The sequence below is a fragment of the Streptomyces sp. NPDC052225 genome, assembly GCF_040679615.1.
Classification (GTDB): Bacteria; Actinomycetota; Actinomycetes; order Streptomycetales; family Streptomycetaceae; genus Streptomyces.
The window spans coordinates 56229-170589 of sequence record NZ_JBFAVD010000019.1 but is presented as its reverse complement, the minus strand read 5'-3'; the positions used below and the strand labels follow the sequence as shown (position 1 = coordinate 170589).

The window sequence follows — 114361 nt, the reverse complement described above, 5'->3', positions numbered from 1 at the left end:
GGGGCGTGGGTGTGGGGGGGGTTGGCGTCCCTCCGCCCGCCGCCGCCGCCGGGCGCTGCCCGCCGCGCGCCCCCCCCCCCCCCCCCCCCACCTCAGCTACGACAGCCTCCACTTCTGATTGCTGGCCCCGGTACACGACCACACCTGCACCAGGGTCCCGTCCGCCGACGAACCCCCGGTCACATCAAGGCACTTGTCGGCCGGCACATTCACCAGGTCCCCGGAGGACGCCTCGTACCGCCACTGCTGCGCCCCCGTGCCGTTGCAGTCGTAGAGCTGCACCTTCGCCCCGTCGGCGGTCGAACCCCCGGACACGTCGAGGCACTTGCCGAGCGCCCGCACCGTCCCGTCCGACTTCACGGTCCACGTCTGGTTCGGCGATCCGGCGTAGCAGGTCCAGATCTGCGCGGGCGTCCCGTTGGCCGTCGACCCGTCCTTGACGTCCAGGCACTTGTCGCCGAGCCCGTGCAAGGCGCCCACCGCGTCGGCGCCGCCCGCCTGCGTCCCGCCCCACGTGAACGTCGCCGACGTCTTGCCCGGCAGCGAGTACGTCACGTGCTGGCCACCCCAGTTGACGGTGACGTCCTTCGCGTTCGAGGCGTCGTTGTACGCGATCAGTGCCTTCGAGCCGTCCGTGTTGCGCCACGCCACGTTCGGCACGGACGAGGACGCCGTCGAGGCGATCCGCGAGGCGCCGGGGCGGACGAACTTCGTCAGGTGGCCCATCGTGTAGTACTCGACGGTGTAGTCGACCTGGCCGCTGCGGTCGTCCCCGTTGTGGACGGTGACGAGCCCGTCGCAGGTGCCGCAACCGCCGTTGTGGGGACCGCGGTTCTGGTCCACGGCCAGGGACCACTTGGTCACCGACTTCGCCCAGTTACGGGTGTAGTCGATGATGTTCATCATGTCCTCGCGCTGCTGGTTCGCGATCCAGGTGCCGCCGGAGTGCTCGGTCTGGAAGGCGTCGAGGGACGGGTACGCGTTGTGCACCGAGGTCTGCTTGGCGATGTCGCCGCCGTAGCCGTGCCAGGCGATGCCGCCGAAGTTCGGGTGCGAGCGCACGGCCGCGTCGTCGACGGTCGGCGCCGCGTACGCGTCGTAGGTGTCCCAGTTCCAGTCGTGGGCGAGGACTTTGGTCTTCAGGCCGGCGTTCGCGAGCTTCGGCAGCAGCTCGTTCTTGGTGAAGTACGCCAGGCCGCTGCCGTTCCAGCTCATCGACGGGTAGCCGGAGCAGCACGTCGGCTCGTTCTGCGCGGTGACGTAGTCCACGGGCACGCCGGCCGCCGCGTACCCCTGGAGGTACTTCACGAAGTAGTTCGCGTACGTCCCGTAGTTCTCGGCCTTCAGCCAGCCGCCGTTGAGCTGTCCGCTGTCCTTCATCCAGGCGGGCGCCGTCCACGGCGACGCCATCACGGTGGCCGCCGGGTTGAGCTGCTTGGCCTGCTTGGTCAGCGGCAGCACGTCGGCCTGGTCGTGCGCGAGGGAGAACTTGGCGAGCGTGGGGTCGCTCTGTCCCGCCGGTACGTCGTCGTACGTGTATCCGTAGCGGGCCAGGTCCGAGGCGCCCATGGGGTTGCGGATGAAGGAGAGGCCGATGCCGTCCGTCGGCGAGAACAGCTTCTTCATCGTCGCGTCGCGGGTGGCCTGCGACAGGGCGCCGCTGCTGTTGAGCAGCCAGGCCGCGGTGTCCGTGAAGGACGCGCCACCGCCGGTGAACGTCTGGTAGCGGGTGTTCTCGTCGACGGTGAGCGTCGTCCCGGTGGCGCCGGTGCCCGCCTGGAACGACACCGGGGCCTGCTGTTGCAGACCGCGCGTGACGTGCCGGCCGCCGCTGTCGTCGGTGGTGGTGAGCCAGACGGTGACCTGCTCGCCCGCCGCGTGCGCCGGCAGGGCGCCCGCTCCGGCGAGCCCCGCGGTGGTCAGGGCCCCGGCGAGGAGCAGCCGGGCGAGCCGTCGGCCGGATCTGAGTGAACGTGTGGGGGTGCGCACGGTGCCTCCTGTGTCACGGTGAAACCAACAGAGCACTCTCATGGCTTAGTTCAAGACGTGAGTTAAAAGGTGTTCCTGGTGCGCGTCAAGACTTCACGTCACGAACACTCCGATCCGTCATTCCCGGCGCCGCTGGGTTAGCGTCGAGGTATGAGGCCCCTCATAGCCGCCCTCGCCGCCCCGTTCCTGGTCCTCGGCGCGACCCTCGCCGTCGCGCCGCCCGCTGCCGCCGCCACGGACGTCTCCGCCGTGGCGGACGCCCTGGAGAAGAGCCCCGTCTACGTCGATCCGGCGGCGGCCGGGCAGCTGACCTCGGCGGACACCGACGCCCTGACGAAAAAGATCAAGGACGCGGACAAGCCGGTGATGGTGGCGGTGCTGCCCGCCGACTTCCCGACGCAGGACCTGTTCACCGATCTCCGTACGAAGACGGGGGTCGTCGGCGTCTACGGGATCCGGCTCGGCGACCGCTTCGACGCCCGCGCCGACCACCAGGTCATGTCGAACCAAGCCGTTCGGAACTTGACGAAGAGCGTCCAGGGCGAGCCCGTGAAGCAGCAGCTCGACGACTTCGTCGACACGGCCGTCCGCACGGCGAAGGGCTCGGCGCCCTCCTCGTGGGGCGCGGGCGGCGGTGACGACGGCGTGCCCGTCGGCGCGCTGATCGGCGTCGGCGGCGTGGTCGTGGTCGGCGGAGCGGGTGCGTACGCCCTGGTCAGGCGGAACCGGCGACGCCGCGAAGCGGAACAGCGCGAGGCCCTCGACAAGCTCAGGGTCGTCGTCGACGAGGACATCACGGCCTTCGGCGAGGAACTCGACCGGCTCGACTTCCACCCGGCCGAGGCGGGCGCGGACGACGCGATGCGCGCCGACTACGAGCGGGCACTCGACGCGTACGAGAAGGCGAAGCAGTTCATGGCCGCCGCCCAGCGCCCCGAGGACGTCCGCGGCGTCACCCAGGCCCTGGAGGACGGCCGTTTCTCGCTGGCCCTGCTCGCGGCGCGCCGCGAGGGCCGCCCGCTGCCCGAGCGCCGGGCCCCGTGCTTCTTCGACCCGCGCCACGGGCCGTCGGTCGAGGACGCCGAGTGGACACCGCCCGGCGGCGCGCCCCGCGAAGTCCCCGTCTGCGCGGCGGACGCGGCGCGGCTGCGCGACGGGCAGGAGCCGATGGTGCGCACGGTCGACGCGGGGGCGGGGGAGCGGCGCCCGTACTACGACGCGGGCCCGATGTACGGCCCGTGGGCCGGCGGCTACTTCGGCGGCGGCATGCTCCCCGGCCTCCTCGTCGGCACGATGCTCGGCTCGATGATGGCGAGCCCCGCCTACGCCTCCGACTACGGCGCCGGATACGGGGACTTCGGCGCCGGGGCCGGGTACGACGGCGGCGACTACTCGGGCGCCGACTTCGACTCCTCCGACTTCGGCGGCGGCTTCGGCGACGGCGGAGGCGGCGGCGACTTCGGTGGCGGGGGAGGGGACTTCGGGGGCGGCGGCTTCTGATCCGTGACGTCCCGGGTACGGAACCGCCGCCCTGCTCCTGACCGTCCGCTACGGACGTGACCGATACGAACCCCGAGGCCGGTGCCGCCGCCGTGACGGCCGAACTCCCCGAAGACCACCGCGACCTGATCGGCGATCTCGCCGGGATCGTCAGCGACTACCCGTCCGTGGAACCGGAGCCGGCCCTCACCGCCCTCGCCGCGACCGCGCAGGACGCCTTCACCCGGGGCATCGAGGAGCGAACCGGCCACGCCGTCCTGCTCTTCGCCACCTGCTGGTACGTCTGCCACCGCCTCGCCGGGACGGGCGTCCCCGCGGCCTACACCGAGGCCGCGAACACCCTGAGCGCCACCCTCGCCCCGGCCTCCTGCGCCTGCGCCGACGGCCCCGGCTCCCACCCGGGCGACCTCGACGACCCCGAGTACGCGGTCGAGATCGGCGCCGCGCTGCTCTCGGAGGCGGGGCGGGCGTACCTCGCCGCGGAGTACGGCTGGGAGCCCGAGGAGACGGCCGCGTACGACTGTCCCGCGTTCCTCGACCACCTCGCCGACGAGGTCGGGGTGGCCGTCAGGCCCTGCTGACGGGTCACACCGTTGCGGTGCGGGTCAGGGGCGTGTCGACGAGGTGCTCGGCCAGGAACCACGTCTGGCGCTCGCCCGTCACGATCACCTGGGACACCAGGAGGTCGTTGGTGCCGTCGTCGCCGAGCTCGGCGGCCCGCGCGGCGCCGTCGCGGGCGTCGATCAGGATCGCCTCGTGCGCCTCCACCAGCCGGGACAGCATGGCGGGGACCTCCTCGACGCCGTCCGGCGGCCGCGGGATCGAGGTGAGCTCGGCGACGTGCCGGGGGTCACCGACGGCGACCCCGCCGAGCGCCTGGACGCGCTCGGCGAGCGCGTCCACGAGTTCCAGCTGTTCGCCGGCGTGCTTGTCCAGTACGAGGTGGAGTTGGTAGAAGGTCACGCCGCGCATCAGCCAGTGGTGCTTCTTGTAGAGGCCGTACAGGATCTGCGTGTCCGCGAGGACCTTGTTGAGACGCCCGCACGCGTACGCCCGGGTCTCGTGCGACAGCCCCAACGGGAACTGCTTGACGTCCCCGAACTCCTGGATCACGCGCGTGGAAAGGGAGTTGACGGTCATGGTGTGCCTCCTGTGACGGGCTGCGGATGCGCCGACGGTAGGAGGCGGGGCCGGCCGGTCCTTGCCGTCGCGCGCACACGGTGTGGTCCGCCGGCGCACAGTGCCGACGGCAGTGCACTCCCGCAACAGCACCGGTGCGCGGACGCACCGGTTCTCCCGCCCACGGTCCCTAGCGTCGAGGCGTGAGCGGGGGGAACGGCCTCCCGCGTCTCTCCTGCCAGGAGGCCTTCATGTCGACATTCGATCCGGCCGAGCCGGTCGTGCCCGTCCTCGAACCCGCCGCGGCCGCGTTCGCCGAGGCGACCGCCAACCCGCCCTACCTGTTCGACCTCGCCCCCGCCGAGGGCCGCAAGGCCGTCGACGAGGTGCAGTCCGGCGACGTGGACCTGCCCGCCGTGGACGAGGAGTGGATCACCGTCTCCGGCGGCCCGACCGGCAGCGTGCGGGCACGCGTCGTCCGCCCGGCCGGCGCCGAGGGCACCCTCCCCGTCGTCCTTTACATCCACGGCGCGGGCTGGGTCTTCGGCAACGCCCACACCCACGACCGGCTGGTGCGCGAACTGGCGGTCGGCACCGGCGCCGCCGTCGTCTTCCCCGAGTACGACCTGTCGCCCGAGGTCCGCTACCCGGTCGCCATCGAGCAGAACTGGACGGTGGCCCGCTGGGTCGCCGAGCAGGGCGCGGCGCACGGCCTCGACGGCTCCCGGATCGCCGTGGCCGGCGACTCGGTCGGCGGCAACATGACGGCCGCGCTGACCCTGATGGCCAAGGAGCGCGGCGGCCTGCCGCTGGCGGCGCAGGTGCTGTTCTACCCGGTGACCGACGCGAGCTTCGACACCGGCTCCTACCACCAGTTCGCCGAGGGCTACTTCCTGCGCCGCGACGGCATGCAGTGGTTCTGGGACCAGTACACGACCGACGAGGCGGACCGCGCGCAGATCACCGCGTCCCCGCTGCGCGCCACCACCGATCAGCTCGCCGGACTGCCGCAGGCCCTGGTCATCACCGGTGAGGCCGACGTGCTGCGCGACGAGGGCGAGGCGTACGCCAACAAGCTCCGCGAGGCCGGGGTGCCCGTCACCGCCGTCCGCTTCCAGGGCGTCATCCACGACTTCGTCATGCTCAACGCCCTGCGCGGCACCCACGCCGCCGAGGCCGCCATCGGCCTGGCCGTCACCACGCTGCGCACCGCCCTCGCCGCCGCGTAAGCACCGAAGGCCTCACCTCAACCACCCACGCCCTCAAGGGAGTCACGCATGCCCGAAAACGACAAGCCCACCGTCGTCCTGGTCCACGGAGCCTTCGCCGACGCCTCCAGCTACGCCCGTGTCATCCCCGAACTCGTCGCCCGCGGCCTGGACGTCGTGGCGCCCGCCGTGCCCAACCGCGGCCTGCTCGGGGACGCCGCGTACGTCGCCTCGCTCGTCCGGCAGATCCCGGGGCCCGTGCTGCTCGTCGGGCACTCGTACGGCGGCGCCGTCATCACCGTGGCCGGCGCCGAGGACAACGTGCGCGGCCTGGTCTACCTCGCCGGGTACGCCCTGGAGAAGGGGGAGAGCCTCGGCGAGCTCCAGGGCCGCTTCCCCGACTCGGACCTGGCCTCGGCCCTCGTACGGACGCCGTTCCCCGTCGACGGGTCGGCCGACGGCGGCGTGGACGTGTCCGTGCGCCCCGAGAAGTTCCCTGCGATCTTCGCCGCGGACGTCGACCCGCACCTCGCCGCCGTCCTCGCCGTGTCCCAACGGCCCCTGGCCGCACAGGCGTTCAGCGAGGCGGCGCCGGTCGCGGCCTGGCGCACGAAGCCGTCCTGGGGTCTCGTCGCCACGGCCGACCGCGCCATCAACCCCGACGTGGAGCGCTACGGATACGAGCGCGCCGGCATGAGCGTCGTGGAGGCCGAGTCCTCGCACCTCGTGATGCTCGCGCACCCCGGGCAGGTCGTCGCCCTCATCGAGCGGGCCGTCGCCGAGATCTCCGACTGACCGGCCCGACCGGGACCCGCACCCACCACCCTCCAGCCCACAGAAAGCTCACGATGAACTCACCTGTCTCGCGTCGCGCCGTGTCCACCTCCCTGCTGGCCGGGGCGGTCGCCCTGGGCGCCGTCGGCGCCTCCACCCCGGCCGTGGCGGCCGACGACCGGGCGGCCTCCCGGCACCGCCACGACCAGCCCACCGTCGTCCTGATCCACGGCGCGTTCGCGGACGCCTCCAGCTGGAGCGGCGTCGTCGAGCGGCTGCTCGCGCGCGGCCACCGCGTGCTGGCGCCGGCGCTCCCGCTGCGCGGCCTGGCGAGCGACGCCGCGTACATCCGCAGCGTCCTCGACAGCATCGAGGGCCCGATCGTGCTCGCCGGGCACTCGTACGGCGGCGCGGTGATCTCCCAGGCCGCCGCCGGCCACCCCCGGGTGCGGGCGCTCGTCTACATCGCCGCGTTCGTCCCGGAGATCGGCGAGAGCGCGCTCGGCCTGACCGGCAAGTTCCCCGGCAGCACCCTCGGGGAGGCCGTGACCGAGCAGACGTACCCGCTGCCCAGCGGCGGCGAGGGCACCGAACTCGTCATCAGGAAGGACGTGTTCCGGCAGCAGTTCGCGGACGGGGTGTCCACCACGACCGCGCAGATCATGGCCGCAACGCAGCGCCCGATCGCGCTGGCCGCCCTCCAGGAGACGGCCACCGCCGCCGCCTGGAAGGAGATCCCCAGCTGGTACCTCGTGGCCACGCAGGACCGCAACATCCCGCCGGCCGCCGAGGTGTGGATGGCCCACCGGGCGCAGGCCCGCACGGAGTCGGTGCGCGCGTCGCACGCCGTCTCGGTGACCGACCCGGCCACCGTCACCCGGCTGATCCTGCGCGCTGTCCGCGAGTCCCGCTGACGGCGACCCTGAACCGGGCCCGCACGCCCGGGTGTTCACCGGCGCGCAGGGCGCGCCACTCGCGGGGGGAGCTGCCGTAGGCGGCGCGGAACACCCGGCTGAAGTGCGCGGCGTTCACGAACCCCCAGCGCTGCGCCACCGACACCACGGTCGGCGCCGCGCCGCCGCGGGCCAGTTCGCGGGCGCACTCCTCCAGGCGGCGCCGCCGGATCAGACCGCCGACGGTGACGCCCTCGTCCTCGAAGAGCCGGTGCAGATAGCGCACGGAGATGTGGTGCGCCCGCGCGATGGCCTCCGGGGACAGGGCGGGATCGCCCAGCTCCCGGTCGATGTGGTCGCGGATGCGCAGCACCAGATGGTCGCGTCCGGTCCGCGGCCCCGTCCCGTCCTGGGTCCGCTCGGCGACCAGGGTGGCGAACAGGTCGACGACACCGGAGGCGAGGCGCGTCGCCGCGGCCGGCGGATGTACGGGGACGGAGGCGGCCAGCGCCCTCAGGAACGGCGACAGCACCGCCGCGCACCCCTCGGTGCCGCCGATCGCGGTCCCGGTGACCCGGTGGACGTCGTCGGCGGGCAGCCCGAGCGCCCGCCGCGGCATGAGGACGACGTACGCGCGCACGCGCTCGGGGTGGTCGAGGAGGAACGGCTGAGCGGTGTCGTACACGAAGAGGTCCCCGGGGCCCGCGGTGGCCTGCCGTCCGTGCTGGACGAGGGTCGCGCTGCCCTCCCTGAGGACGGTCAGGGCCACGAACTCCTCGGTGGCGCGGGCGATGTGGGACGCCGTCCTGCTCGCCCGGTGCGGGTCGGCCTCCAGGGTCACGAGCCGCAGGAAGCCCACGCGTTCGCCGTGGACCCGGCCGGTGAAGGGGCCGTCGGCGCGCGGCACGACCCGCATCGGCACCAGCGCCCGGCCCAGTGCGTCGTGCCAGTGGTCGAGCCCGCCCTCATGAGGTACGGGAAGGGTGGTCGGCTCAGGCCTCATCTGTGTCTCCTCGTCATCCGCAGCGCAGGGCGGAGCTGTGGATCCGCGGCGCAGGGGGAGGGGGATGAGGGGGCAGCGCCCACAAGGCACGGCCCGCTCCTGGTCCTACGCGGATGCCCGGCCGGCAACGTCGCCCCGGAACTCCGCCATGGACCAGCCAACCAGCGAGCCGTCCCCCGCTCCAGGCACAAAGGAGGCAGAAACGGGTGCGGGCGGCACCCGGGCGCGACGGTGCGCCCAGGGAACAGTCCGGTGCGCGGACCGTCAACTGCCGTGGCCCCGGCGGGACTACGGTCGGTCCGAGTCGAGGTCGGCGAGGCCGGCGCGGGCCTTGTCCAGCGCATGGGGGTCGGCGCCGTGCCCCAGATCGACGCAGCGGGCCCAGGCCTCGCGCGCCTCGTCCGGGCGTCCGGCGGAGAGCTGGACGCCGCCCAGGTGGGTCAACTGGCGTGATTCCAGGGCGGTGTTGCCGGTCTCGCGGCACATACGGATGGAGGTCCGCAGGTGCACGACGGACTCCTCCCACTGTTCCAGCAGGGCATAGGAATTGCCGATGGCGGAGTGCACGCCGAGCAGGGTGATCTCGGCGGAGTGCGGTTCGAGGCGGTGGCTCTCGCGCTCCAGGAAGGCGAGGGTGGCGCGCAGCGACGCGAGCGCCTCCTTCCCGCGGCCCTGTTCGACCAGGGCGAGCCCCTCGCCGAACTGTGCCTGGAGGCTGCCGTGCACGTCGCCGACCGCGTCGAAGAGCTCGGCGGCCATGCGGAGGTGGGCCGCGGACGTGTCGTGGTCGCCCAGCTTCCGGTAGGCCCAGGCCTGGTAGTTGTGCGACCAGGCCTGCTGGTCCTTGTCGCCGGCCCGCTCCGCGACGAGGAGTGCCTCGCTGGAGCGCGCGATGCTGTCCCGGAAGCGGCGCTCGCACAGCAGCAGCGCCCAGGCGTGGTAGTTGAGCTGCGTCGCCTCGACGACCGGATCGCCGAGGGCCTGCGCGCTGCGGGCGGCGGTGCCGAACACCTCCGGCCAGTGCCCCCAGAAGATCCACTGGTCGGAGAACCAGTGCAGGGCCTCCGCGACCTGCGTCACGGCGGCGTGGTCACCGGACGCGGCGGCGGCCCGCAGCGCCGCGAGCCAGTTGGCGTTCTCGGTGCGCAGCCACTCCTGGCCCAGGGCGGCGCTGGACAGGTCGACCATGCCCTGCCAGTCGGCGGGCGGTGCGCCGTGCCCCGGTTCGAACCAGCGCCCGGCGACCGTCGCGGTCGCGAGCAGCCAGTCGTGCAGTGCGGCGCGGGCCAGGTCTGCGTCCTCGGGGCTCTCCTCCGCATCCAGCCGGGTCCGGGCGAAGAGCCGCAGCAGGTCGTGCAGCCGGTAGCGCTCCTGGTCCGCGCCGAGCAGCCCGGTCTCGACGAGCTCTTCCAACGCGTCCTCGGTGTCCGGCAGTTGACGCCCGATCAGCTGCGCCGCGCCCGCCACGCCGACGGTCGGACCCGGGACCAGCGACAGGCGCCGGAACAGCTGGGCGGCGCCCGGGGTGAGCTGCCGGTACGACAGGTCGAACGCGGCGGAGACCCGTACGTCCCCGGCGGTGAGGGCGTCCAGGCGCCGGTCGTCGTACGAGAGACGGTCGGCGAGCCGGCGTACGGACCAGCCGGTACGGGTCGCCAGCCAGTTCCCCGCGACCCGCAGCGCCAGCGGCAGATGACCGCAGCGCCGGGCCACGTCGGCGACGGCGGCCGGGTCGGCGGCGGCCCGCTCGGGACCGACCAGCGCGGTGAGGAATCGCGCGGCCTCGTCCGGGCTCAGCTCGCCGAGCGGGATCCGGTGCACGCTCTCCAGGCCGGTGAGCATGCGCCGGCTGGTCACGATCACCATGCCCGCCCCCGCTCCCGGGAGCAGCGGACGGACCTGCGCCTCGTCGTGGGCGTTGTCCAGGACCAGCAGGAACCGCCGCTCCGCCAACAGCCGCCGGTACAGCGCCGGATGTCCCTCCGGGCCCACCTTCGTGAGGTCGCGGTCGGCGACCTGGAGCGCCTTGAACACGGTCAGCATCAGCTCGCCGGGCCCCGGCGGCTCGGCGTCCATGCCGCGCAGGTCGAGGACGAGCTGCCCGTCGGGGAACGAGCCGGCGACAGCGCGCGCCGCGTGCAGGGCGAGGGTCGTCTTCCCGGTGCCCGGCGGCCCGGACACGGCGACGACCACGGGTTGCCCCGGATCGCGGGCCCCCTGCGCGGGCCGTCGGACCGCGGCCAGCCCGGCGAGGCCGGCAAGCCGGGCCAGCTCGTCGTCCCGGCCCACGAAGTCGTCGATGCCGCGCGGGAACGCCCGAACGCCCACCGGGTGGTACCCGCCGCTGCGCCCCGCCCGCGCCGAGGTCAGCAGCAGCTCCCGGTCCGCCTCGCCGAGACCGAGCCCGTCCGCGAGAGCGGCCACGGTCCGCCGCTGCGGGGCCGCGCGCCGGCCCCGCTCCAGGTCCCCGATCCCGCGCACGCTGACGCCCGACGCCTCCGCCAGCCCCTCCAGGGTCAGCGAGGCCCCGAGCCGCAGCTCCCGCAGTACGGATCCGAACGTCGCGGCTTCCCCGCCCACCCTGCCCCCTAGGCCCTGTCTGGAGTTCCGCCACGCCTTCGGCCCCCCGGCGCGATCTTCCGAAATCTTAGGAGATCTCGGGACGAGTCGGCGCCGGGCGCTCACGGACTGGTCAGTGACCCCAGGGGCACCCGGAGCTTCGAGGCCGGTTGTTCAGCCAGGTTGCCGTGCACCTTCCAGGAGGAGCCGCAGATGAATGAGACGCCGTGGGCCGCCCCGGGCGGAGGCCCGGACAGCCCTCCGTGGCTGGGTGCCGCGTTCGCTGTCGTGGTCGTGATCCTGGCCGTCGCCATGGTCATCGGGTGGATCCGGAGCAAGCGCTGACAGGCCGGCGGCGACAGGTCACCCCGATTTGCTCTCCTCCCTGGAGCCGGGCGCGGGCCGCTCCAGCGCAGGTGCCGGGGGCCGGGCCTTCGGGACCTGTGTCCCCTCCCCGTACATCCACCGCGACAGCGCCACCCGCAGCCGCCGCCCGCGCCGCACCCGTCGCCGTACGCCGTTCTCGTCCTCGGCGGGCAGCGGCTCCAGGGCCTTCGGCTGCTCGTGTTGCGTCAACCGGTACAACTCGCCCTGCGGCAAAGGTTCGTGGAGCTCCACGAACTCCCCGTGCGGCAGCCGCTTGATGATGCCCGTCTCGCGCCCGTGCAGCACCTTGTCCCGGTCCCGCCGCTGGAGCCCCAGGCACACCCGCTTCGTGACGACGAACGCGAGGACCGGGCCCAGGATGAGCGCCACCCGGGCGACCCACGTGATGGCGTTCACCGAGAGGTGGAAGTGCGTGGCCCACAGGTCGTTGCCGCCCGCCGCCATCGCGACGAAGAACCCGGTCAGCCAGGCGACGCCGAGTCCCGTACGGACAGGGCGGTTTCGCGGCCGGTCCAGGAGATGGTGCTCGCGCCGGTCGCCCGTGATCCAGGCCTCCACGAACGGATACACCCCGATGAGGACCAGCCACAGCGGGAACGCGACGAGGGGCACGAGGATCCCGATGTTCAGTGTGTGGCCCCACGCCGAGATCTCCCAGCCGGGCATGACCCGTACGAGACCCTCCGCGAACCCCAGATACCAGTCGGGCTGCGCGCCCGTGGAGACCTGGTCGGGGCGGTAAGGCCCGTACACCCAGACCGGGTTGATGGACGCGACCGCCGCGATCACCGTCACGACACCGAACACGAGGAAGAAGAAACCCCCCGCCTTCGCCACGTAGTTGGGGAAGAACGGCTCGCCCACCACGTTGCGCTCGGTCTTTCCGGGGCCGGGGAACTGCGTGTGCTTGTGGTAGAAGACCAGGATCAGGTGGGTGACGACGAGCGCCAGCATGATGCCGGGCAGCAGCAGGATGTGCAGCGAGTAGAAGCGGCCGATGATGTCGGTGCCGGGGAACTCGCCGCCGAAGAGGAAGAACGACAGGTACGTCCCGACGACCGGGACGGCGAGGGTCATGCCCTCGATGAGCCGCATCCCGGCCCCGGACAGCAGATCGTCCGGCAGCGAGTACCCCATCAGCCCTTCGAACAGGGCGAGGAACAGCAGCAGCCAGCCGAACACCCAGTTCACGTCACGCGGTTTGCGGAACGAGCCCGTGAAGAAGTGCCGCATCATGTGCACGAACATCGCCGCCACGAAGATCAGCGCCGACCAGTGGTGGATCTGCCGGATCAGCAGCCCGCCGCGCACGTCGAAGCTGATGTCGAGCGTCGACCTGTACGCCTCCGACATCCGGATCCCGCTCAGCGGAACGTAACTGCCGTCGTACGTCACCTCGTTCATCGACGGATGGAAGAACAGCGTCAGGTAGACGCCGGTCAGGATCAGGATGATGAAGGTGTAGAGGCAGATCTCGCCCAGCAGGAACGACCAGTGGTCGGGGAAGACCTTGCGCAGGTACTTGCGGCCGAGGCCGTAGACGCCGAGGCGGGCGTCGGCCCAGTCGGCGACGCGTTCGCCCGCCGTGATCTCGGATGCCTTCTCGGGTGCCGTCTCAGATGCCATCTCCGGTGCCTCCCATGAGCGCTCGCCCATGAGACGGACGCGGGCAGCCGGGATGTGACATCGAGAGTGCACCTTGTGGCGCATGTCACTGCGATGTATCAACTCGATATATCCGTACGGTAGTTGAGTCGATGGAGGTTCGCAGCGATGAGAGTGGTCGACTACGACACGCAGCAGCACCAGGACTACGCGCGCGGCCGCGCCCTCACCGACCGCCAACTGGACGTGTGGCTCAGGGCGTTCGAGGCGGTGCTGCCGGACCGGCGGCCCCTCGCCGGGCTCGACGTCGGTTCCGGGACCGGCCGGTTCACGCCCGCGCTCGCGGAGACGTTCGGGCCGGTGACGGGTGTCGAGCCGTCGGCCCGGATGCGCGAGGTGGCGGAGCAGAGGTCCCGGCACCCCGACGTCCGGTACCTGCCGGGCGCCGCCGAGGAGATACCCGTACCGGCAGGCAGCGCCGACTACGCGCTCATGGCCTGGTCCTGGCACCACGTCAAGGACCGGCCGCGCGCCGTACGGGAGTTGGCGCGGGTCCTCAAGCCCGGCGGGCGGCTGCTGCTGCGCACGAACTTCCGCGACCACCACCCCCGGCCGTGGTGGCTGGAGCACTTCCCGCGCGGCTACGAGGCGGACGCCGCGATCTACCAGCCGCTGCACGAGGTGATCGAGCTGTTCACGTCGGCGGGCTGGCAGGTCGCCTCCTACACCACGGTCACCGAGCCGTCCGCCGGCACGCGCGGCGCGATGCTCGAACGACTCCGCCTGCGCACCCTGTCCTTCTTCGCGCAACTCGACGCCGACGAGCTGGAGACCGGCTTCCGCCGTCTGGAGGCGGCCGTCGCCGAGGACCCGGAGGCGCCCGCGCCCGTGTTCGAGGAGCCGCTGCTCACGCTCACGCGCGGCTGAGCGTGCGGGTCACCCCCGCCACCACCGTCGTCGTCAGGATCCAGCCGACCGCGACAAGCCCGTACGCGAGACCCTGCACGCCCGCCCCGTCCCAGTGCCAGCCGTCGCGCTGGCCGAGGCCGCCGATCGGCACCATCAGATCGAGGGTGTAGGCGACGGCGTGGAAGGGCGGGCCCTCGCCCTTCTTGTTCGGGACGGGGGTGTGCGCGGCGAACACCAGCGAGCCGATCACGGTGAGCGCGGCGAGCCAGATGCCCGCGATCCACGGCCGGTACCCGTATCCCACGGTCGCGTCGAGCAGCCAGCCCCACGCCTTCCCGGCCGGTCCCAGGGTCGCGCGCCGCGTCCGCTCCCGTACGAGCAGGACGCGGCGCGCCTCGTCCTCGTGGCCGGACCTGCGGTAGTGGGAGGCGAGCTGCTCGTACGGCTGCGGCGCGTAGACGGGCTGGCGGCGCAGCCACGCGAGGCGGTTCGTCACGTCCTCGCGGCGGTCGTCGGCCGTCTCGCCGAGCCAGTCGTACGTCAGCCCGTCCAGGCCGAGCGAGCCGGTCGGCCAGGTGGTGGGGTGGTCCTGGATGCGCCCGGCGTGTGCGTTGCGCAGGTTGATCCCGCCGACGGGCCGCCGCGCGAACCGCATGTCGAGGGCCCCGGCCCGCATCCCGACGGCCATCAACGACGAACCTGAGCCGCCCAGTTCGGCCGACTCGAACGACACCAGGTCCTCCACCTGAGCGCCGCGCAACCGTATCCGCCCGTCGGCCCGCAGCCCTTGCATCCGTACGTTCGACGCCTTGAGTCCGTCCCCGTTGAACGCGTACGCGTCCGCCGCGCCCACCCGGATCCGGGCCCGGCGCATCCACAACCCGCCCGGCAACTCGGCACCGGGGAAGCCGACTTCGCCCTCCGCGACGAACCCGTCCTCGCAGAACACGGCGCCCCGCATCGCGAGCCCGCCGGCCTCCAGCGCGACCCGCCCCGGAGCGACGAGCCGCGCGCCGTCGAGCCGCAGCCCGCCCGCGATGTCGGCGTGCACGAGATCGACGGCGCTCTCGGCCCCGTCCCGCTCACCGATGACGGACCTGCGTAGGTCGACTCGCCCTCCGAACCGGGTGGTCGAGGCGCGCAGCCCCGGAAGCGTGCCGTCGACGGCGGCGAACCCGAGCGTGCTCGCCCCTTCCAGGCTCACCGCCTCGTCGAACCGGCACGCCTCGAACCGCACGGCTCGCCGAACCTCGGCCCCGTCGAGCCGCAGCGTCCCCGTGACACGGGCGTCCCGCAGTACGTAGGGCTCGGCCCTGGCCGCGTCGTCGAGGATCGCCCGTCTGACCCCGGAGGCGTCAACGCTCCCTTCAGCCACGGGCCTTGAGGAAGGTGCGCCAGGCGTGGGGGGTGACGGTGAGGATGGGGCCGGTGGCAGGGCTCAGCTTTGAGTCGCGGACGTGGACGGCTCCGCCGAGGGCGACCTCTACGCAGTCGCCGCCTTCGTTGTTGCTGTAGCTGGACTTGAACCACGCGAGTTCGGCGGTGTTGTCGTGCGGTCGCGCTGCGGCGTTCATGAGGCTCCTAGCAGTCCGTCCAGCAGGCGTGTGCTCTCCGTTGGAGATAGTGCCTGCGACCGCAGCATTCCATACTTCTCCAAGTAGACACTTGCCTCGTCGGGGTCCTCGATGACGCTGCTTCCCCCTTGCCCTTCCAGGTAGACGACGAAGTCGTTGTCGGCGTTCTGCAACAACTTCATCGGGCCGGAGAGCCCTGCGTGGGGAACCTGTCCGAGCGGCATGATCTGTACCCCGATGAACGGGAGTTCGCCCAGTGTCAACAGCCTGCGGATCTGGCCCTGCATAACCTCGCGGCCTCCGACCGGCCGGTGCAGGATCGACTCCTCGAGGATGAAGGTGCACCACGGAGGGTGCTCCCGCTCCCACATGAGCTGGCGCTCCAGACGTCCGGTGACCCAGTCGTCCACCGTCTCGTCGGCCAAGGGCGGATACCGGTACGCGTGACTGGCCCGCATGTACTCCGGGGTCTGCAACAACCCCGGAACCGTCAGGGTCTCGTACGACAGGATGGCGCGTGCCTTCTCCTCGTACTCCACCAGGTCCGCCACGACCACCGGATACTTCTCCCGCGCCGGGATCTTGCTCACCCCCACCGCCAACGCCCCCTTGGTGTCAAGGAGTTCGTCGATCTCCACGGCCAGCGGCATCCGCAACGGCCGCCGCCCCTGCTCGATGGACGCCATCTTGTCGTGGCTGACGTTGAGCCGGTCCGCCAGCTCCGTCTGCGTCATCCCCACGTACTTCCGGAAGTGAGCGATCTGCGCCCCGATCGCATGCCACGACGTCACTTGCTTCTTCATACGCGTACCGTTCCCCACCCGAACTCGGCCTTCCCGGCGTTCACTCGTACAAATGCAGATGTACGACCCGTCTCCCTGCATCCGCGCACCACCCGCGCGCGAAATTCATCCCATGGAGCAACTCCCCTACAAACGCGAGGCGTTCTACCGCCGCGAACGCAAATCGATTCCGGCGGCGCGAGAGTTCACAGCGTGGGCCCTCAAGGACTGGCATGCAATCGAACGCCTTGACGACGTACTTCTCTGCGTCAGCGAGGTCACGACCAACGCGCTGCTGCACGGCGTGCCGCCCGGCCGGGGTTTCCTTCTGCACATCGAGCTGTGCGCCGACCGGACGGTCAGGGTCGAGGTGCACGACAGCGGAGCCGGTGACGTACGGCTGCCCGAGCCGGAGGCGGACGCGGAGTGCGGGCGCGGGCTGCTCCTCGTCGCGGCGCTCGCGGACAAGTGGGGCGTGGGGGAGCGCGATCCGGGGAAGACGGTGTGGTGCGAGTTCGGCCCGCCTTCAACCACTGGCCCGAACCCCGGCCTTACCGGCGGTTACCCGCCCCGACTTTCGCCACCCCGTCGTGACAAGTCCGACTCGGCCCGGAAGTGATCAGGTCAATCATCGAAATCGATCGCTCTGTGCGCATGCCTGCTCACCAACTGGCTATGGATCGTCATGGCGTTCACACGCTGCACACCAACCCCATCCGTTGCGCACAGGTGCGTGCGCACCTACGAGAAGGAGGTCCCGCCATGGAGAAGCAGACGCAGGAGCAGGTGCACGGGCAGGCGCCGGAGCGGCGGAAGAAGGCGTACGCGACGCCCGTCATGGTCGAGCAGGGCGACTTCACCAAGACGACCGCCGGGTACTTCGTCGGCTCCTACTCGGAGTGGATCACCCGCCGCTTCACCTGACGGCCGGTTCCCCCACGCGAGCACCCAGGAAGAGTGAAGATGCCCGGCCACCCCCCACAGAGCCAGCCGCCCCACGCGCGCGACTGCTTCGTCGTCCTGCCGGACACCCCGGACGGACAGGCGGCGGCCGGGCGTCTTCTCCCCGTCGGCGATGCCGACGAGGGAGTCCGGATCTTCCGGTACCCGTCCGGGCGACCCTGGCTGATCGCCCGCGCCCCGCTGCGCCGCGTCAGCGGCGTCACGCTCGGCGCGGACGCCGCCGTCGTCGTCATCGGGCCCGACGCGGTCCCGGCCGCCGAACTCGTCGCCGACCTGCGCGCCGCCCGCGACAACGCCACCCTGCACCACCGCCTCGCCCGCCGACTGCCCGGCGTCCACCACGTCATCTCCCGTATGGGGAACGGGTGTTGGGCGCGCGGCACCGCGTCCGGGCTGCGCCGCGTGTACGTCACGGAGGGCGCCGGGCGAACCGGCCCGCGCCTCGTCTCCGACCGGCCCGCCGTGCTCGCCCACCTCACCGGCGCCGCCCTCGACGAGACCGCCCTCGCCCTGCGCCTCCTCGACTTCCTGCCGCACCCGCTGGGCGGCCGCCCCATGTGGCGCGGGATCACCGAGATCGACCCGGCGGACGCGCTCGTCCTGCGCACGGATGGCACGTCGGCGTCGACCCGCCGGTGGTGGCACGCCCCGGAACCCGAACTCCCGCTGCGAGAGGGCGCGTTGCGAGTCGGTGACGCGCTCGACCGTGCCGTCCGCGCGCACGTCGCCGACGCCCCGCACGTCAGCGCCGAACTCTCCGGCGGCCTCGACTCCACCTCCCTCGCCTTCCTCGCCCGCCGCGCCGGCGCCGGGCCCGGCGCATCCGGTCGTCTCTCCCTGCTGACCGTGGCCTCCCGCGAGCGGCACGCCGAGGACGAGACATGGGCCCGCCGCGCCGTCGGCCTCGCCCGCGCCGCCGACCCGGCCGGCCTCACCCACGACGTCGTCCCCGCCGCCGAGGCGCCCCTCTTCTACGCCGGCGTCGCCGCCCCGCCCGGCCCCGACGACATCCCCACCGACGAACCGCTGCCCGTCGCGCCCGCCCGGGCCCGCGCCCGGCTGCTCCTCGCCCGCGCCGCGGCCCGGGGCTCCCGCGTCCACCTCACCGGCTACGGCGGCGACGAACTCTTCATGGCGCTCCCTGCCGCGACCGCCGACCTCCTCCCGCGCCACCCCCTTGCCGCCTGGAACCGCATCGCGGCCGTGCGCCACCAGCTCGGCTGGCCCCTCGCCGCGACCGTGCGCGCCCTGCTGAACCGGCCCTCGTACCGGCGCTGGCTGGCCGGCGCCGTCACCGACGACGGGCCGCCGACCGCCCGGACACCCCAGCTGTCATGGGGAGTTCCGCAGACGCTGCCGCCGTGGCTGACCCCGGACGCCCGCACCCTCGTACGCGACGCCTTCCGCGAAGCGGCCGCGCACGCCGAACCGCTCGCGCCCCGGCCCGGACGCCACCTCGACCTCGACACCGTCCGCATCGGCGCCCGCCACTTCCAGGCCATGGAGGAGTACGGGCTCGCCCTCGGCCTGCCGGTCGCCGCGCCGATGTACGCCGATCACGTCATCGAGGCCACCCTCGCCGTGCGCCTCGCCGACCGCATCGACCCCGCCCGCTACAAACCCCTCCTCGCCGAGGCGGTGCGCGGTGTCGTGCCCGCGCCCCTGCTCGCCCGTACCACCAAGGACCACATGAACGGCGACCACACCCAGGGCCTCGTCCGACACGGCGACGAGCTGCGGGAGTTGTGGCAGGCGGGCACCTCCCATCTCGCCGCCCTCGGACTCGTCGACGCCACGCGGCTCGACGCGCTCGCCGCCGACCCGTACTCCCCGCTCCACACCCGGCACTCCCTCGACGCGACGGTCGCCGGCGAGATGTGGCTGCGCGCCACCTGCCCCGCACCCGAACCCGCAATCGGAAAGGCATGCATCCGGTGAAGCTCAGAGACGGCATCGCGGTCACCAGCACCGAGTACGGCGGCGTACTCCTCGACCAACGCGCCGGTTCCTACTGGCAGTTGAACGACTCCGGCACCGTCGTCATCACCGCACTCGCCGACGGACTCGGCCCCGAAGCCGCCGTCGAACGGCTCCTCGCCGCCTTCGACGTCGACCGTACCCAGGCCGAGGCCGACGTCGCCGCGCTCACCCGGCAGCTCCTCGACGCGAAGATGGCCACGCCGTGAGCACCGAGATGACGATGCCGGGCCAGGGCGCCCGGCGCGGTGTGCGCGTGCGCGCGGCCGTCGGCGTCGCCCTGCTCGCCGCCCGGCTCCGCCCCGACCGGCTGCGCCGCCTGCTCGCCTTCCTCAGCCGCGGTGCCCGCCCCGCCTCGTACGCCACCGCGCTCACCGCCTACGAGTCCGTCGTGACGACGAGCCGCCGCTGCGCCGGCTGGTACGGCTGCCTGCCCCGCTCGGTCGCCGTCGCCCTCCTGTGCCGCATGTCGGGGACCTGGCCCGACTGGCACGCGGGCGTCCGCGCCGCCCCGCCGTTCGCCCCGCACGCCTGGGTGGAGGCCGAGCACCGCCTCGTGGGGGAGCGGGCCACCGCCGACGAGTACCGGCCGCTCATCACGGTCGCGGCTCGCCCGCGCCGACCAGACCCGTCTCGTACGCGGCGATGACGGCCTGCACCCGGTCCCGCAGCGAGAGCTTCGCCAGGATGCGGGCCACGTGCGTCTTCACGGTCGCTTCGGACAGGTGCAGCCGCGCCGCGAGCTCCGCGTTGCTCAGGCCGCGCGCGAGGAGCGTGAGCACCTCCAGCTCGCGCGGGGTCAGCGAGGCCAGGTCCCGGTGGAGCGCGGAGGCGTCCGACCCGGCGCCGTCGCCCTCGCGGTGGGCGAACCGCTCGACGAGGCGGCGGGTGATCGCGGGCGCGAGCAGCGCGTCTCCCGTACGGACCATGCGGACCGCCGCCGTGAGGTGCTCCGGCGTCACGTCCTTGAGCAGGAAGCCACTGGCCCCGGCGGCGAGCGCCGCGTACACATAACGGTCGAGGTCGAACGTCGTCAGGATCAGCACGCGCGGCGGCTCGGCCGCGGCGGCGGACAGGATGCGGCGCGTCGCCTCCAGGCCGTCCATCTCCGGCATCCGGATGTCCATCAGGACCACGTCGGGCCGGGTCCGCCGGACGGCGGCCACCGCCTCTTCCCCGTTCACCGCCTCGGCGACCACGTCGATGCCGTCGGCGTCGAGGATGAGCCGGAACCCGGTGCGTACGAGCGTCTGGTCGTCGGCGAGCACGACCCGCAGGGGCGCGGCAGCGGCAGCGGACATCAGGGAGTCTCCGTAGAGGTGAGCAGCGGTATGCGGGCCTCGACGCGGTAGCCGCCGGTGAGCCGGGCGCCGGTGTGCAGGGTCCCGCCGTACACGGCGAGGCGCTCGCGCAGGCCGATCAGCCCCCGCCCGTTCCCCGTCGCGGCGGCGGCGCCCGGGGTGCCGCCGGTGTCGGTGACCTCGACGCGCAGCACATCGGGGGAGTGGTCGACGGTGACGGAGGCGCGGGCGCCCCGCGCGTGCTTGACCGTGTTCGTGAGCGCCTCCTGCACGACCCGGTAGGCGGCAAGCCCGATACCCGGGGAGACATCGGTGCCGGGTGTGCCGGTCGTCGTCAGCTCGACCGGAAGGCCCGCCTGCCGCAGCCGGCCGACCAGCGGCGGTATGTGGTCCAGGCCGGGCTGCGGGGCGAGGTCGTCGGCCGCGTCCTCGTCACCCTGCGCCAGGCCGTCGGCGGTCAACAGGCCCATCACGTGCCGCAGTTCGGTCATGGCGGCCCGGCCGCCCGCCTCCACCGCGAGCAGCGCCTGCGTGGCTCCCTCCGGGTTCTTCGCGAGGATCTTGCGGGCGGCGCCCGCCTGGATCACCATCACGCTCACGTTGTGCGTGACGACGTCGTGCAGCTCGCGCGCGATCCGGGCCCGCTCGTCGGCGACCGCGGCCCGCAGCGCCTCGGCCTGCTCCCGCTCCAGGGTGGCGAGCCGCGACGCGCCCTCCGTGCTGCGCTGCTTCCACGTCCGCAGGCCGTTGGCTGTCAGCGCGATGGGCAGCAGGACGAACAGCGGCGCCAACTGGTCGGGGATGATGTTCCACTCGTCCGACTTCCACGCGTAGCTCACCAGGATCATCGCCACCAGCAGGCTCGGCAGCGTCGCCCGGCGGTGCGTGCTGTGCGCGGTCGCCGTGTAGACGGTGATCGCCAGCGCGTAGAAGGTCAGGCGCGGCGAGTCGGACGGGATGAGGGCCGTCGTCACGATCGCCGTCCACAGCACGGCGAGCGGAAAGCGGCGGCGAAGCGCCAGCGCCAGATACGCGATCAGCGCGAGACCCAGCCAGACGGCGACCGGCCCGCGCGGTTCGGCCGGCCCGCCCCCGACGATCAGGACGCCGGACGGGTCCCAGGGCGTGGGCGGGGCCGGCCCGTCGCCTCCCCCGCCACCGGCGTGCTTGACCCCGTACAGCGCACAGGTCAGCGCCATCGCGAGGGCGAACAGGCCGTCCCGGAACACCTCGCGGCGCGCACCGGGCACCGCGAACGCCGCCCGCACCCCCGCCCTGGCCTTCGCCCGCCACCGGGCCGCCCCGCCCATCTCGATCACCCCCGACACCGAGCCCGTCCCGCTCAACCGGCCCACCCCCCTCACCCCCTCACCCGCCCGCGCCCCCGACTCGCCCCATTCTCACCGCCCGCCCACCCCCGTGTAATCCACCCGGGGGCCGGGATCACCCGCCCCCGTCTCCACCGGCCGACTACACCGCTGGGATGACCCCGCCGCCCTCATCCCCACGCGGTACGGCGATTGGCCCGGCCGAGCGACGCGGCCCCGCGCCCCCGCTCCCTACGGTTCCCGAGGCACACGCCGCCGAGGCCGAGGAGGCCCCCCATGAACACCCCAGCGCACACCCCGGCGCACCGTCCGGCCGACAGCCCGGTGGAGGGCCCGGCGCACGCCCCGGTCATCCGGCTCCAGGACGTGAGCCGCACCTACACCGACGGCCCGCCCGCCCTCGACGGCGTCTCGCTGACCGTTCGCGCCGGGGAGGCCGTCGCCGTGCTCGGCCCGTCCGGCAGCGGCAAGTCGACGCTCCTGAGCCTGATCGCCGGGCTCGACCGGCCCGACACCGGCACCGTCACCGTGGACGGCGTCCGCGTCGACCGGCTCGGCGAGGCCGGCGCCGCCCGCTACCGCAGGACGAAGGTCGGCATGGTCTTCCAGTTCTTCCACCTGCTCGACGACCTGAGCGTCGCCGACAACATCGCCCTGCCCGCCCAACTCGCGGGCACCGCACGGCAGGAGGCCCGCCGCCGCGCCGCCGAGCTGATGGAGAACCTCGGTATCGCCCGGCACGCCCGCGCCCATCCCACCCGCCTGTCCGGCGGCGAACGCCAGCGTGTCGCCGTCGCCCGCGCCCTGATGAACCGGCCCGCCCTGCTCCTCGCCGACGAACCGACCGGCGCCCTCGACAGCGCGTCCGGCGAGGACGTCCAGACGCTGCTGCGCGCCCTGAACGCCGACGGCCAGACCCTCGTCGTCGTCACCCACGACGTCGCCCTGGCCCGCGCCTGCACCCGCCGCACCCTGCACCTCGTCGACGGCCGCATCGCCTCCGACACCGCCACCCCCGCCGTCGCGGGGGCCGTCCGATGAGCGCCCTCGGCAAAGTCGTGCGCGCGGGCGTCGCCCGGCGCCGCGTCCCGGCCGTGGTGATCTGCCTGACCACGCTGATGGCCGTCGCCGCGTCCGTCCTCGCGGGCACCCTCCTCGTGTCGTCACGGGCGCCCTTCACGACCGCCTTCGGCAAACAGCACGGCGCGCACCTGTCCGTGCAGTACGACGCGAACAAGGTCAAATCGGCCGCGCTGAAGGGCAGTTCGGGCGACGGCGTCAGCGCCACCGCGGGGCCCTTCCGGACGACCACCGCGAGCCCCGTCTTCTCCGCCCCCGACGGCATGCGCGGCACGGTGCCCCGCCCGCTCACCGTCATCGGCCGCTCCCACCCCGGCGGCGCGGTCGACCGCCTCACCCTCACCGAGGGCCGCTGGCCCCGCGGCGCCGGGGAGATCACCCTGTCCGCCGACGCGGGGCTGCCCATCACCCTCGGCGGCAAGCTGACCTTCGAAGCGCTGCCCGGAAAGCCGACCCTCACCGTCGTCGGCCTCGCCCGCTCCGTCAGCCGCACCGGCGACGCCTGGGTGCTGCCCGCGCAGATCGGCGCGCTCACCCCGCAGCACGGCCCCCGCGGCTACGAGATGCTCTACCGCCTGAACTCGGCCTCGACCAAGAGCCAAGTGGCCGCCGTCCGCAAGGAACTGACCGCGTCCGTCCCCGCCGGCTCCGTCGCCGGCACGAGGTCCTGGCTCACCCTCAAGGCCGCGAGCGAGCGCGAGACGGCGGTGTACATCCCGTTCCTGCTGGCGTTCGGCGGCCTCGGCCTCGTCATGTCGGTGCTCATCGTCGGCAACGTCGTCGCCGGCACGGTCGGCGCCGGCCTGCGCCGCATCGGCATCCTCAAGGCCGTCGGCTTCACCCCGCACCAGGTCGTCCGCGCCTATCTCGCCCAGGCCCTCGTCCCGGCCGCCGTCGGCGCCGCGCTCGGTGTCGTCGCCGGCCACCTGACCGCCGTACCCCTCCTGCAAGAAGCGGAGAACGCCTACAGCTCGACGCCGCTGACCATCGCGCCCTGGGTCGACGCCGCCGTCCTCGCCGTCGTCCTCGGGGTCGTCGCCCTCACCGCATGGCTGAGCGCCTGGCGGGCCGGACGGCTGCGCGCCGTCGACGCCATCGCCGTGGGCCGCGCCGCACGCCCCGGACGCGGGCGGTGGGCCGCCGGACTCGCCGCGCGCCTGCCGCTGCCGCGCCCCGTCTGCCTGGGACTCGCCCGGCCGTTCGGCCGCCCCGCGCGGGCCCTCGCCATGGCCGCCGCCGTCGGCTTCGGCGCGGTCGCCGTCACCTTCACGCTCGGCCTCGGCTCGTCACTGAACTCGATCATGGACGCCCGGCAGCACGACAACTCGGACGTCACCGTCGCCTCCGTGGCGACCCCGCAGACCGGGGGCCCGCCGCAGGCACCGGGCCCCGGAGAGGACGACATCTCCCGTGCGTCCGCCGCCGCCCGGGTGATCGCGGCGCAGCCCGGCACCCGCGCGTACTACGGCCTGGCCGAGACCCGGGCGAACGCCCTCGGCCTCAGTGACGACATCGACGTCACCGCCTTCACCGGCGACGCGAGCTGGGCCGACTACCGCTTGATGTCCGGCCGTTGGTTCACGAAGGCGGGCGAGGCGGTCGTGCCGAGCGGACTGCTGAAACAGCTGGGGGTGAAGGTCGGGGACACCGTCACGTTCACCGCCGCCGTCGAGAACGGCAAGCCGTTCACCGTACGGATCGTCGGAGAGGTCTTCGAGACCTCGAACTTCGGCACGCTGCTCCTCACCGACCTGGCCACCCTCAAGAAGTCCGCGCCGAACCTGGCCCCGCGCTCGTACCAGATCAAGCTCAACTCCGGTACGAACGCCAGGAGTTACGCCACCGCGCTCACGGCGGCGCTGAAGGAGAAGGCCGGATCCGCGCACGAGAAGCTGGAGGCCCACGCCGGGCCCCTGGACGACTCGGGCGGCAGCGACATCGTCGACTCGCTCAACGCGCTCGGCGCGATGCTCACCCTCATGATCGTCGCCGTCGCCGCGCTCGGCGTGCTCAACGGCGTCGTCCTCGACACCCGCGAACGCGTCCAGGAACTCGGCGTCCACAAGGCCCTCGGCATGACCCCGCGGCAGACCGCCGTCATGGTCGTCACCTCGGTCGTGCTCACCGGCCTCGCGGGCGGTGCGGGCGGCGTCCTGCTCGGCCGGGCGCTGCACCACTGGATCGTGCCGGCCATGGGCGAGGGCGCGGGTGTCACCCTGCCGGACTTCGTCCTGGCCGTGTACCACGCGCCGCAACTCGCCCTGCTGGTGCTCGGCGGTGTCCTCATCGCCGTACTCGGGGCACTGCTGCCCGCGGGATGGGCGGCGCGGATCAGGACGGCGACGGCGCTGCGGACGGAATGACCGTCACGACGGGACGCAACGACGGGACGCAACGACGGGAGGGAACGACGAGTTGGCGGCCACGCGTTCCGTGGCCGCCTCAACTCGCTTGCTATGTCTGCCGCTTGCGTCAGGCGTTCTTGATCGCCGAGATGTCGAAGATCAGCTTGATCTTGTCGGAGACGAGGACGCCACCGGTCTCCAGGGCGGCGTTCCAGGTGATGCCCCACTCGGAGCGCAGGATCTGGGCCTTGCCCTCGAAGCCGACGCGCTCGTTGCCGAAGGGGTCCTTGGCGGCGCCGTTGAACTCCAGGTCGATCGTGAGCGGCCGGGTCGTGCCGAGGATCGAGAGGTCGCCGGTGATGCGGTAGTCGTCGCCGCCCAGGGACTCGGCGGACGTCGAGCGGAACGTCATCGTCGGGAACTCGTCGATCTTGAAGAAGTCGGCGCTCTTCAGGTGGCCGTCACGGTCGGCGTTGCCCGTGTCGATGCTCGCCATCTGCACGTCGAACGACGCCGTCGACTTGCTCGGGTCCGAGCCGTCCAGGTGCAGCGTGCCGGTGAAGTCGCTGAAGCCGCCCTTCACGTTCGTCACCATCGCGTGCCGGGCGACGAAGCCGAGCGAGGTGTGCGCGGGGTCGACCGTGTAGTCGCCGGTCAGGGCGGACAGATCCGGGCCGGCCGTGGTGGCGGCGGCGGTGGTGTCGGTGGTGTCGTTCTTGCGGCCGAAGATGCCCATGACGTGCTCCTTGGGGACGGGCGGCACGGCAGTGCCGGGAATGTTGAACGTTGAACTTTCAACTGGCTCCGACTGTAGCGCGATGATGTACAACTTTCAACATCATTCGCTACGTGTCCTCTCGATTACACCCGGTGGATCCTGAAGGCGCCCTTCCGGACGCGCGTAGAACCCGGCACCATCTCCTTGCGCCACCTGCACCACAGCCGTCTCACAGCCAGCACGCTTCAGCACGGTCCTCAGCAGGAAGGAACCCCCATGCGCATCCGCTCCGCCCTCACCGCCCTCGCCCTCACCACGGGCGCCCTCGTCGCACCCGGCTTCGGGGTGCTCACCACCGCGACCGACGCGTTCGCCGTCACCAAGATCAGCCACGCGACGGCGACCTCGATGTTCAGAGCGTCCGGCATCACCTGGTCGTCCTCGGGCGGCTGCTCCGACCGGTACAACTCGACCTGTACGTCCTTCGAGCAGCTCAACCTCGCCACCGCCCAGGGCGCCCAGACCCTCAAGAGCGCGAGCGGCTGCGCCCTGAACATCACGGGCGGCACGGAAGTCGGCCACGCGAGCGGCACGTACTCGCACTGGAACGGCTACAAGCTCGACTACAGCAAGACCACCTGCGTCACGAGCTACGTCAAGAACAACTTCAGCTACATAGGGCTGCGCGGCGACGGCGCCCCGCAGTACAAGTCCGGCTCCGGCAACATCTACGCCGACGAGGGCAGCCACTGGGACGTCCTCTACTACAACTGCGGCGGCTGCTGACCGCTGACCGCGACGGCGGGGGCTTGGACTTACGGACGCGGGTTGTTGGACTGCCAACGCCGTGGCGCGCCAAGCCCGTTGACCTGCCACGGCCCCCGCCGATACCCAGGGCCCATGCCCCGAAGATCCCGTGCTTCGCATGCCGCCCTCGCTCTGGCGGCCGTCACCGTGCTCGCGCTCGCGACGCCCGTCGCCGCCGAGGAGAGCGACCAGGCCCCAGGCCTCGTCCTCACCTCGGCGCAGCTGAAGGTCACCGTCGCCGACGACTTCCCGCGCGTCCTGTCCTACGAGGAACGGGCCGGCGGCGCCCGCCTGCTCGCCAGTACGCGCGCCGTCACCGAGGTCACCCTCAACGGCAAGGCGTACCCGGTCAGGCTCGCCGCCGCGCCCGCCGTGGACGGTGCGCGGGCCGCGTACACCCTCGCCTTCCCCGATCTGCCGGACGTGGAGATCGACGCGACGCTCGCCGTCGTCGGCCGCACGACGACCTTCAAGGTCACGGCGGTACGCGACACGGCCGCCTTCCGCGTCGGCACCATCGACATCCCGGGGCACGACCTGGTCTCCGTGGGCAGCGCGGACGGCGGCGCCGCGACCGCCTTCACCAAGCTCGACCCGGACTCCACGCGCACCGCCGACGTCTTCGGCAAGGTCACCGCGGGCACCCCGGCCGAGCAGGCGGCGACCGGAGCCTCGTACGCCATCGTCAGTACGGACCGGCTCGCCGCGGCCGTCGAGTCCAACTCCACGTACGACAAGCCGAGCGGCGCCACCGGCGGCGACGACGCCCGCTTCTGGCACCAGGCCCGCAAGGGCGCCGACGGCGGGACGCGGGTCGGCGTCTGGTCGGGGCAGTGGACGTACCGCGGCGCGGGCGCGCAGGCCCCGGCGACCGGCAAGGACCTGCCGTGGGCCAAGGTCGTCGTCACCCCCGACGCCAACGCCGACGGCACCGTCGACTGGCAGGACGGCGCCGTCGCCTTCCGGTCCATCGGCATCAAGGCCAAGGGCGCCGACAAGACCGCCGACCGGGTCGTCACCCATATCCCGTTCAACTTCGCCAGCCAGGCCCAGCACCCCTTCCTGCGCACCCTCGACGACGTCAAGCGCATCGGCCTGGCCACCGACGACCTCGGCCAGTTCGCCCTGCTCAAGGGGTACGCGTCCGAGGGTCACGACTCCGCGCACCCGGACTACGGCGGCAACATCAACAAGCGTGCGGGCGGCCTCAAGGACCTCAACACCCTGCTCAAGGCGGGCAAGAAGTACGGCGCCGAGTTCGGCGTCCACGTCAACGCCACCGAGGCGTACCCCGTCGCGAAGCACTTCAGCGACGACCTCGTCGACCCGAAGGCCCCCGGCTGGAACTGGCTCGACCAGAGCTACTACATCGACCAGCGCCGCGACATCACCGGCGGCGACCTCGCCGCCCGCTTCAAGCAGCTGCGCGACGAGACCGACAAGAACCTCACCACCGTCTACGTCGACGTGTACTACACGCACGGCTGGATCGCGGAGCGGACCGCCGACGCCATCAACGGGCAGGGCTGGAACCTCGCCACCGAGTGGGCCGACAAGTTCGAGCGGCAGTCCCTGTGGTCGCACTGGGCCAACGACCTCGACTACGGCGGCGCCACCAACAAGGGCCTCAACTCGAAGATCATCCGGTTCATCCGCAACAGCGAGAAGGACGTCTGGAACGCCGACCCCGTCCTCGGCCAGAGCGCCCTCGTCGACTTCGAGGGCTGGACCGGCGAGAACGACTGGAACGACTTCTACGCCAACGTCTGGCAGCGCGACCTTCCCGCGAAGTACCTCCAGCACCAGAAGATCACCCGCTGGGACGGCAACGACATCACCTTCACCGGCGGCCTGCACGGCACCGTCGAGAACGGCCGCCGCACCTTCCGCGACCACGGCCGCACGGTCCTCGACGGCGACGCCTACCTGCTGCCGTGGGACGGCGGGAAGAAGCTGTACCACTACAACAAGCAGGGCGGAACGACGAGTTGGGCGGCGGACCCGGGCTCGTACACGGTCTACAAGCTCACCGACAACGGCCGCGTGAAGACGGGCACCGTCCGCACCGACAGCGCCGGAAAGCTCACCCTCGACGCCGCCGCCGGACAGCCGTACGTCCTCTACCCGGCCGACAAGACCCCGCGCGCCGCCGACCCGGCCTGGGGCGAGGGCACCGGCCTGAAGGACCCCGGCTTCAACGACGCCCGCCTCACCGGCTGGGAGCGCGGCGGCACCGTCGCCCGCGACACGGACGGAAACGGCCGCAACAGCGCCGCGCTCACCGGCACTGCCGCGGCGTCGATCGGCCAGCGGGTCACCGGACTCGAACCCGGCAAGCGCTACACCGCCTCCGCCTGGATCGAGATCGAGCCCGGCGCGACCCGGCGTACGACCCTGAGCGCGGGCAACGGCGCCACCGCCGCCCTCGACCGCTCCACGCTCCCGAACACCATGGCGGGAAGCGACTGGCACGGCACGAACATGCAGCGCGTGAAGGTCAACTTCACCGCGCCCGCCGACGGTTCGGCCACCCTGCGCATCGCGGCCGCGCGGGACGACGGCGGAGCGAAGGTCCGCGTCGACGACGTACGCGTGGTCCGCAACGCCCCGACATCCGCACCCGGCACGGTGGTTCACGAGGACTTCGAGGACGTCGACCAGGGCTGGGGCCCCTTCGACAAGGGCGACGCGGGCGGTGTCACCGACCCGCGCACCCACATCGCCCAGAAGAACTCCCCGTACACACAAGCCGGTTGGAACGGCAAGCTCACCGACGACGTCATCGGCGGCGCCGAATCCCTCAAGTCGCACGAGGAGAACGACGGCGTCGTCTACCGCACCTCACCGGCGGCCGTCCCGCTGCGCGACGGGCACGCCTACCAGGTCGACTTCGCCTACCAGTCCAGCCACGCCGGCGCCTACCAGTGGGTCAGCGGCTACGACCGCGGGGACGACGCCGTCGAGACGGCAGCCCTCCCTCTCGGGCAACAGCGCACCACCGGGCACTTCACCACCACCGTCACGGCGGGCTGCGGCGACACCTGGACCGGCCTGCGCAAGCTGACCGGCGCCCCGGACGGCGCGGACTTCGTGCTCGACGACTTCACCGTGACCGACCTCGGCCCGGCGAAGGAGAAGGCGGCCTGCGCCACCCTCGCCCTCGACGCGGGGGAGACCCTGGAGCCCGGCCGCCCCAACAAGGTCGAGGCCACCTTCACCAACTACGAGAGCACCGCCGTCGACGACGCGGCCCTCACCCTCGCCCTGCCGGACGGCTGGCAGGCGGAACCGGCGGACCCCGTCCGCCTCGACACCGTGGCCCCGGGCGCGAAGGCCAAGGCGACCTGGCAGGTGACGCCGCCCGCCGACGCTCCGTACCGGCCCTACGAGCTGAACGCCCAGGCCGCGTACACGGTCGCCGGCACCCCGCGCAGCCTCGCCGCGTCCGCCGCCGTCCGCACGCTCCCGCCGCCGCCCACCACGGACACGTACGCGAGCGACCTGGACTGGACGTCGGCCGACAACGGCTGGGGCCCGGTCGAGAAGGACCTGTCCAACGGCGAACAGGGCCAGGGCGACGGCACACCCCTGAAGATCGGGGGAGTGACGTACGACAAGGGCCTCGGCACCCACGCCCCGGCCAGGATCCGCTACTACCTCGGCGGACAGTGCACCTCCTTCACGGCGCAGGTCGGCGTCGACGACGTGCAGACCACCCGCGGAAGTGTGCGATTCTCGGTGGCGGCCGACGGCACCGAGAAGGTGGCGTCACCGGTCCTCAAGGCCACGGACGCGGCCTGGTCGCTGACCGCCGACGTCACCGGCGCCACGTACGTCGACCTGGTCGTCGGGGACGGCGGCGACGGCAACGGAAACGACCACGCGGACTGGGGCGCCGCCCGCTTCCACTGCGGAGTGTGACAGGCCTCTCACGCGCCACCTTTGTGTGACCCCTACAAGCCACGAGGGTCCTGAGCAGTAACTTCGGCTGTATGCCGCCGGGGTTCTGTTCGGGGCTACCAGGAAAACGGGCCGGAGACTGTACAGAGTCGACGGCCCGTTTTCCTTGGTCGCCTTCGTAAGGTCACTACATGACCGTTTTGGACGACACCGCCTCGAACCCCGGGGACGAGCCCACCGACGCCCGAGGGCGCACGGCCGAGCTGCACGCGATCCGCGCACAGGCCCTGGCCGGCCCCAGCGAGAAGGCGACCGAGGCCCAGCACAAGAAGGGCAAGCTCACGGCGCGCGAGCGCATCGAGCTGCTCCTCGACGAGGGGTCGTTCAACGAGGTCGAGCAGCTGCGCCGGCACCGCGCCGTCGGCTTCGGCCTGGAGGCCAAGAAGCCGTACACCGACGGTGTCATCACCGGCTGGGGCACGGTCGAGGGCCGCACGGTCTTCGTCTACGCGCACGACTTCCGCATCTTCGGCGGCGCCCTGGGCGAGGCCCACGCCACGAAGATCCACAAGATCATGGACATGGCCATCGCGGCCGGTGCCCCGCTGGTCTCCCTGAACGACGGCGCGGGCGCCCGCATCCAGGAGGGCGTCTCGGCGCTCGCCGGCTACGGCGGCATCTTCCAGCGCAACACCAGGGCGTCCGGTGTCATCCCGCAGATCAGCGTGATGCTCGGCCCGTGCGCGGGCGGCGCGGCGTACTCGCCGGCCCTCACGGACTTCGTCTTCATGGTCCGCGAGACCTCGCAGATGTTCATCACCGGCCCGGACGTCGTCAAGGCGGTCACCGGCGAGGAGATCTCCCAGAACGGTCTGGGCGGTGCCGACGTCCACGCCGAGACGAGCGGCGTCTGCCACTTCGCCTACGACGACGAAGAGACCTGCATCGCCGAGGTCCGCTACCTGATCTCCCTGCTCCCGCAGAACAACCGGGAGAACCCGCCGACCGTCGAGTCGGACGACCCGGCGGACCGCCGCTCGGACGTCCTCCTGGACCTGGTCCCGGCCGACGGCAACCGCCCGTACGACATGACCAAGGTCATCGAGGAGCTCGTCGACGACGGCGACTACCTCGAGGTCCACGAGCGCTGGGCGCGCAACATCATCTGCGCCCTGGCCCGCCTGGACGGCCAGGTCGTCGGCATCGTCGCCAACCAGCCGCAGTCCCTCGCGGGAGTCCTGGACATCGAGGCCAGCGAAAAAGCTGCCCGCTTCGTCCAGATGTGCGACGCTTTCAACATCCCCATCGTGACGCTGCTCGACGTCCCGGGCTTCCTTCCCGGCGTCGACCAGGAGCACGGCGGGATCATCCGCCACGGCGCGAAACTGCTGTACGCGTACTGCAACGCCACCGTGCCGCGGATCTCGCTGATCCTGCGCAAGGCCTACGGAGGTGCGTACATCGTCATGGACTCCCAGTCCATCGGCGCCGACCTCACGTACGCCTGGCCGACCAACGAGATCGCGGTCATGGGCGCGGAGGGCGCGGCCAACGTGATCTTCCGCCGGCAGATCGCCGAGGCCGAGGACCCCGAGGCCATGCGGGCGCGCATGGTCAAGGAGTACAAGTCCGAGCTGATGCACCCGTACTACGCGGCCGAGCGCGGCCTGGTCGACGACGTGATCGACCCCGCCACCACCCGCGAGACCCTCATCCGCTCCCTGGCGATGCTGCGCACCAAGCACGCCGACCTGCCGTCGCGCAAGCACGGCAACCCCCCGCAGTAACCACTCCGTAGGAGACCTGCCACATGTCCACGCCTGACATCCGTGTCGAGAAGGGCCACGCCGACCCCGAGGAAGTCGCGGCCATCACCGCGATCCTCGTGGCCCGCGCCGCCACCGCCCCCGAGGCCCCGGCCGCCCACGCCACCCACCAGAACCGCGCCGGCTGGCGCCGCCTGGAACGCGAGCCGGGCTTCCGGGCGCCGCACAGCTGGCGCTGAGACGTCCCGTGCCGATGGCCCCGTCCTCCCTGTGGTGAGGACGGGGCCATCGGTGTGTTCCGGGCCGGGCCGGCGGTGTCTGAAGCGGACTCTGATTCCTGCCGCACATCGGCTGCCACCGAGTCGGCGACTTGGTCGCCCATGACGTGCAAAAGGGCCCCCTCCATACGGAAGGGGCCCTTTCACGTACGGCGGCTACCGCAGCCGCGCCATCAGCGCGTGCTCCACCAAAGTGATGAGCGTCGACTTCGCGTCCGCACGGTGTCGGGCGTCCGTCGTGATGATCGGGGTGTCGGGGCCGATCTGGAGCGCCTCGCGGACCTCGTCGGGGCCGTAGGGCTGGCTGCCGTCGAAGCCGTTGAGGGCGACGACGAAGGGCAGGCCCGAGTTCTCGAAGTAGTCGACCGCGGGGAAGCAGTCGGCGAGGCGGCGGGTGTCGACGAGGACGACGGCGCCGATCGCGCCGCGTACCAGGTCGTCCCACATGAACCAGAAGCGGTCCTGGCCCGGCGTGCCGAACAGGTACAGGATCAGGTCCTGGTCGAGCGTGATGCGGCCGAAGTCCATGGCGACCGTCGTGGTCGTCTTGTCCCCGGTGTGGGTCAGGTCGTCGATGCCCGCGGACGCGGACGTCATGACGGCCTCGGTACGCAGCGGGTTGATCTCCGACACGGCGCCCACGAAGGTCGTCTTGCCGACGCCGAACCCGCCGGCCACCACGATCTTCGCGGACGTGGTGGAACGACTTGGAGTTGCCGGCCCTCCGCTAGAGCTTGCGAAGTCCACTGAGCACCCTTTCGAGCAAAGTCACGTCTGGCTGGCCGCCGGCGCTCTCGTCGCCGCCGGGCTGATGGATCGCGACCAGGCCCGCCTCCGCCAAGTCGGCGACGAGGATCCTGGCCACGCCGAGAGGGATCGTCAGCAGGGCCGAGATCTCGGCCACCGACTTGATCTCCCGGCACAGGTTGCAGATCCGCTGGTGCTCGGGCAGTTGGCCCTGCAACTGGTGCGGCTGCGCGGTGGTGTGCACCAGCGCCTCGATGGCGAGCTGGTAGCGGGGCCTGGTACGGCCGCCCGTCATGGCGTACGGGCGCACCAGGGGGTTGTTCTTCGCAGCAGGCGCGGGATTCGCGTCAGGGCGCGGCTGGGGCTGCACAGGCTGGATGCGCGGCGCCGACGGCTGGTCGTAGGGACCGGGCTGCCGGGTCGGGCGCGCGTGGCTCGGCGCGGAGGGGAAGTTGTACCGGTTCTGCGAACCGTCCTCACGACCCGCACCTGCCTGGCCCTGACCCTGGGCAGGGCCGTAGGGCGGCCAGTGGGCCGACGAACCGCTCGGGGGTGTTGCTGAACCAGACACGTACTTCCTCCTCCGACTGCGCTGGGCACCATCACTGTGGAGCCGCGTCCCGAAACCTTACGGCCACGGGGCGCGAATACGCACCGCCTGTCTGCTAGTTGAGAAGGCTTCCCTGAAGCTCCGCGCGCAGGTCGGGGGTGAGAACCGTGCCCGCGCGGTCGACAAGAAGTGCCATCTCGTACCCAACGAGGCCAATGTCCGCCTCCGGGTGTGCAAGGACGGCGAGCGAAGAACCATCGGAAATGGACATGATGAAGAGGAATCCCCGCTCCATCTCCACAACTGTCTGGTTCACAGGACCGCCCTCGAAGATGCGGGACGCGCCCGCGGTCAACGAGGTCAGACCCGACGCGACGGCCGCAAGCTGGTCGGCGCGGTCGCGGGGGAACCCTTCGGACATCGCCAGAAGGAGTCCGTCGGCGGAGACCACCACGGTGTGGGACACCCCAGGGGTGTTGTCCACGAAATTGGTGATCAACCAGTTCAGGTTCTGTGCCGCCTGGCTCATCGGGCTCACACTAACGCTCCTGGATGTAGGTGCTGTCAGGGCCACCGGGAAACCCGCTGTCCTGGCCGTTCGTCTTCGTCACTGCTGTTCACTGCTGCCTGCGTCACGGCCCCGCTGCACTCCGCGGCGCAGATTGCTCAGCCTGCCGCGTACGTCCTCGGGGGCGCGGGAGACCGACGGGCCGCCCTGCGGCGTCGACTCCGCGGTTCCCTCGACCAGGTTGGCCTTGGGTACCCGGCGCGGCAGCCCGGACGAGGTGACCCCGCCCGCCTTCGGCCGCTTCAGCGCCTCCGCGCGCTCCCACCGGTCGTCGTTGGCCGAACGCCACGTGTCCGTGGGCTCGGCGGTGTCGCCGCTGTCATGGGGCGTCGGAGCCGCCTGCGTCTCGCCGCCCCGGGGGGCGCCGCCGCGGCGCGGGAGACCGGCGTCGGTCAGCGCCTGCGGGACGGAGGGGGAGGGGCCGGCCGACAGGGCCGGACCGCGCGAGCCGAAGCCTACGCTCTCCTGCTCGGCCGCGTCAGACACCTGAGCGGATTCCGCTTCCGGAGCGTACGAGCCGCCGAAGTCGCTCTGGTAGGCGTCGCGCGCCTGCCAGTCGGCCTGCTGCGCGGGCTCCTCGTAGGCGTTGTACCCCTGCGAGGGAACTTCCGCATAGCCGTCCTGCCGACCGTAGGCCTGGTCGTACCCGCCCTGCGGGGCCTCGTCGTACGCGGGCTGCGCGGGGGCGTACTCGTCGTACGCACCCCGCTGCCCGTTGTCGTACGCCGGCTGCTGCGGTCCGCCGTAGACGTCCTGACGCTGATTGTCGTAGCCGACCTGCTGCTGCTGGTCGTAACCGCGCTGATCATCGTCGTACGCGGACTGCTCCTGGAAGGACGCGGGGGACTGCTGCGCCTGCTGGGGGGCGACCTCGTCACGGAAGAGCGGGCGGGCCTCGGGCTCCTGGGCCTGCGCTTCCAGCGCCGCGCGGCGCTCCTCACGCATCAGCGAACGGCCGACCGGGTCCAACTCGCGGGCGTCGTCCGGGACTTCGTAACGGCTGTCGTCGAAGCCGAGCTCGGCCGCAGTGCGCAGCGGGGCGTGCTCGAACGCCTGCTGCTCGGGGATCATCGTCGAGACGGTGAACTCGCCGTGGTCGGGCTGGCTCTCGCCGCCACCGCCGTGCGTGATCGCGTCCGGGAGCATGACCAGCGAGGTCGTGCCCGCCTGCTCGCCCGAGGGGCGCAGCTGGACGCGGATGCCGTGCCGGTCGGACAGGCGGCCGACCACGAACAGGCCCATGCGCTGCGAGATCGCGGCGTCCACGGTCGGCGGGTTGGCCAGCTTGTGGTTGATGTCCGCGAAGTCCTCGGCGGTGAGGCCGATGCCCTTGTCGTGGATCTCGATCATGATGCGGCCGTCGGGCAGCCGGGTCGCGGTGACCCGGACCTTGGTCTGCGGCGAGGAGAACGTCGTCGCGTTCTCCAGGAGCTCGGCGAGCAGGTGCACGAGGTCGGTGACCGCGCGGCCGTGGATCTCGGCCTCCGGGACGCCGGACAGCTCGATGCGCTCGTACTGCTCCACCTCGGAGGTCGCGGCGCGCAGCACGTCGACCAGCGGGACCGGCTGGTCCCAGCGGCGGCCGGGCTCCTCGCCGGAGAGGACCAGGAGGTTCTCGCCGTTGCGGCGCATACGGGTCGCGAGGTGGTCCAGGCGGAAGAGGTTCTCCAGCTGGTCCGGGTCGGCCTCGTTGTTCTCCAGGTCGGTGATGAGGGTCAGCTGGCCCTCGATCAGCGACTGGTTGCGGCGCGACAGGTTGGTGAAGATCGCGTTGATGTTGCCCCGCAGGAGTGCCTGCTCGGCGGCGAGCCGTACCGCTTCCCGGTGAACCTGGTCGAAGGCGCGGGCGACCTCGCCGATCTCGTCGGTCGTGGTGATCGGGATCGGCTGGACGCGCGTGTCGACGCGGCCCGGCTCGGTGCGCGAGAGCTGGTCGACCAGCATCGGCAGACGCTGCTCGGCCACGTCGAAGGCGGCGGAGCGCAGCCGGCGCATGGAGCGGGACATCTGGCGGGCCATCTGCCCGGCGATCAGGAACGCGGCGAGCAGCGCGATCACGACGGCGGCGCCGATGATGATCGCCTCGCGCTTGGCGTCGGCGGCGATCTGCGAGGCCTCGCCCACGGCCTTGTCGGCGAGATCCGACTCGATCGTGCGGTAGGCGTCGAACTTCGCGGTGTTGACCGCCCACCAGTTCTGGGCCGTCACGCCGTCCTTGGCGAGGGCGAGCCGGGCGCTGGGCTGCGTGGTCGGCATCGCCACGAGGGCGGCCACCATCTCGGTGGGGTCGGCCGGCGGCGGCACGTAGGCCGGGTCCTTCTGCTTGGCGGCGGCGGCCTGCTTGGCGCCGTCCGTCTTCAGCTTCTTGGACGCGTCCTCGAGCTTCTTCAGGTCGGCGGCGGTGCCACCGCCCTTGTACTCCTCGACGGCGATGCCCTCGAGGTAGGCGTAGCTGCCGAGCGCGGTGCGCTGCTTGGCGAAACTGCCCAGGCCCGGGCCGGGCTTCACCAGGAGGTGCATACCGATGGAGCGCTCCAGGGAGAGCGCCGCCTTGGTGAGCGAGATCGCGTAGACCGTGCGGCCGTAGCTGGTGATGTTTCCGGTGCCCAGACCGAGTTCGTTGGCGAACTCCATCAGCGGGTGCTGGATCGCGACGTAGCCCTCTTCGGTCTGTACGCCGGGAAGTTTGGTGGTGTACGCGGCGGCGCGCAGCGGCTTGAGCTTGCCCTCGACCTTGTCGAACTGCGCCATGCGCCGTTCGAGGCCTTCCTTGTGCGGCATGTTCTCGGCCGCGGCGCGGAAGTCCTGTGCGGCGGCGTCCGTGGCCTCACGGGCCTTGGTGACGGCCGGGTCGTTCCTCTTGCCCTGGAGCAGCGGGGCCGCGGTGAGGTCGCGCTCCTCGATGAGGCGGTTGCCGTACGTCAGCGACGCCTGCACGAGGCGGGCGGTGTTCTCGGCGTCCTCGGCCTCGTGCCAGGTGTCGATGGAGCTCTTCACCTGGAAGCCGCCCATGACGAGACCCACGATCACGGGTATGAGCAGGATCGCGTTGAGCTTCGTGGGCACGCGCCAGTTGCGCGGCGACATCCGACCGCCCGACGGTGCCGGGGCCGCGACCTCGGGGGCAGGCGCGGCCTGGATCCCCGTCCGCGGCGGCGGGGTGAAGTTGCCCCGCGCCGCTGCCGGCTCGGGACTGTTCTTGCTTCGCCTCACTCGACCAACAACCTTCCGGCGTCGGCACCTACGTTGTGCCGCTGTGTCTGCTCGCCCGTTCTTACTGGGCAGTTCAGCGCATTCCAGCACGTCAGCAGGCGCACTTCCAAACAGTCGGAAGCGGAACCTCCGAGTGATGTATGCCCTAGATAAAACGGTCATAAAGAGCGAGCCCCGCCAAAAGGCGGGGCTCTTGTGAGCACAGTGGAACCGGGTGTGCGCGACGTGTGTCGGTGCCCCCGGAATTCTCTGTCGAAACGTTATGAACACGGTGGCCCCGCGTGTCAAAGGCCACAGGGGCCGCCGAGAGGCCTACGACAACTGCCGTACGAATCCAGCCATTTGATGACCGACTTCCGGCCGCTCCCGTCTACTTCAGACGGGCCATGAGCGCGTGCTCGACCAGGGTGATCAGCGCACTCTTTGCATCCGCACGGTGTCGGGCGTCCGTCGTGATGATCGGGGTGTCGGGTCCGATCTGGAGCGCCTCGCGCACCTCTTCGGGGTTGTACGGCTGGTGCCCGTCGAAGCCGTTGAGGGCGACGACGAACGGCAGACCCGAGTTCTCGAAGTAGTCCACGGCCGGGAAGCAGTCGGCGAGGCGGCGGGTGTCGACGAGGACGACGGCGCCGATCGCGCCGCGCACCAGGTCGTCCCACATGAACCAGAAGCGGTCCTGGCCCGGCGTGCCGAACAGGTACAGGATCAGGTCCTGGTCGAGCGTGATGCGGCCGAAGTCCATGGCGACGGTGGTCGTCGTCTTGTCCCCGGTGTGGGTCAGGTCGTCGATGCCCGCGGACGCGGACGTCATGACGGCCTCGGTGCGCAGCGGGTTGATCTCGGAGACCGACCCCACGAACGTGGTCTTGCCGACGCCGAAGCCGCCCGCCACCACGATCTTCGCCGAGGTGGTCGACCGGGCGGTTCCCACGGAGCCGTCAGAGCTTGCGAAGTCCACTGAGCACCCTTTCGAGCAGAGTCACGTCTGGCTGGCCACCGGCGTTCTCGTCGCCACCGGGCTGGTGGATCGCGACGAGTCCCGCCTCCGCCAGGTCCGCCACCAGGATCCGGGCCACGCCGAGCGGCATCGAGAGAAGCGCGGACACCTCGGCGACCGACTTCACCTCGCGGCACAGGTGGCATATGCGCTGGTGCTCGGGGAGGAGGGTCACCAGGGCCGCCGGGTCGGCGGTGGTGCTGACGAGGGCCTCGATGGCGAGCTGGTAGCGCGGCCGGGTCCGGCCGCCGGTCATCGCGTACGGGCGGACCAGCGGCTGGTCGCCCTCATGACCGTAGTCGGCGTGTGCGGCTGCGCCGTACGGATCGTGAGGAGCGGTGGGCGGGGTCATGGATCCTCCGGGCGGGACGGCAGATCGGGGGCCTGCCGTCTGAGGGTGGGCCGGTGGGGGGATTGTGACGGCCGGACGTGGGTCGGAAGGGGATTACGTGTGTTCTCTGGATTCCGAAGCTGCTGATGCATCAGACTTTCGGATGTGGCCGGGGTTACCGGCCGTCACCCCGGTCAGTGCAGCAGGCTGCCCTGCAACTCGGCGCGCAGGTCGGGGGTGAGCACGGCGCCCGCCCGGTCGACGAGCAGCGCCATCTCGTAGCCGACGAGGCCGATGTCGCACTCGGGATGCGCGAGCACCGCGAGGGACGAGCCGTCGGAGACGGACATGATGAAGAGGAAGCCGCGCTCCATCTCCACGACCGTCTGATTCACCGGCCCGCCCTCGAAGATCCGGGACGCCCCCGCCGTGAGCGAGGTCAGACCCGACGCCACGGCCGCCAGCTGGTCCGCGCGGTCGCGCGGGAACCCCTCGGACATCGCGAGCAGCAGGCCGTCCGCGGACACCACGACCGTGTGGGAGACCCCCGGCGTGTTGTCCACGAAGTTGGTGATCAACCAGTTCAGGTTCTGTGCCGCCTGGCTCATCTGGCTCAACTAACGCTCCTGCTGGTGAGTGGGGCGGGGGTAACTGCCGGTCTGGCCGGTGCTGCCGGCCTGGCGACCCTGCTGGATACCCCGTCGGAGATTGGTCAGCCGACCCCGTACCTCGTCGGGTGCGCGAGAGACCTGAGGACCGGTCTGGTTCTGCTGCTCCTGGGCCGTGCCCGCCACGAGGTTCGCCCGCGGGACACGACGCGGCAGTCCGGAGACGGTGACACCGCCCGCGGCGGGCTTGCGCACCCGCTCGGCCTGACGCATCAGTTCGTCGTTCGGCGACTGACGCCAATTCGCCGGGTCCTGGCTGCCGTTGGGGGAGGCGGCCGGACGTGAGGGGGCGGCGGAGGGGGCCTGCGCCCGCTGCCGCTCCGGCTGCCGCGGGGCGGCCGGGGGCTGCTGCGGGGCGCGCTGCGGCAGGTGCTGCTGCGGCTGGGCCTGGTAGGGCTGCGCCGGGTACGTCTGCTGCTGCGGCGGCTGGGCCTGGTTCTGCTGGCCGCTGTGCTGACCGGCCTGCTGGTTGTTCTGCTGGCCGTTCTGCTGGCCGTGGAACCAGTTCGTCTCGAGCGTGTCGTACAGCGGCGTGCGCCCGTCACCCGGCTCGGCGGCCGGCGGCAGGTAGTCCTGCTGCGCGGGCTGCGCCGGGATGCCCTGGTCGAGCCCGGCCGGACGGGGCGGCAGCGGCCGCTCGTACTGACCGGTCGACGACGGATCCTGCGGGGCCTGCGGAATCTGCGGTATCTGCGGCGCGTTCGGTGCGCCCCCGAAGACGTCGGGGCGCACGAACTGCCCGGTGTCCTGGCCCTGTTGGGGCGCGGGACGCGGCGCGTCGTAGTCCGGACGGGCGAACTCGGAGGTGGCGCCCGGGCCTTGACGGTCGTCCCGCACCGGCGGGAACTGCGTCGTGGACTCGACGGACTCCGGCTCCTCGTGTCCGCGCGGGGCGTCGAGGTGCGGCTGCGCGTTCTCGTCGCTCCAACTCGGCACGCGGGGCTGCGGGTTGCCGCCCGGCAGCTCGGCCCGCGGACCACCGCGCGGCGGCAGCACGGGACGACGGCCGCCGCCCTGCTTCTGCTGCTCGGAGGGGTCGTTGTGGGTGCGCTGCTGCGGCGGCACAGGCCCCTGAGGGTTCGGGGCGCTGCCGAAGAGACCACCGGCACCGGCGGGCTGCTGCGGCGCCTGCGGACGCTGCGGCTGGGGAGCCTGCGGGCGCTGCGGCGGGAAGCCGTTCTGCTGCTGGCCGCCGTGCTGCGGAGCGGCGTCGCGCGGACCCTGGCCCTGGCCGCCCTGGGGGCCCTGACCCTGACCCTGCGGTCCGCCGTCGCGGGCGGGCAGCGCCGCACGCGGACCACCCGTACCGGCACCGACCTGCGGCCGCGATCCACCCGGACCGGCACCGAGCCGGCCCGCCGTGCCACCACCGGCGACCGGGGCGGCACCGCGGCGCGCCGCGGCGACACCGGCGGCGGCCTGCGCGGCGGCGGGACCACCGGAGCCGCCGGGACCACCGGGCTTGCCGGGAGCCTTCTTGCCGCCCTGGGCGACGTCCACAGGAAGCATGACCAGCGCGGTCGTACCACCGGAGTCGGAGGGGCGGAGCTGAATCCTGATGCCGTGACGCTGGGACAGACGACCGACCACGAACAGACCCATGCGGCGCGAGACCGAGACGTCCACGGTGGGCGGCGAGGCGAGCCGCTCGTTGATCGCCGCGAGGTCCTCGGGGGAGAGGCCGATACCGGTGTCGTGGATCTCGATCAGCACACGGCCGTCGGGCAGCGCGTGACCGGTGACCTTGACCTTGGTCTGCGGCGACGAGAACGACGTCGCGTTCTCGAGCAGCTCGGCGAGCAGGTGCACGAGGTCGTTGACTACGCGGCCTGCGACGTCCGTCGCGGGCACGGCGGCGAGCTCGATACGTTCGTACTGCTCCACCTCGGACGCGGCGGCGCGCAGCACGTCGACGAGCGGCACGGGCCGCGTCCAGCGACGGCCGGGCTCCTCACCGGCGAGGACGAGCAGGTTCTCACCGTTACGACGCATGCGGGTCGCGAGGTGGTCGAGCTTGAACAGCGACGACAGCTGGTCGGGGTCGGCCTCGCGCGACTCCAGCTCGGAGATGAGCGAGAGCTGACGCTGGATGAGGCCCTGCGAGCGGCGCGAGAGGTTGGTGAACATCGCGTTGACGTTGCCTCGCAGCAGGGCCTGCTCGGCGGCGAGACGCACGGCCTCGCGGTGCACGTCGTCGAAGGCCGCGGCCACCTGGCCGATCTCGTCCCGCGAGTGCACACCCACGGACTCCACCGAGGTGTCGACGTCCTGCGGGTCCGACTCGGAGAGCTGCTTGACCAGCTCGGGCAGGCGGTCCTGGGCGACCTTGGTCGCGGTGTCCTGGAGCCGGCGCAGCGAGCGGATCATGGACCGGGCCACGACGAAGGCGCCGACGAGCGAGACGCCGAGCACGAGCAGGATCAGCGCACCGTTGATGATGGCGTCGCGCTCGGAGGAGTTCCGCAGCTCGCGGGCCTGCTGCTCCATCTGGTTGAGCAGGGTGAGCTCGACCTTGGACATCTCCGTGATGCGGGAGCTGTCGGCGTCGACCCAGTCCTTGTACGAGCGCTTGTCCTGGCCCTTGATGCCCTCGGGCTTGGTCAGGACGCGGTTGGCGTAGTTGTCCGCCGCCTTGATGTTCGTGTTGTTCTCGTCGATCGGCTTCAGCAGCTCGAGGGCGCCGTCACCGTAGACGGCCTTGAAGGACTCGAGCGACGAGTCCTGGTTCGCGGCCGCGGCCGCGCCGTACTGCCGGTCGATCTCCGAGAGCTTGCCGAACGTATTGCTGTTCGGCGGCAGCGCGGCCGCGATGATGGCGCGCTGCTCGGAGGCGTACTCCTTGGCGGAGGAGAAGGCGGCCAGGGCACGGGTCCGCTGGATCATCTCGGGGCTGCTGGTCGCCTGCGCCATGTCGGTCGACAGGGAGAGCAGCTGCTCGATGATCCGGCTGTAGGCCTCGACCGTCTGCGAGGCGTTGCCCTTGTCCTTGAACGCGTCCTGCCGGATCGAGTTGAGGTGGATCAGCTCGGAGGCGATCTGCACGGCGTGCTCCCGCACACCGTTCAGGCTGCCGGACTCGGAGCCGCCCTTGATGTCCGAGGTGCTCTGCAGGAACGTGTCCTGGGCGCGCTTGGTCTTGTCGCGGGCGGCCTTGATGCCGAAGTCGCCCGACGCCTTGGCGCCGTTGGCGAGCGGCCCCGCCGACTGGTCGCGCTCCTCCTGGAGCGCCGACGCCAGCTCGGTGGCCTGCTTCGTCATCTCGGTGAGCAGCTTCATGTTGTCGAGCTGCTCGATGTCGTTCAGCGACTCGCCGATACGCAGCGCACCCAGCGAGGTCGCGGCGACCACGGGCAGCGCGAGCAGCGACACGAGGCGCGTCGAGATGCGCCAGTTGCGCAGGGCCATCCGCGAGCCCGGCCCGGTCGCCCCCTTGGTCTTCACCGCGGGCGCCGGCGTGGTCGAACCGCCGGACACGGCGGAGCGCCCGTCGCGCTCCCCTGCGTCGACGGACGCGGTGCGCCCCGGGTTATGGGCGTGCGGGGGCTGGGAACCGCCGGCTATCGGGCCGGTCCCGCCACGCGGCTCCGGCTCCGCCGCAGCGCTGCCATCCCTGTTCTTACGTCCCTGCACTAGCGTCGCAACCTCTGGACCAGGCGCCCCGCCCGCATGCGCGGACAAGAGCGGTGTCGGCGTAGTTCGAGGGGCGACCTGAACGCCCCCCTGTGGTCGTGAGTGACCGGCGCTGGCTTCCCCCTCCCCGCCGGTTCGAACCTGCGGCGGTCCCGCGAATTCCAGCACAGAGCAAGGTCTCCAACAAGGCCCGAGGGACGCGCCGCACCCGACGTGACACGGCGTGAGTGGAGGGTCACGAGACGTAGAAAGTGATCTAGATGAAACCGGGCATTTATGGGCTTTTCAGGTACGGCCCGGGGGTGTCCCAGTCGACATGATCGGCAGCGGAATGATGGCTTCAGGTACGCAATGTCCGTTTCCTGTACGGGAGTTGGCGGCCCGAAGTGCCCCATTTGCCCCTTGGTTCGTGAGCAAACTCACATGCGTCGGATCACTGCTTCCCGACTTTCGGCGGGAATCAGATGTTTAGCCTGACGCTTTACAGGGATGGCCCATCAGACAACGGAGAAGGTTCCAGAGCACAGTCATGAAGACGACGATGATCTCCCTCAACCTCGCCAACCCGCGGCGCACCACGCTGGCGCACCTCAAGGACGCCGACGAGATCCAGGCCGCACCGGCCCTCCCGGAGCACGCGACGGACCTCCCCACGAACACGGCGAACCCGAAGCGCACCATCCTCATGGTCGCCCCCGAGGTGGCTCCGGTCGCGTAAGTCGCGTAAATCGCGGCCAGGGGCGCGGGGAACTGCGCGCCAAGCCCCCACGAACGGCGCGACGCCACACAACGGAACAAGCCCCCACGCCCCGCGTTAGCCTGGTCAGGTCCAACCCACACACCCCCGGGCCCACCGAAAACACGCAAAGGGGCGCAGCCAACCCGTGCGCATCGCCAGATTCTCCATCGACGGGAACGTCGCCTTCGGCGCGGTCGAGGGCGACAAGCCCGATGAGCTCGTCCTCGACATCATCAAGGGCATCCCGTTCGCCGACTTCGAGCTGAGCGGCACCAAGGTCCCGCTCAACAAGGTCAGGCTGCTGCCCCCGGTGCTCCCGAACAAGGTCATCGCCTTCGGCCGCAACTACGCGGAGCACGCCAAGGAGCTGGGCAACGAGGTACCGGACGCCCCCTTCGCCTTCTTCAAGCCGTCGACGTCCGTGATCGGCCCCGGCGACGAGATCCAGTACCCGACCTTCTCCGAGGACCTCCACCACGAGGCCGAGCTGGCCGTGGTCATCGGCCGCATGTGCCGCGAGGTCCCGCGCGAGCGCGTCAACGACGTGATCCTCGGCTACACCGCGGCGAACGACGTGACGGCCCGCGACGTCCAGAAGCGCGAGAAGCAGTGGGCCCGCGCGAAGGGCTTCGACACGTCCTGCCCGCTCGGCCCCTGGGTGGAGACGGACCTCGACGTCGCGGCGGCGTCCGACCTCACGATCCAGTGCACGGTCAACGGCGCACAGCGCCAGCTCGGCCGTACGTCGGACATGATCACGCCCATCGCGGACCTGATCGCGAACATCTCCGAGGCCATGACGCTGCTCCCGGGCGACGTCATCCTCACGGGCACCCCCGAAGGGGTCGGCCCGCTCAGTGTCGGCGACGAGGTCGCCGTCACCATCGAAGGCATCGGCACTCTCACCAACAAGGTTGTCAAGCGTGGCTAGCGCATCCGCCCCAACAGTCCGTGTCCGTTTCTGCCCCTCGCCCACCGGTAACCCCCACGTGGGTCTGGTCCGCACCGCCCTGTTCAACTGGGCGTTCGCGCGGCACAACGAGGGCACCCTGGTCTTCCGCATCGAGGACACCGACGCGGCCCGCGACAGCGAGGAGTCGTACAACCAGCTCCTCGACTCGATGCGCTGGCTCGGCTTCGACTGGGACGAGGGCCCGGAGGTGGGCGGCCCGCACGCCCCGTACCGCCAGTCCGAGCGCATGGACATCTACAAGGATGTCGCGCAGAAGCTCCTGGACAACGGCAAGGCGTACTACTGCTACTGCTCGACCGAGGAGCTGGACGCCCGCCGCGACGCCGCCCGCGCCGCCGGCAAGCCTTCGGGCTACGACGGCCACTGCCGCGAACTGAGCGCGGAGCAGGTCGAGACGTACAAGGCCGAGGGCCGCAAGCCCATCGTCCGCTTCCGCATGCCCGACGAGACGATCACGTTCACGGACCTGGTCCGCGGCGACATCACGTACGAGCCGGAGAACGTCCCGGACTACGGCATCGTCCGCGCGAACGGCGCCCCGCTGTACACGCTCGTCAACCCGGTGGACGACGCGCTGATGGAGATCACCCACGTCCTGCGCGGCGAGGACCTGCTGTCCTCCACCCCGCGCCAGATCGCCCTCTACGCGGCGCTCAAGGACCTCGGCATCGCCAAGTCCACGCCGGAGTTCGGCCACCTCCCGTACGTCATGGGCGAGGGCAACAAGAAGCTCAGCAAGCGCGACCCCCAGTCGTCGCTGAACCTCTACCGGGACCGCGGCTTCCTGCCCGAGGGCCTCCTGAACTACCTCTCGCTCCTCGGCTGGTCCCTCTCGGCCGACCGCGACATCTTCTCGATCGACGAGATGGTGGCGGCCTTCGACGTCAAGGACGTCCAGCCGAACCCGGCCCGCTTCGACCTCAAGAAGTGCGAGTCGATCAACGGCGACCACATCCGCCTGCTCGACCCGAAGGACTTCGCCGAGCGCTGCGCCCCGTGGCTGAAGGCCCCGTTCGCGCCGTGGGCCCCGGAGGACTTCGACGAGGCCAAGTGGGCGGCCATCGCGCCGCACGCCCAGACCCGCCTGAAGGTCCTCTCGGAGATCACGGACAACGTCGACTTCCTCTTCCTGCCCGAGCCCGTCTTCGACGAGCCGAGCTGGACGAAGGCCATGAAGGAAGGCTCCGACGCCCTCCTGACCACGGCCCGCGAGAAGCTGGAAGCGGCCGACTGGACGTCCGCGGAGTCCCTCAAGGAGGCCGTCCTGGCCGCCGGCGAGGCCCACGGCCTCAAGCTCGGCAAGGCCCAGGCCCCGGTCCGCGTGGCCGTCACCGGCCGCACCATCGGCCTCCCGCTATTCGAGTCCCTGGAGATCCTGGGCAAGGAGACGACCCTGGCCCGCATCGACGCGGCCCTGGCGAAGCTCACCGCCTGACCCCACCCGTTCGTCACCGTCGTCCCAGGCCGATCGAAGCCGTGGTCTGGGACGTCGACACCGCGTTCTTCCGGGGGTGACCCCCGAACCCCCAGCCGGGGGCGGCGATCGCGTTACCGTCCTCCCATGCCCATCAAAGCCGTGGTCTGGGACGTCGACGACACGATCTTCGATTACGCCACCGCCGACACCGTCGGCATGCGCGCGCATCTCACCACCGAGGGCCTCCTCGACCGCTACGGCAGCGTCGAGGAGGCCCTCGCGCGTTGGCGGGCCGCGACGCGGGAGCACTGGGCGCGCTTCGAGTCCGGCGCGACGGACTGGGAGGGGCAGCGCAGGGACCGCGTACGGACCTTCGTGGGGCAGCCGCTGGAGGACGCGGCGGCGGACGCCTGGTTCACCCGCTACCTCGGCCACTACGAGGCCGCCTGGAGCCTGTTCCCGGACACCGTGCCGGCCCTGGACACCCTCGCCGCCGGCTACCGGCACGCGGTGCTCTCCAACTCCTCGCTCCACAACCAGGACCGCAAGCTGCGCGTCCTCGGCGTGCGCGACCGCTTCGAGACCGTCGTCTGCGCCGCCGAACTCGGCGTCGCCAAGCCCGAGGCGGCCGCCTTCCACGCCGTCTGCCGGGAGCTGGCCCTTGAGCCGCACGAGGTCGCGTACGTCGGTGATCAGCCGGACACCGACGCCAGGGGCGCCGTGGAGGCAGGGCTGACCGGCATCTGGCTGGACCGCGCGGGGACCGGCGGCAGGCCTGAGCTGATCCGCATCACGGGCCTCGACCAGCTGCCCCCGCTGCTGGGGCGCGATACCCGTTTTGGAGCGCCGGAGACCTTCGGGTAATGTTCTTCCTGCGCCGAGGGGAGCAGCCGAAAGGCCGAAACCCAGAAGCGCAAGCCCAAACAAAGTCCCCTCGGGGGTTGCGTTTCGGTGGCCTATGGTGTAATTGGCAGCACGACGGTTTCTGGTTCCGTTAGTCTAGGTTCGAGTCCTGGTAGGCCAGCTCGCAGAGCTCATCTGCACCGTGGATTCCAGATCCACAAAGCCCCCGTTGTGTAGCGGCCTAGCACGCTGCCCTCTCAAGGCAGTAGCGCCGGTTCGAATCCGGTCGGGGGTACAGATCCTTCTCGTGAGGACGGTAATGGGTAGCTCCCGCCGACCTTGATGTCAGGATCGCTAGGGCCCCCGTTGTGTAGCGGCCTAGCACGCCGCCCTCTCAAGGCGGTAGCGCCGGTTCGAATCCGGTCGGGGGTACGACTGGGTTCGCAGGTCGCAAGGCCTTGAACTTCAGTGGTCTATGGTGTAATTGGCAACACTACGGTTTCTGGTACCGTCATTCTAGGTTCGAGTCCTGGTAGACCAGCTCGATCACGCAAGTGGTCAGCGCCCCCGTTGTGTAGCGGCCTAGCACGCCGCCCTCTCAAGGCGGTAGCGCCGGTTCGAATCCGGTCGGGGGTACGCGAACGATCCGAGGCCCTTCCCGTACGCGGGAAGGGCCTCTTCGTGTGCGGTGGTCGATACACCCCGGACACAACTCCGGCCGGTCGCTGCGGCGTTGGAGCGACCGGCCGTGAACTGGCAGAGGTGTGAAGGACGTTGAGGATCAGCCGGTGCGGCGCAGGGCCTCGGAGAGGCGGCCCGCGGCGTCGATGACGGCCTGGGCGTGCATCCGGCCCGGGTGGCGCGTCAGACGCTCGATGGGACCGGAGACCGAGACGGCGGCCACCACGCGGTTCGACGGGCCGCGCACGGGCGCGGAGACGGACGCGACGCCCGGCTCCCGCTCGCCGATCGACTGGGCCCAGCCGCGGCGTCGTACGCCCGACAGGGCCGTCGCCGTGAAGCGGGCGCCCTGGAGGCCGCGGTGCAGGCGCTCCGGCTCCTCCCAGGCCATCAGGATCTGCGCGGACGAACCCGCCTTCATTGTGAGGGTCGAGCCGACCGGAACCGTGTCCCGCAGTCCGGACAGGCGCTCCGCCGCGGCGACGCAGATGCGCATGTCGCCCTGACGGCGATAGAGCTGGGCGCTCTCGCCCGTGACGTCGCGCAGGTGCGTGAGAACCGGGCCCGCGGTCGCGAGCAGGCGGTCCTCTCCCGCCGCCGCCGAGAGTTCGGCGAGGCGCGGGCCGAGAATGAAACGGCCCTGCATGTCACGCGCCACCATGCGGTGATGCTCCAGGGCCACCGCCAGGCGGTGGGCCGTCGGTCTTGCCAATCCGGTGGCCGCGACAAGGCCAGCAAGGGTCGCGGGTCCGGACTCCAGGGCGCTCAGGACAAGGGCTGCCTTGTCCAGAACGCCGACGCCGCTACTGTTGTCCATGCGTCGATACTCCCGTCTCACTCTGTGAAACGCAAGTTCAATTTTCCGTGGAACTTGCCACTCTGGACGTCACACCGGCCCGTGGACCAAAACGGGCCCGGCCGTCGACGTCCGGTACGAGGGGTACGGGCGTCGGCGATCCCGAAATCTCTAGTTGGGCCGGCGCACCACAAGCCGGCCGGAGGGAAAGCGATGGGTAGGACACTCGCGGAGAAGGTCTGGGACGACCACGTCGTCCGGCGCGCCGAGGGCGAGCCCGACCTCCTCTTCATCGATCTGCACCTGCTGCACGAGGTGACCAGCCCGCAGGCCTTCGACGGCCTCCGCAAGAGCGGCCGCCGGGTGCGGCGCCTCGACCTCACCATCGCCACCGAGGATCACAACACCCCGACCCTCGACATCGACAAGCCGATCGCCGACCCGGTCTCGCGCGTGCAGCTGGAGACGCTGCGCAAGAACGCGGCGGAGTTCGGTGTGCGCCTGCACTCCCTGGGCGACGTCGAGCAGGGCGTCGTGCACGTCGTGGGGCCGCAGCTGGGCCTGACCCAGCCGGGCACCACCGTCGTGTGCGGTGACTCCCACACGTCCACGCACGGTGCCTTCGGCGCCCTGGCGTTCGGCATCGGCACCTCGCAGGTCGAGCACGTGCTCGCCACGCAGACGCTGCCGCTGGCCCGCCCGAAGACCATGGCCATCACGGTCGACGGCGAGCTGCCCGAGGGCGTCACGGCCAAGGACCTGATCCTCGCGATCATCGCGAAGATCGGCACCGGCGGCGGCCAGGGCTACATCCTGGAGTACCGCGGCTCGGCCATCGAGAAGCTGTCGATGGAAGCCCGCATGACCATCTGCAACATGTCGATCGAGGCCGGCGCCCGCGCGGGCATGATCGCCCCGGACGAGACCACGTTCGCGTACCTCAAGGGCCGTGCGCACGCCCCCGAGGGTGCCGACTGGGACGCCGCCGTGGAGTACTGGCGGACGCTGCGGACGGACGACGACGCGGTCTTCGACGCCGAGGTGTTCATCAAGGCCGACGAACTGTCGCCGTTCGTCACCTGGGGCACCAACCCCGGTCAGGGCGCGCCCCTTTCGGCGAACGTCCCCGACCCGGCTTCGTACGAAGACGCTTCGGAGCGCCTCGCCGCCGAAAAGGCCCTGGAATACATGGGGTTGGAGGCCGGGCAGGCGCTGCGCGACGTCAAGGTCGACACCGTCTTCGTAGGTTCGTGCACCAACGGCCGCATCGAGGACCTGCGCGCCGTCGCCGACATCGTCAAGGGCCGCAAAGTCGCCGACGGCGTACGGATGCTGGTCGTGCCCGGCTCCGCGCGGGTGGGCCTGCAGGCCGTCTCCGAGGGCCTGGACAAGGTCTTCAAGGAGGCCGGCGCCGAATGGCGGCACGCGGGCTGCTCCATGTGCCTCGGCATGAACCCGGACCAACTCGCCCCGGGCGAGCGCTCCGCGTCCACGTCGAACCGCAACTTCGAGGGCCGGCAGGGCAAGGGCGGCCGCACGCACCTGGTCTCGCCCCAGGTCGCCGCCGCCACCGCCGTACTGGGCCATCTGGCCTCGCCCGCCGACCTGTCCGACGTTTCTGTCGCTGCTGGAGTCTGATCAGTCATGGAAGCATTCACCACGCACACCGGCCGGGCCGTCCCGCTGCGCCGCAGCAACGTCGACACCGACCAGATCATCCCTGCTCACTGGCTCAAGAAGGTGACGCGGGACGGGTTCGAGGACGGGCTGTTCGAGGCCTGGCGCAAGGACCCCGAGTTCGTGCTCAACAAGCCCGAGCGCAAGGGCGCCACGGTGCTGGTCGCCGGCCCCGACTTCGGCACCGGATCGTCCCGTGAGCACGCCGTCTGGGCCCTGCAGAACTACGGCTTCAAGACCGTCATCTCCTCCCGCTTCGCGGACATCTTCCGGGGCAACTCCCTCAAGAACGGCCTGCTCACCGTCGTTCTGGACCAGAAGGTCGTGGACGCGCTCCAGGAGCTGGTGGAGAACGACCCGCAGGCCGAGATCACGGTCGACCTCCAGGAGCGGGAAGTTCGGGCCGAGGGCATCACGGCCTCCTTCGAACTCGACGAGAACTCCCGCTGGCGGCTGCTCAACGGGCTCGACGACATCAGCATCACCCTGCAGAACGAGCCGGACATCGCCGCCTACGAGGCGAAGCGTCCCTCGTTCAAGCCGAAGACCCTCCAGGTCTGACCGCGCGGCGGATCGGGTCTGATCCGCCGCCGAGCAAGGCTTATTCAGGCCACATCCACAGGCCTCGTACCCCCAATCGTGCACCGGTTGGGGGTACTTCTGTGTGCGGCTCCGAGCCCGCCGCGCTGACCTGAACGGGTGGTCTTGGCGCGTCGCCAACTCCCTTGAATACCAAGGGTGTTCCTGGGGTACGCGTGTCTCGGTGCCGCTCTGAGCGGGCATGTCGTGCAGGGGCTCAGGAGGCCCTTGTGGGGCGGGAGTTACCCCCTGCGGAGGCGACAACTCGCCCCAGATGGCACAATCTGTGCATGGAACACGACGGCCAACTCCAGATGTACTCGGCGGTCGCGAACCAACTCAAGGAAGCGCACGCCCGAGTGCGCACACTGCAAGTCCCGGAGGGCGTACGGATGGCGCTGACCCGGAAGCTGCTCGCCATTACGGCTGCGGCCAAACACGATCTCGCCGGTGCGGCAAGGCGTCTGGAGCGATTCATGGCGGACCTCGACGACTTCGAAGAGGGCTCGCTCACTGAAGAGGAACTCTGAGACTGCCGAGTTCGTTGCGGCACAAGGGTGATTAGCCCGTTTCGCGTTTGATTTGCGGTATATATCTGCCTAACGTGCGAAAAAGCCGGGTCGAAAGAGATTCGCCCCGGCAATGTCTCCGAAGGGGAAGACGTGAACAAGGCGCAGCTCGTAGAAGCGATTGCCGACAAGGTCGGCGGCCGTCAGCAGGCCGCAGACGCCGTCGACGCCGTACTGGACGCCATCGTCCGTTCCGTGGTCAACGGCGACCGCGTTTCGGTCACCGGCTTCGGTTCGTTCGAGAAGGTCGACCGTCCGGCCCGTTACGCCCGCAACCCGCAGACGGGTGAGCGCGTTCGGGTCAAGAAGACCTCGGTGCCGCGCTTCCGTGCGGGCCAGGGCTTCAAGGACCTCGTCGCGGGCTCGAAGAAGCTCCCGAAGAACGACGTCGCGGTCAAGAAGGCGCCCAAGGGCAGCCTGAGCGGCGGCGCTTCGGCGACGGTCAAGAAGGCCGCTGCGAAGAAGACCACCGCCAAGAAGGCCGCCGCCAAGAAGGCGACCCCGGCGAAGAAGACCACCGCTGCCGCCGCGAAGAAGACCACGGCGAAGAAGGCGACTCCGGCCAAGAAGGCGACCACCGCCAAGAAGGCCGCCACCGCCAAGAAGGCCGCCGCCAAGAAGGCGACTCCGGCCAAGAAGGCGACCACCGCCAAGAAGGCCACCGCGAAGAAGACGGCGCCCGCCAAGAAGGCCACGGCCAAGAAGGCGCCCGCCAAGAAGTCGACGGCGCGCAAGACCACCGCCAAGAAGGCCACCGCTCGCAAGAAGTAAGGCTCAGGCCTCACTTCTTGGGCGTACGCCCAAGGCTGCTCACGCGCCGGGCCGGGCTCCCCTCGGGGAGCCCGGCCCGCGGCGTGTTCCGGGCGGGTCAGGTGGGTTCAGAAGGTCTGGAGGGTCACGAGCGTGATCTGCCGGGCCTCGGCGTCGTTCTCGGGGTTCTGGACCTCGATGCGCACCCGCTGCCCGGGGCGCAGCAGCCGCAGGCCGCCGGCGTCGAAGGCCGCGGCGTCGAAGGGCACCGGGGTGCCGTCGTCCAGAAGGACGCTGCCGGAGCGGGTTTCGGGGTCGTACGTGTACGCGGTGGCCTGCATACGGGCAGCGTACTCAGTCCGGGATCAGCAGCCCCGCGGCGGCCCGCGCCGTGTGCGGGCCCACGCCCAGGGCGAGCGCGGCGCGCAGGTCGTCGCCCGTGTCGACGTCCTGGCGTACGGAGTCGACGGCGTCGAGGGGGAGTTCCGCGGCGCCGGACGCCGCGTGGCGGGCGCGGGAGTCCGTACCGAATGCGGGCAGCAATTCCGTGCCGGGGGCCGACGACAAGAGTGTGGTGCCGATTCCGGCGGCATCGGGCAGAAATGCCCGGGGAAATGCGGCGGCTGCCGCGAGAACGCGGGCCAATTCCTCGGGGCGCAGCGCCGGCAGATCGGCGTTCAGGGCCGCGAGCGGCGTCGCGGGACGCAGGGCGCGTGCGCGGGCCGCTCCGTGGACGAGGGCGGCGTTCAGGCCCGCCTGCGGTGCGTCGGGGACGACGCGGGCGCCCAGGGCCGTCAGTTCGCGCTCCGCGCGGGCGTCGTCCGTGACGACCACCACATCCCGCACCGCCGCACAGGCCGCCGCGGCGGCCACCGTGTCCTGCGCGAACGCCAGGGCCAGGCCCGGGCGCAGGGCGTCCCCCGCCGTGGGCGCCAGCCTGCTCTTGGCTCGCACCAGCGGTTTCAGCGGTATCACCAAGGTCCACTGCACCCGCCCATTGTGACCGGTGCATGAGGTGTGCCTGTTCGGGCGGGCGTACGGTGTTCTCGACAGACCGGTGCCCCGGGGCGACACTTGTGCGGCCCGCCAGGCCCTGCCTGCAAGGTCCTAGAGGAAGGTGTCCGAGTGTCCCGCCGCAGAATCGGCTTCTGGTACCGCTTCGCAGCGGTCCTCTGCAAACCGCCGCTGGTGGTTCTGTTCAAGCGGGACTGGCGCGGAATGGAGAACATTCCTGCCGACGGCGGATTTATCACCGCGGTCAACCACAATTCGCATCTGGACCCGTTCCTCTACGCGCACTTTCAGTACAACACCGGACGAGTGCCGCGTTTCCTGGCGAAGCACGGCCTCTTCAGGAAGGGCTTCGTGGGGGCCGCGATGCGCGGCACCGGGCAGATTCCCGTCTATCGCGAGTCCACGAACGCGCTGAGCGCCTTCCGTGCCGCGATCGACGCCGTGGAGCGCGGTGAGTGCGTGGCCTTCTATCCCGAAGGAACGCTCACCCGCGATCCCGAACTGTGGCCCATGACGGGCAAGACGGGCGTCGCGCGCGTGGCGCTCCAGACGAAGTGCCCGGTCATTCCCGTGGGGCAGTGGGGCGCCACCGCGGTACTTCCGCCCTATGCGAAGAAGCCGCGCTTTTTCCCGCGTCAGACGCACCATGTGCTCGCCGGTGAACCCGTCGACCTGTCGGCGTATTACGACAAGGAGATGACGCCGGAACTCCTCAAGGAGGTGACCGAGGTCATCATGACCGAGATCACCGAGCTCGTCGCTCAGCTGCGCGGCGAGAAGGCCCCGCGGAAGCGGTACGACCCGCGCGAGGCGCGCCTCGAGCAGCGCCGCAAGTTGCGTACGCAGAGCGGCAGTTCGGGCGGAACGACGGAGGAGAGCAAGTGACGCGTCCCGTGAAGGCTGCCGTCTTCGGAACCGGCTCGTGGGGCACCGCGTTCGCCATGGTGCTCGCCGACGCGGGCTGCGACGTGACCCTGTGGGCCCGCCGCGCCGAACTCGCCGAGACCGTCAACTCCACGCGTACGAACCCGGATTACCTGCCCGGCGTCGAACTCCCCGAAGGTGTGCGGGCGACGGCCGATGCGGCCGAGGCCGCGGCCGGCGCCGACTTCACCGTGCTCGCGGTGCCGTCGCAGACGCTGCGCGGGAACCTCGCCGCGTGGACGCCGCTGCTCGCCCCCGACACCGTGCTCGTCTCGCTGATGAAGGGCGTCGAACTCGGCTCCGCGATGCGGATGAGCGAGGTCATCGAGGACGTCACCAAGGTCGGCGAGGACCGCATCGCGATCGTCACCGGACCGAACCTGGCGCGCGAGATCGCCGCGCGCCAGCCGGCCGCCGCGGTGGTCGCCTGCCGCGACGAGGCCGTGGCCCAGCGCCTCCAAGTGGCCTGCCACACCCCGTACTTCAGGCCGTACACGAACACGGACGTGGTCGGCTGCGAGCTGGGCGGCGCCGTCAAGAACGTCATCGGGCTCGCCGTCGGCATCGCCGACGGGATGGGCCTCGGCGACAACACGAAGGGCTCGCTCATCACGCGCGGGCTCGCGGAGACGACGCGCCTCGGCATGGCCATGGGCGCGGACCCGCTCACCTTCTCCGGGCTCGCCGGGCTCGGCGACCTGGTGGCCACCTGCTCCTCGCCGCTGTCGCGCAACCACACCTTCGGCACCAACCTCGGCAAGGGCATGACGCTCGAGGAGACCATCGCGGTCACCAAGCAGACCGCCGAGGGCGTCAAGTCCTGCGAGTCCGTGCTCGACCTCGCGCGACGCCACGATGTCGACATGCCGATCACCGAGACCGTCGTCGGGATCGTCCACGAGGGCAAGCCGCCGGTGGTCGCCGTGAAGGAGCTCATGTCGCGCTCCGCCAAGCCCGAGCGACACTGAGCGACGGCGGCACAACGCGGCTCTGCGGGCGCTGACTCTCGTACTACCAGCAGGTACGCTCAACGCGATATGAGCAGCGAGAACCTCCCCCAGAGCCCTGTGCCCGCCGCTTCGGGCACCTCGTCGAGCGGGCAGAAGCCGCGCGTGGCCGTCGTCTTCGGTGGTCGCAGCTCCGAGCACGGCGTCTCCGTGGTCACCGCGGGCGCCGTGCTGCGCGCCATCGACCGCACCAAGTACGACGTGCTGCCCATCGGCATCACCCGTGAAGGGCGCTGGGCGCTGACGGCGGACGATCCCGAGCGGATGGCCATCACCGACCGCCAGGTGCCCGACGTCGCCGATCTCGCCGAGTCGCCCGAGGGCGGCGTGGTCCTCCCGGTCGACCCGTCCTCGCGCGAGGTCGTCTACAACGAGCCCGGCTCCGTGCCCAAGGTCCTCGGCGACGTCGACGTCGTCTTCCCGGTGCTGCACGGCCCGTACGGCGAGGACGGCACGATCCAGGGTCTCCTGGACCTGTCGGGGACGCCGTACGTCGGCTGCGGTGTGCTCTCCTCGGCCGTCGGCCAGGACAAGGAGTACATGAAGCGGATCTTCACCTCCTTCGGGCTGAAGGTCGGGCCGTATCTGGTGATCAGGCCGCGCGAGTGGGAGCGCGAGCAGGACGGCGCGCGCCGCCGCATCGCCGACTTCGTGGGCGAGCACGGCTGGCCGCTGTTCATCAAGCCCGCGCGCGCGGGCTCGTCGATCGGCATCACGAAGATCGACTCCTTCGAGGGGCTCGACGAGGCGATCGAGACCGCCCGCGCCCACGACCCGAAGGTCATCGTCGAGGCGGGCGTCGTCGGGCGCGAGATCGAGTGCGGTGTCCTCGAGTTCGAGGACGGGCCGCGCGCCTCGGTCCCGGCCGAGATCCCGCCCGTACAGGCCCACGACTTCTACGACTTCGAGGCCAAGTACATCGACTCAGCCGCCGGCATCGTGCCCGCGCCGCTGACCGACGAGGAGACGGCCGAGGTCCAGCGGCTCGCCGTCGAAGCGTTCGAGGCCGTGGCCTGCGAAGGCATCGTGCGGGCCGACTTCTTCCTCACGGAGGACGGCGAGTTCGTGATCAACGAGATCAACACGCTGCCCGGCTTCACCCCGATCTCCATGTACCCGCGGATGTGGCAGGAGAGCGGCGTGAGCTACCCGGAGCTGGTCGACCGGCTCCTGGAGGCGGCACTGCGCAGGCCCACGGGGCTGCGGTAGCGGTGCCGGTGCTGCGGTAGCCGTGAGGCTGCCGCAGCCGGGACCCTAGTCGGCGATCCCCTTGGGGATCGCCTTCTTGATGGGCCCGGCCAGGTCGACGAGGGGCCCCGCGCCCCCGTCGGCCACCTGCTCCTCGGGGATCGTGACCTCGACGTACGCGAGGCGCCCGCCGGTGGTCATGCGCTGCGCGCCGCTGTCGAGCTTCTCCACGACCCACTCGACCTGGTTCACGGTCGCGGGCATGGAACCCTTCTTCAACACCGCGTCAGGCCAGGCCACTCCGCAGCGCAGTATGATCGCCGGGCTTCCCCACGCCGCGGTCAGCGCGGAACGCGGCTCGGGATCGTCGCGCTCGAGTCCGTCGACCTTCTGCGGCAGCAGATCGTGCAGATTCCGGCACAGCTTGGTGACCTTCGCGTCCGGGGTGGGAACCGTCGCCGCCGGCGCATCGTCCGTTGATGCGCAGCCCGAAGCGGCGGCGATCAGCAGGGTCAGGGCAGGCAGCCCGAAGTGAAGGCGGAGCCGGTGACGGAAAGAGTTCACCGGCACAGGGTAGACGGGGGCTACAGGTGGACGACCGGGCAGGTCAGGGTGCGGGTGATGCCATCCACTTGCTGGACCTTGGCAACCACCATGCGCCCCAGTTCGTCGACGGTGTCGGCCTGTGCACGGACGATCACGTCGTAGGGGCCGGTGACATCCTCGGCCTGGATGACTCCCGGAATCTTTCCGATCAGCTCGGCGACGGTCGACGCCTTGCCAACTTCGGTCTGGATCAGGATGTACGCCTGTACCACGGAACCTCCAGGGCGGCCACGAGGATCATGTGGGGAGAAGGGACGCCACGGTATCGCGTCGCCGCTCGTCGCGGGGAGACCCGGGGTGGCTGTGGCGTACTCACCGTGAATGCGCCCTCCGGGAGCGCAAGGATCGTAGGGGCAAGCCCGTGACAAAAACCGTACCCATGACAGAGACGGCTCGCGACCGCGAGCAGGCCGGGGCAGAAGGGGCAGCACGCGCATGAAGGGCACCGTCGGCGAGCTGGGCGAGTTCGGGCTCATCAAGGAGCTGACCTCGCGGCTCACCACCACACCGGCCGTACGAGTCGGCCCCGGCGACGACGCCGCGGTGATCTCCGCACCGGACCGCAGGGTCGTGGCCAGCACGGACGTCCTGCTGGAGGGCAGGCACTTCCGGCGCGACTGGTCCACCGCGTACGACGTCGGCCGCAAGGCCGCCGCCCAGAACCTGGCCGACATCGCGGCCATGGGAGCCGTCCCGACCGCGCTGCTGCTCGGTCTCGTCGTCCCCGCCGAACTGCCCGCGTCCTGGCCCTCGGAGCTGATGGATGGGCTGCGCGACGAGTGCCAGGTGGCCGGCGCCGCCGTGGTGGGCGGTGATGTCGTCCGCGGCGACACCATCACCGTCGCGATCACCGCGCTCGGCGATCTGCGCAACCACGAACCGGTGACCCGGGGCGGTGCCCAGCCCGGTGACGTCGTCGCCGTGACGGGCTGGCTGGGCTGGTCCGCGGCCGGGTACGCCGTGCTCTCCCGGGGCTTTCGCTCGCCGCGTGCCTTCGTCGAGGCGCACCGCAGGCCCGAGCCGCCGTACCACGCGGGCCCCGCGGCGGCCGGCCTCGGCGCCACCGCCATGTGCGACGTGAGCGACGGGCTCATCGCGGACCTCGGCCATATCGCCGAGGCCAGCAAGGTCCGCATCGACATCAAGTCCGGGAACGTGGACGTGCCGTCGCAGATGAACGACATCGGCCAGGCCGTCGGCGTCGACCCGCTGCAGTGGGTGCTGACGGGGGGAGAGGACCACGCGATCGTGGCGACCTTCCCGCCGGACGTGAAGCTGCCCGCCCGCTGGAAGGTCATCGGCGAGGTGCTCAACCCGTCGGCCCTGCCGCAGGTCACCGTGGACGGCGCGCCCTGGACGAGCAAGGGCGGCTGGGACCACTTCGGCGACGAACCGGTGGACGGGGGCGGCGCGGGCGGCCCCGGCGGCTCGGGCGGCGGGCCCGGTGGCTTCACCGGATTCGGCGGACTCGGCGGGTTCGGTGGGGAGATCGAGTCGTGACAGGGCCGAACGGGCCGGGCGGGTCCGCCGAGGAGGGGGCTTCCGGCGCCGGACGCGTCCCCGCTCGGGTGCTGACCGTCGCCGGGTCCGACTCCGGCGGCGGCGCCGGGATCCAGGCCGACCTGAAGACCATGCTGGCGCTGGGCACCCACGGCATGAGCGTGATCACCGCGGTCACCGCCCAGAACTCCCTGGGCGTACAAGGAGCTTGGGAGCTTCCGGTGGAGGCGGTGCGCGCGCAGTACCGCAGCGTGGTCGACGACATCGGGGTGCAGGCCGTCAAGACGGGGATGCTCGCGTCGCCCGAACTCGTGGAGTGCGTCGCCGACTTGCTCGCCGGGACGACCGCGCCCGTCGTGGTCGATCCGGTCGGTGTGTCCAAGCACGGTGACTCCCTGCTCGCCGCGTCGGCGCTCGACTCCGTCCGCACCAAGCTGCTGCCGACCGCCACCGTGGCGACACCGAACCTCGACGAGGTGGCCCAACTCACCGGCGTACAGGTCGAGTCGGAGGACGAGATGCGTCGGGCAGCGGCCGCCGTGCTCGCTTACGGGCCGCGGTGGGTGGTCATCAAGGGTGGGCATCTGGGTGGACATGCGGGCGGGCATCTCGGTTCGCATCTGGGCTCCACAGAGGTGGCTTCTGGTCGGGGCGGCGCCGCCGGTGTCGTGGACGCGGTGGATCTGCTGACGGACGGCTCCGAGGAGTACTGGCTGCGGGCCCCGCGCCACGACAACCGGCACACGCACGGCACGGGCTGCACCCTCGCCTCCGCCATCGCGGCCGGTCTGGCGAAGGGGCAGGACGTGCCCGAGGCCGTGCACGCGGCCAAGGAGTACGTGACCGGGGCCATCGCCGCCGGGTTCGCGCTCGGCGGCGGTATCGGGCCCGTCGATCACGGCTGGCGGCTGGGGGCCTCGTCGGCGGCCGGGACGGCCTCGGCCTGAGCGGAGGGGGCAGCCTCGGCCTGAGCCGCGGGGGCGGCCTCGGCAGCCGGCGCGGGGGCAGGTATCGGCTCGGGGGACAGGGCGTAGTCCTTGAGCGTCAGATTGCTCGCGGTCTTCTCCGTCAGGCGCTTGAAGAAGCCCGCCAGGAGCCGTGAGCTCAGCATCCGGTACGCCCGGTCGCGGCTGCGCATCTTCTTCTCGGTGGCCGGTGCCAGGAACGGTCCCGCGTTCCCTGAGGTCTTCTGGCAGCCCTTCGCGTACTTCGTGATCGCCGCCTCGAACGCGGCGAACGCCGTGCGGTGATCGCCGCGCGCCGCCACCAGCTCGCCCGCGAGGACGTACGCCGACACCAGCGCCGTGCCGGTGCCTATGCCGCCCATGGTCGCTCCGTGCCCCGCGTCGCCCAGCAGGATCACCCGGCCCTGGGAGATCCGGTCGATGTGGATCTGGGCGATGGCGTCGAAGTACAGCTCGTCCGACCGGTCGAGCGCCTCCAGCATCTGCTCCACGTGCGGCCAGGCCATGCCGCGCAGCTTCTCGGCGACGATCCGCTTCTGCTGCGCTAGGTCCTTGCGGTCGTACGTGAGCTCCTGCGACCGGAACACGACGCAGGCGCCGGCCCGCCCCGGGTCACCGTCGTAATTGTTGATCATGGCTGTACGTCCCGGTTCGGTGTAGAGCCGGGCCGTGCGGTCGAGGCCCAGATGGTTGGGCATGTCGAACCCCGCGACGTAGTACCCGAGGAAGCGGAGGTAGCGGGATTCGTCCCCGAATGCCAGGCGACGCGTGTGCGAGTGCAGGCCGTCCGCGCCGACGACCAGGTCGAAGGTGCGGGGCGCGCCGCGGTCGAAGGTGACGTCGACGCCGGTGGGGGTCTCGGTGAGCGTGGCGATCGAGTCGCCGAAGACGTAGGCGACCGTGTCCTTGGTGCGCTCGTACAGGAGGCGGGAGAGATCGCCTCGGAAGACCTCGACGTCGCCGCTCATCAGGTGCGCGGGCAGGTCCACGCGCTCGGTGTCGTCCGCGTCGACGATGACCTGCCGGCCCATGTCGGTCTGGATCCTGTGCAGCTCGTCCCAGATGCCCATGCGGGTCAGGACGGTGCGGTGGACCGAGCCGCGGAAGTCGACCGCGAAGCCGCCTTCGCGCAGCGCGGGCGCCTTCTCGACGACGGTGACGCGGGCGCCCTGGCGGGAGAGCCAGAAGGCGATCGCGGGCCCGGCGATGCTGGCGCCGGAGACCAGGACGTCGAGATGGGCGAGGGTGCCGGGGGTCGGCCGGTCGGCTGAGGTGTGCGTCTGCTTCGTCATGGGAGTGAGCGTGCGCCGGGGCGCTTACCGTTCGCTGACCACGCGCTGACCGCGGCTGACCGCCCGCTGACCGGGCGCCTGACGCGCCGCCTGTCAGGGTGCGCGGACGGCCTTCTCCCGCAGGATTCCGCCCAGCTCGAAGGCCTTCTTGTACACCTCGGGAGCGAGCAGCCGCCGGATCCGCCGCTCGAGCGGAGTGACGTCCGGGTCGTCCACGATGAGCTGCCCGCGCATCGCCGCCGCGGCGCCCAGGAGCGTCGCTGCCTGCTCGGGCGCCTCCGCCCGGGACGCCAGGGCCTCGGCCACCTCCGCCAGTTCGAGCCCTTGCGTCAGGTCGCCGGTCGACAGGGTGCGGGCCTGCGCGAACCATTCGTCCGCCTCGGCCGTGCGCCCCTGCGCGAGAGCGGTGCGCCCGAGGCCCAGGAAGATGTGCACGGTCTGGCCCACGCTGTACCAGGAGCGTGCACTGGTCTCCAGCGCCGTCTCGTAGTGCTCCCTGGCCCGGGCCGGGGCGCCCGACAGACGGGCAGCGTCGCCCCTGCCCCAGAACGCGCCCGCCACCTTCTCCGGTGCGCCCGCGGCCCGCGCGAGGTCGCCCGCCCGAGCGAAGTCGGCGTCCGCCTCCTCGTACGCGGCGCTGCGCAGCAGCACGGTCCCGCGCCGGCACAGCAGGTCCGCGGTCTCCTCCGGCGCGGCCAGCTCCCGCGCGTAGCCGAGCGCTTCGTCGAGCAGCTCCAGTGCGTGCGCCCGCTCCCCGCGCCAGTCCGCGAGCAGCCCCAGCTGGTCCAGGGAGTTGGCCATGCCCCACCGGTCACCGGTCTCCCGAAAGCCGTCGAGAGCCTGAGTGAACAGCGCCTCGGCCGCCGCCGGACGTCCGGCGAACTGCTCCTGGAACCCGAGCCCGATGCCGAGCAGCGCCCGACCCCACGGGTCGTCCCCGACCTGGGCGCGCACCCGCTCGTCGCGAGAGCGCTCCGGGCCGACCGCGAGCGTCCACAGCACGACCGTGAAGGGCAGCCTCAACTGGCGGTCGATCGTGGACAGTACGCGGTCCGCGCGATCGAGCCGGGCGTCGTCGCCGTCCCCTATGACGGCATTGAGCGCACACAGCGCGTACTCCTCCTCCAAGCCCGGCGGCGGCTCGGACCCCACCGCGTCGACGAGGTCGCGGGCGAGTGCCACCCGCTCACCGGCCAGGCCGCGCAGCCGCCAGAACCACGACAGGGCAGCCATGAGCCGCAAGCCGTCGGAGGGGGCGGCGCCCACGAGGTGGCGCAGGGCGGCATCGAGATCGGCCCGCTCGGCCGACAGTCTTTCCAGCCACGGGAGTTGATCGGATCCGCGCAGTCGCGGCTCGGCCTCCTCGGCGAGCCGCAGGAAGTACGCCGCGTGAGCGTCCCGGAGCTCCGCTCGCAGGTCGTCCGCCAGGTGCTCGGCACAGAACGCGCGGATCGTCTCCAGCATCCGGTAGCGGCCCTCGGACGCCTCCAGGAAGGACTTCTCGGCCAGCGACGCGAGCAGGTCCTCCGGATACGGGATGCCGCAGACCGCCTCCACCGCGTCCAGCGTGGCGCCCCCGGACAGGCCTCCGGCCGTGAACACCGTCAGCCGGCACGCCAGATCCCGCTCCTCCTCGTCGAGCAGCTCCCAGCTCCACTCCACGACGGCCCGCAGGGTGCGGTGCCGTGGTGCCTTCGTGCGGTCCCCGCGCGACAGGACCCGGAAGCGGTCGCCGAGCCGCTCGGCCAGCTCTTCGACGGTGAGCGTCCGCAGCCTGGCCGCGGCCAGCTCGATGGCCAGCGGCAGCCCGTCGAGCGCCGCGCAGATGGCGTCGATCGCGGCCACGCGCGCGTGCCCGTCCCCCGCGAAGTCCGGCCGCACCGCCGCGGCCCGGTCCCTGAACAGCAGCGCCGCCGGACCGGCGCTCAGCGGCGGCACCGGACACAGCGCCTCGCCGGTGATCCCCAGCGCCTCCCGGCTGGTCGCCAGGATCCGCAGGCCCGGGCAGGTGGCGAGGAGGAGCCCCGCCGCGCGGGCGGCGCCCTCGACCACATGCTCACAGTTGTCGAGCACCAGCAGGAGTTCGCGGTCCTCCAGCGCCGCCATGAGCCGCTCGGTGGCGTCCGCGGTCCGGGGGCCGCGCAGCCCTTCGCGTACGCCGAGTGCGGTGAGCACGGCGTACGGGACCTGCGCCCCGTCGGCGAGCGGCGCCAGCTCCACGTAGCAGACGTCCGCGCGGGAGGCGGCCGCCTCGATCGCGAGCCGGGTCTTGCCCGCCCCGCCCGGCCCGGTCAGCGTCACCAGACGGGCCTCGTCCAGCAGTTCGTCGATCCGCGCCAGCTCGTCCGCACGCCCCACGAACCGGGTCAGCTGTGCCGGGACCCCGCGCCGGCGGACCGGGTCCTGACCTCGGCCCTGAAGCAGCTCCAGGTGCAGCGCGGCGAGCTCGGGGGACGGGTCGGTGCCCAGCTCGTCGGCGAGGACGCGGCGCGCCTCCTCATAGGCCCGCAGTGCCTCGGCGGGGCGCCCGGCCGCCTGAAGGGCACGCATCAGTAGCCCGTACAGCCGCTCGCTCAGGGGGTGCCGCGCGATCAGTTCGCGGACCTCGGCCACCAGGTCGGCGTCGCCGCCCAGCGTGAGGTCGGCCTCGATGCGGTCCTGTACGGCGCTCAGGCGCAGCTCTTCCAGGCGCGGCAGGTCACCGGGCGCCGGCCCGCGCCACAGGGCAAGGCCCTCACGCAGGACGGCCGCCGCGCGCGCGTGGTCCCCGGCGGACAGCGACTGCCGGCCCTCACGCGCGAGCCGCTCGAAGCGGTGCAGGTCCACGTCGTCCGGGTCGACGGCCAGCCGGTATCCGGCGGGGCCCGCCTCGATCTCCAGGCTCAGGCGCTTGCGCAGCCGTGAGACCTGGGACTGCAGAGCGTTGCCCGCACCGGCCGGGGGGTGTTCGCCGTACAGGCCGTCGATCAGGCGCTCCGGCGAGACGGTGCGGCCCGCGTCCAGGAGCAGCAGCGTCAGCAGGGCGCGCGGGCGCGGCCCGCCGGGATCCAGCGGGCTGCCGTCGAGTGCCCGTACGTCGAGAGGGCCGAGGATGCCGAACCGCATGCGCAGAGTCTGGCAGCCGCCACTGACAGTCGTGGCCGGACGGCGGATCGTGCGCACCGCCGCGGACGGAAGGAGGTCCGGGCACACGAAGAAGCCGGCCCCCGAGGGGACCGGCTTCTTCAAGCAACCAGCGAGGTGGCCGCGCTACGCGTTACGTCAGCGCGAGACCTTGCCGGCCTTGATGCACGAGGTGCAGACGTTGAGCCGCTTCGGCGTCCGCCCGACCACTGCACGCACACGCTGGATGTTCGGGTTCCAGCGACGGGACGTACGGCGGTGCGAGTGCGAAATGTTGTTGCCGAAGCCCGGCCCCTTGCCGCAGACGTCGCAGTTGGCAGCCACGGGTCACTCCAAAGACTTCAGATGCACTTACGGTTGATCCCGGCATGCCGGGATCAGGATCGGAGGATCTGAGTGGCGGTGCCAGGGGGATGGCCCGATGGGTATCGGGCAACCGGAGCAGCATACAACGGCTGCTTCGGTACAACGAAACTACCATGGCTGCCCGGGCCGCTGCCCCGGCTCCCGGGCCGGGCCCTCTTCCCGGACGGCCGACCCCCGGGGTCTACTCTGCGGTGCCAGTCCCGCAGCTCAAGGAGGCGCAGGTGCCGCAGGTGCCGCATGTACTCGACGTCGTCGCGGTGCGCGCCTGGTGCTCCCTCGCCCTGGAAGCGCTCGGCCGCGAGCGCGCGGAGATCGACGCGATCAACGTCTATCCCGTGGCCGACGGGGACACCGGCACCAACCTGTATCTGACCGTGGAGTCCGCGCATCAGGCCGTGGAAGCGGTCTTCGCCGGTCTTCAGGCGGGCCGGGAGCCCGCCGTGCCCGAACTGCCCGAGGTGATCCGCGCGATGGCGCACGGCGCCCTCATCGGCGCCCGCGGGAATTCGGGGACGATCCTCGCGCAGCTGCTGCGGGGCATGGCCCAGGTCCTCGCCGCCGACGCGGGCCGTGACGGAGATCACGCGGCCGGGGCTGCGCCAGGAGCCCTGCGCCTGGCGCTGCGCAGGGCCGCCGAGTCCGCCCGCGAGGCCGTCGCCCACCCCGTCGAAGGCACCGTCCTCACCGTCGCGACGGCGGCCGCGGACGCGGCGGCGGACGTCGACGGCGACTGCGGGGCCGTCGCCCGCGCCGCCTATGAAGGCGCGTGCACGGCGCTGGACGCGACGCCGGGGCAGCTGGCGGTCCTGGCCGGCGCGGGGGTCGTGGACGCGGGGGGCCGTGGCCTCGTCGCCGTCCTGCGGGCGCTGACCGAGGCCGTCTCGGGGGAGGCGGCGCCGGTGCCCCGCCGGGAGGAGAACGGGCACGCGCGCGTGGGTGCGCCGTCCCCGACCGCGCCTCTTGAATGCGCGGAGGAGCACGGCGGCCCGGGGCCCGCCTTCGAGGTCATCTACCTCCTCGAGGCCGACGACCGGCACGTCGCCCGGCTGCGGACCAGGCTCGACGCCCTCGGGGACTCCCTGGTCGTCGTGGGCGGGGACGGGCTGTGGAACGTGCACGTCCATGTCGACGACGCGGGTGCCGCCGTGGAGGCGGGCGTCGAGGCGGGCCGCCCGTATCGCATCCGCATCACGCACTTCGGGCTCGGCGACGCCCATACGGCCCGGTCCTCGGCCCCGCCGCGCGAGCGGGCGCAGCGGGCCGTCGTGGCGGTCGTGCCGGGTGACGGGCTCGCCGGTCTGTACGCGGAGGCGGGCGCGACGACCGTGCCCGACCGGCCCGGTGAGCCGCCCGCCAGCGGGGAGCTGGTCGACGCCATCCGGCGGGCCCACGCGCGCGAGGTCGTGCTGCTGCCGAACGACGCGGAGCTGCGGCACACCGCGGCGGCCGCCGCCGAACAGGCCCGTTCCGAGGGCGTACGGGTCGCGCTCATCCCGACCAGGTCCGCGGTGCAGGGCATCGCGGCGCTCGCCGTGCACGAGCCGGACCGGCGCTTCGACGAGGACGTCGTGGCGATGACGTCGGCCGCGGGCGCGACCCGCTACGCCGAACTGACCGTCGCCGAGCGGCAGTCGTGGACCATGGCCGGCATCTGCCAGGCCGGGGACGTCCTCGGGCTCATCGACGGCGACGTGGCGGTCATCGGCAGCGAGATCCCGGCGACCGCCCGCACCGTCCTCGACCGGATGCTCGCCGCGGGCGGCGAGCTGGTCACCCTCGTCCTCGGCGACGACGTGCCGGACGAGGTCGCGGACAGCCTCGAACTGCACGTACGCGAGACCTACCTGGCCGTGGACACGATGGTCTACCGGGGCGGGCGGCAGTCGGCGCTGATCCTGATCGGCGTCGAGTAGCCACCCGCCTCGCGGCCTACTCCGAAAGCGCCGCCCGAGCGGCCCGGGCTTCGTCCCGCGCTTCGGCGTCACCGGCCTCGTCGAACGCCGCCGCGGCCAGGTCCAACTGTGCGGCCGTCTCCGCGGCGGGCGCGTGCCGGGCGAGCAGCTCCGCGAACTGCCGGTGCGTGTGGCCGAGTTCGGACCGCAGCGCCTCGTGGTCGGCGTCCTCCGTGGCGAGCGCCTCCTCGCAGGCTCCGATCGCCGCCGTCATGAACGCCCGCTCGTCGTCCGCCGACGCGGAGTCGAGCCAGGCACGCGCGCGCAGGCACCGCACCACCGCATGTATGTGGCCCAGAGAGCGCCACAGCTCGCCCGCGCGCGCGTAGGCGCGATCAGCATCCTCGGTGCGGCCCGCCCGTTCGAGGGCGTCCGCCGCCAGGTTCGCGAGCATCGCGTGGTCGCGCTGCTCGGGCCAGTGCTGCGCGATCTCGGCGGCCTTCAGCCAGGCCTCGGCGGCCTGAAGGTGCTCGCCGAGCGCACGGGCGCAGTCGCCGAGCCACCACTGGGCCTGGACGAGGGCGCCCTCCCCGTGGTCCTCGGCCGTCAGGTCGAGCAGCGCCGACTCCAGGACTTCGGCGGCCTCGGCCGTGCGCTCCTCGCGCAGCAGGTGACCGCCGAGCTGGAAGCGTGCCCAGGCGCCGAGCCCCGGGCTGTCGCCCGCCTCGTCGGCCCAGTGGGCGGCCTCCAGGGCGTGCGCGGACGCGGGCCCGAACTGCCCGGTGGCGGCGAGGACTTCGGCCAGCTGGAGGTTCAACTGCGCGGAGCCCGCAGGCTCCAGGTACCCGGCGCCGTGCGCCAGTGCGGCGCGCAGGGCCCGCTCGGCGTCCGCCGCGTCGTCCCGGTCGCGGGCGAGCCCCGCGAGCCGCGCCTCGCAGTCCACGGCCACCCATGGCCGCCCCGCCGCCACGTGCGCGGCGGCGGCCTCCTCGTACAGCGCCCGTGCCTTGTCCGCGTCGCCATGGTGCAGCGCGATGTCGCCGAGCATCGACCGGGCGGACGCGGCCTGCGACGCCAGGTGCGGCACCGCCGAGAACGGCTCGGTGAGCGCGAGCAGCCGGCGCGCGCACTCCTCGGCCGCCGCGATGTCGGCGTCCCCGGCATGCTCCCGCAGCAGGATCTGCGCGCGGCAGGCCAGCACCGCCGCCGCCGGGCGGGCCGTCGTGACGTCCAGATCGGGCAGGGCGGCGAGGACCTCCTCGTACGGTGCGCGGATCGCGGCGAGCGCGTCGTCGGCGCGGCCCGCGCGGGACATCGCGTACGCGCCACGCGCGCGTGCGGCCCGGGCCTCGTCCTCGTCCCCGGCGGCGGCGTACAACTCGGCCGCACGGGCGAACAGTTCGGCGCCGTCCTCGGAACGCATCGCTTCGTAGTCGACGATCTCGGCGCGGTCGCGAGCGGACAGCTCCAGGCCCTCCGCCTCGGCGGCGCGCGCCGCCGCCTCCCAGGCCCGTCCCGCCTCCGGCCCGCCGGTCTCCTCGGAGACGCGTCGCGCCCGCTCCACCAGGGCCGCGGCGTCGCGGGGCTGCTCCGCGGGGGCTGTGACGACCGGCTTCGGGGGCGCGGCCGTGCGCACGACCCGTACGCCGAGCGGCAGCCGATCCAGCAGGGGCCGCTGGGCCATCCGCTCCCGCAGCCGCGTGCCCACCCGGTCTGTGCCGTTGCGCTCGTCGAAGTGGGCCGCGAGGGCGAGCGCCTCCGCGCGCGCGTGCGCCGCGAGTTCCGCGGCCGTCCAGGAGCGGCCGGCCGGACCGGGGACGCTCTGCTCGCCCAGGCCCAGCTCGGTCAGCCGGTCCATCACCAGTGCCGTCACCCCGAGGAAGTCCATCAGACCCTGGGGGTTGCCGGTGTCGGTGAAGTAGGCCGGGCGCTCCGCCAGCAGTTCCAGGGCGCGCGCCTCGTTGCCCGTCAGGGCGCAGAACTCCACGTGCGCCGCGAACGCGCCCCGCATCGACTCCATCCGCCGTACGAGGCGGTAGCCGCGCAGATGGTTCGCGCGGGCCTCCTCGGGACGGCCCAGGCGCAGCAGGGGCAGCAGCGAGTCGGCGAGGGTGGCGTGCGGCTCGTGGGCGCAGGTGTGCTCGCCCTCCAGGACCGGACGCCACAGCTCCAGGGCGCGCTCGTCGTTGCGCAGCGCCGCCTGGCGGGCACCCTGCCCGTTCAGCTCGCAGGCATGGCAGTCGGCCATGGTGTCGCGGTCCGCCGCGAGCCACGCCTCGTACGCGCGCGTGGCCCGCTCTTCGTCACCTATGTGGTCGGCGACGTAGAACTCGCTCATACGGACGGCCCGTTCGGAGTGCCCGGCCACCCTGTAGCGGTGCTCCATCTCGCCGAGCCACTTCTCCATGGAGGCGAGCGGGATGTGCGGCTGGCTCAGCATGCCGCCGGACATCCACTTGAAGACCCAGTGCAGCGAGTGCGTCTCGTAGGCGTCGAAGTCCTCGGGGTGCTCGTCCCACATGCGCAGCAGCCGCGCGAAGGGGACGAACATCTTGGCCTTCTCGGAGCTGTAGTTGTACATCTGCAGCTGGTGGCCGAGCGCCTCGATCACGGCGAGCGGCTCGCCGAGCTTCTCCGCCTGCGCGAGCAGCAGCTCCGCGCGGGCGCCCCGCGCCGGCCCCTCGGGCTGCGCGGCGTTCTCCGCCATGGCGCGCCGCAGGCCGTCCAGGTCCGGGATCCCGTCGGTTCCGTTCATCGGGCGTCGTCCTTTCCGGTGCCGGGGTGCGTGGCCCACTCCAGGAGGCCGATGAACGAGCGGTTCAGAAGCGCCGAGTCGGCCGGGCGCAGCGGGCGCTGCGCCATCAGCAGGGCCTGCCCGTACAGGGCCTCGGCGGCCGTGCCGACCAGCTCCGGGTCGGTCAGCGAACTCACCCTGCGGATCAGCGGGTTGAGGTGATTGAGAACGAGCCGCGCGCGAGGAGCGCTGCCGCGCAGCGAGCCCAGAATGCCCGCCCACAGGTCGTCCGCCTGCGCCTCGGCGTCCGCGCGCGCCTGCTCGTGCCGGGCGGCGCGGTCGTCCAGGTGCAGCGCGGGCACCGTCAGCGGATGGAAGGCGCGCAGGGCGACGTCACAGCCCAGCGGGTCGAGCCTGGCCCGCGCGGCGGCCAGGAACGCCGACAGGGCCAGTTCCTCGGCCGGGTCGACGCTGTCCAGGTGCGCGGTGACGGTGTCCGCGTCCAGCTCGGCGACCACGGTGCCGGGGCGTACGGACGGCAGCGCCTCCACGAGGTCGCTGTCATACGTATAACCCCCGTTGACGACACCGATCCCCTGGGCGGAGGCGATCGGCGCCACCTGCCGGTACTCCTCCACCGTCCGCGTGAAGTGCACGACAGGGTGGCGCTGCGCGAACTCCTCCAGGGAGAGCTGCCCGTCCGTCGTCTCGAACGGCAGCCACGGAAGCATGGTGCGCAGCATCTCCTTGTCGTGCCGCGCAAGGGACTTGACCCCCAGGTGGTGCACCGACAAGAAGGCGGCGAGCCGCTCCGGATCGCCCGCCGCGAGCGACGTCAGCCACTCCCGGATGCGCTCGCCCAGGGCCTCCCGCACGGCGGCCAGGGTCTCGTCCTCGTACAGGGACTCGCGCGACGCGGTGGGGCGCAGGCTGTCCGTGTCGATGACGCAGCGCACGAAGAAGGCCCAGTCGGGCAGGAGTTGCTCGGCCCGCTCCGTGAGGAGCATGCCCTTCAGATGCACCCGGTGTCCCGCGCGCTGGGCGGGGCTCACCGCCTGCGGCAGCACGTGCGCCACGCCCCGGATGCCGGCCAGCGGCACGTCCAGGTCGATCGAGTCCAGCGGCGTGAACCCGAACAGGTCGTGGCAGTGCCGGGCCAGGGCCACCCGGCGCGCGGCAGGGCTCGGATACGGACGGTCCCAGACGGCGGGCAGGTCCGTCACCGCGGCCTCGCCGACGCGCACGTCGTACGGGAGCAGCGAGCCGAAGTCCCGCGCCAGGGACAGCACCCGCTCCTCCGCCAGCCAGTCCGCGGCGCCCGCGCGGGCCTCCAGGTGCACGGTCGTGCCGGGTTCGAGGCGGGCCGCGTCCGGGAGCGTACGGACCGTGTACGAGCCGTCGTCGCGGGCCGTCCACTCGACGGGCGGGGCGTCCGGTGTGCGCGCGCTGCGGCTGACCACGCGGATCCGCTCGGCCACGACGAAGCACGCGAGCAGGCCGATGCCGAACTGGCCGAGGAAGTCGGCGCGGGCCGACTCCAGACCGTCGCCGCGCTTGGAGCTGCGCCCGATCGTGGCGAGCAGCTGGTGCACGTCCGTCTTGGTCAGCCCGATGCCGGAGTCCTCGACCCGCAGCGCCCCGCCCTCGGCGAACAGCCGCACGGTGGCGGGGGAGTCGGGCTGCTCGGCGCGGCGGGCGGTGATGGCGTCCACCGCGTTCTGCAACAGCTCGCGCAGGTAGACCTTCGGGCTGGAGTACAGATGGTGGGAGAGCAGGTCGACGAGACCGCGCAGGTCGACCTGGAACGTGTGCGGTGTGTGCGGCGCCTGGGCACCGTGCGCATTCTGAGAAGTCTGGGAATCCATCGTCGCTGCGCCGGTGGGGGGACGGGCGACGGCGCGGGTCGGGCGGTCCCGCGAGAGGTGACCGCGATCAGGCTCGGAGCCGGTCATCCTAGGTCCGCCATGCCTCTCCCGACCAGCGGATAAAGGCCGCAGGACCGGCCGGATCCGGGGATGTGCGGTGATTGTCAGTGGCGTGGTGTGCAATGGATCTCGTGCCTGCGCTCGAAGAACCGCTGAAGAAAGTGCTCGGCCCACCCACCGCGAAGGTGATGGCCGAGCACCTAGGCCTGCACACCGTCGGGGACCTGCTCCACCACTACCCGCGCAGATACGCGGAGCGCGGCGAGCTCACGCGCCTCGCGGAGCTGCCGCTGGACGAGCACGTCACCGTCGTCGCCCAGGTCGCGACCGCCCGCGTCCTGAGGTTCAACGGCGGCAGCGGCCAGCGCCTCGAAGTGACCATCACGGACGGCAGCGGCCAGATCCAGCTCGTCTTCTTCGGCAAGGGCATCCACAAGCCGCACAAGGACCTGCTGCCGGGCACGCGCGCGATGTTCGCCGGCAAGGTCTCGCTCTTCAACAGGAAGATGCAACTGGCGCACCCCGCCTACCAGTTGCTGACCGCCGAATCGACCGAGGACGCGGCCGAGGCCGTCGGCTCCTGGGCCGGGGCCCTGCTGCCCATCTACCCGGCCACCGCCAAGCTGGAGTCCTGGAAGATCGCCAAGGCGGTCGACCTGGTGCTGCCCAGCGCACAGGAGGCCCTCGACCCGCTGCCCGACGCGCTGCGTGAGGGCCGCGGCCTGGTCCCGCTCCCCGAAGCCCTGATCAAGATCCACCGGCCGCACACGAAGGCGGACATCGCCGACGCCCGCGCCCGCCTCAAGTGGGACGAGGCCTTCGTCCTCCAAGTCGCCCTCGCCAGGCGCCGGTTCGCCGACACCCAGCTGACCGCCGTCGCGCGCGTGCCGAAGGCGGACGGACTGCTCACGGCCTTCGACGCGAAGCTGCCGTTCACGCTCACCGACGGCCAGCGGAAGGTCTCCAAGGAGATCTTCGACGACCTCGCCACCGAGCATCCGATGCACCGGCTGCTCCAGGGCGAGGTGGGCTCCGGCAAGACGATGGTGGCCCTGCGCGCGATGCTCGCCGTGGTCGACGCCGGCGGGCAGGCCGCGATGCTCGCGCCCACCGAGGTCCTCGCCCAGCAGCACCACCGCTCGATCACCGAGATGATGGGCGAGCTGGCGCAGGCCGGCATGCTCGGCGGCGCCGAGCACTCCACCAAGGTCGTCCTGCTCACCGGCTCCATGGGCACCGCCGCCCGCAAGCAGGCACTGCTCGACCTGGTCACCGGCGAGGCCGGCGTCGTCATCGGCACGCACGCCCTGATCGAGGACAAGGTGCAGTTCCACGATCTGGGCCTGGTCGTCGTGGACGAGCAGCACCGGTTCGGCGTGGAGCAGCGCGACGCCCTGCGCTCCAAGGGCAAGCAGCCGCCCCACCTCCTGGTCATGACGGCGACACCGATCCCGCGCACCGTCGCCATGACCGTCTTCGGCGACCTGGAGACCTCCGTCCTCGACCAGCTCCCGGCCGGGCGCTCGCCGATCGCCAGCCATGTGGTGCCCGCCGCCGACAAGCCGCACTTCCTCGCGCGCGCGTGGGAGCGCGTCCGGGAGGAGGTGGAGAACGGGCATCAGGCGTACGTCGTCTGCCCCCGCATCGGCGACGACGAGGACGACAAGCCCAAGAAGGGCAAGAAGAAGTCCGCCGAGGACGAGGCCGAGAAGCGGCCCCCGCTCGCCGTCCTCGACGTCGCCGAGGAGCTGGCGCACGGGCCGCTCCAAGGACTCAAGGTCGAGGTGCTGCACGGGCGGATGCACCCCGACGACAAGGACGCGGTGATGCGCCGGTTCGCCGCGGGGGAGACGGACGTGCTCGTCGCCACGACCGTCATCGAGGTCGGGGTGAACGTGCCGAACGCGACGGCGATGGTGATCATGGACGCCGACCGCTTCGGCGTCTCCCAGCTCCACCAGCTGCGCGGCCGCGTCGGCCGTGGCTCCGCGGCGGGCCTGTGCCTCCTGGTCACCGAGATGCCCGAGGCCAGCCCCGCGCGCGCCCGCCTCGGCGCCGTCGCCTCCACGCTCGACGGGTTCGAGCTGTCCCGGATCGACCTGGAGCAGCGCCGCGAGGGAGACGTCCTCGGGCAGGCCCAGTCCGGCGTGCGCTCGTCCCTGCGGATGCTCGCCGTCATCGAGGACGAGGAGATCATCGCCGAGGCCCGCGAGGAGGCGACCAGGGTCGTCGCGGCCGACCCGGACCTCGACCGCCTGCCCGGCCTGCGCACGGCCCTCGACGCCCTCCTGGACGAGGAGCGTGAGCAGTACCTCGACAAGGGCTGAGACACTGATCGCGCAGGAACAAAGGACCGGAGCGCACCGCACGCGCTCCGGACCACCCCGAGACAAGGACCGAGAGCAGAGATGACCCGCGTGATCGCCGGACGCGCCGGCGGACGCCGCCTGGCCGTACCGCCGGGGAACGGCACCCGCCCCACCTCCGACCGGGCGCGCGAGGGCCTCTTCTCCACCTGGCAGGCGCTCCTCGGCACCCTCGACGGGGCGCGCGTGGCCGACCTGTACGCAGGTTCGGGAGCCGTCGGCCTGGAAGCCCTGTCGCGCGGCGCCGCGCACGCGCTCCTCGTCGAGGCCGACGCCCGAGCCGCCCGCACGATCCGCGAGAACATCAAGGCCGTCGGCCTGCCCGGAGCCGAGGCACGTACCGGAAAAGCGGAACAAGTCGTCGCGGGCGCGCCCCCTGCCGACCCCTACGACCTGGTCTTCCTCGACCCTCCGTACGCGGTCTCCGACGACGATCTTCGGGAGATTCTGCTCACACTCCGTACTCAGGGCTGGCTCACGGACGATGCGCTCGTCACCGTGGAACGCAGCACACGAGGCGGCGAATTCCGGTGGCCCGACGGGTTCGAGGGACTGAGGTCCCGTCGCTACGGCGAGGGCACGTTTTGGTACGGTCGCGCCGCCTTGAACACCACCCTCACGTGCGACGACGCACGATGACCGGACCGGAGAGCGAGGGACTTCCCGTGCGCCGCGCAGTCTGTCCCGGGTCGTTCGACCCCATCACCAACGGCCACCTCGACATCATCGCCCGAGCCTCCAAGCTGTACGACGTGGTGCACGTCGCGGTGATGATCAATCAGTCGAAGCAGGGCCTGTTCACCGTGGACGAGCGGATCGAGCTGATCCGCGACGTCACCGCCGAGTTCGGCAACGTGGAGGTCGAGTCCTTCCACGGCCTGCTCGTCGACTTCTGCAAGCAGCGCGACATCCCCGCGATCGTCAAGGGCCTGCGCGCCGTCAGCGACTTCGACTACGAGCTGCAGATGGCCCAGATGAACAACGGCCTCTCCGGTGTGGAGACCCTCTTCGTCCCCACCAACCCCACCTACAGCTTCCTGTCCTCCTCGCTGGTCAAGGAGGTCGCGGCCTGGGGCGGCGACGTGTCGCACCTGGTCCCGCCGCTGGTGCACGAGGCGCTGACCGAGCGCCTGCCCAAGAAGTGACACCCACAGGCGAGTTGGGCATACAGTCGTCCCGTCCGTCTCCAAACCCCCTGTCACATCGGTAGTGACAAGACGAGAGAGTGGCGAGCACACGGTGGACGTCCAGAAGAAGCTCGACGAGATCGTCGCCGCGGTCGGCAACGCCCGGTCCATGCCCATGTCGGCCTCGTGCGTGGTCAACCGCGCCGATCTGCTCGCCATGCTCGACGAGGTGCGCCAGGCCCTGCCCGGCTCCCTCGCGCAGGCGCAGGAGCTGATCGGCGGCCGCGAGCAGATGGTCGAGCAGGCCCGCGCCGAGGCCGAGCGGATCATCGAGACCGCGCACGCCGAGCGCGGCAGCCTGATCTCCGACACCGAGATCGCCCGCCGCTCGCAGAACGAGGCGGACCGCATCCTCGCCGAGGCCCGCCAGGAGGCCGAGGAGATCCGCGCGGAGGCCGACGACTACGTCGACTCCAAGCTCGCCAACTTCGAGGTCGTCCTCAACAAGACGCTCGGCTCGGTCGGCCGCGGCCGCGAGAAGCTGCTCGGCACGGGCCCCGGCACCGACGAGCAGGGGTACGAGGACGAGGACGCTCCCGAGCGCAGCCACGACCCCGAGACGCTGCGCAGGGACGCCGACTCCTACGTGGACGCCAAGCTCGGCGCCTTCGAGGCGGTGCTCGCCAAGACCCTGGAGGCCGTCGGCAAGGGCCGGCAGAAGCTGCACGGCCGCATCGCCAGCGACGACCTGGGCGCCCTGCCCACGGAGGACGAGCAGGCGCACACCAGCGACGCCGACTACCTGGCGGGCCTCGCCGAGATCGGCAACCAGGACGCCCAGCAGATCCAGGCGCAGCAGGTCCAGGCCCCGCAGATCCCCGCACAGCAGCCCGCCGCGGCCGCCGCGTACGGGGAGCAGCAGGACCCGTACGCCTACCAGCAGCAGTACGCGCAGCAGGACCCGTACGCGGCGTACCAGCAGGACCCGTACGCGTATCAGCAGCAACAGCAGCAGGACCCGTACGCGGCCGCCTATCAGCATCAGCAGGACCCGTACGCCTACCAGCAGCAGGACCAGCAGCAGGCGCAGGGCGGCGCGCTCGACGAGACCAGTCTCTTCGACACGAGCATGATCAGCATGGAGCAGGTCCGGCAGTACGAGCAGGAGCAGCACGGCCGCTGACCGGTGTGCTCCGGGGCGGCCGGGACCGGATTGGGCCGTGAGCGAATGGTCCAGTATCCTGGCTCTTCGGTCGCGCGTATACGTGCGGTCCCAGCTGCCCGGAAGATTCGGTGCCGCTGACCCCATGAGCTTCGAAGAACGAAAGCAGGACCAGCCCTGAACACCCGCCTCGACCACCGCAACCCACTCGTGTTCGATACGCACGAGCTGGGTCGGCGTCCTGGTGCCATGCAGCGGCTGTCCCGCACGATCGACGCTCCCAAGGCCCTCGGTCTCCAGGGAGTCATCGAGGTGCCGGAAGGCGCCCCGGTGGAGCTCGACCTCCGTCTGGAGTCGGTCATGGAAGGGGTGCTTGTCACAGGCACCGCCCGTGCATCGGCGAAGGGGGAGTGCGTAAGGTGTCTGGAGCCGCTCGACCATGAGGTCGACGCGGACTTCCAGGAGATGTTCTCGTACCCTGACGCCGACGACCGGGGCCGTGTGAAAGCGGATCCGGCCGACGACGCCGAGGAAGATGACGAGGACAGGCTCTTTCTCGAGGACGGACTTTTCGACCTCGAGCCTGTGCTGCGTGATGCGGTGGTGCTCGCACTGCCGATGCAGCCGGTGTGCCAGGAGGACTGCGAGGGACTCTGCTCCGAGTGCGGAGTGCGTCTCTCGGACGAACCTGGCCACCACCATGACGCCGTCGACATCCGTTGGGCGGCTTTGCAGGGACTCGCTGGCACCATCCAGGACGGCGAGAAGGACGAGATGAGCGGCGCCGAAGCACAAGCGGGCGTCGACGAGAAGCAGGAGAAGTAGCCGTGGCTGTTCCGAAGCGGAAGATGTCGCGCAGCAACACGCGCCACCGCCGGTCGCAGTGGAAGGCTGCGGTCCCCACCCTGGTTTCGTGTGAGCGTTGCCAGGAGCCCAAGCTGCAGCACATCGCGTGCCCCGCTTGTGGCACCTACAACAAGCGCCAGGTCCTCGAGGTCTGAGCGGCTGGTGAGAGGCTCTATGTCTGACGCCAAGAAAAAGGCGGACACCACAGCCTCGTCCCACACGCTTCTGGAAGGGCGGCTCGGGTACCAACTCGAGTCCGCCCTTCTGGTGCGTGCGCTGACGCATCGCTCGTACGCGTACGAGAACGGCGGGCTGCCCACGAACGAGCGCCTCGAGTTCCTCGGGGACTCCGTGCTCGGACTCGTGGTCACCGACACGCTGTATCGCACCCACCCCGACCTGCCCGAAGGCCAGCTGGCCAAGTTGCGGGCCGCGGTGGTCAATTCGCGTGCACTGGCGGAGGTCAGCCGCGGGCTCGACCTGGGTTCCTTCATCCGGCTCGGCCGGGGCGAAGAGGGCACGGGCGGCCGGGACAAGGCGTCCATCCTCGCCGACACCCTGGAAGCGGTGATCGGTGCTGTCTATCTGGACCAGGGTCTGGAAGCGGCGGGCGAACTCGTCCACCGGCTCTTCGACCCGCTGATCGAGAAGTCCTCGAATCTGGGTGCCGGCCTGGACTGGAAGACCAGTCTCCAGGAGCTCACGGCGACCGAAGGGCTCGGCGTTCCCGAGTACCTGGTCTCCGAGACGGGCCCGGACCACGAGAAGACCTTCACTGCTGCCGCCCGCGTCGGAGGCGTCTCGTACGGCACCGGCACCGGCCGCAGCAAGAAGGAAGCGGAGCAGCAGGCCGCTGAGTCCGCCTGGCGCGCCATTCGCGCCGCGGCGGACGAGCGCGCCGAGGAGGCGGCTGCCGCGGCCGCCTCGGAGGGGGCGGCCGCCGACACCGCCCCTGGCGTGTAGCGCTCGGTTTCCTCAGTCGCCCGTTCCCACCGGTCCGCCGGTGGGGGCGGGCGTTCTGCGTTGTACGCTGCCCCGCGTCACCCCGATGTCACCCCGACCCGTCCCGCCCCGTCCGGAGGACCCCCGTGCCAGAGCTGCCCGAAGTAGAGGTCGTGCGGCGCGGGTTGGCCCGCTGGGTGGCGCACCGGACCGTGGCCGACGCGGAGGTCCTGCACCCCCGTGCCGTACGCCGTCATCTCGCGGGCGGCGAGGATTTCGCGCACCGCCTCAAGGGGCAGCGGATCGGCGAGCCGATGCGGCGCGGCAAGTACCTGTGGCTGCCGCTGGAGACGACGCACACCTCCGTGCTCGCGCACCTCGGCATGAGCGGCCAGCTGCTGGTGCAGCCGCACGAGGCGCCGGACGAGAAGCATCTTCGGATCCGCGTACGGTTCGCGGACGACCTCGGGACCGAGCTGCGGTTCGTCGACCAACGCACCTTCGGCGGGCTCTCGTTGCACGAGAACACCCCCGACGAGCTGCCGGACGTCATCGCGCACATCGCACGCGACCCCCTGGACCCGCTCTTCGACGACGCGGCCTTCCACGACGCGCTGCGCCGCAAGCGCACCACCATCAAGCGCGCTCTGCTCGACCAGTCGCTCATCAGCGGCGTCGGCAACATCTACGCGGACGAGGCGCTGTGGCGCGCGAAGCTGCACTACGAGCGCCCCACCGCGACGTTCACGCGCCCGCGCACGGCCGAACTCCTCGGCCACGTAAGGGATGTGATGAACGCGGCGCTGAGCGTCGGCGGGACGAGTTTCGACTCCCTCTACGTGAATGTGAACGGGGAGTCCGGCTACTTCGACCGGTCCCTCGACGCGTACGGGCGTGAAGGGCTGCCGTGCCGCCGGTGCGCGACGCCGATGCGGCGCCGCGCCTGGATGAACCGGTCGAGCTACTACTGCCCGCGCTGTCAGAGGCCGCCGCGCGTCTCGTCGTAGCGCTCGCGGGAGACCAGTACGTCGTCCATCCGCCCCTCCACGAACCGGATGAGGGTCAGCAGCCGCTCGGCCACCTCCCGGCCCAGCGGCGTCAGTTCGTAGTCCACGCGCGGCGGGTTCGTGGGCTGCGCGTCGCGGTGCACCAGGCCGTCGCGCTCCAGCGCGTGCAGCGTCTGCGACAGCATCTTCTCGCTCACGCCGTCCACGCGGCGGCGCAGCTCGTTGAAGCGGAACGAGCCCTCGTGCAGCGCTCCCAGGGTGAGCGCGCCCCACCGGCCGGTCACGTGCTCCAGCGTGCCGCGCGACGGGCAGGACTTGGAGAACACGTCGTAGGCGAGGTCGGGGGAATCCATGCCGGTCGAGTCCATACCACGAGCATACTCCGACGCAGCGCGAACTTGCGGGTTGCGCTATCTAAAAGTTAGTGCTTTCCTTCGGTGGTCGCCGCGAGCGTTCCGACGCGTCCGGCACTTTCCTTCACTCACCGATCCGGGAGTACGTCACCATGACCACGCATGCCCTCGCACCCGTCGTCGCCATCGCCTACCACTCGGGCTACGGCCACACCGCCGTCCTCGCCGAGGCCGTTCGCGCGGGGGCCGTCCAGGCCGGCGCCGAGGCCCACCTCATCAAGGTCGACGAGATCACCGAGGAGGAGTGGGCGCGGCTCGACGCCGCGGACGCGATCGTGTTCGGATCGCCGACCTACATGGGTACGGCGTCGGGCGCCTTCCACGTCTTTGCGGAGGCCACCTCGAAGCGCTGGTTCGGCCTCGACTGGCAGGACAAGCTCGCCGCCGGGTTCACCAACTCCGGCTCCAAGAGCGGCGACAAGCTGCACACCCTGCAGTTCTTCCAGATCCTGGCCGCGCAGCACGGCATGACCTGGGTCAACCTCGGTCTGCACCCGGGCTGGAACACCAGCGAGGCCTCGGAGGACGACCTCAACCGGCTCGGCTTCTTCGCGGGCGCGGCCGCGCAGACCAACAACGACCAGGGCCCCGAGGCCGTGCACAAGGCGGACGTCGCCACGGCCGAGCACCTGGGCCGCCGGGTCACGGAGACGGCGCGCGTGTTCCGCGCGGGCCGCCTCGCCGTCACCGCCTAGAAGCTGTTCGCAAGCCGCTCAGAAGCCGAAGTCCTGCGTCCACCACGGGCCGCCGGAGCCGAAGTGCACACCGACGCCGAGGGTCTTGTAGTCGCAGTTGAGGATGTTCGCCTTGTGGCCGGGGCTGTTCATCCAGGCGTCCATCACGGACTGGGCGTTGGCCTGGCCACGGGCGATGTTCTCGCCGCCGAGGTCCGTGATGCCGGCCGCCTTGGCGCGGTCCCACGGCGTCGCGCCGTCCGGGTCCGTGTGGTCGAAGAAGTTCCGCGCCGCCATGTCCTCGCTGAAGGCGGTCGCCAGCGAGGCGAGGCCGCTGTCCGCGGTCACCGGGGTGCAGCCGACCTTGGCGCGCTCCTGGTTGACGAGGGCGAGGACCTGAGCGGCGGCCGCCGTCTCCGACGTCGTCGCGGAGCCGCCACCGCCGGCGGTGGTCGGTGCCTTCGTCTTCGCGGGGGCCGTCTTCGTCGGGCTCGCGCTCTTCGTCTCCGGCTCGCTGCTCCTGGACGCCTCAGGCGTCTTCGACGGCTCGGCGGACGGCTTCGACGAGGCGGACTTCGAGGGCGAGGCGGAGGGCGTGGCGCGCGCGGTGTCGCGGCTCGCGGCGGACGGCGCGCGGTCGTCGACCGAGCCGTCCGTGCCGCCCTGCGCCTCGACGCTGGGGGAGGAGTCGGCGGCCTGCACCTTGTTGCCGCCGTTGTCGCCGCCGAGCTTGTAGTTGTCGGCGCCCGGGATCAGCCCCGAGGCCACCGCGACCGCGCCCATGGCGACGGCGGCGGAGACGCCGAGCAGGCCGGTCCGCACGGGCACACCGCCGCGCTTCTTGCGGCGCCGGTGCGGGCGCTCCCCGCGCGGCTCGTCGCCGGAGCCGCCGGCCGAGGAGACGGAGCCGTAGAACCCGGTCACCGTCTCGTCGTACGGGCTGTACTCCTCGTACGACGAGTACAGGGGGTGCTGCGTCGCGGCCTGCCGGCCGTACGGCGCGTCCGTCCCGTACGCGTCGCCCGGGTAGGACCCTGCGTGACCGGCGCCGTACGCCTCGCCATATCCTTCGGTGTACGTGCCCTCGGAGTGCGGCTCCGGGGTGCCCGCGGCGCGGCCCGTGGCGGCGCGGCCGGCGGCGGAGCGTCGGTGGCGTCCCATGTCTGGCCTTCCTCGTCCTCGCGGTCGTCAATGTGACTCACCCATACGGGTGAGGCTCATCGGTCCGCGACGGTACCCCAAGACGCAAGGGGACGAAGTGCTCCGAGTGCAATTGGCCGGTTAGCGTGCACCCATGAACGAAGACGTACGGCTCGTCGCCTGGGTGCGAGGACGCGTCCAACGTGTGGGTTTTCGGTGGTTCACCCGTGCACGTGCTCTGGAGATCGGGGGCCTGAGTGGTTTTGCTCTCAATTTGGAGGACGGTCGCGTCCAGGTGGTCGCCGAGGGCCCGCGCCCCGCGTGCCGGCAACTGCTCGACTGGCTCCACAGCGACGACACACCCGGCCGGGTCGACGGTGTGACTGAGATCTGGGACACGCCCCGCGGCGGCTACGACGGGTTTGCCATCCGCTGAGCCGTCGTCCCTGGCGGCGGCGGGTGCGCCCCGCGCGCAGGTGCCGCGGGCAACTGCTCAGGGCAGAAATGCCCTGGTGGTTGCCAAGACGGGGGACTCGTGGCAGGCTCCCGAGAGACGGATGATCACTACGCCCCCAGGGCCCCGAAGGTCAGGCCGCGCCGGACGTTTCACGGCGCGAAGCCCCCGGGTTGCCCGCCAATACGGGGCGTGATCGTGTTGACCGTCAAACTTTTTGGTGAGACTCTGGAATCCCCGCGCACCTTAGCTGTTTGGCATGTGAGAACGGCAGCAAGAACAAGAAGTGCCAAGCACCGCGGGTGCGATTCCCTCACGACCCACACCGCTTCGGTCGGTCACTCAGTGTGGAGGACCATCCATCATGGCAAAGGCGCTTCTCGGTTACGTCGGCGGCAGCGACCCGCGACTCCTCGCCGAGATGCGACGGCTCCAGCAGCGCGTCCAGGATCTTGAATCCGAGCTCGGCCGGATCCAGGCCGAGAACGACGCGCTCGCGGCTGCCGCTTCTCACGATTCGCTCCTGGAGAGCATCGACGTACCCCAGGCGGAGCCCGCGCTCACCTGACCACTTCCAGCGTCGTACGTGGTCGGGCTGTACGTAACAGCCGCTTGACTCAGAGATTCGCAAGGGACGCTTCGGCGTCCCTTCTTTCTTGCGGGCCCCCGTCTCCGCGCCCCGTCATCGCAGTGCGTTCTTAACGTCTGATGTGCCCTGCACCTTCATGGGCGAAACCGTGGGTTCATGGAGTGAGACAAGGGTGCCGGGTAGAGTCCGACGGCGTGCACCTCAAGGCTCTGACCCTGCGCGGGTTCAAATCGTTCGCCTCGGCCACCACGCTGCGGTTCGAGCCGGGCATCACCTGCGTCGTGGGGCCCAACGGCTCGGGCAAGTCCAATGTCGTGGACGCGCTGAGCTGGGTCATGGGCGAGCAGGGTGCCAAGTCGCTGCGCGGCGGCAAGATGGAGGACGTCATCTTCGCGGGCACCACCGGGCGCCCGCCGCTCGGCCGCGCCGAGGTGTCGCTGACCATCGACAACTCCGACGGCGCGCTCCCCATCGAGTACGCCGAGGTCACCATCACGCGGATCATGTTCCGCAACGGCGGCAGCGAGTACCAGATCAACGGCGACACCTGCCGTCTCCTCGACATCCAGGACCTGCTCTCCGACTCCGGCATCGGCCGCGAGATGCACGTCATCGTCGGCCAGGGCCAGCTCGACGGCGTGCTGCACGCCGATCCCATGGGCCGCCGCGCCTTCATCGAGGAGGCCGCCGGCGTCCTCAAGCACCGCAAGCGCAAGGAGAAAGCGCTGCGGAAGCTGGACGCGATGCAGGCCAATCTCGCCCGCGTCCAGGACCTCACCGACGAACTCAGGCGGCAGCTCAAGCCGCTGGGCAGACAGGCGGCGGTCGCGCGCCGGGCCGCCGTCATCCAGGCGGACCTGCGCGACACGCGGCTGCGGCTGCTCGCCGACGATCTCGTACGGCTGACAGAGGCGCTCAGCGCCGAGGTCGCCGACGAGGCCGAGCTGAAGCGGCGCAAGGAGAGCGCCGAGGAGGAGCTGAAGAAGGCGCTGCTGCGCGAAGGGCACCTGGAGGACGAGGTGCGGCAGCTGACGCCGCGTCTCCAGCGGGCGCAGCAGACCTGGTACGAGCTCTCGCAGCTCGCCGAGCGGGTGCGCGGGACGATCTCGCTCGCCGACGCCCGCGTCAAGAGCGCGACGTCCGCGCCCGCCGAGGAGCGGCGCGGCCGTGATCCCGAGGACCTGGAGCGCGAGGCCGCCCGGGTGCGGGAGCAGGAGGCCGAGTTGGAGGCGGCCCTCGAAGCGGCGCAGACCGCTCTTGAGGAGACCGTGTCGCACCGGGCCGAGCTCGAGCGGGAGCTGGCGGTCGAGGAGCGCAGGCTCAAGGACGTCGCGCGGGCCATCGCCGACCGGCGCGAGGGGCTCGCCTGGCTCCAGGGGCAGGTCAACGCGGCGCGCAGCAGGGCCGCTTCCGCGCAGGCCGAGATCGACCGGCTCGCCGCCGCCCGGGACGGGGCGCAGCAGCGGGCCGCCGCCGCGCAGGAGGAGTACGAGCAGCTCAAGGCCGAGGTCGACGGGCTCGACGCGGGTGACGAGGAACTCGCGCAGCGGTACGAGAGCGCGAAGGCCGGGCTCGCCGAGGCCGAGGCCGCGCTGAGCGCCGCGCGGGAGGGGGCCACCTCCGCGGAGCGCAAGCGGGCCGCGGTCTCCGCCCGGCGCGAGGCGCTCGCGCTGGGGCTGCGGCGCAAGGACGGAACGGGCGCGCTGCTCGGGGCGAAGGAGCGGCTGAGCGGGCTGCTCGGGCCGGCCGCCGAGCTGCTTTCGGTGGCGCCGGGGTTCGAGGTGCCGGTGGCGGCGGCGTTCGGCGCCGCGGCCGATGCCGTGGCCGTGACCTCGCCGGCCTCCGCCGCCGAAGCGATTCGCCTGCTGCGCAAGCAGGACGCGGGGCGGGCCGCCCTGCTTCTGGCGACCGACGCCGAGGAAGCGCCCGACAACACGGAACCGGGCAGCCCGCCGTACGCCGCCGAACTGGTGCGCGGACCGGCCGAGTTGATGCCCGCCGTGCGGCGCCTGCTCCGCGGCATCGTCGTCGTCGGGACCCTGGAGGACGCCGAGGATCTGGTCTACGCGCGTCCTGAACTGACCGCCGTGACCGCGGAGGGCGACCTGCTGGGAGCCCACTTCGCGCAGGGCGGGTCCGCCGGGGCGCCCAGCCTCCTGGAGGTGCAGGCCTCCGTCGACGAGGCCGACGCCGAGCTGGAGCACCTGTCCGCGCAGTGCGAGGAGTTGGCCGAGGCGCAGCACGTGGCCGCCGAGCGGCGCGGCGAATGCGCGGCGCTGGTCGAGGAGTTGGGGCAGCGGCAGCGGGCCATGGAGCGGGAGCGGTCCGGGCGTGCGCAGCAGCTGGGGCGGCTCGCCGGGCAGGCGCGCGGCGCCGCGGACGAGGCCGAGCGCAGCGCCGCCGCCGCGGCCAGGGCGCAGGAGTCCCTGGAGCAGGCCGTCCAGGACGCGGAGGAGCTGGCCGAGCGGCTGCTGGTCGCCGAGGAGCAGCCCGCCGACGAGGAACCCGACACCTCCGTGCGCGACCGGCTGAACGCCGACGGGGCCAACGCCCGCCAGACCGAGATGGAGGCCCGACTTCAGGTCCGTACGCACGAGGAGCGGGTCAAGGGGCTCGCGGGCCGCGCCGACTCGCTCGACCGGGCCGCACGCGCCGAACGCGACGCACGCGCGCGTGCCGAGCGGCAGCGCGCCCGCCTGAAGTACGAGGCGGCCGTCGCCGAGGCCGTCGCGTCCGGTGCGCGGCAGTTGCTCGCGCACGTCGAGGTGTCCCTCGCGCGCGCGGACGCCGAGCGCACCCTCGCCGAACGCGCCAAGTCCGTACGGGAGCAGGAACTCGTCGCCGAGCGGGGCCGGGGCCGCGATCTCAAGGCAGAACTCGACAAGCTGACGGATTCGGTCCACCGAGGTGAGGTACTCGGTGCCGAGAAGCGGCTGCGGATCGAGCAGCTTGAGACCAAGGCGCTGGAGGAACTGGGTGTCGAACCGGCCGGGCTCGTCGCGGACTACGGTCCTGACCAGCTCGTGCCGCCCTCGCTCCCCGCCGAGGGCGAGGAACTGCCGGAGGACCCGGAGCACCCGCGCAACAAGCCCCGGCCCTTCGTCCGTGCCGAACAGGAGAAGCGGCTCAAGTCAGCCGAACGGGCGTACGCACAGCTCGGCAAGGTCAATCCGCTGGCCCTCGAGGAGTTCGCGGCGCTGGAGGAGCGCCACAAGTTCCTCAGTGAGCAGCTGGAGGACCTCAAGAAAACCCGCGCCGACCTGCTTCAAGTCGTGAAGGAGGTCGACGAGCGCGTCGAGCAGGTCTTCACCGAGGCGTACCGGGACACGGCCCGCGAGTTCGAGGGCGTCTTCAGCCGGCTCTTCCCGGGCGGCGAGGGACGGCTGATCCTGACCGATCCCGACAACATGCTCACCACGGGTGTGGACGTCGAGGCGCGGCCGCCGGGCAAGAAGGTCAAGCGGCTGAGCCTGCTCTCCGGCGGCGAGCGGTCGCTGACCGCCGTGGCGCTGCTGGTCTCCATCTTCAAGGCGCGGCCCAGCCCGTTCTATGTGATGGACGAGGTCGAGGCCGCTCTCGACGACACCAACCTTCAGCGGCTCATCCGCATCATGCAGGAGCTTCAGGAGGCCTCGCAGCTCATCGTGATCACGCACCAGAAGCGCACGATGGAGGTCGCCGACGCGTTGTACGGCGTCTCCATGCAGGGCGACGGGGTGTCGAAGGTGATCAGCCAGCGGCTGCGGTAGCACCTGTTGTGTTCAAGTCTTGAACGTGAAGTCCTGCACGTGCGCCCAAAAACTCATAGGTACCTAACTGTTGACTTCGAAACTTGAAGGCATAGTCTCTGCAACGTTGCTTTTACCTTCAGGTGGTGGGTGGCGCGAACCTGTGCGCCACTAGGAATCACTACTGAAGGGCTCGCCCCCACCCCCGGCAGTGCAGCCGGTGGCCCGAGGAGTACACGTGACCAGCACTGAGGCACCCAAATCAGGAGCCCGGGAAGCCGTGCCCGACCATCTCGGGCACGTCATCTTCATCACGGCAGCTGCCGCGATGGGTGGCTTCCTCTTCGGCTACGACAGTTCCGTGATCAACGGCGCGACTGTCGCGATCAAGGACAGGTTCGATCTCAGCGCGGACGTGCTCGGCTGGGTCACCGCCATCGCGCTGCTCGGCTGTGCGGTCGGAGCGGCCACGGCGGGCCGGCTGGCCGACCGCATCGGCCGTATCCGCGTCATGCAGATCGCGGCCGTCCTCTTCACCGTCAGCGCCGTGGGCTCCGCCCTGCCGTTCGCGGTCTGGGACCTGATGATGTGGCGCACCATCGGCGGTATCGGCATCGGCATGGCGTCGGTCATCGGCCCGGCCTACATCGCCGAGGTGGCCCCGCCCGCGTACCGCGGCCGGCTCGCCTCGTTCCAGCAGGCCGCCATCGTCATCGGCATCGCCGTCTCCCAGCTCGTCAACTGGGGCATCCTCAACATGGCCGACAGCGACCAGCGCGGGGAGATCGGCGGCCTTGAGGCCTGGCAGTGGATGCTCGGCGTCATGGTCGTCCCGGCCGTCCTGTACGGGCTGCTCTCCTTCGCGATCCCCGAGTCGCCGCGCTTCCTGATCTCGGCCGGCCGTCACACCGAGGCCAAGAAGGTCCTGACCGAGGTCGAGGGCGTCGGCGTCGACGTGGACATGCGGGTCACGGAGATCGAGGAAGGGATGCGCAGCGAGCACAAGTCCACCTTCAAGGACCTGCTCGGCGGCAAGTTCGGCTTCCTGCCGATCGTCTGGATCGGTATCGGGCTCTCGGTCTTCCAGCAGCTCGTCGGCATCAACGTGATCTTCTACTACTCGAACCAGCTGTGGCAGTCGATCGGGCAGGACCCGTCCAGCTCGTTCCTGTACTCGTTCGAGACGTCGATCGTGAACATCATCGGTACGGTCATCGCGATGATCTTCGTCGACCGCATCGGCCGCAAGCCGCTCGCGATCATCGGTTCCGCCGGTATGGCGGTCGCCCTGTTCACCTGCGCCTGGGCCTTCTCGTACAAGACCGGCTCGGGTGACACGGCCTCGCTGCCGTACGGGCAGGGTCTGACCGCGATCATCGCCGCCAACGCCTTCGTCCTCTTCTTCGCCCTCTCCTGGGGCGTGGTGGTCTGGGTGCTGCTCGGCGAGATCTTCCCGGGCCGGATCCGTGCCGCGGCGCTCGGTGTGGCGGCGGCCGCCCAGTGGCTGGCCAACTTCGCCATCACCAAGACCTTCCCCAGCATGTCGGACTGGAGCCTGAGCGGCTCGTACATCATCTACGGTGCCTTCGCCGCGCTCTCCATCCCCTTCGTCCTGAAGTTCGTGAAGGAGACCAAGGGCAAGTCCCTGGAGGAGATGGGCTGACCGCCCGTACCCTCCCCGCAGGTTCGGGGGGATGGAATCAAGACCCCGCTGCCATCTCCCCGTTGACGTCGCCGCCCTCGGCCCGGATCTTCTCCGGCCGGGGGCGGTGTCGCGTGTCCGGGTCAGGCCGTGAGCCGGGGCACCACGTTCTCGCAGAACAACCGGAGGCTGCGCCAGCCCTCGTCGAGCGGCATGCCGCCGGAGAGCGGATGCAGGACGAAGTTGTCGAGGCCCTGGGCCAGGCACTCGTCGGGGGTGAGGATCCGGTAGACGCCCTCGGCGCGCAGTTCCTCGACGGTCGTCGCGCCGGACTTCACTGCCGACTTAATGTCGCCCGACTGCCAGGACGCATAAGTGCGCGCTTCGTGCAGGAAGTGCCCGCCGTGCTCTGCCCAAGTGCGGTCCGGGTCCTCGGACAGGTGGAGCAGCGGGGTGGTCTTCGCGGGCATCATGGTCCAGCCCTCGGTGCCGTACTCCTCAAGGCGCTCCTTGTAGTACGCCTCCAGCTCGGGAAGATGCGCGCTCGGGAAGAAGGGCAGTCCGAGGCGGGCCGCCCGGCGCGCCGCCGCCTGTGAGGAGCCGCCGACCAGGAGCAGCGGATGCGGCTGGGTGAACGGGCGCGGGGTGACGCGCACCTGCCGTCCACGGAAGGTGAACTCCTCGCCGGTCCAGGCCTTGAGCAGCGTCTCCAGAAGCTCGTCCTGGAGCTTGCCGCGCCGCTTCCACTCCACGCCGAACTGGGCGTACTCCTGCGGGCGGTAGCCGATCCCGGCGACCGTCACCAGGCGCCCGCCGCTGACCAGGTCGAGCACGGCGATGTCCTCGGCGATCCGGAGCGGATCGTGCAGCGGGCCGATGATCGCGGAGACCGTGACCGCGATGCGGCGGGTGGCGCCGAAGACCGCGCCCGCGAAGGTGAACGGGGAGGGCAGCCAGTTGTTGTCGACGCCGTGGTGCTCCTCGGTCTGGATCGTGTCGACGCCGCGGTCGTCGGCGTACGAGGCCATCTCCACGGCCGCCTTGTAGCGCTCGCTCAGGGACTCCGGGGTGCCGGCGGGGTCGACCAGGTTGAACCGTACGACGGACACGGGCATAAGGAAGTCCCCCTCCACGCGGCTGGTTCGGCTCGTGTGCAGGGGGACGGTAGCTGACGGGGCGTCAGACGGCCAGGGGTGCGGTCTCCTTGGTGGGCTCGTCCGGCGCCGTGGTGGTGTCCACGGGCTTCGGGAGCGCCAGGTACAGCAGGCCGGAGACGACGATCGTGACGACCCAGCCGAGGCCGTACTCACCGATGAAGTTGTTCGTCGCGAGCGGGCCCGTGAACCAGTCGGACGACGTGAACAGCAGGCCCGCGACGAGGCCGACAGCCCAGGCGATGCAGGCCGCGGGGGAGAAGCCGCCCTTGTACCAGTAGGCGCTGGTGCGCGTGGTGTCGAGCAGGGCGGCACCGTCGTAGTGCTTGCGCGTGAGCATGTCCGCTCCGAAGACGCCGACCCACGCGGAGAAGGCGACCGCGAGCAGCGACAGGAACGCGATGAACGAGCTCATGAAGCTGGTCGCGACGAGCATCAGAACGGCGCCGAAGACCAGCGAGATCAGGGCGTTGATGGAGACGGCCCAGTGGCGCGGCACCTTGAAGCCGAGGGTCTGCGCGGTGAAGCCGGCCGAGTACATCGACATGGCGTTGATCAGCAGCATGCCGACCAGGGCGATCAGCAGGTACGGCACCGCGATCCACATCGGCAGGATCTCGCCGAGGAAGGAGACCGGGTCGGCGGCCGAGGCCAGGTCCGGGGTCGACACGGCCATGACGGCGCCCATCAGGACCATGGGCAGGACGACGATGCCGGCGCCCCCGATCGAGTTCCCGACGATGGCCTTGGCGGAGGCGGTGCGCGGCAGGTAGCGCGTGAAGTCGGGGGAGGAGGGGATCCAGCTGACGCCGCCCGCGGCGATCATGCCGATGCCCGCGACCATCAGAGACGTCGAACCCGCGTCCTGGCCGAAGACCGCGGACCAGTCGGTGTTGACGATCAGGTAGATGAGCACCAGGACCGAGAAGAGGCCGAAGAGGTACGTCGCGTACTTGTTGCACTTCTGCACGGCGTTGATGCCGAGGCCCGAGATCGCGAACGTGGTGCACACGAAGAGCAGCAGCGTGACGATCACCAGGAAGTTGTTCTGCTTGATCCCGAACAGGATGTCCAGGACGGTGAGCACGGCGTACGCGCCCGTCACCGCGTTGATCGTCTCCCAGCCCCAGCGCGCGACCCAGATCAGCGAGCCGGGCAGCAGGTTGCCGCGCTGGCCGAAGACCGCGCGCGACAGGGCCATGCCGGGGGCGCCGCCGCGCTTGCCCGCGATGCCGATCAGGCCGACGAGGCCGTACGACACGATGGGCGCCGCGATCGCGACGACGATGGCCTGCCAGAAGTTGAGCTTGTACGCCACGACGAGGCTCGCGCCCATCGTGAGCAGCAGCACGCTGATGTTCGCTGCGACCCAGGTGGGGAAGAGTTCGCGGGTCTTGGCGGTGCGCTCGGCGTCCGGGACGGGCTCGAGGCCGCGGGTCTCCAGGGTGCCTTCGGATTCGGCGGTCTTGCTCATGCGGTGGGGTTCCGTGCCTCTGTGGGGTGGGGCGGAGGATCGCGTTGGACTCTACGCGCGTTGATGCAACCTCTTCCATCGTACTTTAGTCCGAGTAATTCCCTCAAGAGACGTTTGTCCGTTGGAGGAAGGTACGAGAACCGCCTCGCCGAGGCCCCATGACTGATACTGGACGGGTTATGGAAATCGTCATCCTTGCTGTAGTCATCGCCGTGGTCGTGATCGGCGCGCTCGGCGGGCTCGTGGTCGGCAGCCGCAAGAAGAAGCAGCTGCCTCCGCCGCCGCCCTCCGCGCCCGACATCACCGCCGCCCCGCCGGCCGAGCCGCACGTCGGCGACGAGGCCGAGACCCCGCGCGACGAAGCGCGGCGCACGATCGAGGAGGTGGATCTCCCCCTCGTCGAGCCGTCGGCCTCGGCCCCGGTCGTCGTCGAGGAGCCCGTACCGGCCGCTCCCGAGGTCGAGGTACCGGAGCCGACCGCGGGCCGCCTGGTGCGGTTGCGCGCCCGGCTGTCCCGGTCGCAGAACGCGCTCGGCAAGGGGCTCCTCACGCTCCTGTCCCGCGAGCACCTCGACGAGGACACCTGGGAGGAGATCGAGGACACGCTGCTCACCGCCGACGTCGGCGTGCAGCCCACCCAGGAGCTGGTCGAGAACCTGCGCGAGCGCGTGAAGGTGCTCGGCACCCGCACGCCGGACGAGCTGCGCGCGCTGCTGCGCGAAGAGCTGCTCAAGCTGCTCGTCCCCGAGTTCGACCGCTCCGTGAAGACGGACTCGAACCTGGACACCCCGGGCATCGTGATGGTCGTCGGCGTCAACGGCACCGGCAAGACCACCACCACCGGCAAGCTGGCACGCGTCCTCGTCGCCGACGGCAAGAACGTGGTGCTGGGCGCCGCGGACACGTTCCGCGCGGCCGCCGCCGACCAGCTCCAGACCTGGGGCGACCGGGTCGGCGCGCGCACCGTGCGCGGCCCCGAGGGCGGCGACCCGGCGTCCATCGCCTTCGACGCCGTGAAGGAGGGCATCGAGGCGGGCGCCGACGTCGTGCTCATCGACACCGCGGGCCGGCTGCACACCAAGACCGGCCTGATGGACGAGCTCGGCAAGGTCAAGCGCGTCGTCGAGAAGCACGCGCCGCTCGACGAGGTGCTCCTCGTGCTGGACGCGACGACCGGGCAGAACGGCCTGGTCCAGGCGCGCGTCTTCGCCGAGGTCGTCGACATCACCGGCATCGTCCTGACGAAGCTGGACGGTACGGCCAAGGGCGGCATCGTCGTGGCCGTGCAGCGCGAACTCGGCGTGCCGGTCAAGCTCGTCGGGCTCGGCGAGGGCCCCGACGACCTGGCGCCGTTCGAGCCCGAGGCGTTCGTGGACGCGCTGATCGGGGAGTAGCCCGGCGGCCGATGCGTCGGCAGGGTGGGACGGATGCGGGGAGTTGCGGCCGGTGGGCCGCGGCTCCCCGCGCCGCGTTCTGCTCGGTGCTACGCGGTGCTACGCGGTGCTATACGCAGGCCGAGCGGTGGGCCACGTAGGCCAGCGTCCCCAACAGCAGCCGGGCCTGCGGCGGTTGGGTCGCCGTGTCCAGGCTCGGGGCGCGCAGCCAGGTCGCCGGGCCGAGGTCCCCGCGGTCCGACGGCGGTGCCGTGATGTAGGCGCCGGCGCCGAGGGCGTGCAGATCGAGCGTCGCGTCGTCCCAGCCCGTGCGGTAGAGCAGCGTGGGGAGTTCGGCGGCGGCGCCGGGCGCGACGAAGAAGTGGGCGCGGCCCTCGGGGGTGGCGATCACCGGGCCGAGGGGGAGACCCATGCGCTCCAGGCGGGTCAGGGCGCGGCGGCCGGCCGCCTCCGGGACGTCGATGACATCGAAGGCGCGGCCGACGGGGAGCAGGACCGCGGCGCCGGGGAACCGGGCCCACGCCTCGGTCACCTCGTCGAGCGTGGCGCCCGCCGGGACGAGCGCGTCCGGATCGAGCGGATGGGCGCCGGGCGCCGCGCAGTCCGCCTTCCCGCAGGAGCAGTCGGGGCCCGCGGCGCGCGCGCCGGGGACCACGTCCCAGCCCCACAGGCCGGTGTACTCCGCCACCGTCGTGCAGTCCGAAGCGCGGCCGGACGTGCGGCCGCGGCGACGTGAGCCGGAGCGCATCTCGCGGATGCCGCCGATCGTGAAGCCCATGCCCCCTCCAACGGGTCCTGCGCGCCGGTGGTTACGTTGCGGAATCGGATCGTGACCCGTTGTTCGGGGTGGTGCGCTCCGAACCGCGCGCCCCGGTGCGCACCGCTGCGCCCATTTCCGGCTGGCCTATGTCAAGTGAATCGTGTGGGACGGTTCCTGAGTTCATTCGAAGGGGTGGCGAATGGTGGCGTTTCCGGGTTCGCCCTCGCCGGAGGGGTGATCGTAGGATTACTTTCGGTGCACGAACCCTGAGGGTGCATGCACCCGTGGGTATGCCGCAGGCAAGTCGGTTTCCTGTTCGAGGAGTGACAACTGCCGGACGGGAAGGCGTAGTTGACGGCATCCTGGTAGGGCTTACGGGCAAGAGTGGCCGACAGGACTTGACGTTGAGCGTCTTAGATGGCTTCAGGGATGGGGGCGTTCCAGTGGGCGGCAGCGGCGGAAGCGTGACGAACGCTGAGAAGCGCCCGAACGAACTGCTCGGCTCGTGGTTCGTGCGCAGCGGCTGGTCGAAGGGCGAGCTCGCGCGTCAAGTGAACCGCCGGGCACGGCAGTTGGGTGCGAACCACATCTCGACCGACACCTCCCGGGTGCGGCGCTGGCTCGACGGGGAGAACCCGCGCGAGCCGATCCCCAGAATCCTCAGCGAGCTGTTCTCCGAGCGGTTCGGCTGTGTCGTCGCCGTCGAGGACCTCGGGCTGCGCGCCGCGCACCAGGCCCCCTCGGTGTCCGGCGTCGACCTCCCCTGGACCGGTCCGCAGACCGTGGCGCTCATCGGCGAGTTCTCGCGCAGCGACCTGATGCTGGCGCGCCGCGGCTTCCTCGGCAGCTCCCTGGCGCTCGCCGCCGGGCCCTCGCTCATCGAGCCGATGCAGCGCTGGCTGGTGCCGACGCCCGGCGCGGCTGCGGCCAGGACCGAGGCGGAGTCCGCCGCGCAGCGCCGCGGGAACCGGCTGTCCAAGCCGGAGTTGGACCTCCTGGAGTCCACCACCGTCATGTTCCGCCAGTGGGACGCGCAGTGCGGCGGCGGCCTGCGCCGCAAGGCGGTCGTCGGCCAGCTGCACGAGGTCACCGACCTCCTTCAGGAGCCGCAGCCCGAGGAGACGACCAAGCGCCTGTTCAAGGTCGCGGCCGAACTCGCCGAGCTGGCCGGGTGGATGAGTTACGACGTGGGTCTCCAGCCCACCGCCCAGAAGTACTTCGTGCTCGCCCTGCACGCCGCCAAGGAAGCGGGCGACAAGCCGCTCGGCTCGTACGTCCTGTCCAGCATGAGCCGGCAGATGATCCACCTCGGCCGCCCCGAGGACGCCCTGGAGCTCATCCACCTCGCCCAGTACGGCAGTCGCGACTGCGCCAGTCCCCGTACCCAGTCGATGCTGTACGCGATGGAGGCCCGCGCGTACGCGAACATGGGGCAGCCCGGCAAGTGCAAGCGGGCCGTGCGGATGGCCGAGGACACCTTCACCGACGCCGACGACTGGGACGAGCCGGACCCCGACTGGATCCGTTTCTTCTCCGAGGCCGAACTGCACGGCGAGAACAGCCACTCGTTCCGCGACCTCGCCTACGTGGCGGGCCGCAGCCCCACGTACGCGTCGATGGCCGAGCCGGTCATGCAGCGGGCCGTCGAGCTGTTCTCCAAGGACGCGGAGCACCAGCGTTCGTACGCACTCAACCTGATCGGCATGGCCACGGTGCACCTCCTCCAGAAGGAGCCGGTGCAGTCCACCGTCCTCGCGGAGCAGGCCCTCCAGATCGCCAGGAAGGTGCGCTCGGAGCGGGTCAACACCCGTATCCGCAAGACCGTCGACACCGCCGTCCGGGACTTCGGGGACGTGGCCGAGGTCATCCAGCTGACCGACCAGCTCGCGGCCCAACTGCCCGAGACCGCCGAAGCGGCGGTCTGACACCCCCTGAACGCCGGCCGCGGCCGGCCGTCCCGAAACAGCCCGACTCGGCTCCCCCATTGCCAGGTCATCGCGGACGGCGGACGCGGCCGGTGCCGTGCGCGGCTGTATGCGGTCCGTGGCCGGGACATCCGGTGGGCGGGGGCCCGCGGGAATGCCGGGAACATCGCCGACGAGGGTTCCCGGGGACGGCCCGACGACAGGGACACAGGACGCGGACGACACGGCGTTTCACGCCGTCGTAACGCCACGGGCACCTTCGTCACTGCGGCGAAACATCCCTGCGCGCCGCGCGAAACGGTTTTGCGCCAATCTCCTCAGCACAGTGAGGCCCGCGTCATTCGTGGCATCCGCACGGGCCGTCCCCGACTCCACTGAGGTGAGCCAGCTTTGAATGGCGCAGATACCGGATTCGTTTTGATCAGTGCCGCGCTCGTCATGCTGATGACGCCCGGCCTGGCACTCTTCTACGGCGGCATGGTGCGGACCAAGAGCGTCCTCAACATGCTGATGATGTCGTTCATCTCGCTGGGCATCGTGACGATCCTGTGGGTGCTCTACGGCCACTCGATCGCCTTCAGCGGCGACGTCGGCGGCTTCATGGGCAACTTCGACATGATCGGCATGAAGGGGGTGAAGCCCGACTCCCTGATGGAGAACTTCGCCGGTGAGAAGATCCCCGTTCTCGCCTTCTCCCTCTTCCAGATGCTGTTCGCGGTGATCACCGCCGCCCTGATGAGCGGTGCCCTCGCCGACCGCGTCAAGTTCAGCTCGTGGATGGTCTTCATCGCGCTCTGGGTGACGGTCGTCTACTTCCCCGTCGCGCACTGGGTGTGGGGCGGCGGCTGGCTCGCCAAGCTCGACCCGGCCGTGATCGACTTCGCCGGCGGTACCGCGGTCCACATCAACGCCGGTGTCGGCGCCCTCGCCGCCGTCCTGGTCGTCGGCAAGCGGGTCGGCTTCAAGAAGGACCCGATGCGGCCGCACAACCTGCCGCTCGTCCTGCTGGGCACCGCCCTGCTGTGGTTCGGCTGGTTCGGCTTCAACGCCGGCTCGGAGCTGGGCGTTGACGGCACGACGGCCACGATGGCCCTGAACACGCAGGTCGCCACCGGCGCCGCCATGCTCGGCTGGCTCGCCTACGAGCGCATCCGCCACGGCGCGTTCACCACGCTCGGCGCCTGCTCCGGCGCCGTCGCCGGCCTCGTCGCGATCACCCCCTCCGGCGGCAACGTCAACGTCTTCGGCGCCATGCTCATCGGTGTCGTGGCCGGGGCGGTCTGCTCCTGGGCCGTCAGCCTCAAGTTCAAGCTCGGCTTCGACGACTCCCTCGACGTCGTCGGCGTCCACCTCGTCGGCGGCATCCTCGGCACCCTGATGGTCGGCTTCCTGGCGATCAACGGCACGGGCGGCCTCGACCAGTTCATCTCCCAGCTCACCGGTGCCGGAGCGGTGATCGGCTACACCTTCGTGGTGACCCTGATCCTCGCCTTCGCGATCCAGAAGACCATCGGCTTCCGCGCGACGGAGGACGACGAGGTCAGCGGCATCGACCAGGCGCAGCACGCCGAGACCGGTTACGACTTCAGCGGTGTGGGCTCCAGCGGATCTTCTGTGTCCGCGACCGTCCCCGCCACGCCCGCACAGTCCAAGAAGGTAGACGCATGAAGCTGATCACCGCGGTCGTCAAGCCGCACCGGCTCGACGAGATCAAGGAAGCCCTCCAGGCCTTCGGAGTCCAGGGCCTGACCGTGACCGAGGCCAGCGGCTACGGCCGCCAGCGCGGCCACACCGAGGTCTACCGTGGGGCCGAGTACACCGTCGACCTGGTGCCGAAGATCCGTATCGAGGTCCTGGTCGAGGACGACGACGCCGAGCAGCTCGTCGATGTCGTCGTGAAGGCCGCACGGACCGGCAAGATCGGGGACGGCAAGGTCTGGGCGGTCCCCGTCGAGACGGCCGTACGGGTCCGGACCGGCGAGCGCGGTCCGGACGCGCTGTAACCGATTCGACCAACCGAACGGGAGTCGCTGGGTGACGAGTGTGAACGACGTACGGACCGATCAGGCGGACGACGACAACCCTGCACCCAGCGGCTATGCGGCGGCCCGGCTGCGCCTCCTCCAGGGGGAGGCGCAGTCCGGGCCGCCGCGCCGTGCGGCCCTCGCGGAGCTGACCGACGACTGGCTCACCGAACTGTTCGGCAGCGGCGTGCCGGGGGTCTCGCTCGTGGCGGTCGGCGGGTACGGGCGCGGTGAACTCTCCCCGCGCAGCGACCTCGACCTGCTCCTCCTTCACGACGGCACGGCGGAGCCCGGCGCCATCGCCGCCCTCGCCGACCGCATCTGGTACCCGGTCTGGGACCTCGGCCTCGCCCTCGACCACTCCGTGCGGACGCCCGCGGAGGCGCGCAAGACGGCGGGCGACGACCTCAAGGTGCAGTTGGGCCTGCTCGACGCCCGGCACCTCGCCGGCGACCTCGGCCTCACCGCCGGGCTGCGCACCGCCGTCCTCGCCGACTGGCGCAACCAGGCGCCCAAGCGGCTGCCCGAACTGCGCGAGCTCTGCGAGGAGCGCGCCGAGCGCCAGGGCGAGCTGCAATATCTCCTGGAGCCCGATCTGAAGGAGGCCAGGGGCGGCCTCAGGGACGCCACCGCGCTGCGGGCCGTCGCCGCGTCCTGGCTCGCCGACGCGCCGCGCGAGGGACTCGCGGACGCCCGCCGCCGCCTGCTCGACGTCCGGGACGCCCTCCACCTGACGACGGGCCGCGCCACCGACCGCCTCGCTCTCCAGGAGCAGGATCAAGTTGCCGCGGAACTCGGCCTGTTGGACGCCGACACCCTGCTGCGTCAGGTCTACGAGGCCGCGCGCACGGTGTCGTACGCGAGCGACGTGACCTGGCGCGAGGTGGGCCGGGTCCTCAAGTCCCGCTCGGTACGGCCCCGGCTGCGCGCCATGCTGAGCGGCGGGAAGTCCGCCCCGGTGGAGCGCTCGCCGCTCGCCGAGGGCGTCGTCGAGATGGACGGCGAGGTGGTGCTCGCCCGCGCCGCCAAGCCCGACCGCGACCCGGTGCTCCCGCTGCGCGCCGCCGCCGCTGCCGCTCAGGCCGGGCTGCCGCTGTCGCTGCACGCGGTGCGCCGGATGGCGGCCGCCGCCCGGCCGCTGCCCGCGCCGTGGCCCGCCGAGGCCCGCGAACAGCTGGTCACGCTGCTCGGCGCGGGCCGCCCCACCGTCGAGGTGTGGGAGGCGCTGGAGGCCGAGGGGCTGATCACCCGGCTGCTGCCCGACTGGGAGCGGGTGCGGTGCCGGCCGCAGCGCAACGCCGTGCACACCTGGACCGTCGACCGGCACCTCGTCGAGACCGCGGTGTGCGCCTCGGAACTCACCCGCCGCGTCGGGCGCCCCGACCTGCTCCTCGTGGCGGCGCTGCTGCACGACATCGGCAAGGGGTGGCCGGGGGACCACTCCGTCGCCGGCGAGATCATCGCGCGGGACGTCGCGGCACGGATCGGCTTCGACCGCGCCGACGTCGCCGTCCTCGCCTCGCTCGTACGCCACCACCTGCTGCTCATCGAGACCGCCACGCGCCGCGACCTGGAGGACCCGGCGACGGTCCGTGCCGTCGCGGACGCGGTCGGCTCGACCGGCACGCTGGAACTGCTGCACGCGCTGACCGAGGCGGACGCGCTCGCCACCGGGCCCGCCGCCTGGTCGAACTGGCGGGGATCGCTCGTCGCCGACTTGGTCAAGCGGGTCGCCGCGGTGCTCGCGGGCGACGAGCCCGTCGACCCGGACGCCGCGGATCCCACCGCCGAGCAGGAGCGGCTCGCCGTCGAGGCGTTCCGCACCGGCGGGCCCGTGCTCGCGCTGCGGGCGCAGACGGAAGGGGCGGTGTCCTCTTCCGGGGCCACCGGTTCCGCGTCGGGCTCCGCAGCGCAGGAAGGCCCGGCCACCGTCGAACCGGAGCCGCTGGGCGTCGAGCTGCTGATCGCCGTACCCGACCAGGCCGGGGTGCTGCCCGCCGTCGCCGGTGTCCTCGCCATGCACCGCCTGACCGTCCGCACCGCGGAACTGCGCGCCCTGTCCCTGCCGGAGGAGTGGGGCGAGGACGGCTCGGTCCTCCTGCTCAACTGGCGGGTCGCGGCCGAGTACGGTTCGCTGCCGCAGGCCGCCCGGTTGCGCGCCGATCTCGTACGGGCCCTCGACGGCAGCCTCGACATCGCCGCCCGGCTCGCCGAGCGGGACGCCGCGTACCCGCGCAGGCGGGGCGTGGTGGCGCCGCCGCCCCGGGTGACGCTCGCGTCCGCCGGGTCCCGGCTCGCGACGGTCATCGAGGTCCGCGCCCAGGACGCCCCGGGCCTGCTGCACCGGATCGGCCGGGCCCTGGAGACCGCCGACGTCCGCGTGCGCTCGGCGCACGTCTCGACGCTGGGCTCCAACGCCGTCGACGCGTTCTACGTCACCGGGCCCGAGGGAGCGCCGCTGCCCGCGGCGGAGGCTACGTCGGTCGCCCGGTCCCTGGAGAAGGCGTTGCAGCCGGCCCAGGACGCCGCCCTCCGGCCCCGCTGACGTCCCTCCGGGCAGGTCGGCGGGACCGGGCCGCTGACCCAATGCGCCGCGCCCGATACCCTGGAGGGCGACCTGTCCGTAGAGCCACCCGACCCGAGGATTCGCGACCGCCGTGTTCGACACTCTCTCCGATCGCCTCGCAGCGACATTCAAGAACCTCCGCGGCAAGGGGCGCCTCAGTGAGGCGGACATCGATGCCACGGCCCGCGAGATCCGGATCGCCCTCCTTGAAGCCGACGTGGCGCTGCCCGTCGTCCGTGCGTTCATCAAGCAGGTCAAGGAGCGCGCGGCCGGTGCCGAGGTCTCCCAGGCACTGAACCCCGCCCAGCAGGTCATCAAGATCGTCAACGAGGAGCTCATCGGCATCCTCGGCGGCGAGACCCGCCGCCTGCGCTTCGCCAAGACCGGCCCGACCGTGATCATGCTCGCGGGTCTGCAGGGTGCCGGTAAGACGACCCTCGCCGGAAAGCTCGGCAGCTGGCTCAAGGGCCAGGGGCACTCGCCGCTGCTCGTGGCCTGTGACCTCCAGCGTCCGAACGCCGTGAACCAGCTGTCCGTCGTCGCCGAGCGCGCCGGCGTGGGCATCTACGCCCCGCAGCCGGGCAACGGCGTGGGCGACCCGGTCCAGGTCGCCAAGGACTCCATCGAGTACGCCAAGTCCAAGGTCTACGACGTCGTCATCGTCGACACCGCGGGCCGCCTCGGTATCGACCAGGAACTGATGCAGCAGGCCGCGGACATCCGCGACGCGGTCAGCCCCGACGAGGTCCTCTTCGTCGTCGACGCCATGATCGGTCAGGACGCGGTCAACACGGCCGAGGCCTTCCGTGACGGCGTCGGCTTCGACGGTGTCGTGCTCTCCAAGCTCGACGGTGACGCCCGTGGTGGTGCCGCCCTGTCGATCGCGCACGTCACCGGTCGCCAGATCATGTTCGCCTCGAACGGCGAGAAGCTGGACGACTTCGACGCGTTCCACCCGGACCGCATGGCGTCCCGCATCCTCGGCATGGGCGACATGCTCACGCTGATCGAGAAGGCCGAGCAGACCTTCTCGCAGCAAGAGGCCGAGAAGATGGCCTCGAAGCTGGCCTCCAAGAAGGGCCAGGACTTCACGCTCGACGACTTCCTGGCGCAGATGGAGCAGGTCAGGAAGATGGGCTCCATCTCCAAGCTGCTCGGCATGCTGCCGGGGATGGGCCAGATCAAGGACCAGATCAACAACCTCGACGAGCGCGACGTCGACCGCACCGCGGCCATCATCAAGTCGATGACCCCCGCCGAGCGCGCCGACGCCACGATCATCAACGGCTCGCGCCGTGCCCGTATCGCCAAGGGTTCCGGCGTCGAGGTCAGCGCCGTCAAGAACCTGGTCGAGCGGTTCTTCGAGGCCCGCAAGATGATGTCCCGCATGGCACAGGGCGGCGGCATGCCGGGGATGCCCGGGATGCCGGGCATGGGCGGTGGCCCGGGCCGGCAGAAGAAGCAGCCGAAGAAGGCCAAGGGCAAGCAGCGCTCCGGCAACCCGATGAAGCGCAAGCAGCAGGAGCAGGAGGAGGCGGCCCGCCGCGCGGCCGCCGCCGAGGCGGGTGGCGCGCTCGGTCTGCCCGGCGCCGGGCCGGAGGCCGCCAAGGACTTCGAACTCCCCGACGAGTTCAAGAAGTTCATGGGCTGACAAGCCGACCTGCCGTCGTACTGACCGCTCCGTCGTACAGACCGGCTCCGTCGTACTGACCGGCCTTCGCGGGCCGGTCAGTACGACGGGACTCTTTCGCCTCGCACCACCTCGGCCTGCACGCGCGTGACCCGGCCCGGATCGAGGACGCCCCGCGCCGCGGACAGTGCCTCCGCGCCCTCGGTCCTGCCGATCAGCGCCGCACTGGAGGCGCGCGGCTCCAGATCGCGCGTGACCTCCTCACCCAGCGGGAGCACCTCTACGCCGGGCAGGTGCTGCGCCTCGTCCAGGCTCCACACGGTGGCATCGGCCCGCCTCTGCGCGAGCAGCTCGCGCACTCCCATGGACGACGACTCCACCCACCGGATGTCGTCGCGGCCCGCGAAGGCCCGCTCGGCCAGCAGGCGCTGGTCCAGCGACGCGTGGTCCACAGCGACGCGCAGCCCAGGCGTGTCGAGCGCGGCCCCTTCATGCAGCAGACAGCCGTACGCGCCTACGTAGGTGGCCGGTCCGAGATCGGCCACGAGGCTCAGCCGCCCCTTGTGCCGCTCGATCAGCCGGTCCGCCGCGAGCCGCGAGAGCACCACCAGGTCGACTCCGCCTTCAAGGAGAGCCGCGCAGCGAGCGCCCGCGCCGCGCATGTAGGTGGGGGAAAAAGGTGTACCGGCCGCTTCGAAGGCGGCACGCAAGCCGCTGGCGATGCCCTCGAAGCGGCGTGAGTGGGGGAGCGGCAGCGCGCACCGCAGGGTGCCGAGGCCGGACAGGCGCCACAGTATGGCGCGGTCGGAGGCGATCAGGAAGGTGCCGAGGTGGCCGCGCGCGGCGGTCTCGATGGCGCCCGACTCCTCCAGGAGGCGCAGAGCGGCCTGCACGGTTCCGTTCCCGCAGCCCAGTTCTTCGGCGAAGTCCTTCACACGGGGCAGGCGCGCTTGCGGCTCGTGCCCCATGAGGAGGACCGCGAGCCGGCGGGCCGCCAGGCCGTTGCGCGTCAGGAAGCGATCGTCGACACCGTTCACGAACAAGACAGTAACCAGGTTTCTGGATACTGGCACGGGTTCGGGATCTGTGCGGTCATGGGCCCAAGGCTCAGGCCCCGGTGGCGGTGGCCGAAGCGGTAGGCGGCAGGAGGAGAGACAGGCGTGGCGAACCCCGTACCCCCGCGTGACCGCACGGATCAGCCCTGGCGTTCCGAGGGCGCGCCTCCCCCACCGCCCCCGCAGTCGCCCAAGCGCAAGATGCCCGGCGGCTGGGGCAGCCTCATTCTGACGGCCCTGATCGTCTACCTGATCGCGAACCTCGTGCTCTCGTTCTTCAACGAGGGCGACGAGGCGACGATCTCGTACACCGAGTTCAGCAAGCAGGTCGCGAACGACAACGTCACCAAGATCTACTCCAAGGGCGACGCGATCCAGGGGCAGCTCAAGAAGGAGCAGCCCACCCCGGACGGCAGCGACAGCGGCAAGAAGAACTACACGAAGTTCACGACCCAGAGGCCGTCGTTCGCCGACGACGACCTGTGGGCGAACCTGGAGAAGCACGACGTCATCGTCACGGCCGAGCCGGTCGTCCAGGAGCGCAGCTTCCTGTCCAACCTCCTCATCTCGCTCGCCCCGATGCTGCTCCTCGTCGTTCTGTGGATCTTCATCGCGCGGCGCATGAGCCAGGGCATGGGCGGCGGCGCGGGCGGCATGCTGGGGCGCAAACAGCCGCCCAAGCCGGTCGAGTTGGAGCCGGGCAAGAAGCGCACCACCTTCGAGGACGTCGCCGGCATCGACGAGGTCGAGGGCGAGCTCAACGACGTCGTCGACTTCCTCAAGAACCCCGACGCGTACCGCGCGATGGGCGCCAAGATGCCGCGCGGCGTGCTGCTCGCGGGGCCGCCCGGAACCGGTAAGACGCTGCTCGCGCGCGCGGTGGCCGGTGAGGCCGGCGTGCCGTTCTTCTCGGCCTCCGCCTCGGAGTTCATCGAGATGATCGTCGGCGTCGGCGCCTCCCGGGTCCGCGAACTCTTCGCCGAGGCCCGCAAGGTCGCCCCGTCGATCATCTTCATCGACGAGATCGACACGATCGGCCGCGCGCGCGGCGGCGGCAGCGGCATGGGCGGCCACGACGAGCGCGAGCAGACCCTGAACCAGATCCTCACCGAGATGGACGGCTTCACCGGCTCCGAGGGCGTCATCGTCATCGCCGCCACCAACCGCGCGGACGTCCTCGACCCGGCCCTGACCCGGCCGGGCCGCTTCGACCGCATCGTCAACGTCTCGCCGCCCGACCGCGGCGGCCGCGAGTCCATCCTCAAGATCCACACCCGCGACATCCCGATGGCGGCCGACGTCGACCTCGCCCAGGTGGCCCGTACGACGCCGGGCATGACCGGCGCCGAACTCGCCAACCTCACCAACGAGGCCGCCCTCCTCGCGGTCAAGCGCCAGCAGAAGCAGGTCACCCAGACCGACCTCTCCGAAGCGCTGGAGAAGGTCCAACTGGGCGCCGAACGGCCCCTGGTGATGCCCGACGAGGAGCGCCGCCGCACCGCGTACCACGAGAGCGGCCACGCCCTTCTGGGCATGCTCCAGCCCGGCGCCGACCCTGTCCGCAAGATCACCATCGTGCCGCGCGGCCGGGCACTCGGCGTGACCCTGTCCACGCCGGACGCCGACAAGTACGCGTACACCGAGGAGTACTTGCGCGGGCGCATCATCGGCGCGCTGGGAGGCATGGCGGCCGAGCAGGTCGTCTACGGCGTCATCACCACCGGTGCCGAGAACGACCTGGAGCAGGTCACCAACCTCGCCCGCGGCATGGTCGCCCGCTGGGGCATGAGCGAGAAGGTCGGCCGTCTCTCCGCCCTCCCGAACGACGCGCAGCAGGCCTACGGTCTGTCCGCCGCACCCGAGACGCTCGACACGATCGACGGCGAGATGCGGCGCATCGTGGACGAGTGCTACGAGGAGGCGTGCCAGAAGCTGCGCGACAACCGCGACAAGCTGGACGCGCTGGCCGCGGCGCTTCTTGAGAACGAGACCCTGGAGGAGGCGGACGCGTACCGGATCGCCGGAGTCACCCGCCTCACCAAGGAGTAGGCATTCACGCGGTACGGGCGATCAGGTACCGGAAGACGTTGGGCATCCACACGGTTCCGTCGGCCCGTACGTAGGGCTGGAGCGCCTCGGTGACCTCCTTGTCCACCTGAGCCAGATCCGTCGCTCCCACCGCCGCGTCGAACAACCTGGTCGACAGCAGACCGCGGACCGCGCTCTCCGCGTCGGCGTACCCGAAGGGGCACGCCACGCGCCCGGACCCGTCGGGCCGCAGCCCCGCCCGGTGGGCCACCTCTTCCAGGTCGTCGCGGAGCGCCGGACGCCAACTGCCCGTACTGCGCAGCGGATCGGCGAGCTTGGTGGCCACACGCAGGACCGACGACGTGGTGCAGCGCTCGGGCGGACCCCACCCGACGAGCACCACAGGAGTGCCCCGCCGCGCCATCGGCGCCGCGCTCTCCAGGAGCGCCGAGAGCCCCTCCGAGTCCCCGGCCGTGCAGCCGATCGGCTGGAAGGCGGTGATCAGGTTGAACGGCGCCTGCCCGGATTCGGCGACGGCGATGTCGTGCTCGCTGCCGTCCGTCAGGCGCGTCCCACCGCGCCCGCGCCCCTCCCACGCGCCGGGGAGCAGCCGCTGCCTGGCCAGGGCGAGCCGCTCCGGCTCGGCGGACTCCACGCCCGTCACGGACGCGCCGCGCGACGCCGCCATGAGGAGCGCGAGCCCCGAACCGCAGCCGAGTCCGAGGAGCCGTGTCCCGGGACCCACCTCGAGCCGTTCGTACACCGCTTCGTAGACAGGAACCAGCATCCGCTCCTGGATCTCTGCCCAGTCACGCGCGCGTGCGCACAGGTCCGCGCGCGGCAGGGGAGCCGCGTGGGGAAGGTGCCGCTGCACGAGCGTAGGTGTCATCGAAAGTGCCCCAATCCGCCGAGAGATGCCGAGAGTTGTCGCCGTGGCGTACCGACCGTGTTCGCGCGCTGCTCGCACTCCCCCCGTATGCCAGAAAACTCCGCATCGTCCGTCACGTCTAGGGGGTGTTGGGCACGCGCGCCCACAATGCGTGCACGCTCCGTCGTACGCCCCTCAAGGGGGCTTGCCAGGGGCATACGGGCAGTCGGGCGAAAAGGATTCCCGTGCTCCGCAGTCCGCGCCGTAGCATGCGCGCCATGGCCAAAGCCCCTGTTCTCACGCCTCAGGCGGAAGACTTCCCTCGCTGGTACCAGGACCTGATCTCCAAGGCCGAACTGGCCGACAACGGGCCAGTGCGCGGCACGATGGTCATCCGACCGTACGGCTACGGCCTGTGGGAGCGGATGCAGCAGGACATGGATGCGCGCATCAAGGAGACCGGCACGCAGAACGCGTACTTCCCGCTCCTGATCCCGCAGTCGTACCTCACCAAGGAAGCCGACCATGTCGAGGGCTTCGCGCCCGAGCTGGCCGTGGTGACGCACGGCGGCGGCAAGGAGCTGGAGGAGCCGGCGGTCGTCCGCCCCACCTCGGAGATGATCGTCAACGCGTCCTTCGCCAAATGGGTGCAGAGCTACCGCGACCTCCCGCTGCTCATCAACCAGTGGGCGAACGTGGTCCGTTGGGAGCTGCGGCCGCGCCTGTTCCTCCGTACGACGGAATTCCTGTGGCAGGAGGGCCACACGGCGCACGCGACGTACGAGGAGGCGCGCGACTTCGCGGCGCGCATCCACCGGCACGTCTACGCGGACTTCATGGAGAACGTGCTCGCCATGGACGTCATCCTGGGACGCAAGACGCCCAAGGAGCGCTTCGCGGGAGCGATCAACACCCTCACCCTGGAAGGGATGATGGGCGACGGCAAGGCCCTCCAGCTGGGCACCAGCCACGAGCTCGGCCAGAACTTCGCCAAGGCGTTCGGTACGCAGTACTTGTCGAAGGACGGCACGCAGGAACTGGTCTGGCAGACCTCCTGGGGCTCGACCACCCGCATGATCGGCGCCCTCGTGATGATGCACGGCGACGACCACGGCCTGCGCGTGCCGCCCCGGCTGGCGCCCGTCCAGGTCGTCGTCCTCGCCATCAAGGGCGACGAAGCGGTGCTCTCCAAGGTGCGCGAGGTCGGCGACGCCCTGAAGGCGGCCGGAATCCGCGTCCAGGTCGACGACCGCACCGACACCCCCTTCGGGCGGCGGGCCGTGGACTGGGAGCTTAAGGGCGTTCCCGTACGTGTCGAGATCGGCCCCCGCGACCTGGAGAACGACACCGCGATGCTCGCCCGCCGCATCCCTGGCGGCAAGACACCGGTGGCCGTCACGGCGCTCGCGGCGGTGCTTCCCAAGATCCTTGAGGAGGACCAGGCGCTGCTCCTCGCCCAGGCACGGGAGCGGCGCGAACTGCGTACGACCGACGTGACGACGGTCGGCGAGGCGGTGGAGGCTGCCGCGGCGGGCGGCTGGGCGCGCATCCCGTGGGACACCCTCGGCGCGGCGGGCGAGAACGCGCTCGCCGAGCACGGCGTCTCCGTACGGTGTCTGCTCGCGGCGGACGGGTCGGTGCCGGACGCCGATGACGCACCCGGTAACGTCGCGGTCGTGGCACGCGCTTACTGAGGCCGAAACGACACTTGCGTTTCCGACGCCCCGGCGCGCGGCTCCGTCTACGCGCCGGGGCGTACGTGTGCCTACGCACCACCTTGTTGTGAGCTGTGAGCCTTCTCCACAGATCGGCGCACCCGCCCTCGTCAGGACGCATGAGCGGCAACTGACTGGTACGTGCAAAATATTTGGGATGGCCCGGAATAGGAACACAGAGGCACCCCGGCTCGTTGTCACGACGTGAGCACGACACCACCTGTTCTCGCCGCAGAGCTGGCAGGGGCGTGGGCCGACATTCAGCGGCACCACCCCGAACTGCCGGATCTTGCCGCGCCCGAATCCCTGATCGGGGAGTCGTCGTCCGCCTGCGGGCACGAGCTCTCCTTCGAGCGACTCCTCCATGAGGCAGTCCACGGCATCGCCGCAGCGCGCGGAATCCGCGACACCTCGCGCGCCGGCCGCTACCACAACCGCAGATTCCTGGCCATCGCCGAGGAGTTGGGGCTCGACCACCCCGAGGAGCCGCACCCCAGCAGCGGCTTCTCGCTGGTCACGCTGAACTCCGAGGCGAAGCAGCGCTACCGGCAGACCATCGAGCGCCTTCAGCGGGCGCTGAAGGCCCACACGGTGGCGACCGCCGCGGACACCAAGCGCAGCTTCCGCGGTCCTGCCGCGCGGCACGGCTCCTCCGGGGGCGGCGTCCGCGTGAAGGCCGTCTGCGACTGCGGCCGCAATGTGCGCGTCGTGCCGTCGGTCCTCGCCCAGGCCCCCATCGTGTGCGGCGGCTGCGGCAAGCCGTTCCGCATCCCGGAGGTCGTGGGCGCCGCCGTGGGGTGAGTGCCCCGGTCCTGGTGGGGCGGCCGCATGCGGGTTCGGCCGCCCCGGCGAGGTGTGGCACAATGGCTAGCTGTACTCGACAGTCGCACAGGACCCCTCTCTCCTCCGGCTGACGCGTCCATCGGGCACTCGGGTACCGCAACCCCACGCGGCAATCTCGCCGTGCCCACCCACGTCAACACCAGGAGACACCACTCCCGTGGCAGTCAAGATCAAGCTGAAGCGTCTGGGCAAGATCCGTTCGCCTCACTACCGCATCGTCGTCGCCGACTCCCGTACCCGCCGTGACGGCCGGGCCATCGAGGAGATCGGCCTGTACCACCCGGTGCAGAACCCGTCGCGCATCGAGGTCGACTCGGAGCGCGCGCAGTACTGGCTGAGCGTCGGCGCGCAGCCGACCGAGCCGGTCATGGCCATCCTGAAGCTCACCGGCGACTGGCAGAAGCACAAGGGTCTGCCCGCCCCGGAGCCGCTGAAGGTCGCCGAGCCGAAGAAGGCCCGCCCCTCCTTCGAGGCGCTGGCCACGGCCGACGAGCCCAAGGGTGAGGCCATCACCCAGAAGAAGAAGGCTGAGAAGAAGGACGAGGCCGCTGAGGCTGCGTCCGAGTCGACCGAGGCCTGAGCATGCTCGAGGAGGCTCTTGAGCACCTCGTGAAGGGCATTGTCGACAACCCCGACGATGTGCAGGTCGCCTCGCGCAACCTGCGCCGCGGGCGCGTTCTCGAGGTTCGGGTCCACCCCGACGACCTCGGCAAGGTGATCGGCCGCAACGGCCGCACCGCGCGTGCACTGCGTACCGTCGTGGGCGCCATCGGCGGCCGCGGAGTCCGCGTCGACCTCGTCGACGTCGACCAGGTTCGCTGACAAAGTTGAACACCGGCTCGGGCCGGGGAGGGCTTACGGGCCGTCCCCGGCCTTAGTCGTTTTTTGAGCTCCAGTGGCTCCAGTGGTTGGACAGGAGAGTTTCCGACGTGCAGTTGGTAGTCGGGCGCATCGGGCGCGCCCACGGCATCAAGGGTGAGGTCACCGTCGAGGTGCGCACCGACGAGCCCGAGCTGCGGCTCGGCCCCGGCGCCGTGCTCGCCACGGACCCGGCCGCCACGGGCCCCCTCACCATCGAATCCGGCCGGGTGCACTCGGGCCGTCTCCTGCTGCGCTTCGAGGGCGTACGCGACCGGACCGGCGCGGAGGCGCTGCGCAACACCCTCCTCATCGCCGAGGTCGACCCGGAGGAGTTGCCGGAGGACGAGGACGAGTTCTACGACCACCAGCTCATGGACCTCGACGTCGTCACGGTCGACGGCACCGAGGTCGGCCGCATCACGGAGATCTCGCACCTGCCCTCGCAGGACCTCTTCATCGTGGAGCGGCCCGACGGCAGCGAGGTCATGATCCCGTTCGTCGAGGAGATCGTCACCGAGATCGACCTCGAGGAGCAGAAGGCGATCATCGATCCGCCGCCGGGCCTGATCGACGACCGTGCCGAGATCGCCTCCACGCGCGAGGACTCGTAATGCGCCTCGACGTCGTCACGATCTTCCCCGAGTACCTGGAACCGCTGAACGTCTCCCTGGTGGGCAAGGCACGCGCGCGCGGCCAACTCGGTGTCCACGTGCACGACTTGCGGGACTGGACGCACGACCGGCACAACACGGTCGACGACACCCCCTACGGCGGAGGCCCCGGCATGGTCATGAAGACCGAGCCGTGGGGCGAGTGCCTCGACGACGTGCTGGCCGACGGGTACGAGAGCGGGGCCCACGGGCCCGTCCTGGTCGTCCCGACGCCCAGCGGCCGTCCCTTCACCCAGGAACTCGCCGTAGAGCTCTCCGAGCGCCCCTGGCTGGTCTTCACGCCGGCGCGCTACGAGGGCATCGACCGCCGTGTCATCGACGAGTACGCGACCCGTATGCCGGTCTACGAGGTCTCCATCGGCGACTACGTCCTCGCGGGCGGGGAAGCCGCGGTGCTCGTCGTCACGGAGGCCGTGGCCCGCCTGCTGCCGGGTGTCCTCGGCAACGCGGCCTCGCACCAGGACGACTCCTTCGCGCCGGGCGCCATGGCCAACCTCCTCGAAGGGCCCGTCTACACCAAGCCTCCGGAGTGGCGCGGCCGGGACATCCCCGACGTGCTGCTCAGCGGCCACCACGGCAAGATCGCGCGCTGGCGGCGGGACGAGGCGCTGCGCCGCACCACCCGCAACCGGCCCGACCTGATCGAGCGCACCGACCCGAAGGCCTTCGACAAGAAGGACCGCGAGATGCTCTCGATCCTGGGCTGGGGCCCCGGCCCCGACGGACGATTTGGGCCAACGCCCGGAGCCGTGGAAGAATAGGCCGCTGCTGTACGTCCAGCCTGCGCCCCTGCCACAGGGGGAACGACCGGCATTGCTCCCCACACGCGGGGATGGTCCAGACGCAAGGCCCGACGCGATCAGCTACCGAAACTCATCGCATACCTCCCGCCGATGACCTGTGGCATCGGCGAAGAAAGCAGACGATCATGTCTCACCTGCTCGACTCCGTCGACTCCGCGTCGCTGCGCAGCGACATCCCGGCCTTCCGCCCGGGTGACACCGTCAACGTCCACGTCCGCGTCATCGAGGGCAACCGCTCCCGTGTGCAGCAGTTCAAGGGCGTAGTCATCCGCCGCCAGGGCGCCGGTGTCCGCGAGACCTTCACGGTCCGCAAGGTCTCCTTCTCCGTGGGCGTCGAGCGCACCTTCCCGGTGCACACCCCGATCGTCGAGAAGATCGAGCTCGTCACCAAGGGTGACGTGCGTCGCGCCAAGCTGTACTACCTGCGCGACCTGCGCGGCAAGGCTGCGAAGATCAAGGAGAAGCGCGAGAACTGAGCCGCTCGGCGCCCCTGGGGGCGTCAGCGCATCTCGCGTACGGAGTCCACAAGGGAGCCGGATAGCATCTGGCCTCGATGGACACCGAAGCACAGCATGTGGAGCGCGACCGCTCCTCCGAGCCCCTCGAGATCACCTCAGAGGGCGAGGAGGGCCGGTCGCGCTCCTCTTTGCTCTCCCGGGGCATCGACGCGGTCGCGGCCTGGCTGCCCGGTGGCCGCATCACGCTCTCCCTGCTGCTGTGCATGGCGTTCCTGCTGGCCGTCAGCGTCTTCGTGATGCAGCCGTTCCAGATCCCCAGCGGCTCGATGGAGACCACATTGAGGGTCGGGGACCGCGTTCTCGTAAATAAGTTGGCGTACCGTTTCGGTGCCGAACCGGAGCGCGGGGACGTGGTCGTCTTCGACGGCAGCGGGTACTTCGGTGACGCCGACTACATCAAGCGCGTCGTGGGCGTAGGGGGCGATCATGTCGTCTGCTGCGACAGCAAGGGGAGGATCGAGGTGAACGGGCAGTCCGTGGACGAGCGCTCCTTGTTGCACGCGCACGACGCGGCTTCAGAGGTGCGGTTCGACATCGAGGTTCCCGAAGGCACCCTCTTTCTGCTCGGCGACCACCGCAGTGACTCCCGCGACTCCCGCGACTACCTGGGTGCCCCGGGCGGCGGGTTCGTCCCCGTCGGCCATGTGATCGGCAAGGCCGAGTGGATCGCGTGGCCGACCGGACACTGGCACTCCTTGTCACGCGAAGACGTCTACGCGCGCGTGTCCGCGCACGGCGGTGCCCATGGGTAGCCGCGGGAAGCGGGCCGGTCACCGGGGCGACACCCGGCTGCCCACCGGGAGCCGGCCCACCAGCGGGCCCGCCCTGCCCGGCCGCGCGGAGCGCCGCAAACTCGCGCGGAAGGTGAAGCGGCGCAGAAGGCGCTCCGCGATCAAGGAGATACCTCTCCTCATAGGCGTGGCTCTGCTGATCGCCCTCGTCCTGAAGACGTTCCTGTTGCAGGCCTTCGTGATCCCGTCGGGCTCCATGGAGCAGACGATCAAGATCGGCGACCGGGTCGTGGTCGACAAGCTCACCCCCTGGTTCGGTGCCAAGGTGCAGCGCGGTGACGTCGTCGTCTTCAAGGACCCCGGCAAGTGGCTGGAGCAGGAGACCGGGCAGACGAAGGACGACCCCGTCGGCGTCAAGCAGATCAAGGAAGGCCTGACCTGGATCGGGCTGCTGCCGTCCGACGACGAGCGCGACCTGATCAAGCGGGTCGTCGGCGTGGGCGGCGACACCGTGAAGTGCTGCGACAAGCAGGGCCGCGTCACCGTCAACGGGACGCCGCTGAACGAGACCGCGTACATCCACCCCGGCAACGCCCCCTCCAAGTTCGACTTCTCGGTGAAGGTGCCCGAGGGCCGTCTCTTCGTGATGGGCGACCACCGCGCCAACTCGGCGGACTCGCGCTACCACCTCACCGAGGGGTTCAGCGGGACCGTCTCCGAGGACTCGGTCGTGGGACGGGCGCGCGCCATCGTGTGGCCGGTCGGCCACTGGACCACGCTCGGTGAGCCGGACACGTTCTCCGCCGTGGCCGACGCGCACGGCGCCGGATCGACCGCGGCCTCCGGCATGTCGCATAGGGTGGCCACCGCGAACAGTGCCGCCTCGAATGCGAACTCATCGAATTCGGACGGATTGATCCCCCTCCCGAGCCCTGCGGAACTCCCGCTCGTTATGGGAGTGGTGGGCCTGCATCGCGTAGGGATCAGGCAGCGGCACGGAGTGAGGAGTGGATGTGGGGGACGTGGCGGTCGGCGCACGGTCAGGGCATGGGCCCGAGGAGCAGCCCGGGCGATCCGACGACGCGGCGAGTCCGGCCGCGACGGACCCGGTCGTCGAGAACGGTGACGGGGTGGACGCATCCTCCGCGGGCGCCTCGGAGTCCGGTGACGGCGAATCCGGGACCAAGCAGAAGAAGCCCCGCTCCTTCTGGAAGGAGCTGCCGCTCCTCATCGTCATCGCGCTGGTCCTGGCCCTGGTGATCAAGACTTTCCTGGTCCAGGCGTTCTCGATCCCGTCGGCCTCGATGGAGAACACGCTGCAGATCGGCGACCGCGTACTCGTCGACAAGCTCACGCCGTGGTTCGGCTCCGAGCCCGAGCGCGGCGAGGTCATCGTCTTCCACGACCCGGACGGCTGGCTGGAGGGCGAACCCACCGCCGATCCGAACCCCGTGCAGAAGGTGCTCAGCTGGGTCGGCCTGATGCCGTCCGCCGACGAGAAGGACCTCATCAAGCGCGTCATCGGGGTCGCCGGCGACACCGTCGAGTGCAAGGGCACGGGCCCGCTCAAGGTGAACGGCAAGGCGCTCAACGAGCCGTACGTCTACCCGGACAACACCCCGTGCAGCGCCGACAACATGGGCGGGACCTTCAAGGTGAAGGTTCCTGAGGGCAAAGTTTGGGTCATGGGCGATCACCGCCAGGACTCGATGGACTCCCGCTACCACCAGAACGACGTGAACAAGGGCTTCGTCCCGGTCGACAACGTCGTGGGCCGCGCCATCGTCGTCGCCTGGCCGCCCACGCACTGGTCGACGCTGCCGGTGCCGGACACCTTCGACCAGTCCGGGATCAACGCGGCGGCGAGTGCCGCGCCGGGTGCCCTCGGTCTGGCCGGCGCCGTGCCGCTGGTGCTGTGGCGCAGGCGCAAGATCAACAAGAGCCTTACCGAGGGAAACACCGGGGTTTCTGCGACCGGTACCGCCGGGTAGGGTGCCGTCCCAGATCGCCGATCTTCGGTGGCCCGAGCCGTTTCGGGGCCGGGCCACGAGGTCGATTTCTCCGACGCGGGGGAGCAACTGGGATGAGCAGGACACGTCGTACGGCCGAGGGCCGCGGCAAGGTCGGCAGCGCGCTGTCGGGCATAGCCGTGGCCCTCGGCTGTGTGCTGTTCCTCGGCGGGTTCGTGTGGGGCGCCTTCGTGTACCAGCCGTACACGGTGCCGACCGACTCCATGACGCCGACGATCGGCGCGGGTGACCGGGTGCTCGCGCAGCGGATCGACGGCAGTGAGGTCAAGCGCGGCGACGTCGTCGTCTTCCAGGAGGCGAGCTGGGGCGAGCTGCCCATGGTCAAGCGGGTCGTCGGCGTCGGCGGGGACACCATCGCCTGCTGCACGGACGGCAAGCTGACCGTCAACGGCAAGAAGATCGACGAACCGTATCTGCCGGCCGGCAAGAACGCCTCCCTGACCGGCATCAAGTCCACGACCGTCCCCGAGGGCCGGCTCTTCCTGCTCGGTGACGAGCGCAGCGGCTCTTTGGACTCCAGCGTCCACCTCGGCGACGGCGAGCACGGCTCGGTGGAGCGCGGAGCCGTACAGGCCCGGGTGGACGCCGTGGCCTGGCCCATGAACGGCATGCTGGCGAAGCCCACCGGGTTCGAGGAACTGCCCGGCGGGATCTCGCGGCCGGGGCCGCTCAAGCTGATCGTGACCGCGGTCGTCGTCGGCGCGGTGCTCGTGCTCGGCGGGGCGGCGTACGGGCCGATCGCGAAGCGGGCGCGGCGTTCGCGGACCCGGGCGCCGGAGCCGGTGCGTGCCTGAGCTCGGCAGCGAACTGCGCAAGGTGGCCCGGGTCGTCCTGCTCGACCCGCAGGACCGCCTCCTGCTGCTGCACGGGCACCAACCCGGCGACAGTGCGGACGACTGGTGGTTCACGCCCGGCGGCGGCCTGGAGGGCGACGAGACGCGTGAGCAGGCGGCGCTGCGGGAACTCGCCGAGGAGACCGGCATCACGGACGCCGAGCTGGGTCCCGTGCTGTGGCGGCGGATCTGCTCGTTCCCGTTCGACGGCCGACGCTGGGACCAGGACGAGTGGTACTTCCTGGCCCGTACGGCATCGCCGGCGGCGCACGCGGTGATCAACGAAGAGGGCCTGACCGACCTGGAACGACGCAGCGTCGCCGGAGCACGTTGGTGGACGTACGCGGAACTGGCCGAAGCGCATGAGACGGTGTATCCGACCAGACTCGCCGAGCTGCTGAACCGGCTGCTCGTCGAGGGTCCCCCGAGCCGGCCGCTGGATCTCGACACGGAAATCGTCTAGAGGCCCCAGAGGCTGGCGCACAATAGGGGGACGCACGGCTGAAGGGGAACATGCCATGAGCGCCGAGGACCTCGAGAAGTACGAGACCGAGATGGAGCTGAAGCTCTACCGGGAGTACCGCGACGTCGTCGGGCTGTTCAAATATGTGATCGAGACCGAGCGTCGTTTCTACCTCACCAATGACTACGAGATGCAGGTGCACTCGGTCCAGGGTGAGGTGTTCTTCGAGGTGTCGATGGCGGACGCCTGGGTCTGGGACATGTACCGGCCCGCTCGTTTCGTGAAGCAGGTGCGGGTGCTCACGTTCAAGGACGTGAACATCGAGGAGCTCAACAAGAGCGATCTGGAGCTTCCCGGCAGTTGAGCCGTGGCGCCGGCCCACGTGGGGCTGGCGGAGTTTTCCACAACCCGTAGGTAGTTCACCAAGATCCACTTCTTCTTCGCCCTTGCCTCAGCGTGGGTGTCGGAGGTGGTGCCGACGTGAACGCACGGGGCGCGATGGGGAAGTACGGCGAGGACCTGGCCGCGAGGCGGCTGGCCGACGCCGGGATGACGGTGCTCGCGAGGAACTGGCGCGCGGGCCGACGCGGTGAGATCGACATCGTGGCGCGGGACGGCGACGCGATCGTCGTCTGCGAGGTCAAGACGCGCAGAGGGCAGAGCGGATCCGGCGGGGCCTTCGAGCATCCGATGGCCGCGATCACCCCGGTCAAGGCGCGAAGGCTGCGGGATCTCGCCGAGCGCTGGGTGCAGGAACACGGGGGAGCGCCACCGGGCGGCGTCCGCATCGACCTGGTGGGCGTGGTGCTCCCGGAGCGCGGAGCGCCCCGCGTCGAGCACGTGCGGGGGGTGTCCTGATGGGGTTCGCGCGTACGTGTTCCGTGGCCCTGGTGGGT

Annotated in this window: 101 protein-coding genes, 5 tRNA genes and 2 pseudogenes (1 of these 108 running past the window's edge); 72 read left to right on the top strand and 36 right to left on the bottom strand. The window is 71.1% G+C overall.

Annotated features, from left to right (window positions below; translation table 11 throughout):
* Window positions 1–96: 96 nt before the first annotated feature.
* The gene (locus AB0L37_RS26190) at window positions 97–1989 is read right to left on the bottom strand and encodes a ricin-type beta-trefoil lectin domain protein (protein WP_365510102.1); all 1893 of its coding nucleotides are present in this window, start codon (window positions 1987–1989) and stop codon (window positions 97–99) included.
* Window positions 1990–2139: 150 nt separating this feature from the next.
* Between AB0L37_RS26190 and AB0L37_RS26185 the strand changes: the two genes are divergently transcribed.
* Together AB0L37_RS26185 and AB0L37_RS26180 are read left to right on the top strand one after the other, a co-directional pair.
* Complete coding sequence (locus AB0L37_RS26185; RefSeq protein ID WP_365510099.1) at window positions 2140–3489, top strand: hypothetical protein; 1350 nt, start codon at window positions 2140–2142, stop codon at window positions 3487–3489.
* 56 nt (window positions 3490–3545) lie between these two features.
* Window positions 3546–4070: a hypothetical protein gene (locus AB0L37_RS26180; protein ID WP_365510097.1), complete on the top strand. Its 525-nt coding sequence runs from the start codon at window positions 3546–3548 to the stop codon at window positions 4068–4070.
* Window positions 4071–4074: 4 nt separating this feature from the next.
* On the opposite strand, the gene AB0L37_RS26175 is transcribed toward AB0L37_RS26180, so the two are convergent.
* Window positions 4075–4629 (bottom strand): DNA starvation/stationary phase protection protein, encoded by a 555-nt coding sequence (locus AB0L37_RS26175; protein ID WP_365510094.1) that lies wholly within the window; start codon window positions 4627–4629, stop codon window positions 4075–4077.
* 230 nt (window positions 4630–4859) lie between these two features.
* Between AB0L37_RS26175 and AB0L37_RS26170 the strand changes: the two genes are divergently transcribed.
* From AB0L37_RS26170 to AB0L37_RS26160, 3 genes are all read left to right on the top strand, one after another.
* Window positions 4860–5837, top strand: a complete 978-nt coding sequence (locus tag AB0L37_RS26170) for an alpha/beta hydrolase (protein WP_365510092.1) — start codon at window positions 4860–4862, stop codon at window positions 5835–5837.
* Window positions 5838–5885: 48 nt separating this feature from the next.
* Entirely contained in the window at window positions 5886–6611 is a 726-nt protein-coding gene (locus AB0L37_RS26165; protein WP_365510089.1) for an alpha/beta fold hydrolase, read from the top strand.
* Window positions 6612–6691: 80 nt separating this feature from the next.
* Window positions 6692–7504 (top strand): alpha/beta hydrolase, encoded by an 813-nt coding sequence (locus AB0L37_RS26160; RefSeq protein ID WP_365510086.1) that lies wholly within the window; start codon window positions 6692–6694, stop codon window positions 7502–7504.
* Here AB0L37_RS26160 and AB0L37_RS26155 read toward each other — a convergent pair.
* Both AB0L37_RS26155 and AB0L37_RS26150 read right to left on the bottom strand, forming a co-directional pair.
* Window positions 7464–8486 carry a helix-turn-helix domain-containing protein gene (locus tag AB0L37_RS26155; RefSeq protein ID WP_365510083.1) on the bottom strand — a complete coding sequence of 341 codons (1023 nt, stop codon included), beginning with the start codon at window positions 8484–8486 and terminating at the stop codon, window positions 7464–7466. The two genes, AB0L37_RS26160 and AB0L37_RS26155, sit on opposite strands and share 41 nt — an antisense overlap.
* 288 nt (window positions 8487–8774) lie before the next feature.
* Window positions 8775–11066, bottom strand: coding sequence for an NB-ARC domain-containing protein (locus AB0L37_RS26150; RefSeq protein WP_365510080.1), 2292 nt, complete (start codon window positions 11064–11066; stop codon window positions 8775–8777).
* Window positions 11067–11258: 192 nt separating this feature from the next.
* Here AB0L37_RS26150 and AB0L37_RS26145 point away from each other — a divergent pair, with 192 nt between their 5' ends.
* Window positions 11259–11390: a hypothetical protein gene (locus AB0L37_RS26145; protein WP_365510077.1), complete on the top strand. Its 132-nt coding sequence runs from the start codon at window positions 11259–11261 to the stop codon at window positions 11388–11390.
* 18 nt (window positions 11391–11408) lie between these two features.
* Here AB0L37_RS26145 and AB0L37_RS26140 read toward each other — a convergent pair whose 3' ends face one another.
* The gene (locus tag AB0L37_RS26140; RefSeq protein ID WP_365510074.1) at window positions 11409–13058 is read right to left on the bottom strand and encodes a cytochrome bc complex cytochrome b subunit; all 1650 of its coding nucleotides are present in this window, start codon (window positions 13056–13058) and stop codon (window positions 11409–11411) included.
* A gap of 147 nt (window positions 13059–13205) precedes the next feature.
* Here AB0L37_RS26140 and AB0L37_RS26135 point away from each other — a divergent pair, with 147 nt between their 5' ends.
* Window positions 13206–13964 (top strand): class I SAM-dependent methyltransferase, encoded by a 759-nt coding sequence (locus tag AB0L37_RS26135; protein WP_365510071.1) that lies wholly within the window; start codon window positions 13206–13208, stop codon window positions 13962–13964.
* On the opposite strand, the gene AB0L37_RS26130 is transcribed toward AB0L37_RS26135, so the two are convergent.
* The 3 genes from AB0L37_RS26130 to AB0L37_RS26120 are packed head-to-tail and all read right to left on the bottom strand — an operon-like array spanning window position 13951 to window position 16323.
* A complete protein-coding gene (locus AB0L37_RS26130) occupies window positions 13951–15321 on the bottom strand; it encodes an oxidoreductase (protein ID WP_365510068.1) in 1371 nt (456 codons plus the stop codon). The two genes, AB0L37_RS26135 and AB0L37_RS26130, sit on opposite strands and share 14 nt — an antisense overlap.
* Window positions 15314–15520, bottom strand: a complete 207-nt coding sequence (locus AB0L37_RS26125) for a DUF397 domain-containing protein (protein WP_365510065.1) — start codon at window positions 15518–15520, stop codon at window positions 15314–15316. The genes AB0L37_RS26130 and AB0L37_RS26125 overlap by 8 nt, the downstream gene beginning before the upstream one ends.
* Window positions 15517–16323, bottom strand: a complete 807-nt coding sequence (locus AB0L37_RS26120) for a helix-turn-helix transcriptional regulator (protein WP_365510062.1) — start codon at window positions 16321–16323, stop codon at window positions 15517–15519. Before AB0L37_RS26120 ends, AB0L37_RS26125 begins: the two co-directional genes overlap by 4 nt.
* Before the next feature lie 112 nt (window positions 16324–16435).
* Between AB0L37_RS26120 and AB0L37_RS26115 the strand changes: the two genes are divergently transcribed.
* The 5 genes from AB0L37_RS26115 to AB0L37_RS26095 all read left to right on the top strand — a co-directional run bounded on the left by AB0L37_RS26115 (window position 16436) and on the right by AB0L37_RS26095 (window position 19891).
* Window positions 16436–16921, top strand: a complete 486-nt coding sequence (locus tag AB0L37_RS26115) for an ATP-binding protein (RefSeq protein WP_365510120.1) — start codon at window positions 16436–16438, stop codon at window positions 16919–16921.
* A 143-nt stretch (window positions 16922–17064) separates the two neighbouring features.
* Window positions 17065–17226 carry a keywimysin-related RiPP gene (locus tag AB0L37_RS26110; protein WP_365510059.1) on the top strand — a complete coding sequence of 54 codons (162 nt, stop codon included), beginning with the start codon at window positions 17065–17067 and terminating at the stop codon, window positions 17224–17226.
* Window positions 17227–17265: 39 nt separating this feature from the next.
* Window positions 17266–19203, top strand: coding sequence for an asparagine synthase-related protein (locus AB0L37_RS26105; RefSeq protein WP_365510056.1), 1938 nt, complete (start codon window positions 17266–17268; stop codon window positions 19201–19203).
* The gene (locus AB0L37_RS26100) at window positions 19200–19451 is read left to right on the top strand and encodes a lasso peptide biosynthesis PqqD family chaperone (RefSeq protein WP_365510054.1); all 252 of its coding nucleotides are present in this window, start codon (window positions 19200–19202) and stop codon (window positions 19449–19451) included. Before AB0L37_RS26105 ends, AB0L37_RS26100 begins: the two co-directional genes overlap by 4 nt.
* Window positions 19448–19891: a lasso peptide biosynthesis B2 protein gene (locus AB0L37_RS26095; protein ID WP_365510051.1), complete on the top strand. Its 444-nt coding sequence runs from the start codon at window positions 19448–19450 to the stop codon at window positions 19889–19891. The genes AB0L37_RS26100 and AB0L37_RS26095 overlap by 4 nt, the downstream gene beginning before the upstream one ends.
* Here the strand turns inward: AB0L37_RS26095 and AB0L37_RS26090 are convergent.
* Together AB0L37_RS26090 and AB0L37_RS26085 are read right to left on the bottom strand one after the other, a co-directional pair.
* Window positions 19839–20543 carry a response regulator transcription factor gene (locus AB0L37_RS26090; protein WP_365510048.1) on the bottom strand — a complete coding sequence of 235 codons (705 nt, stop codon included), beginning with the start codon at window positions 20541–20543 and terminating at the stop codon, window positions 19839–19841. The two genes, AB0L37_RS26095 and AB0L37_RS26090, sit on opposite strands and share 53 nt — an antisense overlap.
* Window positions 20543–21889, bottom strand: a complete 1347-nt coding sequence (locus tag AB0L37_RS26085; RefSeq protein ID WP_365510045.1) for a histidine kinase — start codon at window positions 21887–21889, stop codon at window positions 20543–20545. Before AB0L37_RS26085 ends, AB0L37_RS26090 begins: the two co-directional genes overlap by 1 nt.
* A 258-nt stretch (window positions 21890–22147) precedes the next feature.
* Between AB0L37_RS26085 and AB0L37_RS26080 the strand changes: the two genes are divergently transcribed.
* Together AB0L37_RS26080 and AB0L37_RS26075 are read left to right on the top strand one after the other, a co-directional pair.
* Window positions 22148–22912 carry an ABC transporter ATP-binding protein gene (locus AB0L37_RS26080; RefSeq protein WP_365510043.1) on the top strand — a complete coding sequence of 255 codons (765 nt, stop codon included), beginning with the start codon at window positions 22148–22150 and terminating at the stop codon, window positions 22910–22912.
* Window positions 22909–25314: an FtsX-like permease family protein gene (locus AB0L37_RS26075; protein WP_365510040.1), complete on the top strand. Its 2406-nt coding sequence runs from the start codon at window positions 22909–22911 to the stop codon at window positions 25312–25314. The genes AB0L37_RS26080 and AB0L37_RS26075 overlap by 4 nt, the downstream gene beginning before the upstream one ends.
* 109 nt (window positions 25315–25423) lie before the next feature.
* Here AB0L37_RS26075 and AB0L37_RS26070 read toward each other — a convergent pair whose 3' ends face one another.
* On the bottom strand, window positions 25424–26032 hold the full coding sequence (locus AB0L37_RS26070) for a YceI family protein (protein ID WP_365510037.1): 609 nt from the start codon (window positions 26030–26032) through the stop codon (window positions 25424–25426).
* 258 nt (window positions 26033–26290) lie between these two features.
* Here AB0L37_RS26070 and AB0L37_RS26065 point away from each other — a divergent pair, with 258 nt between their 5' ends.
* The 4 genes from AB0L37_RS26065 (at window position 26291) to AB0L37_RS26050 (ending at window position 32726) form a co-directional block, all read left to right on the top strand.
* Entirely contained in the window at window positions 26291–26800 is a 510-nt protein-coding gene (locus AB0L37_RS26065; RefSeq protein ID WP_365510034.1) for a hypothetical protein, read from the top strand.
* Between the two features lie 114 nt (window positions 26801–26914).
* Window positions 26915–30742, top strand: coding sequence for an endo-alpha-N-acetylgalactosaminidase family protein (locus tag AB0L37_RS26060; protein WP_365510031.1), 3828 nt, complete (start codon window positions 26915–26917; stop codon window positions 30740–30742).
* 170 nt (window positions 30743–30912) lie between these two features.
* A complete protein-coding gene (locus tag AB0L37_RS26055; protein WP_365510028.1) occupies window positions 30913–32508 on the top strand; it encodes an acyl-CoA carboxylase subunit beta in 1596 nt (531 codons plus the stop codon).
* 23 nt (window positions 32509–32531) lie between these two features.
* Entirely contained in the window at window positions 32532–32726 is a 195-nt protein-coding gene (locus tag AB0L37_RS26050) for an acyl-CoA carboxylase subunit epsilon (RefSeq protein WP_365510025.1), read from the top strand.
* A 195-nt stretch (window positions 32727–32921) separates the two neighbouring features.
* On the opposite strand, the gene AB0L37_RS26045 is transcribed toward AB0L37_RS26050, so the two are convergent.
* The 8 genes and pseudogenes from AB0L37_RS26045 to AB0L37_RS26010 form a co-directional block, all read right to left on the bottom strand.
* Complete coding sequence (locus AB0L37_RS26045; RefSeq protein WP_338700906.1) at window positions 32922–33512, bottom strand: ATP/GTP-binding protein; 591 nt, start codon at window positions 33510–33512, stop codon at window positions 32922–32924.
* Window positions 33493–34083 (bottom strand): DUF742 domain-containing protein, encoded by a 591-nt coding sequence (locus AB0L37_RS26040; protein WP_365510021.1) that lies wholly within the window; start codon window positions 34081–34083, stop codon window positions 33493–33495. The genes AB0L37_RS26045 and AB0L37_RS26040 overlap by 20 nt, the downstream gene beginning before the upstream one ends.
* Window positions 34084–34177: 94 nt before the next feature.
* Window positions 34178–34591, bottom strand: a complete 414-nt coding sequence (locus AB0L37_RS26035; protein WP_266714481.1) for a roadblock/LC7 domain-containing protein — start codon at window positions 34589–34591, stop codon at window positions 34178–34180.
* 10 nt (window positions 34592–34601) lie between these two features.
* Window positions 34602–37843 (bottom strand): annotated as a pseudogene (locus AB0L37_RS26030) (nitrate- and nitrite sensing domain-containing protein).
* Between the two features lie 370 nt (window positions 37844–38213).
* Entirely contained in the window at window positions 38214–38801 is a 588-nt protein-coding gene (locus AB0L37_RS26025; RefSeq protein ID WP_365510017.1) for an ATP/GTP-binding protein, read from the bottom strand.
* Entirely contained in the window at window positions 38782–39192 is a 411-nt protein-coding gene (locus AB0L37_RS26020; protein ID WP_338700912.1) for a DUF742 domain-containing protein, read from the bottom strand. Before AB0L37_RS26020 ends, AB0L37_RS26025 begins: the two co-directional genes overlap by 20 nt.
* Before the next feature lie 173 nt (window positions 39193–39365).
* Entirely contained in the window at window positions 39366–39779 is a 414-nt protein-coding gene (locus tag AB0L37_RS26015) for a roadblock/LC7 domain-containing protein (protein WP_003951074.1), read from the bottom strand.
* Between the two features lie 9 nt (window positions 39780–39788).
* Window positions 39789–43469: a nitrate- and nitrite sensing domain-containing protein gene (locus tag AB0L37_RS26010; RefSeq protein WP_365510013.1), complete on the bottom strand. Its 3681-nt coding sequence runs from the start codon at window positions 43467–43469 to the stop codon at window positions 39789–39791.
* A gap of 529 nt (window positions 43470–43998) precedes the next feature.
* Between AB0L37_RS26010 and AB0L37_RS26005 the strand changes: the two genes are divergently transcribed.
* From AB0L37_RS26005 to AB0L37_RS25965, 9 genes are all read left to right on the top strand, one after another.
* Entirely contained in the window at window positions 43999–44187 is a 189-nt protein-coding gene (locus AB0L37_RS26005; RefSeq protein ID WP_365510010.1) for a hypothetical protein, read from the top strand.
* A 166-nt stretch (window positions 44188–44353) separates the two neighbouring features.
* Window positions 44354–45139, top strand: a complete 786-nt coding sequence (locus AB0L37_RS26000) for a fumarylacetoacetate hydrolase family protein (RefSeq protein ID WP_365510007.1) — start codon at window positions 44354–44356, stop codon at window positions 45137–45139.
* Window positions 45132–46616 (top strand): glutamate--tRNA ligase, encoded by a 1485-nt coding sequence (gltX, locus tag AB0L37_RS25995; protein WP_365510004.1) that lies wholly within the window; start codon window positions 45132–45134, stop codon window positions 46614–46616. The genes AB0L37_RS26000 and gltX overlap by 8 nt, the downstream gene beginning before the upstream one ends.
* A gap of 126 nt (window positions 46617–46742) precedes the next feature.
* On the top strand, window positions 46743–47462 hold the full coding sequence (locus AB0L37_RS25990) for an HAD family hydrolase (protein WP_365510001.1): 720 nt from the start codon (window positions 46743–46745) through the stop codon (window positions 47460–47462).
* A gap of 88 nt (window positions 47463–47550) precedes the next feature.
* A tRNA-Gln gene (locus AB0L37_RS25985) sits at window positions 47551–47622 on the top strand.
* A 41-nt stretch (window positions 47623–47663) separates the two neighbouring features.
* Window positions 47664–47736, top strand: a tRNA-Glu gene (locus tag AB0L37_RS25980).
* Between the two features lie 64 nt (window positions 47737–47800).
* Window positions 47801–47873, top strand: a tRNA-Glu gene (locus AB0L37_RS25975).
* A gap of 37 nt (window positions 47874–47910) precedes the next feature.
* Window positions 47911–47982, top strand: a tRNA-Gln gene (locus AB0L37_RS25970).
* Between the two features lie 22 nt (window positions 47983–48004).
* Window positions 48005–48077 (top strand) — tRNA-Glu (locus AB0L37_RS25965).
* A 145-nt stretch (window positions 48078–48222) separates the two neighbouring features.
* Here AB0L37_RS25965 and ndgR read toward each other — a convergent pair.
* A complete protein-coding gene (gene ndgR, locus AB0L37_RS25960) occupies window positions 48223–48939 on the bottom strand; it encodes an IclR family transcriptional regulator NdgR (protein WP_026245909.1) in 717 nt (238 codons plus the stop codon).
* Window positions 48940–49131: 192 nt separating this feature from the next.
* On the opposite strand from ndgR, the gene leuC reads away from it, so the two are divergent.
* The 4 genes from leuC to AB0L37_RS25940 all read left to right on the top strand — a co-directional run bounded on the left by leuC (window position 49132) and on the right by AB0L37_RS25940 (window position 52514).
* Window positions 49132–50556: a 3-isopropylmalate dehydratase large subunit gene (gene leuC / locus AB0L37_RS25955; RefSeq protein ID WP_365509998.1), complete on the top strand. Its 1425-nt coding sequence runs from the start codon at window positions 49132–49134 to the stop codon at window positions 50554–50556.
* Window positions 50557–50562: 6 nt separating this feature from the next.
* Entirely contained in the window at window positions 50563–51156 is a 594-nt protein-coding gene (leuD, locus tag AB0L37_RS25950) for a 3-isopropylmalate dehydratase small subunit (RefSeq protein ID WP_365509995.1), read from the top strand.
* 308 nt (window positions 51157–51464) lie between these two features.
* Window positions 51465–51704 (top strand): hypothetical protein, encoded by a 240-nt coding sequence (locus AB0L37_RS25945; RefSeq protein ID WP_365509992.1) that lies wholly within the window; start codon window positions 51465–51467, stop codon window positions 51702–51704.
* Between the two features lie 132 nt (window positions 51705–51836).
* Window positions 51837–52514: an HU family DNA-binding protein gene (locus AB0L37_RS25940; RefSeq protein WP_365509989.1), complete on the top strand. Its 678-nt coding sequence runs from the start codon at window positions 51837–51839 to the stop codon at window positions 52512–52514.
* Between the two features lie 107 nt (window positions 52515–52621).
* On the opposite strand, the gene AB0L37_RS25935 is transcribed toward AB0L37_RS25940, so the two are convergent.
* The gene (locus tag AB0L37_RS25935; RefSeq protein WP_365509987.1) at window positions 52622–52834 is read right to left on the bottom strand and encodes a hypothetical protein; all 213 of its coding nucleotides are present in this window, start codon (window positions 52832–52834) and stop codon (window positions 52622–52624) included.
* 13 nt (window positions 52835–52847) lie between these two features.
* Window positions 52848–53483, bottom strand: a complete 636-nt coding sequence (cofC, locus tag AB0L37_RS25930) for a 2-phospho-L-lactate guanylyltransferase (protein WP_365509984.1) — start codon at window positions 53481–53483, stop codon at window positions 52848–52850.
* A 135-nt stretch (window positions 53484–53618) separates the two neighbouring features.
* Here cofC and AB0L37_RS25925 point away from each other — a divergent pair, with 135 nt between their 5' ends.
* The 3 genes from AB0L37_RS25925 to AB0L37_RS25915 all read left to right on the top strand — a co-directional run bounded on the left by AB0L37_RS25925 (window position 53619) and on the right by AB0L37_RS25915 (window position 56647).
* Window positions 53619–54392, top strand: coding sequence for a lysophospholipid acyltransferase family protein (locus AB0L37_RS25925; protein ID WP_365509982.1), 774 nt, complete (start codon window positions 53619–53621; stop codon window positions 54390–54392).
* Entirely contained in the window at window positions 54389–55399 is a 1011-nt protein-coding gene (locus tag AB0L37_RS25920; RefSeq protein ID WP_365509979.1) for an NAD(P)H-dependent glycerol-3-phosphate dehydrogenase, read from the top strand. The genes AB0L37_RS25925 and AB0L37_RS25920 overlap by 4 nt, the downstream gene beginning before the upstream one ends.
* 69 nt (window positions 55400–55468) lie before the next feature.
* Window positions 55469–56647 carry a D-alanine--D-alanine ligase family protein gene (locus tag AB0L37_RS25915; protein WP_365509976.1) on the top strand — a complete coding sequence of 393 codons (1179 nt, stop codon included), beginning with the start codon at window positions 55469–55471 and terminating at the stop codon, window positions 56645–56647.
* 45 nt (window positions 56648–56692) lie between these two features.
* On the opposite strand, the gene AB0L37_RS25910 is transcribed toward AB0L37_RS25915, so the two are convergent.
* Window positions 56693–57190 carry a DUF3515 domain-containing protein gene (locus tag AB0L37_RS25910; RefSeq protein WP_365509973.1) on the bottom strand — a complete coding sequence of 166 codons (498 nt, stop codon included), beginning with the start codon at window positions 57188–57190 and terminating at the stop codon, window positions 56693–56695.
* 20 nt (window positions 57191–57210) lie between these two features.
* Entirely contained in the window at window positions 57211–57444 is a 234-nt protein-coding gene (locus tag AB0L37_RS25905) for an Lrp/AsnC ligand binding domain-containing protein (RefSeq protein WP_016642988.1), read from the bottom strand.
* Between the two features lie 223 nt (window positions 57445–57667).
* Between AB0L37_RS25905 and AB0L37_RS25900 the strand changes: the two are divergent.
* Both AB0L37_RS25900 and thiD read left to right on the top strand, forming a co-directional pair.
* A pseudogene (locus AB0L37_RS25900) lies at window positions 57668–58621 on the top strand (thiamine-phosphate kinase); the annotation flags it as partial.
* Between the two features lie 179 nt (window positions 58622–58800).
* Window positions 58801–59679 (top strand): bifunctional hydroxymethylpyrimidine kinase/phosphomethylpyrimidine kinase, encoded by an 879-nt coding sequence (gene thiD, locus AB0L37_RS25895; RefSeq protein ID WP_365510117.1) that lies wholly within the window; start codon window positions 58801–58803, stop codon window positions 59677–59679.
* Here thiD and AB0L37_RS25890 read toward each other — a convergent pair.
* The 3 genes from AB0L37_RS25890 to rpmB form a co-directional block, all read right to left on the bottom strand.
* Window positions 59628–60989: an FAD-dependent monooxygenase gene (locus tag AB0L37_RS25890; protein WP_365509970.1), complete on the bottom strand. Its 1362-nt coding sequence runs from the start codon at window positions 60987–60989 to the stop codon at window positions 59628–59630. The two genes, thiD and AB0L37_RS25890, sit on opposite strands and share 52 nt — an antisense overlap.
* 93 nt (window positions 60990–61082) lie before the next feature.
* On the bottom strand, window positions 61083–64094 hold the full coding sequence (locus AB0L37_RS25885) for a BTAD domain-containing putative transcriptional regulator (protein ID WP_365509968.1): 3012 nt from the start codon (window positions 64092–64094) through the stop codon (window positions 61083–61085).
* A 156-nt stretch (window positions 64095–64250) separates the two neighbouring features.
* Window positions 64251–64436, bottom strand: coding sequence for a 50S ribosomal protein L28 (gene rpmB / locus AB0L37_RS25880; RefSeq protein WP_003957616.1), 186 nt, complete (start codon window positions 64434–64436; stop codon window positions 64251–64253).
* A 233-nt stretch (window positions 64437–64669) separates the two neighbouring features.
* Here rpmB and AB0L37_RS25875 point away from each other — a divergent pair, with 233 nt between their 5' ends.
* Window positions 64670–66391, top strand: coding sequence for a DAK2 domain-containing protein (locus AB0L37_RS25875; RefSeq protein WP_365509965.1), 1722 nt, complete (start codon window positions 64670–64672; stop codon window positions 66389–66391).
* 16 nt (window positions 66392–66407) lie between these two features.
* Here AB0L37_RS25875 and AB0L37_RS25870 read toward each other — a convergent pair whose 3' ends face one another.
* The gene (locus AB0L37_RS25870; protein WP_365509962.1) at window positions 66408–69125 is read right to left on the bottom strand and encodes a tetratricopeptide repeat protein; all 2718 of its coding nucleotides are present in this window, start codon (window positions 69123–69125) and stop codon (window positions 66408–66410) included.
* Window positions 69122–70969: an HSP90 family protein gene (locus AB0L37_RS25865; RefSeq protein WP_365509960.1), complete on the bottom strand. Its 1848-nt coding sequence runs from the start codon at window positions 70967–70969 to the stop codon at window positions 69122–69124. Before AB0L37_RS25865 ends, AB0L37_RS25870 begins: the two co-directional genes overlap by 4 nt.
* 182 nt (window positions 70970–71151) lie before the next feature.
* Between AB0L37_RS25865 and recG the strand changes: the two genes are divergently transcribed.
* From recG to mutM, 8 genes are all read left to right on the top strand, one after another.
* A complete protein-coding gene (gene recG / locus AB0L37_RS25860) occupies window positions 71152–73356 on the top strand; it encodes an ATP-dependent DNA helicase RecG (RefSeq protein ID WP_365509957.1) in 2205 nt (734 codons plus the stop codon).
* 81 nt (window positions 73357–73437) lie between these two features.
* Complete coding sequence (rsmD, locus tag AB0L37_RS25855) at window positions 73438–74034, top strand: 16S rRNA (guanine(966)-N(2))-methyltransferase RsmD (RefSeq protein ID WP_365509954.1); 597 nt, start codon at window positions 73438–73440, stop codon at window positions 74032–74034.
* Between the two features lie 26 nt (window positions 74035–74060).
* Window positions 74061–74540 carry a pantetheine-phosphate adenylyltransferase gene (coaD, locus tag AB0L37_RS25850; RefSeq protein WP_365509951.1) on the top strand — a complete coding sequence of 160 codons (480 nt, stop codon included), beginning with the start codon at window positions 74061–74063 and terminating at the stop codon, window positions 74538–74540.
* Between the two features lie 94 nt (window positions 74541–74634).
* A complete protein-coding gene (locus tag AB0L37_RS25845; protein WP_365509948.1) occupies window positions 74635–75705 on the top strand; it encodes an ATP synthase F0 subunit B in 1071 nt (356 codons plus the stop codon).
* A gap of 156 nt (window positions 75706–75861) precedes the next feature.
* Window positions 75862–76509, top strand: coding sequence for a DUF177 domain-containing protein (locus AB0L37_RS25840; protein WP_365510115.1), 648 nt, complete (start codon window positions 75862–75864; stop codon window positions 76507–76509).
* Between the two features lie 2 nt (window positions 76510–76511).
* Entirely contained in the window at window positions 76512–76685 is a 174-nt protein-coding gene (gene rpmF, locus AB0L37_RS25835) for a 50S ribosomal protein L32 (protein WP_030361955.1), read from the top strand.
* 19 nt (window positions 76686–76704) lie between these two features.
* Window positions 76705–77493, top strand: a complete 789-nt coding sequence (rnc, locus tag AB0L37_RS25830; protein WP_365509945.1) for a ribonuclease III — start codon at window positions 76705–76707, stop codon at window positions 77491–77493.
* A 125-nt stretch (window positions 77494–77618) separates the two neighbouring features.
* Window positions 77619–78479 (top strand): bifunctional DNA-formamidopyrimidine glycosylase/DNA-(apurinic or apyrimidinic site) lyase, encoded by an 861-nt coding sequence (mutM, locus tag AB0L37_RS25825; protein WP_365509942.1) that lies wholly within the window; start codon window positions 77619–77621, stop codon window positions 78477–78479.
* On the opposite strand, the gene AB0L37_RS25820 is transcribed toward mutM, so the two are convergent.
* Window positions 78452–78847, bottom strand: a complete 396-nt coding sequence (locus AB0L37_RS25820) for a helix-turn-helix domain-containing protein (protein ID WP_365509939.1) — start codon at window positions 78845–78847, stop codon at window positions 78452–78454. The two genes, mutM and AB0L37_RS25820, sit on opposite strands and share 28 nt — an antisense overlap.
* 137 nt (window positions 78848–78984) lie before the next feature.
* Here AB0L37_RS25820 and AB0L37_RS25815 point away from each other — a divergent pair, with 137 nt between their 5' ends.
* Window positions 78985–79587 carry a flavodoxin family protein gene (locus tag AB0L37_RS25815; RefSeq protein WP_365509936.1) on the top strand — a complete coding sequence of 201 codons (603 nt, stop codon included), beginning with the start codon at window positions 78985–78987 and terminating at the stop codon, window positions 79585–79587.
* An 18-nt stretch (window positions 79588–79605) separates the two neighbouring features.
* Here AB0L37_RS25815 and AB0L37_RS25810 read toward each other — a convergent pair whose 3' ends face one another.
* On the bottom strand, window positions 79606–80727 hold the full coding sequence (locus AB0L37_RS25810) for a CAP domain-containing protein (RefSeq protein WP_365509934.1): 1122 nt from the start codon (window positions 80725–80727) through the stop codon (window positions 79606–79608).
* Window positions 80728–80860: 133 nt separating this feature from the next.
* On the opposite strand from AB0L37_RS25810, the gene AB0L37_RS25805 reads away from it, so the two are divergent.
* The 4 genes from AB0L37_RS25805 to AB0L37_RS25790 all read left to right on the top strand — a co-directional run bounded on the left by AB0L37_RS25805 (window position 80861) and on the right by AB0L37_RS25790 (window position 87140).
* Window positions 80861–81142, top strand: a complete 282-nt coding sequence (locus tag AB0L37_RS25805; protein ID WP_365509931.1) for an acylphosphatase — start codon at window positions 80861–80863, stop codon at window positions 81140–81142.
* Window positions 81143–81524: 382 nt separating this feature from the next.
* Window positions 81525–81728: a hypothetical protein gene (locus tag AB0L37_RS25800; RefSeq protein WP_018531075.1), complete on the top strand. Its 204-nt coding sequence runs from the start codon at window positions 81525–81527 to the stop codon at window positions 81726–81728.
* A 215-nt stretch (window positions 81729–81943) separates the two neighbouring features.
* Window positions 81944–85498: a chromosome segregation protein SMC gene (gene smc / locus AB0L37_RS25795; protein WP_365509928.1), complete on the top strand. Its 3555-nt coding sequence runs from the start codon at window positions 81944–81946 to the stop codon at window positions 85496–85498.
* A gap of 217 nt (window positions 85499–85715) precedes the next feature.
* Window positions 85716–87140 carry a sugar porter family MFS transporter gene (locus AB0L37_RS25790; protein WP_365509925.1) on the top strand — a complete coding sequence of 475 codons (1425 nt, stop codon included), beginning with the start codon at window positions 85716–85718 and terminating at the stop codon, window positions 87138–87140.
* A 122-nt stretch (window positions 87141–87262) separates the two neighbouring features.
* Here AB0L37_RS25790 and AB0L37_RS25785 read toward each other — a convergent pair whose 3' ends face one another.
* Window positions 87263–88234, bottom strand: a complete 972-nt coding sequence (locus AB0L37_RS25785; RefSeq protein ID WP_365509922.1) for an LLM class flavin-dependent oxidoreductase — start codon at window positions 88232–88234, stop codon at window positions 87263–87265.
* 64 nt (window positions 88235–88298) lie between these two features.
* Window positions 88299–89747, bottom strand: a complete 1449-nt coding sequence (locus AB0L37_RS25780; RefSeq protein ID WP_365509919.1) for a cytosine permease — start codon at window positions 89745–89747, stop codon at window positions 88299–88301.
* A gap of 179 nt (window positions 89748–89926) precedes the next feature.
* Here AB0L37_RS25780 and ftsY point away from each other — a divergent pair, with 179 nt between their 5' ends.
* Window positions 89927–91141, top strand: coding sequence for a signal recognition particle-docking protein FtsY (ftsY, locus tag AB0L37_RS25775; protein WP_365509917.1), 1215 nt, complete (start codon window positions 89927–89929; stop codon window positions 91139–91141).
* 109 nt (window positions 91142–91250) lie between these two features.
* Here ftsY and AB0L37_RS25770 read toward each other — a convergent pair whose 3' ends face one another.
* Window positions 91251–91919 carry a bifunctional DNA primase/polymerase gene (locus AB0L37_RS25770; RefSeq protein ID WP_365509915.1) on the bottom strand — a complete coding sequence of 223 codons (669 nt, stop codon included), beginning with the start codon at window positions 91917–91919 and terminating at the stop codon, window positions 91251–91253.
* Between the two features lie 425 nt (window positions 91920–92344).
* Between AB0L37_RS25770 and AB0L37_RS25765 the strand changes: the two genes are divergently transcribed.
* From AB0L37_RS25765 to ffh, 5 genes are all read left to right on the top strand, one after another.
* On the top strand, window positions 92345–93826 hold the full coding sequence (locus AB0L37_RS25765) for a hypothetical protein (protein ID WP_365509912.1): 1482 nt from the start codon (window positions 92345–92347) through the stop codon (window positions 93824–93826).
* A 390-nt stretch (window positions 93827–94216) separates the two neighbouring features.
* Window positions 94217–95494 (top strand): ammonium transporter, encoded by a 1278-nt coding sequence (locus tag AB0L37_RS25760; protein ID WP_365509910.1) that lies wholly within the window; start codon window positions 94217–94219, stop codon window positions 95492–95494.
* On the top strand, window positions 95491–95829 hold the full coding sequence (locus AB0L37_RS25755; protein ID WP_127829950.1) for a P-II family nitrogen regulator: 339 nt from the start codon (window positions 95491–95493) through the stop codon (window positions 95827–95829). The genes AB0L37_RS25760 and AB0L37_RS25755 overlap by 4 nt, the downstream gene beginning before the upstream one ends.
* A gap of 31 nt (window positions 95830–95860) precedes the next feature.
* Window positions 95861–98395 carry a [protein-PII] uridylyltransferase gene (locus AB0L37_RS25750; protein WP_365509906.1) on the top strand — a complete coding sequence of 845 codons (2535 nt, stop codon included), beginning with the start codon at window positions 95861–95863 and terminating at the stop codon, window positions 98393–98395.
* 112 nt (window positions 98396–98507) lie between these two features.
* The gene (gene ffh, locus AB0L37_RS25745; RefSeq protein ID WP_365509903.1) at window positions 98508–100067 is read left to right on the top strand and encodes a signal recognition particle protein; all 1560 of its coding nucleotides are present in this window, start codon (window positions 98508–98510) and stop codon (window positions 100065–100067) included.
* 77 nt (window positions 100068–100144) lie between these two features.
* Here ffh and yhfZ read toward each other — a convergent pair whose 3' ends face one another.
* Window positions 100145–101083, bottom strand: coding sequence for a GntR family transcriptional regulator YhfZ (gene yhfZ / locus AB0L37_RS25740; RefSeq protein WP_365509901.1), 939 nt, complete (start codon window positions 101081–101083; stop codon window positions 100145–100147).
* Between the two features lie 123 nt (window positions 101084–101206).
* Between yhfZ and ftsH the strand changes: the two genes are divergently transcribed.
* Window positions 101207–103150 (top strand): ATP-dependent zinc metalloprotease FtsH, encoded by a 1944-nt coding sequence (gene ftsH, locus AB0L37_RS25735; protein ID WP_365509898.1) that lies wholly within the window; start codon window positions 101207–101209, stop codon window positions 103148–103150.
* 4 nt (window positions 103151–103154) lie between these two features.
* Here ftsH and AB0L37_RS25730 read toward each other — a convergent pair whose 3' ends face one another.
* Window positions 103155–104018: an SAM-dependent methyltransferase gene (locus AB0L37_RS25730; protein WP_365509895.1), complete on the bottom strand. Its 864-nt coding sequence runs from the start codon at window positions 104016–104018 to the stop codon at window positions 103155–103157.
* Between the two features lie 257 nt (window positions 104019–104275).
* Here AB0L37_RS25730 and proS point away from each other — a divergent pair, with 257 nt between their 5' ends.
* From proS to AB0L37_RS25655, 15 genes are all read left to right on the top strand, one after another.
* On the top strand, window positions 104276–105691 hold the full coding sequence (gene proS, locus AB0L37_RS25725) for a proline--tRNA ligase (protein ID WP_365509892.1): 1416 nt from the start codon (window positions 104276–104278) through the stop codon (window positions 105689–105691).
* Window positions 105692–105916: 225 nt separating this feature from the next.
* Window positions 105917–106513: a hypothetical protein gene (locus AB0L37_RS25720; RefSeq protein ID WP_338700983.1), complete on the top strand. Its 597-nt coding sequence runs from the start codon at window positions 105917–105919 to the stop codon at window positions 106511–106513.
* A 199-nt stretch (window positions 106514–106712) separates the two neighbouring features.
* Window positions 106713–107135: a 30S ribosomal protein S16 gene (gene rpsP, locus AB0L37_RS25715; RefSeq protein ID WP_018531091.1), complete on the top strand. Its 423-nt coding sequence runs from the start codon at window positions 106713–106715 to the stop codon at window positions 107133–107135.
* 2 nt (window positions 107136–107137) lie between these two features.
* A complete protein-coding gene (locus AB0L37_RS25710; protein WP_014176063.1) occupies window positions 107138–107377 on the top strand; it encodes an RNA-binding protein in 240 nt (79 codons plus the stop codon).
* Window positions 107378–107484: 107 nt separating this feature from the next.
* Window positions 107485–108027 carry a ribosome maturation factor RimM gene (gene rimM / locus AB0L37_RS25705; RefSeq protein ID WP_365509887.1) on the top strand — a complete coding sequence of 181 codons (543 nt, stop codon included), beginning with the start codon at window positions 107485–107487 and terminating at the stop codon, window positions 108025–108027.
* Window positions 108027–108848, top strand: coding sequence for a tRNA (guanosine(37)-N1)-methyltransferase TrmD (trmD, locus tag AB0L37_RS25700; RefSeq protein WP_365509884.1), 822 nt, complete (start codon window positions 108027–108029; stop codon window positions 108846–108848). Before rimM ends, trmD begins: the two co-directional genes overlap by 1 nt.
* A 167-nt stretch (window positions 108849–109015) precedes the next feature.
* On the top strand, window positions 109016–109366 hold the full coding sequence (rplS, locus tag AB0L37_RS25695) for a 50S ribosomal protein L19 (RefSeq protein ID WP_016638799.1): 351 nt from the start codon (window positions 109016–109018) through the stop codon (window positions 109364–109366).
* Window positions 109367–109443: 77 nt separating this feature from the next.
* Window positions 109444–110160 carry a signal peptidase I gene (gene lepB, locus AB0L37_RS25690; RefSeq protein ID WP_365509881.1) on the top strand — a complete coding sequence of 239 codons (717 nt, stop codon included), beginning with the start codon at window positions 109444–109446 and terminating at the stop codon, window positions 110158–110160.
* The gene (lepB, locus tag AB0L37_RS25685; protein WP_365509878.1) at window positions 110153–111265 is read left to right on the top strand and encodes a signal peptidase I; all 1113 of its coding nucleotides are present in this window, start codon (window positions 110153–110155) and stop codon (window positions 111263–111265) included. The genes lepB (AB0L37_RS25690) and lepB (AB0L37_RS25685) overlap by 8 nt, the downstream gene beginning before the upstream one ends.
* Window positions 111153–112130 carry a signal peptidase I gene (lepB, locus tag AB0L37_RS25680; protein WP_365509875.1) on the top strand — a complete coding sequence of 326 codons (978 nt, stop codon included), beginning with the start codon at window positions 111153–111155 and terminating at the stop codon, window positions 112128–112130. The genes lepB (AB0L37_RS25685) and lepB (AB0L37_RS25680) overlap by 113 nt, the downstream gene beginning before the upstream one ends.
* Window positions 112131–112222: 92 nt before the next feature.
* The gene (lepB, locus tag AB0L37_RS25675) at window positions 112223–112963 is read left to right on the top strand and encodes a signal peptidase I (RefSeq protein ID WP_365509872.1); all 741 of its coding nucleotides are present in this window, start codon (window positions 112223–112225) and stop codon (window positions 112961–112963) included.
* Window positions 112956–113465: an NUDIX hydrolase gene (locus tag AB0L37_RS25670; protein ID WP_365509869.1), complete on the top strand. Its 510-nt coding sequence runs from the start codon at window positions 112956–112958 to the stop codon at window positions 113463–113465. Before lepB (AB0L37_RS25675) ends, AB0L37_RS25670 begins: the two co-directional genes overlap by 8 nt.
* Window positions 113466–113520: 55 nt before the next feature.
* Window positions 113521–113829, top strand: coding sequence for a DUF2469 domain-containing protein (locus tag AB0L37_RS25665; protein WP_005311352.1), 309 nt, complete (start codon window positions 113521–113523; stop codon window positions 113827–113829).
* A gap of 134 nt (window positions 113830–113963) precedes the next feature.
* Window positions 113964–114323, top strand: a complete 360-nt coding sequence (locus AB0L37_RS25660; RefSeq protein WP_365510112.1) for a YraN family protein — start codon at window positions 113964–113966, stop codon at window positions 114321–114323.
* Window positions 114323–114361, top strand: partial view of a YifB family Mg chelatase-like AAA ATPase gene (locus AB0L37_RS25655; RefSeq protein WP_365509866.1) — the start only. 1581 nt of this gene lie beyond the right edge of the window; only the first 39 of its 1620 coding nucleotides appear in the window; its start codon is at window positions 114323–114325; its stop codon lies beyond the right edge, outside the window. Before AB0L37_RS25660 ends, AB0L37_RS25655 begins: the two co-directional genes overlap by 1 nt.

Coding starts and splice junctions, on each gene's coding strand:
- AB0L37_RS26070 (WP_365510037.1), bottom strand. CDS start 26,032: ATGGGCATCTTCGGCCGCAAGAACGACACCACCGACACCACCGCCGCC.
- leuC (WP_365509998.1), top strand. CDS start 49,132: ATGGGTAGGACACTCGCGGAGAAGGTCTGGGACGACCACGTCGTCCGG.
- AB0L37_RS25815 (WP_365509936.1), top strand. CDS start 78,985: ATGACCACGCATGCCCTCGCACCCGTCGTCGCCATCGCCTACCACTCG.
- AB0L37_RS25665 (WP_005311352.1), top strand. CDS start 113,521: ATGAGCGCCGAGGACCTCGAGAAGTACGAGACCGAGATGGAGCTGAAG.
- AB0L37_RS26035 (WP_266714481.1), bottom strand. CDS start 34,591: ATGAGCCAGGCGGCACAGAACCTGAACTGGTTGATCACCAATTTCGTG.
- AB0L37_RS26135 (WP_365510071.1), top strand. CDS start 13,206: ATGAGAGTGGTCGACTACGACACGCAGCAGCACCAGGACTACGCGCGC.
- AB0L37_RS26105 (WP_365510056.1), top strand. CDS start 17,266: ATGCCCGGCCACCCCCCACAGAGCCAGCCGCCCCACGCGCGCGACTGC.
- AB0L37_RS25870 (WP_365509962.1), bottom strand. CDS start 69,125: ATGAACGGAACCGACGGGATCCCGGACCTGGACGGCCTGCGGCGCGCC.
- leuD (WP_365509995.1), top strand. CDS start 50,563: ATGGAAGCATTCACCACGCACACCGGCCGGGCCGTCCCGCTGCGCCGC.
- ndgR (WP_026245909.1), bottom strand. CDS start 48,939: ATGGACAACAGTAGCGGCGTCGGCGTTCTGGACAAGGCAGCCCTTGTC.
- AB0L37_RS25800 (WP_018531075.1), top strand. CDS start 81,525: ATGGCAAAGGCGCTTCTCGGTTACGTCGGCGGCAGCGACCCGCGACTC.
- AB0L37_RS25805 (WP_365509931.1), top strand. CDS start 80,861: ATGAACGAAGACGTACGGCTCGTCGCCTGGGTGCGAGGACGCGTCCAA.
- lepB (WP_365509872.1), top strand. CDS start 112,223: ATGAGCAGGACACGTCGTACGGCCGAGGGCCGCGGCAAGGTCGGCAGC.
- rplS (WP_016638799.1), top strand. CDS start 109,016: ATGTCTCACCTGCTCGACTCCGTCGACTCCGCGTCGCTGCGCAGCGAC.
- AB0L37_RS25885 (WP_365509968.1), bottom strand. CDS start 64,094: ATGCGGTTCGGCATCCTCGGCCCTCTCGACGTACGGGCACTCGACGGC.
- AB0L37_RS25730 (WP_365509895.1), bottom strand. CDS start 104,018: ATGACACCTACGCTCGTGCAGCGGCACCTTCCCCACGCGGCTCCCCTG.
- AB0L37_RS26145 (WP_365510077.1), top strand. CDS start 11,259: ATGAATGAGACGCCGTGGGCCGCCCCGGGCGGAGGCCCGGACAGCCCT.
- trmD (WP_365509884.1), top strand. CDS start 108,027: ATGCGCCTCGACGTCGTCACGATCTTCCCCGAGTACCTGGAACCGCTG.
- AB0L37_RS26065 (WP_365510034.1), top strand. CDS start 26,291: ATGCGCATCCGCTCCGCCCTCACCGCCCTCGCCCTCACCACGGGCGCC.
- AB0L37_RS26075 (WP_365510040.1), top strand. CDS start 22,909: ATGAGCGCCCTCGGCAAAGTCGTGCGCGCGGGCGTCGCCCGGCGCCGC.
- AB0L37_RS26120 (WP_365510062.1), bottom strand. CDS start 16,323: ATGAAGAAGCAAGTGACGTCGTGGCATGCGATCGGGGCGCAGATCGCT.
- AB0L37_RS26015 (WP_003951074.1), bottom strand. CDS start 39,779: ATGAGCCAGGCGGCACAGAACCTGAACTGGTTGATCACCAACTTCGTG.
- proS (WP_365509892.1), top strand. CDS start 104,276: ATGGCCAAAGCCCCTGTTCTCACGCCTCAGGCGGAAGACTTCCCTCGC.
- AB0L37_RS26080 (WP_365510043.1), top strand. CDS start 22,148: ATGAACACCCCAGCGCACACCCCGGCGCACCGTCCGGCCGACAGCCCG.
- rsmD (WP_365509954.1), top strand. CDS start 73,438: ATGACCCGCGTGATCGCCGGACGCGCCGGCGGACGCCGCCTGGCCGTA.
- AB0L37_RS26055 (WP_365510028.1), top strand. CDS start 30,913: ATGACCGTTTTGGACGACACCGCCTCGAACCCCGGGGACGAGCCCACC.
- recG (WP_365509957.1), top strand. CDS start 71,152: ATGGATCTCGTGCCTGCGCTCGAAGAACCGCTGAAGAAAGTGCTCGGC.
- lepB (WP_365509878.1), top strand. CDS start 110,153: ATGGGTAGCCGCGGGAAGCGGGCCGGTCACCGGGGCGACACCCGGCTG.
- AB0L37_RS26090 (WP_365510048.1), bottom strand. CDS start 20,543: ATGTCCGCTGCCGCTGCCGCGCCCCTGCGGGTCGTGCTCGCCGACGAC.
- ftsY (WP_365509917.1), top strand. CDS start 89,927: ATGGAAATCGTCATCCTTGCTGTAGTCATCGCCGTGGTCGTGATCGGC.
- AB0L37_RS25935 (WP_365509987.1), bottom strand. CDS start 52,834: ATGCAGGCCACCGCGTACACGTACGACCCCGAAACCCGCTCCGGCAGC.
- AB0L37_RS26060 (WP_365510031.1), top strand. CDS start 26,915: ATGCCCCGAAGATCCCGTGCTTCGCATGCCGCCCTCGCTCTGGCGGCC.
- AB0L37_RS26005 (WP_365510010.1), top strand. CDS start 43,999: ATGAAGACGACGATGATCTCCCTCAACCTCGCCAACCCGCGGCGCACC.
- AB0L37_RS26110 (WP_365510059.1), top strand. CDS start 17,065: ATGGAGAAGCAGACGCAGGAGCAGGTGCACGGGCAGGCGCCGGAGCGG.
- AB0L37_RS26165 (WP_365510089.1), top strand. CDS start 5,886: ATGCCCGAAAACGACAAGCCCACCGTCGTCCTGGTCCACGGAGCCTTC.
- AB0L37_RS25780 (WP_365509919.1), bottom strand. CDS start 89,747: ATGAGCAAGACCGCCGAATCCGAAGGCACCCTGGAGACCCGCGGCCTC.
- AB0L37_RS26140 (WP_365510074.1), bottom strand. CDS start 13,058: ATGGCATCTGAGACGGCACCCGAGAAGGCATCCGAGATCACGGCGGGC.
- AB0L37_RS25820 (WP_365509939.1), bottom strand. CDS start 78,847: ATGGACTCGACCGGCATGGATTCCCCCGACCTCGCCTACGACGTGTTC.
- AB0L37_RS25770 (WP_365509915.1), bottom strand. CDS start 91,919: ATGGGCTTCACGATCGGCGGCATCCGCGAGATGCGCTCCGGCTCACGT.
- AB0L37_RS26155 (WP_365510083.1), bottom strand. CDS start 8,486: ATGAGGCCTGAGCCGACCACCCTTCCCGTACCTCATGAGGGCGGGCTC.
- rnc (WP_365509945.1), top strand. CDS start 76,705: ATGTCTGACGCCAAGAAAAAGGCGGACACCACAGCCTCGTCCCACACG.
- AB0L37_RS25710 (WP_014176063.1), top strand. CDS start 107,138: ATGCTCGAGGAGGCTCTTGAGCACCTCGTGAAGGGCATTGTCGACAAC.
- AB0L37_RS26170 (WP_365510092.1), top strand. CDS start 4,860: ATGTCGACATTCGATCCGGCCGAGCCGGTCGTGCCCGTCCTCGAACCC.
- AB0L37_RS26020 (WP_338700912.1), bottom strand. CDS start 39,192: ATGACCCCGCCCACCGCTCCTCACGATCCGTACGGCGCAGCCGCACAC.
- AB0L37_RS25890 (WP_365509970.1), bottom strand. CDS start 60,989: ATGACGAAGCAGACGCACACCTCAGCCGACCGGCCGACCCCCGGCACC.
- AB0L37_RS25945 (WP_365509992.1), top strand. CDS start 51,465: ATGGAACACGACGGCCAACTCCAGATGTACTCGGCGGTCGCGAACCAA.
- AB0L37_RS25990 (WP_365510001.1), top strand. CDS start 46,743: ATGCCCATCAAAGCCGTGGTCTGGGACGTCGACGACACGATCTTCGAT.
- AB0L37_RS25915 (WP_365509976.1), top strand. CDS start 55,469: ATGAGCAGCGAGAACCTCCCCCAGAGCCCTGTGCCCGCCGCTTCGGGC.
- AB0L37_RS26185 (WP_365510099.1), top strand. CDS start 2,140: ATGAGGCCCCTCATAGCCGCCCTCGCCGCCCCGTTCCTGGTCCTCGGC.
- AB0L37_RS25660 (WP_365510112.1), top strand. CDS start 113,964: ATGGGGAAGTACGGCGAGGACCTGGCCGCGAGGCGGCTGGCCGACGCC.
- AB0L37_RS26050 (WP_365510025.1), top strand. CDS start 32,532: ATGTCCACGCCTGACATCCGTGTCGAGAAGGGCCACGCCGACCCCGAG.
- lepB (WP_365509881.1), top strand. CDS start 109,444: ATGGACACCGAAGCACAGCATGTGGAGCGCGACCGCTCCTCCGAGCCC.
- AB0L37_RS25755 (WP_127829950.1), top strand. CDS start 95,491: ATGAAGCTGATCACCGCGGTCGTCAAGCCGCACCGGCTCGACGAGATC.
- AB0L37_RS26125 (WP_365510065.1), bottom strand. CDS start 15,520: ATGAACGCCGCAGCGCGACCGCACGACAACACCGCCGAACTCGCGTGG.
- AB0L37_RS25785 (WP_365509922.1), bottom strand. CDS start 88,234: ATGCCCGTGTCCGTCGTACGGTTCAACCTGGTCGACCCCGCCGGCACC.
- AB0L37_RS25810 (WP_365509934.1), bottom strand. CDS start 80,727: ATGGGACGCCACCGACGCTCCGCCGCCGGCCGCGCCGCCACGGGCCGC.
- AB0L37_RS26175 (WP_365510094.1), bottom strand. CDS start 4,629: ATGACCGTCAACTCCCTTTCCACGCGCGTGATCCAGGAGTTCGGGGAC.
- AB0L37_RS26115 (WP_365510120.1), top strand. CDS start 16,436: ATGGAGCAACTCCCCTACAAACGCGAGGCGTTCTACCGCCGCGAACGC.
- AB0L37_RS25865 (WP_365509960.1), bottom strand. CDS start 70,969: ATGGATTCCCAGACTTCTCAGAATGCGCACGGTGCCCAGGCGCCGCAC.